114 protein-coding genes and 1 tRNA gene (1 of these 115 only partly in view) are annotated in these 111043 nt (G+C 62.5%); 48 read left to right on the forward strand and 67 right to left on the reverse strand.

All coding sequences use genetic code 11. The features are described 5' to 3' along the window. Positions 1 to 340: 340 nt before the first annotated feature. The gene (locus BC360_RS00860) at positions 341 to 589 is read right to left on the reverse strand and encodes a hypothetical protein (RefSeq protein ID WP_065793917.1); all 249 of its coding nucleotides are present in this window, start codon (positions 587 to 589) and stop codon (positions 341 to 343) included. A gap of 252 nt (positions 590 to 841) precedes the next feature. Here BC360_RS00860 and BC360_RS00865 point away from each other — a divergent pair, with 252 nt between their 5' ends. Both BC360_RS00865 and BC360_RS00870 read left to right on the forward strand, forming a co-directional pair. Beyond that, positions 842 to 1279, forward strand: coding sequence for a hypothetical protein (locus BC360_RS00865; protein ID WP_065786958.1), 438 nt, complete (start codon positions 842 to 844; stop codon positions 1277 to 1279). Continuing rightward, a complete protein-coding gene (locus BC360_RS00870) occupies positions 1279 to 1485 on the forward strand; it encodes a hypothetical protein (RefSeq protein ID WP_065793918.1) in 207 nt (68 codons plus the stop codon). Before BC360_RS00865 ends, BC360_RS00870 begins: the two co-directional genes overlap by 1 nt. A gap of 156 nt (positions 1486 to 1641) precedes the next feature. On the opposite strand, the gene BC360_RS31260 is transcribed toward BC360_RS00870, so the two are convergent. Beyond that, positions 1642 to 1911, reverse strand: coding sequence for a hypothetical protein (locus BC360_RS31260; protein WP_139109865.1), 270 nt, complete (start codon positions 1909 to 1911; stop codon positions 1642 to 1644). A 55-nt stretch (positions 1912 to 1966) separates the two neighbouring features. Between BC360_RS31260 and BC360_RS00875 the strand changes: the two genes are divergently transcribed. Further along, on the forward strand, positions 1967 to 2371 hold the full coding sequence (locus BC360_RS00875; RefSeq protein WP_065786952.1) for a hypothetical protein: 405 nt from the start codon (positions 1967 to 1969) through the stop codon (positions 2369 to 2371). Positions 2372 to 2647: 276 nt separating this feature from the next. Next, the gene (locus BC360_RS00880) at positions 2648 to 3136 is read left to right on the forward strand and encodes a hypothetical protein (RefSeq protein WP_065786951.1); all 489 of its coding nucleotides are present in this window, start codon (positions 2648 to 2650) and stop codon (positions 3134 to 3136) included. Between the two features lie 454 nt (positions 3137 to 3590). Here BC360_RS00880 and BC360_RS00885 read toward each other — a convergent pair whose 3' ends face one another. Then, the gene (locus tag BC360_RS00885) at positions 3591 to 3992 is read right to left on the reverse strand and encodes a hypothetical protein (protein ID WP_065793919.1); all 402 of its coding nucleotides are present in this window, start codon (positions 3990 to 3992) and stop codon (positions 3591 to 3593) included. Positions 3993 to 4120: 128 nt separating this feature from the next. After that, positions 4121 to 4558, reverse strand: a complete 438-nt coding sequence (locus BC360_RS00890) for a c-type cytochrome (RefSeq protein ID WP_065793920.1) — start codon at positions 4556 to 4558, stop codon at positions 4121 to 4123. 402 nt (positions 4559 to 4960) lie between these two features. On the opposite strand from BC360_RS00890, the gene BC360_RS00895 reads away from it, so the two are divergent. After that, on the forward strand, positions 4961 to 5623 hold the full coding sequence (locus BC360_RS00895) for a hypothetical protein (RefSeq protein WP_065786948.1): 663 nt from the start codon (positions 4961 to 4963) through the stop codon (positions 5621 to 5623). Positions 5624 to 6165: 542 nt separating this feature from the next. Here BC360_RS00895 and BC360_RS00900 read toward each other — a convergent pair. The 4 genes from BC360_RS00900 to BC360_RS00910 form a co-directional block, all read right to left on the reverse strand. Next, positions 6166 to 6528 carry an SPW repeat protein gene (locus tag BC360_RS00900; protein WP_065786947.1) on the reverse strand — a complete coding sequence of 121 codons (363 nt, stop codon included), beginning with the start codon at positions 6526 to 6528 and terminating at the stop codon, positions 6166 to 6168. A gap of 94 nt (positions 6529 to 6622) precedes the next feature. Beyond that, positions 6623 to 7165, reverse strand: coding sequence for a DUF6596 domain-containing protein (locus BC360_RS00905; protein WP_320416821.1), 543 nt, complete (start codon positions 7163 to 7165; stop codon positions 6623 to 6625). A 58-nt stretch (positions 7166 to 7223) separates the two neighbouring features. Further along, positions 7224 to 7454 (reverse strand): BA14K family protein, encoded by a 231-nt coding sequence (locus BC360_RS32935; RefSeq protein ID WP_083222371.1) that lies wholly within the window; start codon positions 7452 to 7454, stop codon positions 7224 to 7226. A gap of 96 nt (positions 7455 to 7550) precedes the next feature. Then, on the reverse strand, positions 7551 to 7871 hold the full coding sequence (locus BC360_RS00910; protein ID WP_065793922.1) for a hypothetical protein: 321 nt from the start codon (positions 7869 to 7871) through the stop codon (positions 7551 to 7553). A gap of 238 nt (positions 7872 to 8109) precedes the next feature. Between BC360_RS00910 and BC360_RS00915 the strand changes: the two genes are divergently transcribed. Continuing rightward, positions 8110 to 8469, forward strand: coding sequence for a hypothetical protein (locus tag BC360_RS00915; protein ID WP_139109867.1), 360 nt, complete (start codon positions 8110 to 8112; stop codon positions 8467 to 8469). Positions 8470 to 8560: 91 nt separating this feature from the next. Here the strand turns inward: BC360_RS00915 and BC360_RS00920 are convergent, their stop codons facing one another. Continuing rightward, positions 8561 to 8857, reverse strand: coding sequence for a hypothetical protein (locus BC360_RS00920; protein WP_065786943.1), 297 nt, complete (start codon positions 8855 to 8857; stop codon positions 8561 to 8563). A 379-nt stretch (positions 8858 to 9236) separates the two neighbouring features. Beyond that, the gene (locus BC360_RS00925; RefSeq protein ID WP_065793923.1) at positions 9237 to 9476 is read right to left on the reverse strand and encodes a hypothetical protein; all 240 of its coding nucleotides are present in this window, start codon (positions 9474 to 9476) and stop codon (positions 9237 to 9239) included. 96 nt (positions 9477 to 9572) lie between these two features. Here BC360_RS00925 and BC360_RS00930 point away from each other — a divergent pair, with 96 nt between their 5' ends. Then, positions 9573 to 10004: a hypothetical protein gene (locus tag BC360_RS00930; RefSeq protein WP_244512647.1), complete on the forward strand. Its 432-nt coding sequence runs from the start codon at positions 9573 to 9575 to the stop codon at positions 10002 to 10004. Between the two features lie 87 nt (positions 10005 to 10091). Here the strand turns inward: BC360_RS00930 and BC360_RS00935 are convergent. The 8 genes from BC360_RS00935 to greA all read right to left on the reverse strand — a co-directional run bounded on the left by BC360_RS00935 (position 10092) and on the right by greA (position 19137). Continuing rightward, positions 10092 to 10167: transfer RNA gene (locus tag BC360_RS00935), tRNA-Lys, on the reverse strand. Positions 10168 to 10518: 351 nt separating this feature from the next. Then, positions 10519 to 11436 carry a PhzF family phenazine biosynthesis protein gene (locus BC360_RS00940; protein WP_065793925.1) on the reverse strand — a complete coding sequence of 306 codons (918 nt, stop codon included), beginning with the start codon at positions 11434 to 11436 and terminating at the stop codon, positions 10519 to 10521. Positions 11437 to 11909: 473 nt separating this feature from the next. Beyond that, on the reverse strand, positions 11910 to 12644 hold the full coding sequence (locus BC360_RS00945) for an NUDIX hydrolase (RefSeq protein WP_065786939.1): 735 nt from the start codon (positions 12642 to 12644) through the stop codon (positions 11910 to 11912). Positions 12645 to 12646: 2 nt separating this feature from the next. Beyond that, positions 12647 to 13753 (reverse strand): endonuclease/exonuclease/phosphatase family protein, encoded by a 1107-nt coding sequence (locus tag BC360_RS00950; RefSeq protein WP_065793926.1) that lies wholly within the window; start codon positions 13751 to 13753, stop codon positions 12647 to 12649. Positions 13754 to 13958: 205 nt separating this feature from the next. Next, positions 13959 to 14984, reverse strand: coding sequence for a HupE/UreJ family protein (locus tag BC360_RS00955; RefSeq protein ID WP_065793927.1), 1026 nt, complete (start codon positions 14982 to 14984; stop codon positions 13959 to 13961). Next, on the reverse strand, positions 14981 to 15964 hold the full coding sequence (locus BC360_RS00960) for a peptidyl-prolyl cis-trans isomerase (RefSeq protein WP_083222372.1): 984 nt from the start codon (positions 15962 to 15964) through the stop codon (positions 14981 to 14983). The genes BC360_RS00955 and BC360_RS00960 overlap by 4 nt, the downstream gene beginning before the upstream one ends. A 30-nt stretch (positions 15965 to 15994) precedes the next feature. Continuing rightward, positions 15995 to 18196: a DUF3604 domain-containing protein gene (locus tag BC360_RS00965; protein ID WP_065793928.1), complete on the reverse strand. Its 2202-nt coding sequence runs from the start codon at positions 18194 to 18196 to the stop codon at positions 15995 to 15997. Between the two features lie 458 nt (positions 18197 to 18654). Next, the gene (gene greA / locus BC360_RS00970) at positions 18655 to 19137 is read right to left on the reverse strand and encodes a transcription elongation factor GreA (RefSeq protein ID WP_065793929.1); all 483 of its coding nucleotides are present in this window, start codon (positions 19135 to 19137) and stop codon (positions 18655 to 18657) included. A 403-nt stretch (positions 19138 to 19540) separates the two neighbouring features. Between greA and BC360_RS00975 the strand changes: the two genes are divergently transcribed. Beyond that, positions 19541 to 20788: a lipase family protein gene (locus BC360_RS00975; protein WP_065793930.1), complete on the forward strand. Its 1248-nt coding sequence runs from the start codon at positions 19541 to 19543 to the stop codon at positions 20786 to 20788. 410 nt (positions 20789 to 21198) lie between these two features. Here BC360_RS00975 and ftsZ read toward each other — a convergent pair whose 3' ends face one another. From ftsZ to BC360_RS01005, 6 genes are all read right to left on the reverse strand, one after another. Further along, a complete protein-coding gene (ftsZ, locus tag BC360_RS00980; protein WP_065786935.1) occupies positions 21199 to 22239 on the reverse strand; it encodes a cell division protein FtsZ in 1041 nt (346 codons plus the stop codon). 623 nt (positions 22240 to 22862) lie between these two features. After that, entirely contained in the window at positions 22863 to 23471 is a 609-nt protein-coding gene (locus BC360_RS00985; RefSeq protein WP_065793931.1) for a glutathione S-transferase family protein, read from the reverse strand. Between the two features lie 331 nt (positions 23472 to 23802). Continuing rightward, positions 23803 to 24981 (reverse strand): HEPN domain-containing protein, encoded by a 1179-nt coding sequence (locus BC360_RS00990; RefSeq protein WP_065793932.1) that lies wholly within the window; start codon positions 24979 to 24981, stop codon positions 23803 to 23805. A 135-nt stretch (positions 24982 to 25116) separates the two neighbouring features. Further along, positions 25117 to 26142 (reverse strand): ABC transporter ATP-binding protein, encoded by a 1026-nt coding sequence (locus tag BC360_RS00995; RefSeq protein ID WP_065793933.1) that lies wholly within the window; start codon positions 26140 to 26142, stop codon positions 25117 to 25119. Then, a complete protein-coding gene (locus BC360_RS01000; protein ID WP_065793934.1) occupies positions 26130 to 27881 on the reverse strand; it encodes an ABC transporter permease in 1752 nt (583 codons plus the stop codon). The genes BC360_RS00995 and BC360_RS01000 overlap by 13 nt, the downstream gene beginning before the upstream one ends. Positions 27882 to 27910: 29 nt before the next feature. Next, positions 27911 to 28891 carry an ABC transporter substrate-binding protein gene (locus tag BC360_RS01005; RefSeq protein ID WP_065787054.1) on the reverse strand — a complete coding sequence of 327 codons (981 nt, stop codon included), beginning with the start codon at positions 28889 to 28891 and terminating at the stop codon, positions 27911 to 27913. Positions 28892 to 29068: 177 nt separating this feature from the next. On the opposite strand from BC360_RS01005, the gene BC360_RS01010 reads away from it, so the two are divergent. After that, complete coding sequence (locus tag BC360_RS01010) at positions 29069 to 29539, forward strand: carboxymuconolactone decarboxylase family protein (protein ID WP_065793935.1); 471 nt, start codon at positions 29069 to 29071, stop codon at positions 29537 to 29539. Continuing rightward, a complete protein-coding gene (locus BC360_RS01015; RefSeq protein ID WP_065793936.1) occupies positions 29539 to 30396 on the forward strand; it encodes a sigma-70 family RNA polymerase sigma factor in 858 nt (285 codons plus the stop codon). The genes BC360_RS01010 and BC360_RS01015 overlap by 1 nt, the downstream gene beginning before the upstream one ends. Before the next feature lie 233 nt (positions 30397 to 30629). Here BC360_RS01015 and BC360_RS01020 read toward each other — a convergent pair whose 3' ends face one another. Continuing rightward, on the reverse strand, positions 30630 to 31325 hold the full coding sequence (locus BC360_RS01020) for a TetR/AcrR family transcriptional regulator (RefSeq protein WP_065793937.1): 696 nt from the start codon (positions 31323 to 31325) through the stop codon (positions 30630 to 30632). A 303-nt stretch (positions 31326 to 31628) separates the two neighbouring features. On the opposite strand from BC360_RS01020, the gene BC360_RS01025 reads away from it, so the two are divergent. Continuing rightward, positions 31629 to 32117, forward strand: a complete 489-nt coding sequence (locus tag BC360_RS01025; RefSeq protein ID WP_065793938.1) for a RidA family protein — start codon at positions 31629 to 31631, stop codon at positions 32115 to 32117. A gap of 56 nt (positions 32118 to 32173) precedes the next feature. Here BC360_RS01025 and BC360_RS01030 read toward each other — a convergent pair whose 3' ends face one another. The 3 genes from BC360_RS01030 to BC360_RS01040 form a co-directional block, all read right to left on the reverse strand. Beyond that, a complete protein-coding gene (locus BC360_RS01030) occupies positions 32174 to 32824 on the reverse strand; it encodes a glutathione S-transferase family protein (RefSeq protein WP_065793939.1) in 651 nt (216 codons plus the stop codon). Between the two features lie 238 nt (positions 32825 to 33062). Further along, positions 33063 to 34601 carry a M81 family metallopeptidase gene (locus tag BC360_RS01035; protein ID WP_065786926.1) on the reverse strand — a complete coding sequence of 513 codons (1539 nt, stop codon included), beginning with the start codon at positions 34599 to 34601 and terminating at the stop codon, positions 33063 to 33065. 224 nt (positions 34602 to 34825) lie between these two features. After that, positions 34826 to 35620, reverse strand: a complete 795-nt coding sequence (locus tag BC360_RS01040) for a transporter substrate-binding domain-containing protein (protein WP_065787053.1) — start codon at positions 35618 to 35620, stop codon at positions 34826 to 34828. A gap of 245 nt (positions 35621 to 35865) precedes the next feature. Here BC360_RS01040 and BC360_RS01045 point away from each other — a divergent pair, with 245 nt between their 5' ends. Next, positions 35866 to 36783: a LysR substrate-binding domain-containing protein gene (locus BC360_RS01045; protein ID WP_065793940.1), complete on the forward strand. Its 918-nt coding sequence runs from the start codon at positions 35866 to 35868 to the stop codon at positions 36781 to 36783. Positions 36784 to 36837: 54 nt separating this feature from the next. On the opposite strand, the gene BC360_RS01050 is transcribed toward BC360_RS01045, so the two are convergent. Beyond that, positions 36838 to 37311, reverse strand: coding sequence for a VOC family protein (locus BC360_RS01050; RefSeq protein ID WP_065787052.1), 474 nt, complete (start codon positions 37309 to 37311; stop codon positions 36838 to 36840). 161 nt (positions 37312 to 37472) lie between these two features. Further along, positions 37473 to 39431: an elongation factor G gene (locus BC360_RS01055; protein WP_065786924.1), complete on the reverse strand. Its 1959-nt coding sequence runs from the start codon at positions 39429 to 39431 to the stop codon at positions 37473 to 37475. Between the two features lie 274 nt (positions 39432 to 39705). Here BC360_RS01055 and BC360_RS01060 point away from each other — a divergent pair, with 274 nt between their 5' ends. Next, positions 39706 to 40389 carry a glutathione S-transferase family protein gene (locus tag BC360_RS01060; protein ID WP_065794237.1) on the forward strand — a complete coding sequence of 228 codons (684 nt, stop codon included), beginning with the start codon at positions 39706 to 39708 and terminating at the stop codon, positions 40387 to 40389. A gap of 32 nt (positions 40390 to 40421) precedes the next feature. On the opposite strand, the gene BC360_RS01065 is transcribed toward BC360_RS01060, so the two are convergent. The 3 genes from BC360_RS01065 to BC360_RS01075 all read right to left on the reverse strand — a co-directional run bounded on the left by BC360_RS01065 (position 40422) and on the right by BC360_RS01075 (position 43272). Continuing rightward, on the reverse strand, positions 40422 to 41402 hold the full coding sequence (locus BC360_RS01065) for a transporter (protein ID WP_065786923.1): 981 nt from the start codon (positions 41400 to 41402) through the stop codon (positions 40422 to 40424). A 200-nt stretch (positions 41403 to 41602) separates the two neighbouring features. Next, the gene (locus BC360_RS01070) at positions 41603 to 42466 is read right to left on the reverse strand and encodes a hypothetical protein (RefSeq protein WP_065793941.1); all 864 of its coding nucleotides are present in this window, start codon (positions 42464 to 42466) and stop codon (positions 41603 to 41605) included. Beyond that, entirely contained in the window at positions 42463 to 43272 is an 810-nt protein-coding gene (locus BC360_RS01075) for a hypothetical protein (RefSeq protein ID WP_065793942.1), read from the reverse strand. Before BC360_RS01075 ends, BC360_RS01070 begins: the two co-directional genes overlap by 4 nt. A 268-nt stretch (positions 43273 to 43540) precedes the next feature. On the opposite strand from BC360_RS01075, the gene BC360_RS01080 reads away from it, so the two are divergent. The 3 genes from BC360_RS01080 to BC360_RS01090 all read left to right on the forward strand — a co-directional run bounded on the left by BC360_RS01080 (position 43541) and on the right by BC360_RS01090 (position 46045). Next, positions 43541 to 44590 (forward strand): aldo/keto reductase, encoded by a 1050-nt coding sequence (locus BC360_RS01080; protein ID WP_065793943.1) that lies wholly within the window; start codon positions 43541 to 43543, stop codon positions 44588 to 44590. 364 nt (positions 44591 to 44954) lie between these two features. Next, positions 44955 to 45359 carry an antitoxin Xre-like helix-turn-helix domain-containing protein gene (locus tag BC360_RS32605; RefSeq protein ID WP_065793944.1) on the forward strand — a complete coding sequence of 135 codons (405 nt, stop codon included), beginning with the start codon at positions 44955 to 44957 and terminating at the stop codon, positions 45357 to 45359. Beyond that, a complete protein-coding gene (locus tag BC360_RS01090) occupies positions 45356 to 46045 on the forward strand; it encodes an RES family NAD+ phosphorylase (RefSeq protein WP_083222375.1) in 690 nt (229 codons plus the stop codon). Before BC360_RS32605 ends, BC360_RS01090 begins: the two co-directional genes overlap by 4 nt. Positions 46046 to 46140: 95 nt before the next feature. Here BC360_RS01090 and BC360_RS01095 read toward each other — a convergent pair whose 3' ends face one another. Then, the gene (locus tag BC360_RS01095) at positions 46141 to 47046 is read right to left on the reverse strand and encodes a LysR family transcriptional regulator (RefSeq protein WP_065793945.1); all 906 of its coding nucleotides are present in this window, start codon (positions 47044 to 47046) and stop codon (positions 46141 to 46143) included. Positions 47047 to 47180: 134 nt separating this feature from the next. Between BC360_RS01095 and BC360_RS01100 the strand changes: the two genes are divergently transcribed. From BC360_RS01100 to BC360_RS01115, 4 genes are all read left to right on the forward strand, one after another. Further along, positions 47181 to 47591, forward strand: a complete 411-nt coding sequence (locus BC360_RS01100; protein WP_065786917.1) for a cupin domain-containing protein — start codon at positions 47181 to 47183, stop codon at positions 47589 to 47591. 88 nt (positions 47592 to 47679) lie between these two features. Further along, a complete protein-coding gene (locus BC360_RS01105; protein WP_065793946.1) occupies positions 47680 to 48669 on the forward strand; it encodes an aldo/keto reductase in 990 nt (329 codons plus the stop codon). Between the two features lie 8 nt (positions 48670 to 48677). Next, on the forward strand, positions 48678 to 48965 hold the full coding sequence (locus BC360_RS01110; RefSeq protein ID WP_065793947.1) for a GNAT family N-acetyltransferase: 288 nt from the start codon (positions 48678 to 48680) through the stop codon (positions 48963 to 48965). Between the two features lie 324 nt (positions 48966 to 49289). Continuing rightward, on the forward strand, positions 49290 to 49934 hold the full coding sequence (locus BC360_RS01115; RefSeq protein ID WP_065793948.1) for an outer membrane protein: 645 nt from the start codon (positions 49290 to 49292) through the stop codon (positions 49932 to 49934). Between the two features lie 194 nt (positions 49935 to 50128). On the opposite strand, the gene gcvA is transcribed toward BC360_RS01115, so the two are convergent. Further along, complete coding sequence (gene gcvA, locus BC360_RS01120) at positions 50129 to 51079, reverse strand: transcriptional regulator GcvA (RefSeq protein WP_065793949.1); 951 nt, start codon at positions 51077 to 51079, stop codon at positions 50129 to 50131. Between the two features lie 149 nt (positions 51080 to 51228). On the opposite strand from gcvA, the gene BC360_RS01125 reads away from it, so the two are divergent. Beyond that, positions 51229 to 52647: an MFS transporter gene (locus tag BC360_RS01125; protein WP_083222376.1), complete on the forward strand. Its 1419-nt coding sequence runs from the start codon at positions 51229 to 51231 to the stop codon at positions 52645 to 52647. A 249-nt stretch (positions 52648 to 52896) separates the two neighbouring features. On the opposite strand, the gene BC360_RS01130 is transcribed toward BC360_RS01125, so the two are convergent. Further along, positions 52897 to 53667 carry a siderophore-interacting protein gene (locus BC360_RS01130; RefSeq protein WP_065793950.1) on the reverse strand — a complete coding sequence of 257 codons (771 nt, stop codon included), beginning with the start codon at positions 53665 to 53667 and terminating at the stop codon, positions 52897 to 52899. Positions 53668 to 53963: 296 nt separating this feature from the next. Then, positions 53964 to 55193, reverse strand: coding sequence for a PLP-dependent aminotransferase family protein (locus BC360_RS01135; RefSeq protein ID WP_065793951.1), 1230 nt, complete (start codon positions 55191 to 55193; stop codon positions 53964 to 53966). Positions 55194 to 55526: 333 nt separating this feature from the next. On the opposite strand from BC360_RS01135, the gene BC360_RS01140 reads away from it, so the two are divergent. Then, complete coding sequence (locus BC360_RS01140) at positions 55527 to 57155, forward strand: arylsulfatase (protein WP_065793952.1); 1629 nt, start codon at positions 55527 to 55529, stop codon at positions 57153 to 57155. A gap of 112 nt (positions 57156 to 57267) precedes the next feature. Here the strand turns inward: BC360_RS01140 and BC360_RS01145 are convergent, their stop codons facing one another. Continuing rightward, complete coding sequence (locus tag BC360_RS01145) at positions 57268 to 57900, reverse strand: glutathione S-transferase family protein (protein WP_083222377.1); 633 nt, start codon at positions 57898 to 57900, stop codon at positions 57268 to 57270. A gap of 440 nt (positions 57901 to 58340) precedes the next feature. Between BC360_RS01145 and BC360_RS01150 the strand changes: the two genes are divergently transcribed. Beyond that, on the forward strand, positions 58341 to 58925 hold the full coding sequence (locus BC360_RS01150; RefSeq protein ID WP_244512658.1) for a class I SAM-dependent DNA methyltransferase: 585 nt from the start codon (positions 58341 to 58343) through the stop codon (positions 58923 to 58925). A gap of 651 nt (positions 58926 to 59576) precedes the next feature. Here BC360_RS01150 and BC360_RS01155 read toward each other — a convergent pair. From BC360_RS01155 to BC360_RS01175, 5 genes are all read right to left on the reverse strand, one after another. Continuing rightward, positions 59577 to 60512: a DMT family transporter gene (locus tag BC360_RS01155; RefSeq protein WP_065787046.1), complete on the reverse strand. Its 936-nt coding sequence runs from the start codon at positions 60510 to 60512 to the stop codon at positions 59577 to 59579. A gap of 717 nt (positions 60513 to 61229) precedes the next feature. Then, positions 61230 to 61535 (reverse strand): hypothetical protein, encoded by a 306-nt coding sequence (locus tag BC360_RS01160; RefSeq protein WP_139109869.1) that lies wholly within the window; start codon positions 61533 to 61535, stop codon positions 61230 to 61232. 178 nt (positions 61536 to 61713) lie between these two features. Further along, complete coding sequence (locus BC360_RS01165) at positions 61714 to 62373, reverse strand: L,D-transpeptidase (protein WP_065794244.1); 660 nt, start codon at positions 62371 to 62373, stop codon at positions 61714 to 61716. 47 nt (positions 62374 to 62420) lie between these two features. Next, on the reverse strand, positions 62421 to 63350 hold the full coding sequence (locus BC360_RS01170; RefSeq protein WP_413813721.1) for a glycine betaine ABC transporter substrate-binding protein: 930 nt from the start codon (positions 63348 to 63350) through the stop codon (positions 62421 to 62423). Between the two features lie 395 nt (positions 63351 to 63745). Further along, complete coding sequence (locus tag BC360_RS01175; RefSeq protein ID WP_244512648.1) at positions 63746 to 64384, reverse strand: metal-dependent hydrolase; 639 nt, start codon at positions 64382 to 64384, stop codon at positions 63746 to 63748. Between the two features lie 171 nt (positions 64385 to 64555). On the opposite strand from BC360_RS01175, the gene BC360_RS01180 reads away from it, so the two are divergent. The 6 genes from BC360_RS01180 (at position 64556) to BC360_RS01205 (ending at position 66539) form a co-directional block, all read left to right on the forward strand. Then, complete coding sequence (locus BC360_RS01180; protein ID WP_161491350.1) at positions 64556 to 64741, forward strand: cold-shock protein; 186 nt, start codon at positions 64556 to 64558, stop codon at positions 64739 to 64741. 69 nt (positions 64742 to 64810) lie between these two features. Continuing rightward, a complete protein-coding gene (locus BC360_RS01185; protein ID WP_065786910.1) occupies positions 64811 to 65098 on the forward strand; it encodes a hypothetical protein in 288 nt (95 codons plus the stop codon). 14 nt (positions 65099 to 65112) lie between these two features. Beyond that, entirely contained in the window at positions 65113 to 65328 is a 216-nt protein-coding gene (locus tag BC360_RS01190) for a hypothetical protein (RefSeq protein ID WP_065786909.1), read from the forward strand. Positions 65329 to 65564: 236 nt separating this feature from the next. Beyond that, on the forward strand, positions 65565 to 65798 hold the full coding sequence (locus tag BC360_RS01195) for a hypothetical protein (RefSeq protein WP_065793955.1): 234 nt from the start codon (positions 65565 to 65567) through the stop codon (positions 65796 to 65798). Between the two features lie 42 nt (positions 65799 to 65840). After that, complete coding sequence (locus BC360_RS01200; RefSeq protein WP_065786906.1) at positions 65841 to 66071, forward strand: hypothetical protein; 231 nt, start codon at positions 65841 to 65843, stop codon at positions 66069 to 66071. A 69-nt stretch (positions 66072 to 66140) separates the two neighbouring features. Further along, positions 66141 to 66539: a hypothetical protein gene (locus tag BC360_RS01205; protein WP_065786905.1), complete on the forward strand. Its 399-nt coding sequence runs from the start codon at positions 66141 to 66143 to the stop codon at positions 66537 to 66539. Between the two features lie 147 nt (positions 66540 to 66686). Here the strand turns inward: BC360_RS01205 and BC360_RS01210 are convergent, their stop codons facing one another. The 3 genes from BC360_RS01210 to BC360_RS01220 form a co-directional block, all read right to left on the reverse strand. Then, positions 66687 to 66896 (reverse strand): cold-shock protein, encoded by a 210-nt coding sequence (locus BC360_RS01210; protein ID WP_025427573.1) that lies wholly within the window; start codon positions 66894 to 66896, stop codon positions 66687 to 66689. Positions 66897 to 67788: 892 nt separating this feature from the next. Then, positions 67789 to 68826 carry an MBL fold metallo-hydrolase gene (locus BC360_RS01215; RefSeq protein WP_065793956.1) on the reverse strand — a complete coding sequence of 346 codons (1038 nt, stop codon included), beginning with the start codon at positions 68824 to 68826 and terminating at the stop codon, positions 67789 to 67791. A gap of 159 nt (positions 68827 to 68985) precedes the next feature. Then, on the reverse strand, positions 68986 to 69657 hold the full coding sequence (locus BC360_RS01220) for a peroxiredoxin (protein WP_083222378.1): 672 nt from the start codon (positions 69655 to 69657) through the stop codon (positions 68986 to 68988). Positions 69658 to 69982: 325 nt separating this feature from the next. Between BC360_RS01220 and BC360_RS01225 the strand changes: the two genes are divergently transcribed. After that, complete coding sequence (locus BC360_RS01225; RefSeq protein ID WP_065793958.1) at positions 69983 to 71773, forward strand: adenylate/guanylate cyclase domain-containing protein; 1791 nt, start codon at positions 69983 to 69985, stop codon at positions 71771 to 71773. Between the two features lie 51 nt (positions 71774 to 71824). Here the strand turns inward: BC360_RS01225 and BC360_RS01230 are convergent, their stop codons facing one another. From BC360_RS01230 to BC360_RS01260, 7 genes are all read right to left on the reverse strand, one after another. Next, positions 71825 to 72643, reverse strand: coding sequence for an arginase family protein (locus BC360_RS01230; protein WP_065793959.1), 819 nt, complete (start codon positions 72641 to 72643; stop codon positions 71825 to 71827). A 52-nt stretch (positions 72644 to 72695) separates the two neighbouring features. Further along, positions 72696 to 73622 carry an MYG1 family protein gene (locus BC360_RS01235; RefSeq protein WP_065793960.1) on the reverse strand — a complete coding sequence of 309 codons (927 nt, stop codon included), beginning with the start codon at positions 73620 to 73622 and terminating at the stop codon, positions 72696 to 72698. A gap of 167 nt (positions 73623 to 73789) precedes the next feature. Further along, complete coding sequence (locus BC360_RS01240; RefSeq protein ID WP_065793961.1) at positions 73790 to 74725, reverse strand: helix-turn-helix domain-containing GNAT family N-acetyltransferase; 936 nt, start codon at positions 74723 to 74725, stop codon at positions 73790 to 73792. Between the two features lie 135 nt (positions 74726 to 74860). After that, complete coding sequence (locus BC360_RS01245; protein WP_065793962.1) at positions 74861 to 75493, reverse strand: LysE family translocator; 633 nt, start codon at positions 75491 to 75493, stop codon at positions 74861 to 74863. A gap of 113 nt (positions 75494 to 75606) precedes the next feature. Then, a complete protein-coding gene (locus tag BC360_RS01250; RefSeq protein WP_065793963.1) occupies positions 75607 to 76770 on the reverse strand; it encodes a Gfo/Idh/MocA family protein in 1164 nt (387 codons plus the stop codon). Between the two features lie 43 nt (positions 76771 to 76813). Further along, on the reverse strand, positions 76814 to 77734 hold the full coding sequence (locus BC360_RS01255; protein WP_065793964.1) for a TIM barrel protein: 921 nt from the start codon (positions 77732 to 77734) through the stop codon (positions 76814 to 76816). A gap of 40 nt (positions 77735 to 77774) precedes the next feature. Then, entirely contained in the window at positions 77775 to 78683 is a 909-nt protein-coding gene (locus BC360_RS01260; protein WP_065786895.1) for a sugar phosphate isomerase/epimerase family protein, read from the reverse strand. 196 nt (positions 78684 to 78879) lie between these two features. Here BC360_RS01260 and BC360_RS01265 point away from each other — a divergent pair, with 196 nt between their 5' ends. Both BC360_RS01265 and BC360_RS01270 read left to right on the forward strand, forming a co-directional pair. Continuing rightward, positions 78880 to 79902: a LacI family DNA-binding transcriptional regulator gene (locus tag BC360_RS01265; protein ID WP_208858146.1), complete on the forward strand. Its 1023-nt coding sequence runs from the start codon at positions 78880 to 78882 to the stop codon at positions 79900 to 79902. Between the two features lie 335 nt (positions 79903 to 80237). Further along, positions 80238 to 80483 (forward strand): helix-turn-helix domain-containing protein, encoded by a 246-nt coding sequence (locus tag BC360_RS01270; protein WP_065793965.1) that lies wholly within the window; start codon positions 80238 to 80240, stop codon positions 80481 to 80483. Positions 80484 to 80702: 219 nt separating this feature from the next. On the opposite strand, the gene BC360_RS01275 is transcribed toward BC360_RS01270, so the two are convergent. From BC360_RS01275 to BC360_RS01285, 3 genes are all read right to left on the reverse strand, one after another. Beyond that, positions 80703 to 83153, reverse strand: a complete 2451-nt coding sequence (locus BC360_RS01275) for an arylsulfatase (protein WP_083222379.1) — start codon at positions 83151 to 83153, stop codon at positions 80703 to 80705. A gap of 334 nt (positions 83154 to 83487) precedes the next feature. Then, a complete protein-coding gene (gene ilvC, locus BC360_RS01280; protein ID WP_065775359.1) occupies positions 83488 to 84507 on the reverse strand; it encodes a ketol-acid reductoisomerase in 1020 nt (339 codons plus the stop codon). 248 nt (positions 84508 to 84755) lie between these two features. Further along, positions 84756 to 85403, reverse strand: coding sequence for a TetR/AcrR family transcriptional regulator C-terminal domain-containing protein (locus tag BC360_RS01285; protein WP_065793966.1), 648 nt, complete (start codon positions 85401 to 85403; stop codon positions 84756 to 84758). 203 nt (positions 85404 to 85606) lie between these two features. Here BC360_RS01285 and BC360_RS01290 point away from each other — a divergent pair, with 203 nt between their 5' ends. The 5 genes from BC360_RS01290 (at position 85607) to BC360_RS01310 (ending at position 91086) form a co-directional block, all read left to right on the forward strand. Next, positions 85607 to 86221, forward strand: a complete 615-nt coding sequence (locus tag BC360_RS01290; RefSeq protein ID WP_065793967.1) for a LysE family translocator — start codon at positions 85607 to 85609, stop codon at positions 86219 to 86221. Positions 86222 to 86384: 163 nt separating this feature from the next. Further along, entirely contained in the window at positions 86385 to 87716 is a 1332-nt protein-coding gene (locus tag BC360_RS01295; protein ID WP_065794250.1) for an efflux RND transporter periplasmic adaptor subunit, read from the forward strand. A 20-nt stretch (positions 87717 to 87736) separates the two neighbouring features. Beyond that, positions 87737 to 89680 (forward strand): MacB family efflux pump subunit, encoded by a 1944-nt coding sequence (locus BC360_RS01300; RefSeq protein ID WP_065793968.1) that lies wholly within the window; start codon positions 87737 to 87739, stop codon positions 89678 to 89680. Between the two features lie 81 nt (positions 89681 to 89761). Continuing rightward, positions 89762 to 90157, forward strand: coding sequence for a hypothetical protein (locus BC360_RS01305; protein ID WP_065793969.1), 396 nt, complete (start codon positions 89762 to 89764; stop codon positions 90155 to 90157). Between the two features lie 230 nt (positions 90158 to 90387). Further along, the gene (locus BC360_RS01310; protein WP_244512649.1) at positions 90388 to 91086 is read left to right on the forward strand and encodes a Type 1 glutamine amidotransferase-like domain-containing protein; all 699 of its coding nucleotides are present in this window, start codon (positions 90388 to 90390) and stop codon (positions 91084 to 91086) included. A 75-nt stretch (positions 91087 to 91161) separates the two neighbouring features. On the opposite strand, the gene BC360_RS01315 is transcribed toward BC360_RS01310, so the two are convergent. Then, the gene (locus BC360_RS01315) at positions 91162 to 91569 is read right to left on the reverse strand and encodes a GFA family protein (protein WP_065793970.1); all 408 of its coding nucleotides are present in this window, start codon (positions 91567 to 91569) and stop codon (positions 91162 to 91164) included. 312 nt (positions 91570 to 91881) lie between these two features. Here BC360_RS01315 and BC360_RS01320 point away from each other — a divergent pair, with 312 nt between their 5' ends. After that, positions 91882 to 92874 (forward strand): threo-3-hydroxy-L-aspartate ammonia-lyase, encoded by a 993-nt coding sequence (locus BC360_RS01320; protein ID WP_139109871.1) that lies wholly within the window; start codon positions 91882 to 91884, stop codon positions 92872 to 92874. Positions 92875 to 94018: 1144 nt separating this feature from the next. After that, entirely contained in the window at positions 94019 to 94768 is a 750-nt protein-coding gene (locus BC360_RS01325; protein WP_065793971.1) for an SDR family oxidoreductase, read from the forward strand. Between the two features lie 103 nt (positions 94769 to 94871). On the opposite strand, the gene BC360_RS01330 is transcribed toward BC360_RS01325, so the two are convergent. Next, positions 94872 to 95324, reverse strand: coding sequence for an Lrp/AsnC family transcriptional regulator (locus BC360_RS01330; RefSeq protein WP_065786887.1), 453 nt, complete (start codon positions 95322 to 95324; stop codon positions 94872 to 94874). A 117-nt stretch (positions 95325 to 95441) separates the two neighbouring features. Here BC360_RS01330 and BC360_RS01335 point away from each other — a divergent pair, with 117 nt between their 5' ends. Together BC360_RS01335 and BC360_RS01340 are read left to right on the forward strand one after the other, a co-directional pair. After that, on the forward strand, positions 95442 to 96437 hold the full coding sequence (locus BC360_RS01335) for a nucleoside recognition domain-containing protein (protein WP_065786886.1): 996 nt from the start codon (positions 95442 to 95444) through the stop codon (positions 96435 to 96437). Positions 96438 to 96688: 251 nt separating this feature from the next. Then, entirely contained in the window at positions 96689 to 99079 is a 2391-nt protein-coding gene (locus BC360_RS01340) for an arylsulfatase (protein WP_065786885.1), read from the forward strand. Between the two features lie 320 nt (positions 99080 to 99399). Here the strand turns inward: BC360_RS01340 and ftrA are convergent, their stop codons facing one another. Continuing rightward, a complete protein-coding gene (ftrA, locus tag BC360_RS01345; protein WP_065793972.1) occupies positions 99400 to 100455 on the reverse strand; it encodes a transcriptional regulator FtrA in 1056 nt (351 codons plus the stop codon). 70 nt (positions 100456 to 100525) lie between these two features. Between ftrA and BC360_RS01350 the strand changes: the two genes are divergently transcribed. From BC360_RS01350 to BC360_RS01360, 3 genes are all read left to right on the forward strand, one after another. Then, the gene (locus BC360_RS01350; RefSeq protein ID WP_065793973.1) at positions 100526 to 100957 is read left to right on the forward strand and encodes a rhodanese-like domain-containing protein; all 432 of its coding nucleotides are present in this window, start codon (positions 100526 to 100528) and stop codon (positions 100955 to 100957) included. A gap of 159 nt (positions 100958 to 101116) precedes the next feature. Then, positions 101117 to 101614 (forward strand): GNAT family N-acetyltransferase, encoded by a 498-nt coding sequence (locus BC360_RS01355; protein WP_083222383.1) that lies wholly within the window; start codon positions 101117 to 101119, stop codon positions 101612 to 101614. Positions 101615 to 101831: 217 nt separating this feature from the next. Further along, entirely contained in the window at positions 101832 to 102251 is a 420-nt protein-coding gene (locus BC360_RS01360; protein ID WP_065793974.1) for a DUF1801 domain-containing protein, read from the forward strand. A gap of 105 nt (positions 102252 to 102356) precedes the next feature. On the opposite strand, the gene BC360_RS01365 is transcribed toward BC360_RS01360, so the two are convergent. The 4 genes from BC360_RS01365 to BC360_RS01380 all read right to left on the reverse strand — a co-directional run bounded on the left by BC360_RS01365 (position 102357) and on the right by BC360_RS01380 (position 106843). Beyond that, positions 102357 to 103589: an HlyD family secretion protein gene (locus tag BC360_RS01365; protein WP_065793975.1), complete on the reverse strand. Its 1233-nt coding sequence runs from the start codon at positions 103587 to 103589 to the stop codon at positions 102357 to 102359. Between the two features lie 3 nt (positions 103590 to 103592). Beyond that, the gene (locus tag BC360_RS01370; RefSeq protein WP_065786881.1) at positions 103593 to 104066 is read right to left on the reverse strand and encodes a hypothetical protein; all 474 of its coding nucleotides are present in this window, start codon (positions 104064 to 104066) and stop codon (positions 103593 to 103595) included. 343 nt (positions 104067 to 104409) lie between these two features. Next, the gene (locus BC360_RS01375) at positions 104410 to 105678 is read right to left on the reverse strand and encodes an NAD(P)/FAD-dependent oxidoreductase (protein ID WP_065794257.1); all 1269 of its coding nucleotides are present in this window, start codon (positions 105676 to 105678) and stop codon (positions 104410 to 104412) included. A 658-nt stretch (positions 105679 to 106336) separates the two neighbouring features. Next, on the reverse strand, positions 106337 to 106843 hold the full coding sequence (locus BC360_RS01380) for a MarR family winged helix-turn-helix transcriptional regulator (RefSeq protein ID WP_065787032.1): 507 nt from the start codon (positions 106841 to 106843) through the stop codon (positions 106337 to 106339). A gap of 154 nt (positions 106844 to 106997) precedes the next feature. Between BC360_RS01380 and BC360_RS01385 the strand changes: the two genes are divergently transcribed. From BC360_RS01385 to BC360_RS01395, 3 genes are all read left to right on the forward strand, one after another. Further along, positions 106998 to 107393, forward strand: coding sequence for an Ohr family peroxiredoxin (locus tag BC360_RS01385; RefSeq protein ID WP_065793976.1), 396 nt, complete (start codon positions 106998 to 107000; stop codon positions 107391 to 107393). Between the two features lie 476 nt (positions 107394 to 107869). Further along, on the forward strand, positions 107870 to 108133 hold the full coding sequence (locus tag BC360_RS01390; RefSeq protein ID WP_065786879.1) for a hypothetical protein: 264 nt from the start codon (positions 107870 to 107872) through the stop codon (positions 108131 to 108133). Positions 108134 to 108304: 171 nt separating this feature from the next. After that, entirely contained in the window at positions 108305 to 108574 is a 270-nt protein-coding gene (locus BC360_RS01395) for an antibiotic biosynthesis monooxygenase (protein WP_065793977.1), read from the forward strand. A 184-nt stretch (positions 108575 to 108758) separates the two neighbouring features. On the opposite strand, the gene BC360_RS01400 is transcribed toward BC360_RS01395, so the two are convergent. The 3 genes from BC360_RS01400 to BC360_RS01410 form a co-directional block, all read right to left on the reverse strand. Continuing rightward, a complete protein-coding gene (locus BC360_RS01400; RefSeq protein ID WP_065793978.1) occupies positions 108759 to 108938 on the reverse strand; it encodes a hypothetical protein in 180 nt (59 codons plus the stop codon). A 98-nt stretch (positions 108939 to 109036) separates the two neighbouring features. Next, entirely contained in the window at positions 109037 to 109444 is a 408-nt protein-coding gene (locus tag BC360_RS01405; protein ID WP_208858141.1) for an isochorismatase family protein, read from the reverse strand. An 8-nt stretch (positions 109445 to 109452) separates the two neighbouring features. Beyond that, positions 109453 to 109917, reverse strand: a complete 465-nt coding sequence (locus BC360_RS01410) for an Lrp/AsnC family transcriptional regulator (protein WP_065787031.1) — start codon at positions 109915 to 109917, stop codon at positions 109453 to 109455. 200 nt (positions 109918 to 110117) lie between these two features. On the opposite strand from BC360_RS01410, the gene BC360_RS01415 reads away from it, so the two are divergent. Continuing rightward, the gene (locus tag BC360_RS01415) at positions 110118 to 110837 is read left to right on the forward strand and encodes an aspartate/glutamate racemase family protein (protein WP_083222384.1); all 720 of its coding nucleotides are present in this window, start codon (positions 110118 to 110120) and stop codon (positions 110835 to 110837) included. Between the two features lie 160 nt (positions 110838 to 110997). On the opposite strand, the gene BC360_RS01420 is transcribed toward BC360_RS01415, so the two are convergent. Continuing rightward, positions 110998 to 111043 carry the 3' end of a VOC family protein gene (locus tag BC360_RS01420; protein WP_065793980.1) on the reverse strand. The gene runs 329 nt beyond the window's last position, so the window shows 46 of its 375 coding nt (coding positions 330-375); its start codon lies off the right edge, out of view; the stop codon is at positions 110998 to 111000.

Consider the following 111043-nt stretch of genomic DNA (forward strand, 5'->3'; position numbering starts at 1 on the left):
ACGGGCTCTCGGGCCACGGTTTTTCATCAGCATAACTCAAGCATGTCGCGCAAAAGTGCGCAGCGGTTTTGCGACAACGACATGCGCAAGAACAAGAGCTTAAAGCGCAGTAAGCGAATCCTAGAGGTCGCGACGCGCTTTAGGCGACGGCGCTACAGAGCGCGCGGACGAGCACGAAGCTCGAGCACCCCTTACAGCAGCGCAGGCTGGTATTGCGCCGAGCCACTGACGGCGCACCCCATGCCAATACCGCCTCGTCGCGCACGACCTGACAACACCGGCGATGCGAACCGACACGACACCGCCGCACAGATTTACCTCACTGCGTTGCCGCACACATCTATGCGGCCATGACGTCCTGCACGTCAGACGGCAGGTCGCCGCCGATGAAAAGGATGGTCACATCCTCGAATTCGCCGGTCGACAGATCCCCTGCCCGGCTGAATGCGACAACGCCCACCTTGGTCGATGCCAGCCTTTCGGCCAGCCTGAGCGCGTGGTCGGCCCCTGTCGCCTGCACTGGGATATCGGCGAGCAAGGCGCCCCTATTCCCCCGCGTGAAGCTCTGAACGACGAAGTATGTGACCATGTCATGCTCCTCTCTGCCATCTGCAATGGCAGGCCTAAGCTGACTCAATCAGTCGAACAAAACAAGAACAAATAAAGAGATATCGACAGCTCAGTCAGAAAAATCCTGCCGAAGATATTTTTCCTATTGACCATTATATAGGATTTTTCCTATCATTCGGTCATCAGTTGAAAACAGGGAAAGCCGGATCCGGCAACGCGTCTTGAGGCTCGTGCCGGCTCCCGGCTCCGTCGGCTTCGCCAGGGAGAAGGCATGACAGTGACACCGGCACGGAAAGCCACGTTTGCAGCCCCTTTCATCCAGAGCCGCGAGATCATCCTCGCGGTCACCACGCTTGGGCGCGGCCATTTCATCGAAGAAAGCGATTGCTTCGGCACCATCTTCGCCACTGCCGCCGATTGGCTGAAGACCCATGACGGCGAGCACACCACAAAACTCATCCGCTTCGACCTCGACGCGCTGCACGGCGAAGATATTTCCGAGACCGTCGCCGACGCCTGGCTCGACGATTTCGATCGCACGCCGGATGACGAACACCTGCTGCCCGCCTTCGTGCGCACGTCTCAAGCCTGGGAACGCTGGTGCGCGGATTTCGAGGCCCCGCATGGCGGTTTCGAGCAGGCCCGCCCCTTCGGCCAGCCCGGCCACGGCACGCTCAATCACCGCCAGCAGTTCGGAGCCCGGCCCTGATGGATATCGCGCTCGACAAGTCAGCGCTGTTTGCCGCCATGGAGGCCTTCTGGCAAACGGATACCGGCAACGACAAGGGTGTGGAGGCAGCCATCGCTGCCTATATCGAGCGCATGGGCCTTGCCCCTTTCAACGAGATGGCCGCCCGCAAGCGCGCCGCCCTTGCCGCCGCCACCGCCCGCCAGCCGGAGGCGGCGCGGCGCTGATCGCTCTCTCGCACCTATTGCAGGATGTCAGGATCGGAAAATCCGCCATGGCAAAGTGGGCGCTGGCCGCTTAAAGCTAGGTCCTGACCCTAGACACTCTTGGCAACCACTCTTGGGCAAATCTTTCATGACGCCTCGGCCCGATTGCATCTGGATTCACTGATGAAAATCAGAAACGCCACCATCGCCGACTACGACAGCTTGGTCGCCCTCGATACCATCGCGGCTGACGATCCGGAGCGACGGGGTCATATCAGGTCCTGGATTGAGGCAGGGTACTGCCATGTGGCCGAAACGGATAAGTCTGTCGGTGCCTATGGTGTGCTGGCCTACCATTTCTTCGGAAACGGGTTCATCGAAATGGTCATGACCTCGCAACCGCCCCAAAATACCCAATATAAAATACCCAATAAAGGCAGGCAGCATTCATCTGCGAAAATGCTAATAATCAAGCGGGGCAGGAACAGAGGGGAGTTACTCCATGCCGCGTCTAGCACAATTGTATTTCAAGACCGCGATCATCTTTCTGATCATCGGCATATCCATGGGCCTGCACATGGCCATCGGTCATGATCACAGCGCGATCGGCGCCCATGCCCACGCAAACCTGCTGGGATGGGTGACGATGGCGATCTTCGGTGGCTATCACGCGCTGAACCCCGCCAAGGCGCAGAAGCGCCTGGCGATGATCCAGTACTGCGTCTACACCGCCGGCGTCGCCGTGCTGGTGCCGTCGCTGTACCTGATGCTCACCGGCAGCCCGCAGTTGGAGCCGGTGGTCGCCATCGCGTCGATCATCATCTTCATCGGCGTGCTCTTGTTTGCGGCCATCATCTTCGGCAGCAGCGAGACCGTTTCGCGCCCGACCGCAGTGCCGTCGCGCTAAAGCATTTCCAGGAAAAGCGCGAAGCGGTTTTCCTTCAGGGAATGCTTGGAAACAAAGAGATAGAGCGTTTCTGCGGTTCCGTTTAAACCGGAAACGCTCTACAGCGCCGCGCCACCTCCATCTTTGCTTGCCGGTCCTGCGGAGTGACGCGCGCGCCGGTAAATTCAACGTGTCCGGCAATAAAAACAAGGACTAGCGCCGTTTCACGCCGGCACAGCCCACTCGACACCTCCCGAAACTTGGCGCAATCTGGAGGCGTCTGTTCGAGAGGTTGGCATGACCAGGTTGGCGCGAAAAAGTGGAACCACGCTGGATCTCGACGCGAGCCAGGTGCTGCGCATTCGCAAGACGGATCCACGCCTCGACGAGGATCTCGGCAACACGCTGATCAATGCTGGCCAGACCTTTTTCGTCCAGGAGGACGCGACGGCGGTCGCCGCCGCCGTCAAGGCCGAGCTGCCGTCCCTCTGTCGTTTCACCCATCGCCTCGGCGCGCCGGTCTGGATCAATGCACAGGCGGCCAAGGGGCCGATGCCGCTTGCGCCCAACCACCACGTCCCCGGCCTCGGCTCGGCGCTCGATATCGGCGGAAAGCGCCAATATGTGCGCGAAAGCCCGGAGGAGGTCAGAAGCGCGATCGCGGCGGCCGGTGGCGACGTCCAACCCATCCCGGAGGAAGGCCTCTGGGTGCAGGGAAGAGAGACGCTGAGGGAGATCCTGGGCAGCCTCGAGGCCTGGGACGAAGAACTGTCGACGCTGGAATAGGCCCGACCTGCCCCAAGCCGGCGGCCCGCAGCCATGGTGCGGGCTCCCGCGGCCAGACCGGCAAAGTCCATTGTCGTATTTATTTCATCAGGCGTACCGGAATCGCCGAATCGGACCTTCCCCAGCCCGAGGGCGGCATAGTATTTACCGTACCGCGCAGTACGTTCCTTTTATGGACTGCGCTTCCCCGCACCTGAGCCATTTTGGGTGCTTGCTTGCCCCGCCATCGCGCGGGGCTTTTTCTTCCGCGGCACAGAGCATTTCCAGGCAAAGTGCGAAGCGGTTTTCCGTTACAGCGCCGCGTCTTATCAGACGCGCAAAGGTCGCTGTAGCACCTTGAATTGCTGCATGTTTTTATCCTTGAATCGGATAGGATTTAAGGAAACATGCAGTAGGAAATGCGAAAAACAAAGAGACAGAGCGCTTCCATGACTCCGTCTACGACTGAAACGCTCTAATCAACCTTGAAGACCGCATCGCCGACGAAGACGATGACATATTGCCCCGCTGTCGTCGGCTGACGCGCCCAGTTCGAAAGCTGCTGCGCATAGGGCTCGCGTTTCCAGATATCGGGAAAGTCCGGGTCGACGAGCACCGTGATCTGCGGCCCTTGCCGGTAGATCATCATGTGCGAACGCGCCGGATCCCATTCGGGCCCGAGCCCTTCGTCCGTCATCCATAGACAGAGAAAATCCCGGCAGAGCTGCGGCCGCCGCTCATAGATCCGGCAGCCCTGTCCCTCGGCGCAATTCTCACACCATTCGTTGGCCGGTTTTGCCAACGCATCGATATCCGGCAGCCGACAACAGAGCGTGCAGGTGCCGCAGGCGCGATCGGCAGATAAGGTCTGGTTCATGGGCGCGTCCGTATCATCTCGCTGACGGAGGCGACAGAAAATTCGCCGACCGCGCCCACGATGCCGACAGCCTACATGACATCATCCTCGACCAAGACGACTTGAGCAGGCTCGTATGCTTGTAGCTGCTACTCTTTCTTCATTCGGAATTTCTCGTGGCAGGCGCCGCAATTCGTGGTTACCGCATTGAACTGAGTCTTCAATGCGTCGAGATCCTGCGGATTGGCAGCTACGGCAGCGGCCGTATCCACTCGGAGTTTCTCGGCGACCGCTTTGAACGCGGCCATGTCTTGCCAAATTGCCGGCAAGGCGGCCGTGTCTCCTGTTTCACTACCTGCGGGAAACAAGACGTCCGCGTCGAATTTCTGTGCATTCTCGCTAAGGCCTTGGAGTGCGGCCATGGCAACGGCGGCGTCAAACGGCTTTTCTCCCTTGACCATGGGAGCGATGGTGCCGACCAGTTTACCGCGCTCCTTCATGATAGCCTTGCGGTCTGCAATTGGGTCAGCGAAGGCGGTGGAGCCCGTAAGCGCGAGTGCGGCGATGGCAAGAATGAGCGTTCTCATGAGCAAACCCTCTTGTTGCGGTTAAGCGACAACTAAAATACACGCAAAGAATCCAACCCCAACTCACGCTTTCGTGTCGACTTCAAATAGTTCAGCCGTGATTGCCAAAAGGAAACGCCCTCGGAGCTGTGTGGGCTGGACTGGTCACCCGCCGAGATGATCCGTGGCGATGCCCGCCGTCGCCGCCGAAATACGGAAAGTCGAAGCTCGGCAAAAGCTCCCGCTCGCGTGGCATTCCCGGGGACGCGATCTACCTCGCGGGGCAGTGCAGAAATGTCTCTTGCCGTTGCGTCACTCCGCCGGCTTAGTCAGCGCATCGCAGCAATACTCAGATAAGGCTAATGTCGCGATTCCGCTGCTCACTGTACCATGCGCCCACCGGTTGCGACCCTGGGGGCGGCAATGTTTCTGCAACGAACCGAAATTCGTGAGCCAACGATAGAGGTGCGGGAATTCGCTGGCGAAGGCAGGGTCGAAATCGACGAGCGCATCCTTTTCGACGACGAGGATTCCCATATCGTTCTGCTTCTGGAGATCCTGGCCGGCGACGTCATCTTCACGCTGCGCGGGCCGGATGTCGAAAACCTGGCCCAAGGCTTCGGCGATCGCGTGCGGCTCTATGTCATGCCCCCCGCCCGCCGCGCCTATGATGCTTTTCTGGAGATCCGCGCCCGGGCCGGCAGCCGGTTCCGCGCCGTCATCGCCCGCATTGGCGGCGCCTTCGTCGGCGGCGCCGACGCGCTGCCCTGCCGCGCCTGCAAGCAGGCCTGCAAACTGCTGATTTCCACCGTGCTCGCCTGTGTCGGCATGCCCAACCCTGAAGACCTGACGCCCGGCGAGGTGCTGCAGATGTCGGCCGAGCAGTCGCAGCATCTCGACGAGGCGCTCGGCCATGCCGGCATCCGCGGCCCGCTGGCGGAAGGACCGATCGGGACATTCCTCGCCCTGTTCGCGGAAAACTTCCGGAGCGTCGTCTGGTCCGCGTTGCAGACCGCGCAACAGGTCTTCGAGCTTCCCGACACGATCTACAGGCTCGCCAGCGAACGCCTCGGCTGCTGCCCATAAACCCGGCACGGCGCCGCGCGTCAAACATGACGAGCAAAGGACGCTGTAACGCTTTAAACTTGCTGCATAATTTCCTCCTTGAACCGACTCCGATTTAAGGAATTATGCAGTCGGCAGCCGAACCGCGGCGACAACGCAAAGCCGGCATCGTCGCTCGCCCTCTGTCTATCATTCCAGCGATTTTCCGATTTCATTTCTAGGGGCCAACCTGCACCGCCCTACGGGCCAACCGGCACTGCAAAACATTGCTCCGCCCTACAGCGCCGCGCGTCTTATCAGACGCGCAAAGGTCGCTGTAGCACTTTGAATCGCTGCATGTTTTTGTCCTTAAATCGGAGACGATTTAAGGACAAAAACATGCAGTAGGGCCGACCAGATATGGAGCCCGGATACGCAGTCATGAGAACACAACGATCAGTTCAACTGAAAGCAAGTGCCATCAGTCTCTTGAGCACCCTTCGATCAAACCCGTCATTCATCCATGATGGACCCTTCGGCTTGCGCCCCGTTGGGGCCACCATGGATTACCTGACGATGCTCTTTCACGCATGCGCATGCGGATCGTGGCGATGCGCCCAGACCGCCCAGGCCGACACGGCGGCCACGAGCAGCCCGAGGACGGCATGCGTCCACATCACGCTCATATTGGCCGTATAGCCGAGCACCCAGGGCGACACGACCAGCCATGCCCCAAGCGCCAGATTGGCCCACTCCTCCCACTCTGCGAAGACCGAGAGAGTAGCGTAGGCCAGCACACCAAGCGCAAGCCCAACCATCCAGGCATTCCAAGCCGGAACGGTTTCCATGCTATACCCGATCACCCAGGGAGAAAGGAAAAGGCACACTGCCAGCGCAAGATTGCACCAATCCTGCCCTCTTTTGCCTTCCATGAAATTGTACGCCATTTGACAACCTCCACGAATGAAGTTTCACCAAGGCGTTACTGCCAGCGCGCAGTTGCACGCCCTGGATTCGAAATGGTTGTTGCAAGTAGAAACTTCAAGTGGCTGTTCGCAAAGGACGTTCTGCCCGCTGCCGCAGGAAGGCGGCATCGGCTGGCGAATTGGCGAGAGCGATGGCAATGGCATAGGCCCTGGCCGCTTCCTCGGCCTGCCCCATCCGCGACAGCAGTTCCGCCCGTGCCGCGTGGTAGGGCTGGTAGTCCCGAAGCTCGCCGGCGAGCGCGTCGAGCGAGCGCATCGCCGGTTCCAGCCACCCGGCCTCGCAAAGCGCCACCGCCCGGTTGAGCCGGACGACGGGCGTCGGCTCCAGCCGCAGCAGGCTGTCGTAGAGCAAGACGATCTGCGCCCAGTCGGACGTTTCGCCCTGAACGTAGCAGGCGGCAATGGCGGCCTTGATCTGATAGGGCCCGGGTGCGCGCCGCTGCATGGCGGTATCGATCAGCCCAAGCCCCTCATCGATCTGCCCCCGGTCCCATTTCATCCGGTCCTGTTGGGCAAGCGGCACGGTGACACCATCGCCGCCGACGCGCGCCAGGCTGCGCGCATGGGTGATCAGCACGAGCGCGAGGCACCCCTCGATTTACCCCACCGGCCGGAAACGGCAGGCGGGGTCGGACAGACCGTTTGATGGCCCACGGTCAATAATAAGGCGACATGCACTGCGCTCTCACGCCGGCCCTCGGAACGTAGGTGTTGTCATAGGGCCGGTAGGTGCGACAGCACGACAGGCACCAGTCGACATGCGCCGAGCTATAGTCGCTCGGGCCCGGACGATACCGGGGTTCGCGGCGCTGGGGTTCGCGATATTGGGGCTGCCGGCTGCTGATCGCGCCGCCGATGAGCGCCTCACTGCACCTCGACGTGGTCATCGATGTTTGGGAGAGGTCGAACGGGCCTTGAGCGGTTGCGCGACAGGTTCCGATCGCCCCCGTGTCGCCCCATGCTTTTCCTGGATTGCGCCGGTGTTACTTGACGGTCACACCCATTGCGGGTGAGCCCTCGCTCGACCAGCAGGAACAGGGCTCGCCGGCCGGGCCCGCGCCATAGCTGCACTGCTTCTTCGGCGTCTTGCACTGTCTTGGGCTGCGCGCGTCAGCCAGCGCCTGCGCCTCGGCCGCCGCTGCAGCCTTGCCCTTCTTGCCGCTGGCCGGCTTCGTGTTGGCTTTTCCGGTCGGTTGCGCCTTTTCTACCCCGGCCCGGGCATCCCGGGACGGGCCGGTTTCGCTGCAGGACGAAACAAGCAAGAGGGCAGCAACGGCGAAGGCAATTCCGGCGACGATCTTCATGCGATATCCGGTAATCCGACCGCCGCGAATTTTCAAGATGGCTCGCGTGCGGATTTACATGCCGAGCGGCGCGCATCCCAGCCCCTTGATGCAGGCTGTAGCCCGCATCCCACGCCAATCGCGAACGTTGCAGACGTAGGTCGGGCGCTTGAATACACGCCTCGGCTGACATATTTGCCCGAAAAAGCAACTTCTCCCACATGAGCATGCGATGAACTTCCGTCTACTGGCCGCCAGCATGATCATCGGGTTGTTATGCATGATCGCACTCTACCTCTTCGCCCCAAGAACGGCCCCGAAGCAGATAACGGATGTCGAGTTCAAGAGGGCCGCCGAGTCTTTCATCAAGCGCCCCGGAGCCATGCAAGAGTGGGTCAAGATCTGCCGGCCATTGCTGATGCCGCAATTGCTGGACGCCAAGGTTGAAGGAGCATTGCTCTCGACGCGAACCGCCCAGGCAGAGGATGTCTGCCGACGTTTTCTGAACGTCATGGCTGATGGCCGGCTGACGATGAGCGAAATCAACAGCCAGCCAGACCCGTTTCCATTCAAAGTCGTCGAGGATGCGGAACGGAGCGAACCGCCTGTCGATAGGTAGTAGCGCAGCAGAGCACCGGCGGCATCAGCGGCGCGCTTTCTGCAAGGCGTCACGATACCCGCGGCTCATTGCAAGCCTCGGCCGTAGTCGCCTAGTAATTCAACAGTCGCATGTAGAGAATTGGTTGCCCGTCGCGGACCAAAGCGACACCCGCTTCGCCATACAGCGGGCCTTTTTTTTGGCTCCTGCAGAACCATAGCGAATCCCCCGGCGTCATGGCATCGAGCAGCGGCGCGAACACGATTTCGGGATCGGGAAAGCGTTCGACAATGTGCTGCGGGACACCACCAAGCTGTTGGAAGAGCCAGTCGCGAGCGTCCTCTGGGCTCGTTTCCCGCACCAACTCGAGATTTGTCGGATTACAATGCAGCCTCAGATTGCTCGCCATGGAAGAGCCTATCGCATTTCTCAACCAGAGCGTCAAGGAGCACGCGGATTTCCGCCTGCATGCAACCTGGTCTAGTCGGCTCTGCGCATCTTGTCTGCAAAAACGCCTAAGCTGGTGCCCGACCATTGAGAACAATCTAGCCGGATGCCCTCATCAGCCAGCTGGCAGAGGACGAGGCAATCGATGAGGCCGATACGGCCGTCCCAGCTGGGCGTCGACTGCAACGCACATGTGATCGAGGCGACTCTACATCAAACCTCGCACGGGCTCTCGGCTGGCTGAGCCGCAACTGCTCGTTTCCTCATGCTGAACGATCGGGCGCTCAGGGAACTGGTGCCGGGGGCGTGATCCCCTGGTAGTAATCACCTTCGCCGCCACCTCAGTACTCGTTCGTGTAGCGTTCGCGTGCGTCACCCAAAGTCCGTGCCGGCGGACGATAAAAACCGTAAGCGCCGTACATCGGCACCGGCTCCACGTACACACTGCCCGTCGGCATGCGATCGACATAGACGCCGCCGGGTGCCGGCTCGTAATAGTAGTTGTCGGCAAAAGCCGGTGCCGTGGCCCCGGCAAAGGTGACGACAAATGCGACCCATGACATCTTCGTGGAAATTCTCATGGCGTTGCTCCTATCTCCGGTCGGGATTCAGCCCCGCCTGACGAGATACCAGGCAGCCTCTGCCTGCGGGCTCGCGCTGCCTGGCATGAATAACGCTTGATCGCTGCAACCGTTCCACCAATCAGTTGGTTTCATGTGGCAAATTTGATGTTCTCTTGCCCCGGAAGTCAGGAGTTCCGGCGCAGCAAAAAGGTCGATGGCAGATGCCCGCGCCGGGCCCTCTCCTACAAATCGGCCGACGGTTTTCGCACTGAATGGCAGAAGCTGATGGCGAAAGAACAGTGCAAACGGCTTCGCGAAGGGCGCATCGTCTTCCACGATCTGCGGAAAAATGCGGCGATCAATCTGTTGGAAGTTGGGTGCACCGAGAACCAGGTCGGGGCGATCTGCAGCATGTCGGCGCAGATGGTTCGGGACTACGGCCGCGAGGTCGCGTTGTGGTCATTGGCAAAGGATGCAATGAAGCTGACGGAGGCCCGCTGGAGCGAGATCAAGCCGGCTGCTTTCCGGAACAAGAACGGAATGTGAATTGGAAACCGTTTCCAATCCGTTGGAAACCGGCAACATCTTGCAGAGCAGAAAACTTGGAAATGAATCAGCGGCTTAAGGAAGTTTTGGTGGGTGATCACGGGCTCGAACCGTGGACCCGCTGATTAAGAGTCAGCTGCTCTACCAACTGAGCTAATCACCCATCCGGACCGCTTCGGTGTTTGTCGCTGCGGTCTGGAGGGGCGTATAAAGGCGTTCGTTCGGCTTGTCTAGCGTCCTTTGTAAAATTCTTTGGAAAAAATTTTGGCGGCGCCGAAAACGGGCTTTTTCCACAGGGGTCTGCCGCTCCTCGCGCCAATTTCGTTCGGGCGCCCACCTTAAGTCCCTGAAACGACACGTGGTCGTTTCAGAGCGCGACCCGGGATGCGGCACCTGCGGCGAAAGCGTGCCGGCGGAAAGCGTGCGGCGGTTTCGGGACAAAGTCATGCAGGGCAGCAAGGATCCAAAGCGCGCTCAGCAATTCCGCCCCAGCGCAGCGCCTTAGGGTCAGGACCTAAAGCAACAGCTCGCCGGCCGCGATCTTCACCGCATGGCCGCCGATGCGCGCCGTGTTGATCTGGCCGCCCGCCACGTCGAGATGCAGGTGGATGAAGGACGGACGGCCCATCTCCACCCCCTGCTCGATCAGGAACGGGTGATGGCCGTCGACCAGCTGGTCGAAATGGTGGATGGCGCCGGAGAGAGCGGCGGCGGCCGCACCGGTTGCCGGATCCTCGGCAATGCCCATCTCGGACTTAAACATGCGGGTGTGGAACCGCGCCGTGTGGTTGATGCCGCCGCGACAATAGAGATAGGCGGACGCGAGCCGCCCTTCGGCCAGCGGCGCCAGCTGCTCCCAGCGCTGCGGATCGAATTCGACGATAGCCGCCGCAGAGACATCATGCATCGGCACCATGACGAAGGGGACGCCGGCGCTCCAGAACGACGGCACATGATTCTCGAAGCCGATCTGCGAGAGCTTGAGGCTCAGCGCGTCGGCAAGCGCCTGCTTGTCGAGGCGGGCGTCGAGCCGCGTGGATTTGCGCGGCAGGTCGAATTCGGCAAAACTCGCCTCGCCCGGCTTGATGCGCACGGCGCAGCGCACCGGCCCTACCTTCTCCTCCAGCACCTGCACGAGATCGGCGCCGTCCTCCGCCTTGCCGTGCGCCGCTTCGGCGATCGCCACTGCCGCGCCGACGGTCGGATGTCCGGCAAAGGGAAGCTCGCGTCCCGGCGTGAAAATGCGCAGCCGCGCCGTATGCGCCGCCCCGCCCGGCCGGCGGATGAACACCGTCTCCGAAAGGTTGAATTCCTGCGCGATCGTCTGCATCGCCTGATCGTCGAGTGTATCCGCGCCGAAGACGACGGCCAGCGGATTTCCCTCCAGCCGGTTCTGCGTGAAGACATCGTAGATCGCGTAGCTGAGCGGCATTTATTTCCCCTTGCGAATATAGTTCGGCCACGAACTTGCAATGTCGTCGCCCGGGCGGCAAGCGTAAAAACGCCGCCACGCACCGGGCTCACCGCTGTCGGGAACCCCGCTCGGCACCGGGCGAAAACCAGCCGAAGACGCTGCCGCCATGGGCTTCCAATCACACCTCGGAGCCGTAATTGTGCGAGCACGCCCCCTGCCGGTGCCGGGAAAGTGATCACTACAGCCGGCAAGGCTCGACCACCCGACCGATTTGGTGTTGGTCTAATACCAGCGCAGGTTGGTATAGGCTGGCAGCGCAGCTTCAGGCAGCCGGCGCATGCGTCGAGCCGCACATGCTCCAGACCGGCCATGGCCGGGAACGGACGGGCCTCGACCGGGAGATCACGCGCAATTGGCTCGCCCGGTCTTTCGGCCCGACGGACATCTGACGGGGCCACGCTCCCCCGTTCATCCCTCGATGACCCAAAGGGTCACCGCTTTCCGTCAAACAGCCAGGTGAGGATCGGCGCGATGAAGGGCGGATAATTGTGCGCCCCGGGGTCCGGCCCCCAGATCGCGATCGCCTCGTCGATTTCGGGCTCCGGATCGGCGGCGATATGCGCCGCCACCCCGGCAACCAGCGCTTCGGCCGTTTCCGCCACGCGGTAGAGCCGGAACACGGTCACAGCGCGCTCCATATGCAGCACGTGATAGCCCGGCTCGGCCGCCGCCGCGTCGAGGTCGATGCCGGTTTCCTCCAGCGCCTCGCGGCGGATATTGCCCGCGATGTCGCAGCGGCCGTTTATCACGTCGTCCGGCTCCAGCGAGCCCGACGGGCTGTAGACCCGGGCCGGATTGGCCGTGTGCGAGCCCATGCGCACCAGGATCAGGGCACCGTCGGATGACAGGATCACCGGCATGGCGAACAGGTGGAAGGCGGCGTTCGCGCGGGTCTTGCGCCACCACAGAAAGGTCGAATAGGGCACCACATGCCCCTCGCCGACCACCCGGCCGTTTTCGATCCGAAGCGCCCGCTGCAACACCATCTGCCCGTCGAAGAGATGAGGGTTGGCGGCGATCTCCGCCTGCCAGTTCGCCTGCGCCTGATCCACCTGATCAAGATGGAAGGGATGCGGGCCGTCCTTGACCCGGATATCGACGCCGGAGATCGGCAGGATCACGCCTTCCTCGGGCCAATGGGCAAGGTTGCTTTCGAGAGCGTCCATCGTCACACGTCCAGCGTGATTGCCACGGGGCAATGGTCCGATGCCTTCGGCCGGTCCCAGCCGGTGCGCGGATAGCGCTCCACCTCCTGCCCCGGCGGAAAGATCGTGCGGAAGGGCTGGCCGCCGCGGATGATTTCCGGAACCTGGCTCGCATTGCGCTGCGCCAGTGCCGGCGACAGCCAGATATAGTCGAGCTGGCAGAGGTGCCGCTCCTGCGGCCCGCGGCTGTGAAACAGCGTCCAGCGGTCGAGCACCGGCCGGCGCAGCATCGGGTTTTCGACGAAGCCGTCCGCGGTCAGCACGTCGAGCGCGCTTTCCTCCTCCTCGCGCGGCACGAACTCGTAGCCGTTGCGCCGGTCGCCGAGAACATCGACCTTTTCCTGGTAGTCGTTCATGTCGCCGCAGATCGCGAACATCTTGTCGGCGGTATGCCCGCGTCCGAAACGGCTTTCGATGATGTGGCGCACGGCCTTGGCCTCCGCCACGCGCACCGGCATCGTCGCCTGGCGCCCGTCGAGCCCGTCGCGCGCCGGCCCCATGGATTTGAAATGCACGACATAGAGCGTCAGCGGCCGCCCGCCGATCCTTAAATCCAGCTCCAGGCAGTCGCGCTTGAAGATCCGGTCGGTCGGCCGGTTGGTGGAAGCCAGCGCGTCGTTGAAGATATCGAGATCCGCATAGGTCAGCCCCGCATGGCTCTTGACCTCGAGGCACTCGATCGGCTGGCCGTCGAGCGTTTCCTCGCGCATCAGCACCGCCACGTCGATCCCGCGCGAATCATTGCCCTCGATCAGGTATTTCTGGCGATAGCCGTTACCGACCATGCGGAAGAGATAGTTGTATTCGAAGGCCTGCAGCGACGCCATGTTGTCGGCCTCCTGCAGGCAAAGGATATCCGCGTCGCAATCGGCAATCGCAAGCGCCGACATCTGCCGCGTATCGTCCGTATGGGCGATCGTGCGCGCCTCCTCCAGCCGCTGATACTCGGCCTCCGTCTTCACGTCGAAGAGTCTCAGCACCCGGTCCTGCTTGAGCTGATTGCGGAAGCCGGAAAAGTCGAAGCGGCTCATGAGATTTTCAATATTGAAGGTGGCAAGTCGAAGGGACATCAAGCAATTCCATGGCATCAAGTGCGGTGGAGCTTAGGCATTGAAGCGCAAATGTCGAGGGTGATTTCCGAGGAGGCACGAGCGGGCTTTGCCCAAAATGCACGCGCCCTTCGCCTGTTGCTGCCCGTCGGCCATGTGGGACGCATGCTGCCACGTCTGTTCAAGCGAACCGCCATCATCCGCCGTCGCAGGATAGAAATTGCCCTCAGAACGCCGCCAAGCGCTCTACGAACCAGAAGGCGGCCATCGTGCCGATCCCGTACGTCGTCGCGAGAAGCGCACGGCGACCGACAACAGGTGGGTATCTTACCAGCCTCACAAGTCCGACAGCTGCGATCACGGCTGCAATGAACATCAGCTGTCCGATTTCCACACCGACGTTGAAGAACAGCAAGGCAAGGGGAATATCACCTTCCGGAAGTGCGAGATCGGCCAAAGCACCGGCAAAACCAAGTCCATGTAGCAGGCCGAAGGCAAAGGCAACCAGCCAGGGTCGTTGCGCCGTCAGGCTGGCTTGGCCGCTTTGGATGCGAATGATCTCACAGGCAAGCAGCAGGATACTGAAGGCAATCGCCGCTTCGACCGGAGGGCCCGGGACATTCACGAACCCGAGCGTCGCCAGAGTGAGCGTGATCGAATGCGCTGCGGTAAAGGCAGTGACGGTCAAAAGGAGCGCTCGCCAGTCGCGGGCGATGAACATTAAGGCCAGAACAAAGAGCAGATGATCATAGCCGATCAGAATATGCTCTATCCCATGGGCGATGAAGGTCTTGGCGACATCGAGACGCCCGGGTCGAGACGCGACCTCAATCCAGGGCTGGGATGGGTGAACCATCGTCGTCGAAACGGAACCTTCAAGCAGATGCACCCGAACCAGCACGTTGGTGATCGTCGCCTGAAGGCCGACGAACTCCACACGCTTGCCCGCAAGACCTCCATCGGCCGCTTCGATGATGCGGGTTTCGACAAGCGAATCCGGGAGGTCACGCTCGGCTGGAGGTGTGACGTTTCGGACGCTCTCCGGAAATCGCAAGACGACCGGAAGACGCATGCCGGATAGCACGGGGGTGCGCCATACGACCGTGTAACGGGTTGGCCCCGTCTGGTCGATCTGGAGGTAGGCGGGCCGTATCTCGTGGGCGGCTGCATCCACAGCGAGTGCGAATACTGCGAGAACCGCCCCGATGATGAATCGCCAGAGTGAGATCGCAACCACGCCGCGGCGGCTCATTGCGCAGACACTTCAAACTGATTGCTGGTTCCTGCGGGAATCTGGTGACCTTGCAGATCGCCGGGGGTGATCTCAGGCACGGTCACGACATAGCGGGATCGCATCTCGTCCAGCGCCGTCCGCTTTATCTCGCGATACTGGTCGTCGATCCATCCCGCCCTGACGGCGGGTTCGACCTCCGCAAACGTCGGGATGCGACCCGGCTCGATGGCATCGATCCAGACCAGATGCCACCCATATCCGGATTGGATCGGGCCCTCCCACTTACGGGGCGTGAGCTGAAACAGCGCCCTGGAGAAGTCCGGACCGAATTCCTTCGCCATCTGATCCGGAGTGGCATCGCCATAGTGGTTCTGGAACATGAAGGGTTCGCCGACCCCCGCTGCTTCGGCCGTATCCGGCGACTTTCCGTTGACGCGTGTCAGCGCGGCGGACGCGGCATCGCGCGTCGCTGCGCCATGCCTGTCCGATGAGAAATAAAGGTGCCGGAAGCTCGCATGGCCAGGCAGTGCGAAAGCCTGCGAATTGCCAGCGAACCAAGTCTTGAGTTGCTCGGTGGTCGGCTCCTGCAACGCAGCCACATCGGCGGCCAGGAAATCCATCTTCTGCGCCAACCGGCGCTTGACCACCTCGTCGTCCCGGTCAAGGCCGAGGGCCACGGCTTCGCGGAAGAGGATTTCCTGGGTGACCTTCTGGTCTACCAGTCCTCTGACCTGCTCTATCGTCGGGGTCGACCTGCCTTGCGCCAGCCAGCTGATCGCCAGTTGCCGCACATCGTCCTTCGTCAGCACGATCTCGTTGGTCTCGGCTCCGCCCTCCTGGGTGGGGTTCAGGAGGTGGTAGCCGCCGAACAAGACGGCCCCAACCACGACGAAATGGAGCAGCGGCTCGCTCAGAAAGCTATGCCATGTGCGCCTCGCGCCGAGATCGGCGTTTCCCTTTGGTATCGAGGCCTCAGGGGCGATTGGAAACAGTTTCATTGAGATCACTCGCTTCACTGACGCCTGGTCTTACTGGGCTACAGACTGCACCTCGTAGTTGGCGTAGCCGAACTCGTTGCTGCGGGCGGCGATGTACTTGTCGCCCAAGCTGTAGACGGTCAGCTCAAATGGTGTGCCATCGATGGTCGTAACGATGTGGCCATCCTTGATTTCATAGGCAGCCGCCGACCCCGACAGGCTCGGGTGCATGACCTGCAGCAAATCGTCCGGCTTGGGCGGACCGTCGTTTGCTTGCGTGATGACGCGCTGTCCGCTTGCGCCGAACAGCACATCGAAGTTGTTGTTCGTGACAGTGTTGCGGACCTTGAATATCTTGCCGACCACGAGCTGCTTCAGCTGATCTTCGGTCAGCGCCGTGGCCCCCGACTTCGCCAGATCGGCAACCGTCAGGCCACGCTCGGCCTTTGCAATGGCCGCTGGCGTCGGCGTGTACCAGATCGGCGTGGTCCAGGCGCGCTCCTGAACGGTTGCTGGCGCATTGCTTGGCGGCAGTATGCCGAGTTTGACGGCGTCATGGGTGCTCCAGCGCGGGGTCGGAATCTGCAGGACACGGGAATAGTAGAAGGCGTGCAGGCTCGGATCGAACTCGGGGTCGGTCCACACCGCTTTCAGCTCCACCGAACCGATGTCGTTGGTGTAGGTTGCCTTGGTGATGTCCACCGTGCTTCCAACCGGCGGCAATTTGCCGGTGACGGGGTCGGGCTGGCGAGCGCCGGACCAGGCCACGTCGAACACCTTCTCGAAGACCTGCCCCTGCTTGGTCCATCCCTTGATGATCTGAATGCGATCGAGATTGCCGTCGGCCGGGTCTTTCACCGCGGTGACGACGAACGACGGAACCTTGCCGTCGGCCGGAGGCAGATCCCCGCCCATCGGCACGCCACTGGCATAGGCGGTCTTCGCCCAGTCCGCGTCAGCGAGAAGCCCCTGGTCGTAGTCCCAGCCGCCAAACATGCGGGCCTGGATACGAACGCCGCTGGTGCCATAGACTTCCCTGCGCTGCATCGCGGCGAAAATGGATTCCCGCGTGTTTTCCTCTGCCCAGACGACGGTGAGACCGGACGTTCCTGTTTTAAGGATGTCCATGCCGGCTTCGACCCTGCCTGCAAGCCGAGCCGCTGGGGACGCATCGACAAGCCCGTGTGCGCCAAAGAAATTCGACTGCGCGTATGCAGTGACGGTGTTGTGGGAATCGCCGGCTCCGACGACGCCGAACTTGTAAGGGTTGTATCCGCGCGTGGCATGCATCGCCAAGCCATTCTCATAGGCTTCGCGGATATAGCTTCCGTGCAGCTTGGATGTGCTGTTATCGAGCCCGAGGAGATAGTTCATGATCTCGTAATTGGCGAATTCGTCGGTCGGCGACAGATCGGGATGCGTTTCGGATACGCCCTTCACCTGCTTGATTTCCGACAAAGGCTCGTTGGTCATGCGCTGCTGCGCCCAGGCTGCGTCCAGCGGATTGCCTTTGCTGTCCACGTCGACCGGAAACATGATGCCGTTGGAGAGATTGGCGTTGTGCGAGATGGCAAGCACCTCGTTCCCGGCCTTTCTCTGACCGTCCATCCAGGTCCAGAGGTCTTCCGGATGATCGGACTCCATCGCGGAGAACGGTGCGGCGGGAAGCTTCGAGCAGTCCTTGAAGAACACGTTGCGGTGCATGTTCTGGCTATTGGGCATCGACGTCCATTCGTAGGAGCAGAACGTCGTGAACTGGCCGGGCTTGTTGTACTTGTCCGCAATCGCCGCGTTCTCCTGCCAGACAGTTCCCGCCATCTTGGGATCGACCAGTTCTGGAATGGGCTTGCGGCTGGCGATGCTTCCGGCGAGCCACTGGAAGACTTTAACGGCTGGGTTGTCCTTGGTGACTTTCAGCTTTTCGGCAATGGGCAGCTTGCTCAGCGAAGACGTAGGATCGTTCGCAAGCCGGATGACGCCCACATATTCCGAGTGATCGGTCACGCCCTGGAAGTCGAGGGGCGTCTTTATCTGAACGTCGAACCCGGCGGGATGCTTGATCGCCTGTCCCATCGAATACTGGTAGGCCTCGGCTGGCCCCGTCACCGTATTCCCGATGATGTAGGCGTCCATCGACCAACTGGTGTGTTGGTGGGTCTGCCCGAAATAGGCATGGCGCTCCTGCGCGAGCGCGGGGGTGGCGATCAATATCGTTGAGGAGAGCAATAAAGCTAATCTGTTTATCCGGCGCATGAAAGCATCCTTCCTCGGCGGAACCAGGGGTGGAATTGCAATACGAGAAGCATGGATATGCAGGATTGTATCGACGTGTTTTAGTTTTGGCAGATATTGCGTCTTGCGACAATAGAGCTGTCCCCCGAAAGGGTATTGATCCGGTCAGGCCGCTGCTTACATGCCTGTGCCGTAAATCTGCGTCCCTCCGCATTACAGCGCCGCGCGTCAAACATGACGCGCTAAGGACGCTGTAACGCTTTAAACTTGCGGCATAATTTATCCTTAAATCGATTCCGATTTAAGGATAAATTATGCCGTAGGTCCCCATATGACCCGAACCCCGATTGCCATGATCCCTGCGCAGACAGTCGCGGGCGCATCAGCGCCTCATGCCAGCGGGCGAAAACCTTGAAGCAGCCGGAGAGATGCTGGCAACGTGAAAAGTGACGACATTGGTCGGGCGGGCAACCGCCGCCCTACGAAATGTCAGTAATCTCCAGCTCCTGCCCGCCCATGGCAGCCACATCCCCGACCCCCTTGCCCATGAGGATCCGTGCGACCGGGGAAACGTAGGAGATCGAGCCGGCCTTCGGGTCCGCCTCGTCCTCGCCGACGATGCGGTAGGTCTGCACCCTGCCGTCGTCGCGGCTGAAGGTGACGGTGCTGCCGAAGGCGACGGTGTCGGTCGAGGTCCGGGCGGCGACGAGCTGGGCGGTGCGCAGGCGTTCGGCAAGATAGCGCAGGTCGCGCAACGGACCGGCCGCCTGCCGCCGGCGCTCGTTCACGTCCTCGATCGTGCTGGTCGCATCATAGGCCTTGCGCGCTTGGGCGGCCTCCTGCTCCAGAGCCTTCAGGCCCGCTTCCGTAACAAGGTTCGGGTGCGGCGAAACCGGGCGGTCGGGCAGCAGCGTTTCCGAAGCGGTTTCGGCACTCTCTTCCTTGGTGAAGGCAACGCTCAATCTCAATCTCCGTATGGGCGCGATGCGCGCCCCGCGCATGGGGTCACGCCCCCTCGTTTGTCGGGACCGTGCATAGGACGACGATGGACGAACCGGCAATACCGACCTGTCGCCGGCAGACGTCGATCAACACTATACGACCAATGGTCACTGACGACCAAATCAGCTCGGCCTTGGAGGCCCACGTGTCACGCAGCACTCAGCGGCCGCCCCCCAGCCAGTCGGCAAAGACCCGGAAGCAGCACCGCAGGTGCTGGTGGTGCGGAACAATAGATAACCGGGTCCTTATGTGTCCGACCCAAAATCCGATTTGTCCTCAAGGGCAATAAAAAGAGAACATTTCTCCGTCGCGTCCCGATGACCCTACGTGGTTCTCCGGAACGTATCCTTGGGAGGAATACAAATGATCAATTTTCTTCGAAAAAAATTGCCGGCCTCAGCGTGGCCGGGCAAGACTTTCGCGGCCAGCCTGCTGCTTGCGTCGTCGCTCGTGGGTTTCAACGGCGCAGCGGCGCAAAGCCTTGACCCCAATCTGAAGGACGGACCGCAAGGCTCGACCTTCTGGGATGACGTTCCGCCGGAGGTTCCGGCCGATGCCAAGCGCGGCGACATCTACTGGGTGCAGCAACGACAGGATGCTCCGGAAGGGTCGAGGGGATGGAACATCATCTATGTGACCGAGGGCGCGGATGGCGCACTCATCTATGTTTCGGGAGAGATCTACGTTCCGAACCAGGCCGGCAGCGGGCCTCGGCCACTTGTCCTGTGGAATCATGAAACCGCGGGGACGCAGGACAGTTGCGCACCGTCACGCCGCAATCTTGTCAGCGCTTATGGGCCGCGCATCCCTGCGCTCAAGGACCTCCTGGCTCGCGGCTATGTCGTCGTCGGGAGCGACTACCAGGGCCTCGGCACCCCAGGTGCCACAGCCTACCTCAATGGTTCGGCACAGGCGCACGCTTCCCTCGATGCCGCCCGCGTTGCACTGAAATTTCCGGGCGCAAATGCCGACAAGCGCTTCACCACCTATGGCTGGTCGCAAGGCGGTCAGACGTCGCTGTGGGTTGCGCATATCCAGGAGGATTACGCACCGGAGCTCGAGCTTCTCGGCGTCGGCGCAATCGCGCCTGCCTCCCGCCATTGGGACCTTACCGAATATGACCTGACGACGACGACAACGGGTGGATATTACATCTCTCGCATGGCCGGTCTGAATGTCGGCCACCCCGAACTGAAGCTGCGCGACGTGGTCTCCGTCGATGGCCTCGAAATGCTCGAGAAAATGAGCGCTGGCTGTTGGGACATCGCCGCCGCGACCGGGGGCCATCCAACGACCCTGTTTGCCAACCAGGAAGGTCTCGCACCGGGCAAGCCCTGGCGCGTCCGTCTCGAAGAAAACGACAAGTTTCTTCCGGTCAAGAACGTGCCATTCGTCTTCTTCCAGGGCGACAAGGATGACGCCGTACCGGAGAGCCTGACCCTCAAGGTCGCGCAGGATATTTGCGCGCAATCGACCGCGGTGGACTACCGCAAGAGCGCCGGCCTGGACCATGAAAACATCGTGCCAGTCGCAGCCGCAGCCCTGCCCGCGTGGTTTGGCGAACGATTTGAAGGAAAAAAGCCCGTCGATAGCTGTCCGGCGCTGAAGTAGCACATTTGCTCGCCGGTACGTGCCCGGGAAAAGATGGGCGCGCGGGGCCGCCGAACGGGCAGCCGAAGGCCGCGTCGATCGCGCGCAGCAGCAATGCGTCGGGGCCGGTTACGCGAGCGACGTCTCGATAACCATAACCTGGAGGTTTATCATCAGCCCACGGTGCGCCGCGCCATGGGCTGAGATAAAACACCTTCGCAAGGCGCATCGCACCAGACCGTTGATACACGCCCAGGCTTGGCCTGGCCGCTCACCCTGACCCTCTCCCCGCCTGCAGGGAGAAAATGGCCGGCAGGTCGGATGAAGGGCAGCAAAAACAAAGTACGCCATGCGTCCCGATGAACGCATGGCGCTCTGGTTCTTGCAGCGTCGCCCGGCCCTCGGTGCTTTCGCCCGAGGCGGGTCTCGGACTATTGCAGCGTGCGCGTCGGTGCCTGGCCGGGCTGGCCGGCGGTTGCCGCAGCGCCCGCCGGATCGGCCGCCCCACGCTGGCCGTCGAGGCCGGTTGCCACCACCGAGACGCGGAAGGTGCCGTCGAGCGTGCGGTCGAAGATCGAGCCGACGACGATGTCGGCCTCGTCGTAGACTTCCTCGCGGATGCGGGTCGCCGCTTCGTCGACTTCGAACAGCGTCATGTCCATGCCGCCGGAAATCGAGATCAGCACGCCCTTGGCGCCGCGCATCGACACTTCGTCGAGCAGCGGGTTGGCGATCGCCGCTTCGGCCGCCATCAGCGCACGGCCTTCGCCGGTCGCCTCGCCGGTGCCCATCATCGCGCGGCCCATGCCCTTCATCACCGACTTCACGTCGGCGAAGTCGAGGTTGATCAGGCCTTCCTTGACGATCAGGTCGGTGATGCAGCCGACGCCCGAATAGAGCACGCGGTCGGCGATCACGAAGGCATCGGCAAACGTGGTCTTGGCGTCGGCGATGCGGAAGAGGTTCTGGTTGGGGATGACGATGACGGTGTCGGCGGCCTCGCGCAGCCGCTCGACGCCCTCTTCGGCCATCTGCATGCGGCGCTTGCCTTCAAAGCTGAACGGCTTGGTGACGACGCCGACCGTCAGGATACCGGCCTTGCGGGCTGCTGCCGCAATCACCGGGGCCGCACCGGTGCCGGTGCCGCCGCCCATGCCGGCGGTGACGAAACACATATGCGTGCCGCCGAGGTGATCCATGATCTCGTCGATCGATTCTTCCGCGGCCGCCCGCCCGACTTCCGGCAGAGAACCGGCACCCAGCCCCTCGGTTACCTGCGCGCCGAGCTGGATCAGCCGCGATGCCTTCGACATCGCCAGCGCCTGGGCATCGGTGTTGGCCACGATGAAATCGACACCCTGAAGCCCTTCGGCGATCATGTTGTTGATGGCGTTGCCACCACCGCCGCCGACACCGATGACGGTGATCTTCGGGCGCATTTCGGTGATCGTCGGCTTCTTGAAATCGTTCATGGCTTTGTCTCCTAGGGCGAACGCCGCCAAAACAACGGATCGGGGCGAATCGGGCAGCTGTTATTTTAGGAATTGAAAAAAGCCACGGAGAAGGCAAGAGAAAAGGCTAGGGGCACTTTCCACACATGAATTGTGACCTGCCGTTCGGGCAGGATTTCACCCATTTGATCGGCTTGATCTAAAAGGCGAAATAGAAAGTTGGATCAATGACTTGCTGTGAACGCACCGCGGTCTGGCCATTTCCCCTCACCTGACCCGCGGGGGCGCGCTTCTTGCTTCAATGGGCCGAAGCGGCGCGACGCATCTCTTCCCGCTCCATGTCAATTGGGCGAACTGGGCCATTTCGGAGCACCCATCGGGTGCAGACGCAAACTCCAAAATTGTGGCCAGGTTTGCCCCTCACCCCAGCCCTCTCCCCGCCTGCGGGGAGAGGGAGAATCGAGGTCGCGGCCCCCTACATACCGCGAACGAAGGTGCATCGGCTGGTGCCCCGAAGTCCCTTCTCCCCGCCTGCGGGGAGAAGGTGGCCGGCAGGCCGGATGAGGGGCAGGTCATAGTGGTTGCGGCAAGCAATCACGGTGGCCTGCGGCGGCGGCCGCGCCACCTCACGGCAACACTGTGATCTAAGCCTCGAAGCTCGGCCGCGCCCGCACCCGCTCCAGCCAGCGCTGCACATGGGCGAGATCCCCCGGCACCTCCATGCCGAAGACATCGCCGAGCCAGGCGCAGACGCCGGCGGTGATATCGGCGATCGAGAACGCCTCGCCGGCAAGAAACGGCCGGCCGTCGGCAAGCTCCCGGTCGAGCCAGGCCCATTTCCTCGGCACTGCCTGCCGCTCGGTCGCGGCAAAGGCCGGAAACTGGGTGAGCCTCTCCTTGAAGAGGGCATCGGAATGCAGCGCGACATTGCCGATCGTGCCGAAGATCACCAGCTCTGCGCGCCGGTTCCACATCTCCACCTTGGCGCGGCTGACGGCGTCACTGCCGAAAAGCTGCGGCTCGCGCTGAGTCTCCTCGAGATAGCGGCAGATGGCGACGCTCTCGGTGATGATTGAACCGTCACCCAGCTCCAGCACCGGGATCTGCCCAAGCGAGTTGAGCGCCAGGAACGCCGGCGCCCTGTGCTCCGCCTTGGCGAAATCGACGTCGACCATCGGCAGCTCGATGCCCTTCTCCGCCATGAATATGCGCACCCGGTACGAATTCGGTCCCATGCCCTGATAGAGTTTCATCGCTTCCTCCCATCGCCTGGCGCGGCACCATCGCCGCCCGCCCTTGATGCAGGCACTATGCCATACCAGTTGTTTTTGACAACCAGTTTTATTTAACTTTTTGGTTTATTTCCGGGTAACAAGAATTGTTCAGTTTGGCGACGGCATGCTCGGATGCGAAGACCCGGCTACGCAGCTGAGCCGCCCCCGCCTATATCAGGTTTAACAGGAGTTGTGCCGGTAGGTCTGAAACGCCATTTCTCTCGGCGCCAAGGATCAAGATGACCGTCGCGCTGCACGATGGCTCGAGCGCTAACATCAATTGGCGTAACTATCGTAGATCATGCGCTGGCTACCCGCCGTGTTCGACCATGGACCAATCGGGCAAGCGTCGGAGCATGATGGTGTCTCGCAATGACTTTTGAACTTGCCCTGCCACGCCAATCAGCTTGTCGAAAGCCTTCGTTGAGATTGTCCCACTGTGAACTGCGTTAGACGTAGCATCGTAGGCCGTTTTGAACGTCTCGCGTATGCCCTCGCGCTCCTCCTGAGTTTTTCCAAGATACGATGCAGCTCGGGTTGAAACCTTGTATCGGATTCCCCTTTCGTCACTTTTCATGAAGAATGCTTCCAAAGCGACACGGAGGTGGATGGCCCTCTCAATAGGGGAGCTCTGGGCGCCAAAAGCATTGAGGTGCCGCATGGCGATCCTCAGAGCGGCCTGCGTCCCCTGTTCACTCGCGACGAACGCCTTGATGAGCTTGTCAGCCGCCACAACGTCGTCGTGGCTAACTACAACCGTACGTACTGGTTCAGCAATCGGCATTCGCCGCCAGTATCGCCACTGGGCATTGCATGGCACGGCATCATCGGCCACGCATGTGAGCGACATGCCGAATATACCTTCATCCGCCGGCATCACGAGAGACAAACACAGTATGGTATCCTCGATCGCTTGGGCAGACTGGTCGAGCTCGACCAGATCTTCGGAAACAGCATCACGCGCCGTATGGCGGATTGGATGCGTGTGTGACGTATACATCGCTGTCGGGTTATCGGGCAGTGGCAAGCCTGAGCTTTTGGTAAGCTCATATGCAAGCTGGCCGTTGGGAACGCCGCCTGCCAATCTGAAGGTCACGCCGTTGGAGAACTCAAACGGTTCTCCCGTATACTCCACTTCCGCTAACGGCCGCACGTGGTGAACCAGTACGGTTTTTGTCTCGACGTAATTGCGCAAAGCCTCCACCGCAAACTCTGCGCCATACGGCGACGGCCGCCTGGAAATTTCAATGAGCCAGCCCGCCAGAAGGAGAGGAGATGTCATGTGTGCATTGGAGGCGATCCACTGCATCTGCCCTGCGCCGAACAGCTCGAGTTGTTGCATGTCCTCGATAGCCGCGATCAGGGTGCGAACGCTCTCGGGGCCTTGATCCCGTGCCTCTTCGTACGGCATCAACATCTGAACGGCGAGAGGCTCGTAGTCTCGCGTGGCTTCCGCGACGAGCGACGGCAACAGCTCCCAATCGGTCATGTCTTCTCCGTAGAGGTTAGCAGCGAGAATTGCAGGTCCCCCGCCGACTTCACTCCGGCCGGAAGGTCGGTGATCGAGCAGGCACTGTCAATGACAGGTTCTCGGCGCCTCGCACCTTCGCGCGGCTAGCCTTGCTCAAAGTCGCCAGCCGCTGGCGATCTTAAAGTCCGCTTTCTGCCCGACGGGTATCGCCGTATCGCCATAGGCCTTCAGCGGCTGCCCGTCCGGCAGCGCCAGCGTCAGGGCGAACCGTTCGCCCTCGTAGACACAGGCCTTGACCTCGAGCGCGATGCCGTCGGCATCCTGCCGCACATGCTCGGGCCGCACTAGCACATCGCGGCGAGGGCCATCATCGGCAGAGCCGATCGCCTCGCAAAGCATCGGCCAGGCGAGCGCCCGCGGCGCATGGTCGGCCACGGGCAGCCTGAGGATCGAGCCGCGGCCGATCAGCCCGCCGACGACGGCGCCTTCCGGCCGGGCATAGATTTCCGCCGGCGGCGCCAGCTGCACCAGGCGCCCTTCCGACATCACAGCGACATCGGTCGCCAGCGCCATCGCTTCCGACTGGTCGTGCGTCACATAGACCATCGTCGCGCCGGAGCGTTCGTGGAAGATGCGGAAGGTCTCCTCCATCGACTTGCGCAGATGCTGGTCGAGATTGGCGAGCGGCTCGTCGAGCAGCACCACATCGGGCGACGTCACCAGGCAGCGCGCCAGCGCCACCCGCTGCCGCTGCCCGCCGGAAAGGGCTGCCGGCCGGCGCTCGGCATAGTCGGTGAGTTTTACCAGCGCCAGCGCCTCGCCGACTCTGCTGCGCCAGCTCTCGCCGGAAATGCCGCGCACCTTCAGGGGATAGCCGACATTCCCCGCCACCGTCATGTGCGGCCAGAGCGCGTAGGACTGGAACACCATCGCCATGTTGCGTTTTTCCGGCGGCAACGCCCGCGAGGCATCGGAAAGCCGGCGTTCGCCATAGTCGATCGTGCCGTCGGTCGGCTGCTCGAAGCCGGCGATCATGCGCAGCACCGTGGTCTTGCCGCAGCCGGATGGGCCGAGCAGCGCCAGAAACCCTCCTTCGCGCACCGTCAGCGACACGTCGGATACGGCAGGCCGGCCGCCGCCGAAGTCCTTGGTCAAGTGGTTGAGGATCAGTTGCGCCACGGCAGCACGCCTTCCGGAAGATAGTTTGCAAGGGCCTCGAGCGCTGCCATCAGCATTATCACCATGAGGACGACCAGCACCGACAGCGCCGAGGCCAGATCGGACGAACCGCTGTCGTCGAGATTGAAGATCGCCACGCCCAGCGTCTGCGTGCCCGCCGACCATAGAAGGGCGGAAACCGTCAGCTCGTTGGCGGCGATCAGGAACACGAGGATGATCGACGCGCCCGCCGCGGGCGCCACCAGCGGCAGGATCACGTCGCGCATGCGCCTGATGAAACCGGCGCCCGACAGCCGCGCCGCCTCCTCCAGCGACGGGTCGATCTGCAGGAAGGCGCCCATGACCGGCTTCAGGCTGACCGCGAGGAATGAGGAGAAATAGGCGATCAGGATGATCCAGATGGTGCCGTAAAGCGAAACGTTGAGAACAGGCAGCGGTGCCGCGAAGGTGAGGATGAAGGCGACCGCGAGCACGATGCCGGGCAGCGCATAGGGAATCTCGATCAGGATGCAGAGCGTGCCTGAAAGCGCACCCTTGCGCCGGTTCATGAGATAGGCAGCCGGCACCGCGACGACGAGCAGCCCGAGCGCCGCCGTGCTCGCCAGGAACAGCGAATTGGTGAAGGCACTCAGCGTCATCGTCTGGCGAAAGAGGATCTCCTCATAGGCGCGCAGCGACACCGTCTGCCAGTTGAGCGGCACGCCGTAGGCCGGCACCAGCGAACTGGCGATCAGCGCCGCCAGCGGCGCCACCAGCACCAGAAACAGGATCGCCGCCAGCGCCAATTCGACAAGCACACGAAAACGCCCGAGCGAAAAGGCGGCATTGGCGCCGGAAAGGCCGATGATGCGGTAGTCCTTGCCCGAAAGCGCCCGCTGCTGCAGGATCAGTCCGGCAGCCGCGATCGCCGCAATCAGGCTGGAGATCAACGCGATCTCGCCGAAGGTGCCCGAGCCGAAGCTTGCAAGCCGCGTATAGATCAGCGTCGGCAGCACCGAAATCCCGGCGGGAATGCCGAGGATCGCCGGAATGCCGAAATTGCCGACACCGGAGACGAAAGCGATCGCCGCACCGGCGATCAACCCGGGGGCTGAAAGCGGCGCGACGATATCGAGAAAGACGCGAAACGGCAAAGCGCCGGAAAGCCTTGCCGCCTCCACCCCATCGCGCGGCGAGGCTGAAAGCCCCGCCTTCAGCGCCAGGAACACCAGCGGCGCATGCTGCACGCCGAGAAGCAGGGCAATGCCTGATAGCGAATAGAGCGGCTGCGGGCTGCCGAGCGGCGGCGCAAGCCCGAGCGTCTTCAAAAGCGGGCTCGCCGGCCCGGTCATCTCCACCCAGGCAAGTGCGGTCACCTGCGGCGGGATCATCATCGGCAGCATGAAGGCGAAGCTTAAGGTCAGCTTGCCCCTGATATCGGTGAGCGCCACGGCAAAGGCGAAAAGCGCGCCGATGACGAGCGAGATCAGCATGCCGCCGGTTGCCGTCACCAGCGTATTGCGGATCGCCGCGTAAGTCGCGGGCTCGGTGAGCACGCCGATGGAATTGCCACTGACCAGCCCGGCAAAGCCGGCTTTCACCAAGCTGATGAGCGGCAGCACGCAGAGAAGGAAAAGGCAGGCGAGCACGAAGGGCACGAGCCAGCGCGGCTCGCCGGCGGGCGAAGCGCCCGATTTCGCCCGCCCCGGACGCGGCACCCCTGCAATGGCAAAGCGCAGCCAGCGGTGCCGGCTGCGCATGGTTTCACCCTGGTCGGACATTCAGGCGATCAGTTCGTGCCGAAGATGCCGGAGAAGGTCTTGAGGTCGGCGTCGGAATTCTTCACCGCTACCGCAGCATTGATCGGCAGCACCTTGATCGTCTCGCGCGCCGGGTAGCCCTCGGGCAGCGCCACGCCGTTGCGTGCCGGGATATAGCCCATCTTCACCGCGGTCTCCTGTCCCTCCTCAGAGATCAGGAAGTCGACGAATTTCTTGGCCGCGTCCGCGTTCTTGGCGGTCTTCAGGATGCCGACCGGCTCGGTGACGGCGGAAACGCCTTCCGCCGGGAAGACGAACTCGACCGGCGCGCCCTTGACCTTCTCGCGGATCGCCATGAAGTCGACGATCATGCCGTAGGCCTTCTCGCCGGTGGCGACGGCCTTGAGCACGCCGCCGTTGCCGCCGGCAGCCGTCGCGCCGTTTTCGGCCAGCGCCTTGTAATAGTCCCAGCCGAGGCCGTCGATGCCGGCAAGGGTCTGCGCGTGGATGAGGGCAGCACCCGAGGTCAGCGGGCTCGGCATCGTCACCAGGCCCTTGGCGTCGGCCTTAGCGAGATCCTGCCAGCCCTCGGGCTTCGTCGAAGCCGAGGTGTTGTAGATGATGCCGGTGGTGATCATCTTGGTGGAGTAATAGGCACCGTCGGCATCATAGAGTGAGGCGTCATAATTGGCCGCCTCCGGCGACTTGTAGGCGAGCAGCTGGCCGGCTTCCTTCAGGCGCTGCATCGTCACCGTGTCGGCGATCAGAAGCACGTCGGCAACCGGGTTGCCGGCCTCGATCTCGGCCATCAGCTTGGCCATCAGCTTCGTCGTGCCTTCGCGCACCCACTCCACTTCGACACCGGGATTGGCCGCCTTGAAAGCGTCGACCGTCGCCTGCGCATCCTCGTTCGGCTGGCTGGTGTAAAGCACCAGGTTTTCGGCAAAGGCGGCGGTGGAAAGCAGTGAGGCGACAAGTGCACCGGCAACGACGGAAACAAACGATTTCATCGGCATATCCTCGGTTCAAGATGGCGCCGAGGCTTAGTGCGGATGTTTTACAGGGGTGTGACAGGTGGACAGGACCGCCTGGAGCCACGCCCCTCATTTAAAAAAAATCGACCCCCATGTCACAGCGGCCGATCCTGTCTCGTCATGTTGTCGGAACCAACGAAAGGAAACGGAACCATGACTGCCAAGATCGACCTTTTCGCCGCTGCCCCGCAACTGATGAAGAGCTGGACCAGCGTCTCGATGACCATCGCTGCTAGCCTGGAGCCTGATCTCATCGAGCTCGTCAAGATCCGCGCCTCGCAGATCAACGCCTGCGCCAACTGCATCAACATGCATACGCAGGAAGCGCGCGCAAAGGGCGAGACCGAGCAGCGCATCTACCTGCTTTCGGCCTGGCGTGAGGCGCCGTGCTATTCCGAACGCGAGCGCGCCGCGCTAGGCTGGACCGAGGCCCTGACTCGGCTGTCGGAAGGCCATACCCATGAAAGCGCCCGCCAGGCGCTGGAGGACCAGTTCACCGAGGAGGAACAGGTGAAGCTCACGCTCATGATCAACGTCATCAACGGCTGGAACCGCCTCGCCGTCGGCTTCGGCCTGTGGATCGAGCCGGCAACGGCAAAGGCTGTCGCCGAGGCAGCCGCCTGATGGCGGGCAACGCGAAGGAAGACGCAGCGGCGGGCTTCGACCCGCTGCGTCCGAAGCTGATGCGCGTTGCCTATCGCATGCTCGGCTCGGTCGCCGACGCCGAGGACATGGTGCAGGAGGCCTTCATCCGCTGGATGGGGGCCGACCGCTCCGCGGTGCGCGAACCCGAAGCCTTCCTGCGCCGCACCGTCACCCGGCTCTGCCTCGATCAGTTGAAATCGGCGCGGCGCCAGCGCGAGACCTATGTCGGCCCCTGGCTGCCCGATCCCGTCGTCGAGGAGGAGCCGGAAGAGGACGTCACCCTGCCGCTGATGCTCGCCCTGGAGCGCCTGTCGCCGCTCGAGCGTGCCGCCTTTTTGCTGCATGACGTCTTCGGCCTCAGCTTCGAGGAAGTCGCCGCGACGATCGAGCGTGATCCGGCCGCCTGCCGGCAACTGGCGGCCCGCGCCCGCACCCATGTTCGCGAGGCGCGGCCCCGCTTCCACGTCGAACAGGCGCGCGGCGTCGAACTTGCCGAAGCCTTCTTCACCGCCTCGCGCAGCGGCGACCTGAAGGCGCTCGGCGCCATGCTGGCCTCCGATGTCAGCATCCACGCCGACGGCGGCGGCAAGCGCTCCGCGGCGATGCAACCGATCCTCGGCTTCGACGCCGTCATCAAGGTGCACGAACAGTTGGCTGCGCTCTTCCGCAAACACGGCTCGACGCTCGTGCGCGCCGGTTTCATCAACGGCCTGCCCGGCTTCGTCACCCGCGAGGCCGACGGCGAGCTTCAGTCGACCGCGCTCGAGATCGAGGACGGCAAGGTCGTGGCGATCTATATCGTGCGCAATCCCGACAAGCTGGGGCATCTGCACTAGATGCAATTCCAGGAAAATGTGAAACGGTTCTCCGCCAGGAATTGTGTAACTTCAAAGAGTTAGATCCTTTCGCCGTTTCAATGAACCAATGAAATGATCTAGCGTATTTCCAAGGACAGTACGAAGGGGTTGCCCATCCGCAATTGCGTGCGACTACAACCAAGGAAACATGCGCCAGCACGGAATGGCGAGGTGTTGCGGCACCGTGTCGCCCGGAAAATGGCGCGCGTTCATTATCTCGGAGTGAGGCCATCAAGCAGGAAGTCGAGGCCTTTCCTGAAAACGCCGTCCCAATCGTTATCCAGCAGCAGACGAGAGCGTTCAATCGTCGGGTAGCGTTCGCTGAGACGTGTAAGGCGCTGCTGCCCGGCGGCCCTGTCCTCGTCCGAGAGGTCGAAGCTCGCCCGGGTGGCGGTAGCGCCGATCACATAGTTCCACAGCGACCATATCGCGACGTTCAAATCTGCGTCCGCGACACCAGCTCTCGACAAGGTCTTGCTCAGCAGTTCCAGGCGAAGAAGGATGTTCGGGCCGAGCGCCCGGCGCGGCAACAGCGATGCCGACCAGGGATGGCGCAGCATGCTGGCGCGCCAGTCCTCGAGCATATGAACGACTTCCCCGCGCCAGTCTTGAGACTGAACGATGTCCGGCGGTCCGCGATATTCGAGCACCGAGTCGAGCGCCAGATCAAAGACCTCCTCCTTGTTGTCGACGTGCCAATACAGGCTCATCGCGCCCGCGCCGAGGCGGTCGGCCAGCCGACGCATCTTCAATCCGTCGACCCCTTCGGCGTCCAGCAGTTCTACCGCGGTCGCCACGATCCGTTCCAGAGAGAGAGGGGGTTCACTGCGCGGTTCCTGCGCGGACTGGGGTGCCGCACCTGTCCGTTGAGACCGTTTGCTCTGAGCGCCGCTGCGTTTGGCTGCCATCCGTCTTCCTTGCTGATCAGAACGTCGATTTAAGCGGACATGCGTGGAATGTCGATCCTGACCGATTGACTCGTACGCTGTACGATGCAATGTAGTCGTACAGCGTACGAGTCAATCGTATACGCAATTCGTTAAAGTTCAATCCTGCCGGCCGCGAGGGTACGTTGCTCGCGGTCCTCAGCGCCTACTGCATTTTTTTGTCCTTCAATCGTAGCCGCTTGAAGGACAAAAACATGCAGAAATTCAAAGTGCTACAGCGACCTTCGCGCGTCTGATAAGACGCGCGGCGCTGTAGAGAAAATCATGTCACGCGCAATCAAGCATCTGCTTATCGGAGGGCTAATCATCATGACCATGGGAGTTCCCACTGCGACGACAGCGAATGAGAATGATCTCAAGCTGACCATCGTCAATCCGCAAAACCTCTACGACCCGACGCCGAATGGCTACAGCACGGCGGTGATTGTGCCCCGCGAAGCCCGGCTGGCCTACATCTCCGGACAGGGCGGCCAGGACAGCACTGGAGCCTTGTCGCCCGACTTCGCCGTCCAGGTTAAGCAGGCCTACGCAAATTTGCGCACCGCCCTCGATGCGCTCGGTGCAAGGCCCGATCAGGTCGCCAAGCTCACGGTCTTCGTGGTCGATCACGATATGTCCAAGCTTGAGGTGTTGACCAGGAACGTCAAGGAAATGTTCGGCGAGGCGCTACCGGCACAGACTCTGATTCCTGTCCCCAAGCTTGCAATTGACCCCATGCTCTTCGAGGTCGAAGCCGTCGTCATTCTGAAATAGTGGCGCCGACGGGTACATAAGGGGAGTGTCGTCGGGCCAACATGGGCGGGCCTTTGTCAGCCGGAGGCTGCGGCGGTGAAAACCGCCAACTGAGCGTCGAAAGCACGCCGGTAGGCGGGCCGCGCTTCGCCGCGGGCGATATAGGCGGAAAGGTTCGGATAGTCTTTCAGTATGCCCGAACCTTCCAGTCTGCGCAGCACCGTCACCATAAGCAGGTCACCGGCGCTGAACTCGCCGTCCAGCCAGTCGGCATCGCCAAGTCGACCGGAAAGGTCGTCCAGCCGCTTGCGGATGCGCTCCTCGACGAGGGACTTGCGCTCCTCGTACCAGGGCTTGTCGCCCTCCAGGTATCTGGCGATTTCGCGATCAACGATTGGCGGCTCCATCGTGTTGAGCGCGGCAAACATCCAGGTGATCGCGCGCGCCCGGGCATTCGCATCGTCGGGCAGCAGGCCCGGATAGTGCTCGGCGATATGGAACACGATTGCCCCCGACTCGAACAAAGCGAGATCGCCTTCTTCATAGGTGGGAATCTGGCCGAAAGGCTGAAGCGCGAGATGCGCGGGTTGCTTCATCGCTTTGAACGAAACAAGACGAACGTCGTAAGGCTGGCCCACTTCTTCGAACGCCCAGCGGACGCGCATGTCACGCCCCAGACCCTTGCCGCGATCGGGTGACCGTTCAAAGGCGGTAATTGTAATCGTCATCACTGTTCTCCATAGCTTGCCTGTCTTGAAGACGATTGGCTAAACGAGATTCCGACACCCCATGCTCAAGATAATCCTCGCGATCAGTTTAAGCACGGCTCAAAGGATGCGTCCCTGCTGCTGAGCGTCGGCTTTCGCCGCCGGTCAACACGTCAGCGCCTGGTCCGCTTGGTGCAGGAGGGGTCGACGCAGACATCGCCCCATGCCGCCGACAGCAGGCCGCCCGGCAATCACGCCGTCACGCCAGGACATCCGCGGAGGCGACCGCCGTCACAATCTCCGCCTCCCGGTCCAGCGGATAGATCGGCCGGCGCACGCGCCTGTAGGTGCGCGCGCCGATATTGGCGGTGCTCAGGCCATCGGCGTCGACCTCGATGATAGCGGAGGCGATCGGGCCGAAGGCGGCGCGGAAATGCTGCTGCGACTTGACGACGACGATGTCGTAATGGGCCGGCTCGATGCCGACGGCGCGAAACAGGTTCTGGTCGAGCAGTTGCTGCCGCTCGCTCGAAATCAGGATGTCGATGCCGGCGACATGAAAGCGCACGCTTGAGCCCAGCGACGCCGGCAGGCCCTGGAACATCGGCCCTTCGAAGATGATCCGACCGTCGGAGATCGCCTGTACCGTGCCCTTGACCCGGATCGGCCCGCCGCCGACCGCGGGGTCGATCTTGCAGCCGAGCGTCACCTCGCGCTCGGCGCCAAGGCCCGCCTCGATCAGCTCGGCCACGACAGCCGGGTCGCACATCGCCCCGAAAGCGGCGTTGCTGACCCCCGCCTGCAGCAGGCCCGAGAGCAGGCAGGTGGAATCGCTATAGGCGCCGCAGCCGGGATTGTCGGAGAAATCGGCAATCACCAGCGGCCCGGCCTTGCGCTTGGCCGCGAGGTGTTCGGCAATCGCGCCCGGCAGCGCGATGAGCGGCAATTGCTGGTCCTGATGCTCGCGCTGCTGCCAGATCTCGCCGCAGAGCCGTTCCGCATGGGCGATCGCCTCGGCATCGGCAACCCGCGCCTTGTCGTAGCAGATCACCGCCGAAGGCCCGGTGTTGTGGATATCGGCGTCGTAAAAACCGGCATTGATCGAGGTCGCGAGAATGCCGTCTTGTCCGGCGATCGCATCGGCAATCTCCAGCAGCTCGGTCATGGCGCAGGCGTGGGTCGTGCGGCCGTCGTTGCAGCCATTGATCATCGGCGGCTGCCGAATGGCGATGGCGGGCAAAATCTCGTTGCGCATCGCCGCCTCCAGCAGCGCCCCGGCTTTCAGGGCGCATTCGGCCATGTCGACATGGGGATAGGTGCGGAACGATACGGCAATGTCGAGCAGTGCCACCATCTCCGGCGCGGAGTTGGCATGCAGGTCGAAGGTGGCTGCAATCGGCAGGTTCGGCCCGACGATACCCCTCACCGTCTCAAGCAGCTGGATCTGCGCGTCGTCGGCGGTCTCCGTGCACATGGCGCCGTGAAAGACGATGAAGACGCCATCGAGCTTTTTCCCATCGAGCGCCGCCGTCACATCCGCGACGAAGCGCAGGCGCGTCGCCTCGTCGACCCGGCCGCCGGGCTCGGCTCGTGCCGCCGCCGTATAGACCGGCTCCCAGCCATAGCGATCGCAACAGTCGATGAAGCCGCCGATTTCCGAATTGGTGCCGCGGCAATTGTCCTCGATCGCCGCTCCCTTGAAGTAGTGGCACATCTCAAAGTCTTTAAAGCCGGTCTTCAGCTTCGAGAACGTGTTGGTTTCCTGGTTGAACTCGAGAACGGCGACCTTGAAGCTCATCGCATGCACTTTCATTTTTTGGACTGGGCATTCTGAAACGAGGGTCTCGCGAAGACCAATCGAGCGCCGGGGAAGCGCGAACACCCCGGCGCTCGCCTTGCGATCAGGCAGGTGCCCGTCGCTTAGAGCCTTTTCAGGAAAAGTGCGAAGCGGTTTTCCGTCAGAAAATGCGTGAAACCAAAGCGTTAGAACGTCTCTTCGACTCGATCCAAACCGGAAACGCTCTAACGAAAATATTCAGTCGTGCTCGTCGGCCGGGCCATGATGTCGAAGTCGAAATACTGCTTGCGGATCGTCTCGTAGGTGCCGTTGGCCATGATCGCCTCTAGCCCGGAATTGAGCTTGGCCAGCAGCTCTTCGTTGCCCTTGCGCACCGCCATGGCATTGCCCTGCGCGGTGTCGAGGATGAAGCTGTCGCCGACGAAATCGCAGCAGCCGCTGTCGTCCTTGGCCAGCCAGTCGGTCAGCGCCATCTGCCCCTCCAGGATGAGGTCGAGGCGGCCGTTGGCCATGTCGAGGAACACTTCGCTCAGCGTCGGATAGAGTTTTACCTCGCTGTCGGGAAAGAATTCCTGCAGCGCTTCGACCGCCACCGAACCGGACTGCGTGCCGATCACCTTGCCCTTCAGCGCCTCGGGCGAAACCTCCGTCAGGCCGAGGTCCTTGCGGGCGATAAAGCGCATGGCGTTGAAATAATAGGGCTTGGTGAAGTCGACTTCCTTCTTGCGGTCCTCGTTGATCGCCATCGAGGCGATCATCACGTCGAATTTCTTGGCCTGAAGCGCTGGAATGATGCCGGACCACTCGTTGGTGCTCCACACGCATTCCACCTTGATCTCGGCGCAGACCGCCTGGCCGATATCGTAGTCGAAACCTTTGATCTCGCCGCTCGCCGTCACATAGTTGAAGGGCGCATAATCGCCTTCCGTGCCGATCGCCAACTTGTCCGCCGCAAGGCTGGGGCCTGATATCGTGCAGGCGAAGAAAAGTGCTGCCGCGCTCATGAACTTCTTTTTCATATCGTTCCCTTTGTCGTTCTTCTCGGCGCCTCCCGGAATATCGCGCGCGATGCCGCGCATCGGGTTGCGCCCAATGCGGATTTCGCTCGCTATTCCCTGAATTTATTACCGATCGTCGTTGCGTTTTCGCTTTATTATTCACCGACAATGGGGGATGCCACAGCGCTTCGCAATGTCAAAGAATTAATCCCGGCCATCCAAAAAATTCATATATGCTGCCCGGAAAGCCCCTTCCGGAGAAGCCCATGCGCGATCTGCCGAGTCTCAAATCCCTCCGTGCCTTCGAGGCGGCGGCGCGCAATGGCAGCCTGACGGCGGCGGCAAACGAGCTGTGCATCGGCCAGGGCGCCATCAGCCACCAGATCAGGATCCTTGAAGACAATCTCGGCCTCAGCGTCTTCGTCCGGAAGCAGCATGGCGTCGAACTGACGCCCGAAGGCGCCCTGCTCTTTGCCTCCTGCAACCGCGCCTTCGACGATCTCGAAGGCGTCGTCCAGCACATCCGCCCGCGCAACACCCGGAAGATCCTGCGGGTGAAGGTCGGACCGTTCTTCTCGATGAAGCTGATCGCGCCGCGCATCTCGCAGTTCCTGGCCGAAAATCCCGGCCTGCAGATCCACCTCTCCCATCTCGAAACCAACACGCCCGCCTCCGGCACCGCCGACGTCATCATCGACTATTGCCTGCATCCGCCGCCGGCGCGGTTTTCGCAGCGGCTGCTGCGCGAACGCCTGGTGCCGGTCTGCGGCCGCGCCGATTGGGAGGGAAGCAACGACAAGCGCGATCTTCTTTCAGGCAACCGGCTGCACTATCGCGGCCTGTCGGAATGGCAAAGCTGGATCGCCTCCTCCGGCCTCAGGCTTTCGCCCAGCCGCCAGGACCTGATCTTCGACGACCAGCACATCATCCTCGAAGCGGTGAAGGAAGGCCAGGGTGTGGCCCTCGTCGACCGCACCATGGTCGAATACGAGCTTAGAACCGGGCAGATCTGCCTGGTGCACGACCACTATTACGAACCGACAGAGACCTACCAGTTCGTCTGCCAGGAAGAGCTGTTTCGCAGCAAGCCAGTGACGAAGAGCTTTCTTAACTGGCTGCTGCAGGAGATCGACGAGCGCCAGCGTCGCTATGCCGAGATTGCTTCGGCCCGCACCGGGGGCTGAGGTGCGGCATGACCATGACTATGCACCCGTGAGCTTTCGCGACGGCCGGATGTCTCAACCGCGCCGGGCCGCTTCGATCGCGGTTACATCGATCTTCCTCATGGTCATCATCGCGTCGAAAGCACGCTTTGCCTGATCGCCGCCCGCCGCAAGCGCCTCGGTCAGCACGCGCGGTGTGATCTGCCAGGACAGGCCCCACTTGTCCTTGCACCAGCCGCATTCACTTTCCTGGCCGCCGTTGCCGACGATGGCGTTCCAGTAGCGGTCGGTTTCTTCCTGATTGTCCGTTGCGATCTGGAAGGAGAAGGCCTCGTTGTGTGTGAACGCAGTGCCGCCGTTCAGGCCGATACAGGCAACCCCGGCAACCGTGAACTCGACAACCAGGACGTCTCCCTCCTTGCCGGAAGGATAGTCTCCAGGCGCACGAATGACCGCACCCACGGCGCTGTCGGGAAAGGTCCGGGCGTAGAAGTTGGCGGCCTCCTCGGCGTCCTTGTCGTACCAAAGACAGATCGTATTCTTTGCCATCGCGTCGTCCTCTCGCTGTTCGTTTTCCATTTCCCTTTGAGATAGGGGCGACCGTCACTGTCCGGTGCCTGCAAGCCGTTTGGCGGGGAAAGGCCGCAAGCGGCCCTTGTCGCATTTGCTGCACAATGCCGCGCTCTGGCGAATGCCCTCCCCCTGAGCGCCTATCCCGCCTGCGCCGCGCCATGGGCGTGGATCACCGCCTCGGCCTCCTTGCCGTAAAGCTCCTCGAAATGGTCGAAGCTCTTGGAGAAATAGCCGATCCCCTGCGTTGCCGAGCGCAACGCCCGCGCCAGTTCGTCGAGTGCAGCCCCTGGCACCAGCGCGCGAAAAACGTCCCAGCCCTTGGCGGCTTCATCACGGTCGAAGCCGAGCACCTGCCCCTTGAAGGTCGAGACGACGGGCACCAGGCTGCCCGAATAGATCGACGGGATATGGATCTCGACGCGCACCACCGGCTGCATCAGCACCGCTGACGCCTGCGACAGCGCCTGGCGCACGCCCATCTTGGCGGCGGCGCGGAAGGCGAATTCGGAGCTGTCGACCGCATGGTGCTGGCCATCCGTCAGCGTCACGCCGACATCGATCACCTGAAAGCCAAGCGGCCCCTTCTCCATCGCCTCGCGCGCGCCCGCCTCGATCGCCGGGATGAAGTTGCGCGGCACCGCGCCGCCCTTCACCGTCTCTTTGAAGCTGAAGCCGCCGCCGCGCTCGTTGGGATGCACGCTCAGCTTGACGTCGGCAAACTGCCCGGCGCCACCCGTCTGCTTGCGGTGGCGGTAATGCACGTCGGACGGTTTCAGCACCGTCTCGCGATAGGTCGGGCTCGGCGGCTTGTCGGTGACGCCGACATGGAAGACATCCGCCAGCGTCTTGCACAGATCGCGCAGATGCACCGGCCCCTGCACGCAGATCAGCTGAGCACCCGTGCCCTCCTCCTGCATGACCTTCAGGCTGCGGTCGGTCTCGGCCAGTTTGGCAAGCGTGCCGGAAAGCTTTGTCTCGTCGCGCTCGCTATCAGGCACCAGGATGCGTTCCAGCATCGGCGTCGGCGGCGCCGTCCAGTCCGGCGCCTCGGACGCGGCAGTAGCGGTCAAAAGGGCCGGCACCGGCAAGTGGTCGGATTTGACGGCGGCAAAGATGGCGCCGGGTTCCGGCGCGGCTGTCGCAAACGGTTTTCCGGTCGCCGGGTCCTGCACCGAGCCGAGGCCGCCGCCGCCGAGCGCCGCTCCCTGCTTGATGCCGTTCGAAAGCGCGCGCACCAGCACGGTCTTGCCGACATTCTGGCGGTGATAGGCGTGAAAGCTGACAGCAGCAAGGCTCGCCTCGGCAATCTGGCCCGCCTCGCCCAGCCTTTTTCGCAACGTGTCGACCGGTGGCGCCTCGTGCCGCAGCGCCTTCATCAGGCGCAGGATGCCGTTGCTGTGGCTCGCCGCCCCGACGAGCACCGGAATGATCCGGTTTTCCCTGAGAAGCCGCGAGGAAATGGCATAGATCGTGTCGCTGCCCGGCTCGCGGTCCTCGATCAGCTCTTCGAGCAGCCAGTCGTCGAATTCCGAGAGGTGTTCGAGCAGCTCGGCACGCGCTTCCTTCTCTTGCTCCAGCGCCGTATCCGGGATCTCGATCAGCGCCGAGGTCTGGCCCTCGCGATAGCGCCAGGCGCGCTCGGAAATCAGGTCGCAGCTGCCGACGATCGTGTCGCCCTCGCGGATCGGCACCTGGCGCAGGATCAGCATGTGGCTGGAATAATCCTGCAGCGCGGCGATAACATCCCTCAATCGCCCGCGCGGCTCGTCCATCCGGTTGACGAAGATGACACAGGGCGTGCCCGATGCCTCGATCACCTTGAGATAGGGCGCCGCCAGCACCGCCTCCTCCGGTGCCGGCGAGACACAGAGCACGCAGGCGTCGCTTGCCAGAAGCGCGTGCTGCGCATGGGCGAGCGCCTCGGTGCCGCCGGGCGTGTCGAGCGCACACCAGGTTTCCTTGCCGATCTCGAATTCGGTGATGTTCAATCCGTAAGGTGACGTGGCCTTTCTCGAGCTTTCCCCGAGCGCAGCCAGTTTTTCCACCAGCGTGGATTTTCCGGTCTGCGAAGGCCCAACTACCGTGAAGCAGCGCATCGGCGATCCTCCCCTGTCGCGGAGCGCCGCGCGTTTCGACGCCCTGCCTCCTATTAATTCTAGGGCATCTTTTGTGCTTTCAATGGCCTTGCGCAAAAACGGGCCACCTGCCGCGCTTCAAAATGGGTCGGACGGCGTTCGCACCGGCTCACAAACCGATTGCAAAACAGCATCAGTTTTGCAATAACCCAGGGGTGAAACCCGACCTATGGTCGTTGCGCGCAGCTGCCAGACGCCACGCGCGCCGGAAACGTCAACATCGGAGATCGTCCGCATGTCGCTCACCCTTTATCTGCATCCGCTCGCCTCGTTCTGTCACAAGGTGCTGATCGCGCTTTATGAGAACGGCACGCCTTTCGAAATAAGCCTGGTCGATCTTCTGGACCCCGAGGAGGCGGCCCGCTTCGCGGAGCTCTGGCCGGTCGGCAAGATGCCGGTGCTGCGCGATAGCGCCCGCGATGTCACCCTGCCGGAAACCTCCATCATCATCGAATATCTCGATCGCCACTATCCCGGCGCTCGCCCGCTCATTCCGGCGAATGCGCAGGAGGCGCTGCAGGTGAGGCTCTGGGATCGCTTCTTCGATCTCTACATCCATACGCCGATGCAGAAGATTGTCACCGACACGCTGCGTGCCACCGGCGAGAACGACCATCGTGGAGTGGCCGACGCCCGCGCCACGCTTGGCGTCGCCTACGGCATGGCCGACCGGCATTTCGCCACCAACGCGTTTGCCGGTGGCGCCGCCTTCACCCTTGCCGATTGCGCCGCGGCCCCCGCTCTCTTCTATGCCGGAATTGTCGAGCCTTTTGCCGACGGGCATCCGCATCTTTCGGCCTATTTCGAACGGCTGCTCGAGCGCCCGTCGATGAACCGTGTGCTGGCCGAGGCGCGGCCCTATTTCCACATGTTTCCCTATAGGGATCTCATGCCGGCGCGGTTTCTCGCCGGGGCCTGAGAGAGCCCCGGTAAACGCGGTGCAAGGCGAGCTTACTCGACCTGCTTCGGCGGGGTGCCTATCGGGAAGGCGAGCGTGACGAAACCGGCCGTGCCTTCCATGCGGTTCTTCGCCGCAAATTCCTGATAAACCTTCAGCCGCAGCGAAACCGGCGTTTCGCCCATCTTGAAGTTGTAGCCGACGGTGCCGCCGAGCGCCGCCACCCGGCCCTTGAAATCGCCGAGCCGCGCGCCCGAGCCGCTGTCGCCTGTCACCTGCTGGTAGAAGTAGCCAACGATACCGGCGGAGAATTGCGGCGTGAACTGCTTGGAGAGCGCCCATTCCGTGTGGAATTCGGTACCGGTGCGGTAGTCCGTCGCCGGGTTCTCGCCGTTGAAGGTGAAACCTGCCGCTCCCGAGAGGTCGATGCCTGTTTCCGGGTTGAACCAGGTTCCGGCAAAGGTGAGGTCCGCCCCCCAGCGATTGAACGACAGATTGGCGATCTCGCCCTTCTGGTAGTCGCCGATCGGCACGTTGACGATGAGGTTGGTCGACCAGTGGAAGTCGCCCTCGTGCCAGCCGAGCGAAGCGCCGACAATCGGGTCGCCGATGGTGAAGATCGAATCCTCGACGCCGCGGCTAAGCCCGCCCGGCAGCGAAACCGACGCATCCACGTTGGGGCCGCCGAAGGGCACGACAGCGGTGAAGCCGAGATTGCCGCCCATCACCTCCTCGGGAAGGACCCAAAGCCCGGTGACGAAATCCGCAATGATCCGCCCCTCGACCTCGGCGATCACCTGGCCGCCGACCGGCAGCTGGCGGCTGCCGCCAAGCTCGCCAAAGTAGAAATAGGTGTCGTTCTGGATATAGGTGCCCGGGGGTGCCAAGAGGCCGGCCATCGGGCCGCGCGCGCCGAGAAGATAGAAACCGGCACCGTTCTCCGCCGCCTGCGCCGCTTGGGGGCCAAGCAGTGCCGATGAAAATATCCCGGCGCCAAGGCCGACAGTTGCAAGAAGACGTGCAGCAGATCTCATGTGATTCCCCTCTTTCACCGGGACGAGGATATATCACTTTAACGTGTGCTAACTACCCCCAAGACGGGGGAGCGAGATGCGATCCTTGCCTCCGTCGGATCGCGCGCTCCGCACCGGTAGCACGCTATGCGGGAGCCGTTTCGTGCACCCCTTGCTTGCCATCGTCGCGAAACCGCTGCCCGCTGTCAGGCGCCGCACATCTAGAATTGCGGCTGCGGCTCCGCCTGTCCGCTGCCTTGCGGGCCGCTGTCCCTCGCCTTCGCCAGTTGCAGAACCTCGAGCGCGCGTGCCAGCTCCCAGGCGGCCTGAAGTTCGGTTTCAAACAGCGCTATGCTGACATCGATCGGCTCCAGCCCCACGCGCGAGGAGGGTATATCGCGGCGGCCGATCTCGTCCTGTACCCGGTAGAGATCGGCCCGAAGCGCATCGACATTCAGCCCCAGCGAATGCAGCACCACGTTGATCTTGCGCTGCAGGTAGCCCCGCGAACCGGCGCCGAGCTCGGAGCGCAAGCCCAGGATCGACAGAAAATTGACGAGGAAGAGGTAGCCGTCGGCCCCGAGATCCGCATGGGGATAGCGCGGCAGCGCGCGCATCGTCTCGGAAAAGCGCGGCCGCGAGCACAGGAAGATATCGATGCGGAACGCCATGTCGATCAGGTCGGTCCATTCCGTGTCATCGAGCGGGCCAAGCCCGTCCAGTTCGTGGTCGACATTGAAATAGGGCATCGAGCGCCTGGTGAGGATGAGCGCCAACCGCACGGTAGAAGGCGCCATCGGCGAGCCGCGTGCAGCTTCCTCGCCCGCCAGGCGCACGACGCCGGCGTCCGGCGCATCACGCTCGATCTCGCCGCGGCTTGCCAGATATTCATGGCGCAGCATGGACGCCTGGAGATAGGCGAGCCAGGTGAGCCGCACCTGGCGGGACGCGACCCAGCGCGCCAGCAGATAGCCGGCGCCGACAACAGGCACATTGTAAAGGCGAAGATCGCGCCGCTCGAAGCAATTGTGCTCGAAGCCGGCAAACGGTTCGAGGGAGAGACGCGTTCCGGACACGTCGCTCATCGCAGGCACTCCTCGATGTCGTCGAGCACCCTGCGATAGCCGGCGTCGCTCTTGCAGACGTCCGTATGGTTGCGACGATCCACCGTATAGAACGGCGGATCCTGTGCAAAATCGCCGGGTTCGACGATGTTTTCATACTGGCCGATCGTGATCTTGGTCGCGACAAGGCATCGCAGTCGTCCCCGCGTCAGCCGCGCCAACGTGCCGGCCTCGACATCCCTTATGAATTCCGATTTCGGCCGAAGGTCTTCCAGGATCGGCGCCTTGTAGAGCAGGCCGCATCTGAGCGCCGCCAGGATCCCGTGCCCCTGCATCACCCCGCCCGCGTTGTGCAGCGCGTTGGATCCCTTGTGGGCGGGCGCATAGAGCAGGAGCTGGATGTGATCCGCATAGGCGTCGGCGGCCCGCGCCAGATCCAGCGCCACCTGCCGCATGATCGCGCCACCGGGCGAATGCGCCACGACGACGACCCGATCGTAGAGGAAAGGCTCGCGCTTGGGGCCATAATAGATGTAGCGATTGGAAAATTCGGCCGGCTCGGCCAGCAGCCTGCGAAACAGATCGAGCACCGAGCGGCTGATCACCCGCGCCCGGCTGCGCACGCTGTCATAGCCGAGGAAGAGAACGTCTGCGGCGGAAAAAAGCGCATCCCGCCGGATGTAGGCACTGGCGTTGTGCCAGGTTGCCTCCGCGGCACCGGTAAAGCCGTGCAGGAAAACGACGAGTGTTCCGGGCCTATCGAGGCACCAGAAGGCCGAACTGCCCACGCCGAAATCGATCCGGCCGAGACAATAGTGATTGCTCATTGCCCGCCCTTCCAACGCCACTCCGCCCACCATTATACAAGGCACTGCTCAATCGGGCGATGCATCTATTGTAAGTAGCATTGTGGCGCGATACGCGCCGCTTGCCCCCCGCCCCAAGCCCCCGTCCCAAAGCCCCTCCTCCCAAAGAAAGTTGACGCGACCACGGGCGCGAGGCGCGTCATCTGCATCACCACCTTGCTCAGCCTTCCTGCGCCCCTAGTTTGTTTTCAACGGCAAGGGCCTGACACCAGGGAATGAGGATAGCCAGATGGAATACCGGTTGCTCGGCCGATCAGGCCTGAAAATCTCGACGATCACCATGGGAACGATGACGATCGGCGGCGGCGGCAAGTTCGCGCAGGTCGGCAATGTCGGCCTCGACGAGGCGCGCCTTTATGTCGACATGTGCCTCGACGCCGGCGTCAACCTGATCGACACCGCCGACATCTATTCCACCGGCGGCTCGGAGGAGATCATCGGCAAGATCCTCGCCGGCAAGCGCAAGAACGGCGTGCTGGTCGCCACCAAGGCCCGCTTCAGCATGGGTCCGGGGCCGAATGACGGCGGGCTCTCCCGCCATCACCTGATTACCGCCTGCGAGGCGAGCCTCAGGCGGCTGAAAACCGACGTCATCGATCTCTACCAGGTGCATGAATGGGACGGCCAGACGCCGCTGGAAGAAACGATGGAGGCGCTCGACACGCTCGTGCGCCACGGCAAGGTGCGCTACATCGGCTGCTCCAACTATTCCGGCTGGCACATCATGAAGGCGCTCGGCATCAGCGCGCTCGAGCGGCGCCAACGCTTCGTCAGCCAGCAGATCCATTACACGCTGGAAGCGCGCGAGGCCGAATACGAACTGCTGCCGATCAGTATCGACCAGGGTCTTGGCGTGCTCGTCTGGAGCCCGCTTGCCGGCGGCCTGCTCTCCGGCAAGCACCGGCGCGACCAGACGCCGGATGGCACCCGCCAGCTTGCCGGCTGGAACGAACCGCCGATCCGCGACGAGGAACGGCTGTGGACGATCGTCGACATGCTGGTGGCGATCGCCGGCGAGCGCGGCGTCTCGCCGGCACAGGTAGCGCTCGCCTGGCTGATCGACCGCAAGGGCGTGACTTCGGTGATCATCGGCGGCCGCCGGGAAGAACAGTTCCGCGACAATCTTGCCGCGGCCAACCTCAAACTGACGGACGAGGAGTGCGAACTGCTCGACGCCGTCAGCCTGCCGCCGGTGCTCTATCCCTATTGGCACCAGCTGCGCAGCGCCAGGGACCGGCTCGGCGAGGCCGACCTGTCGCTGCTCGGGCCGCATGTTTGAAGGGGTTTGAAGGATCGGCAGCCGCCTGAAGCGTCAGCTCACCGTACAGCGCTTGCGGCGGCCCCTCATCCGGCCTGCCGACCACCTTCTCCCCCCTCGCGGGGAGAAGGAAACCCCGCGGCACTCGCTCGTTCCCTAACACCGTTCTTGGTCGTCATGCCCACTGACAGCAAGCCAGATGGCAACCGAGCCGTTGCGCGCGTCCCCTCTCCCCGCCTGCGGGGAGAGGGTTAGGGTGAGGGGCAGAGGCACGCACTTTGGCTGCGAAACAGCCCGCCCAGAAACGCAGACGCCCCTTGACTTCCCGCCAAACACGCCCATTTTATATCATATGATACGCAGAAAGAATTCATAGGAGACTATCATGCCAAGCGCCCAGCCGGCTCTTGCCCCCGACCGCGACACGGCAAGACATGAGGAAGCCGTGATCATCAAGGCGGTGGTGAAGGCCTGCGACCTGTGGAAGCTGACCAACAGGGAGGCATCGCAGCTCTTCGACGTGCCGATCGCCACCTGGAACCGAATGAAGGCGGGTGATTTCAAGGGCAGGCTCGACCAGGACAAGCGCATGCGTGCCAGCCTGATCGTCGGCATCTTCAAGGGCCTGCGCCTCTATTTCAACGGACCGCTGACCTACCAGTGGCCGAAGGCGGTCAATAGCGGGCCGGTGTTTGACGGCCAGTCGCCGGTCGACGTGATGATCGAGGGCGGCATCCCGGCGATGATGAAGGTGCGGCGCTATCTCGACGGCCTGCGCGGCGGCCTATGATCGCCGAGATCGATTTTACCGATCCGGCCACCATCCGGCTGATTTCGACCGCCTATATCGACGAGCCGGCCGTCAAGCCGCTCTGCGACGACGAGGACGACATCGAGATCCTCAACCGGCTGGAGGCGCTGACGTCGGCGCGGTTGAGCCCGCTGGCGCTGCCCGCCGGCGTCAACCCGGCCGAACTCCTGAACGATAGCTTCGGCTACGGCTGGTCGCTGATCAACGCCGCATTCTGCCACGCCCGCCCGCCTGGCAACCGCTTCAACAACGAGGACCGCGGCGCCTGGTACTGCGCCTTCGGCGACAACGCGCTTGAAACCTGCCAGGCCGAGATCGTCTATCACCGCACAAGGGCGCTGGCGGATGCCGGCATCTTCCACGATATCGGCGCCTATCGCGAACTGATCGCCGGCTTCACCTGCCGTTTTCACGATGTGCGCGGCGAAACAGGCCCTGCCTATCTCGGCCCGGATCCCGCCCTTGCCTACCCCGCCGGCCAGGCGCTCGCCGCCACCATCTTCTCCGGCGGCGGCAACGGCCTGATCTACCCTTCCGCCCGCCACCCCTCCGGCGAGTGCATCGCCGTCTTCCGCCCCGCCGTCATCCAGAACATCCGCCAGGGCCGCACCATCACCTTCGAGTGGACGGGCTCGCCCGAACCGACGATTCTCAGTGAAAGCTGAACGCCCCATGGCGGTGCTGCGGACGCAGAATTTGGCGCGAAGCGGCAGGCTCGAAAAATGAGGGACAGTGGAGAGGCCGGGAACCTTCGCTGGCATCATCTGTGTCGCGGACCACGATACCGCAGCGCGTCGGCCACCAGCGCGAAGGCGGGCGACGTCTGGCGGCGGCTCGGGTAATAGAGGTGGTAGCCGGCAAAAGGCGGGCACCAGTCTTCCAGAACCTGCACCAGCTGGCCTGAGGCGAGATAGGGCGCGACGACATCCTCGGGCAGATAGGCGAGCCCCAGCCCGCAAAGCGCCGCGCTCAGCCTGAGCGCGATATTGTTGAAGACGAGCTGGCCTTCGACGCGGACCTTCACCTCGCGCCCGTCCTTCTCGAACTCCCAGGCATAGATGCCGCCATGGGTCGGCAGGCGCAGGTTGATGCAATTGTGCTCCGTCAGTTCCTGCGGCGTTCGCGGTATTTTCCGCGTGGCGAAGTAGGATGGCGCGCCGACCACCGCCATGCGCATGTCCGGCCCGATGCGCACGGCGATCATGTCCTTGGCCACCTGTTCGCCGAGACGCAGGCCGGCATCGTAACGCGCCGAGACGATGTCGGTCAGGCCGTAATCGACGATCACCTCGACATGGATATCCGGATAATCAGACAGCAGCCGCTCCAGCGCCGGCCAGAGGATGCGATCGGCCGCATGCTCGCCGGCGGTGATGCGGATCGTGCCCGCCGGCTTGTCGCGAAATTCGCTGAGGGCGGCCAGTTCCCGGTCGATCTCGTCCAGGCGCGGGCCGATCGACACCAGCAGCCGCTCGCCAGCCTCGGTCGGCGACACGCTGCGCGTCGTGCGCGTCAAAAGCCTCAGGCCCAGCCGCGCCTCAAGCCCGCGGATCGTGTGGCTCAGCGCCGACTGTGAAACCCCGAGCTGTGCTGCCGCCTTCGTAAAGCTGCGTTCCCTTGCTACGGCAAGGAACGCGATGAGGTCGTTGATCGGTTGGCGCGGCATTCATGAATTCCTCTCATAACCTCTTGCGAGATTTACCACCTAATCCTGATCAATCCCATGCACTAACTTGCCTGAGACAACCGCGACCACTTCAGGCCGGCAACATTGACCGCCATTTGCAAAGGATCGACGCCATGAACATCAAACGAAGCGGCTCTGACGCCTCGGCCAAGGGACCGGCCGACTATTTCACCGGCACCGTGCGCATCGATGCCCCCTTTAGCGGCACCGCGCCGGCGCGCGTCGGCGGCGCCACCGTCACCTTCGAGCCTGGCGCCCGCACCGCCTGGCACACCCATCCGCTCGGCCAGACGTTGATCGTCGTTTCCGGCCTCGGTCGCGCCCAGCGCGAAGGCGGCCCGGTGGAGGAAATCCGCCCGGGCGACATCGTCTGGTTCTCGCCCGGCGAGAAACACTGGCATGGCGCCTCACCGTCCGCCGCCATGACCCATATCGCGATCGCCGAAGCCCTCGACGGCAAGGTCGTCGACTGGATGGAGAAGGTCAGCGATGCGGACTACCGGGCGGAAGCCAGGGCCGGCTGATCGCCCGCCATTGCAGCGCCCTCGCCGACCCGGCTCCACGGGCCACCTCTACCCAGAAACATCGTCATTTGAGACAAGGAACAGCCCCATGGAAAACCGCACACTCGGCAAAAGCGGCCTTGAAGTCTCGGCCCTCGGCCTCGGCTGCATGGGCCTCAGCTATGGCTACGGCCCGGCAACGGAGAAGCAGGCAGCAATCGCCCTGATCCGCACCGCCTTCGAGCGCGGCGTCACCTTCTTCGACACCGCCGAGGCCTACGGCCCCTACCGAAACGAAGAGCTTCTCGGCGAGGCGCTCGCCCCCATGCGCAATGAGGTGGTGATCGCCACCAAGTTCGGCTTCGATTTCGACGCTGAAGGCGGGCAGAGCGGCATGAACAGCCGGCCGGAGCAGATCCGCAAGGTCGCCGATGCGGCGCTGAAGCGTCTGAAGACCGACGGGATCGATCTCTTCTACCAACATCGCGTCGACCCCAATGTGCCGATCGAGGACGTCGCCGGCACGGTGAAGGACCTGATCAACGAAGGCAAGGTCAGGCATTTCGGCCTTTCCGAGGCTGGCCCACAGACCATCCGCAAGGCCCATGCGGTGCAGCCGGTCGCAGCGCTGCAGAGCGAGTATTCGCTGTGGTGGCGCGAACCGGAGGCCGAGATCCTGCCGCTGCTCGAAGAGCTTGGCATCGGCTTCGTGCCCTTCAGCCCGCTCGGCAAGGGCTTTCTGACCGGCGCCATCAATGCCGACACCACCTTCGACAGCAAGGATTTCCGCAATGTCGTGCCGCGCTTTGCGCCCGAGGCGCGCAAGGCCAACCAGGCGCTGGTCGATCTCTTGGGCCAGATCGCCGCCCGCAAGGGGGCAACGTCGGCACAGGTCGCGCTCGCCTGGCTTCTGGCGCAAAAGCCCTGGATCGTGCCGATCCCAGGCACGACCAAGCTGCACCGGCTCGAGGAAAACATCGGCGCTGCGGCGGTGCAGCTGACGACAGACGATCTCGGCGAAATCGACGGAGCGCTCGCCAAGGTCACCATCGAAGGCGACCGCTATCCGGCCCACCTGCAGGCGCGCGTCGGCCGCTGACCTCGCGCGTGTCCCACGGCCAGCCGGTCGGCTTTGCCATGTACGCGCTCGATCCCGACGACGGCAACCACTGGATCTACCGCCTGATGATCGACGCCCGCAATCAGGGCAAGGGTTTTGGCCGCAAGGCGCTCGCCGCCGTCGTCGAGACGATGGCGACCATCCCCGGATGCGACGCGATCTATCTCGGCGTCTATCCCGACAACACCCGCGCCCATGCGCTCTACCGGCGCTTCGGCTTTCGCGAGACGGGCCAGATCATCGGCGGCGAAACCGTGCTGCGGCTCGATCTTTGAGCCGTGAAAGCCTGTGCAGCAGGCGGTAGCCGCAGGGACCGGCCTGAAAGGCCCGCGACTCCCTGCAGCGACCAGCCACAACCAACAGTAAACATAGACAGGCAATGCGGGATTTTGACGCACGCCTGAAATCAGGGAATATTAAGCAATTATAACGTACTGAAACACGAATAGATACAAAGCCTTACCACTGCGAAATGCCGACACGAAAAAATACCTTAACTTGAAGTTGCATATTGTGACAAATTTGCGACAGCAACCCTGACCACTGCCTGATAGAAGCAGACACCGCATAAGTGGTGCCAAATTCTACGGAGCATTGACATGTCGCATAAGCTTATCCTTTCAGCCGCAATCCTCGCAGCGCTCGCAGCACCGGCCGTCGCAGCCGACGCCGTCGCGGATGTCGCACCCGCTCCGGAAGCGCAGGCAGTGGAAGCGTTCACCTGGACCGGCGGCTACCTCGGCGTTCAGGGCGGCGGCGGCTGGCTGGATGGCAAGTTCAGCGTTCCCGGCGAAAGCGTCAGCGAAGACTTCAACGGCGGCCTGATCTCGGGCTTCGTCGGCTACAACTACCAGTTCGGCGATTGGGTCATCGGCGCTGAAGGCGATCTGACCTACAACTGGAACGACAACAAATACGACATCTTCGGCACCGACGTGAAGGTCGGCACCGATCTCGCCGGCTCGGTTCGCGCACGCGCCGGTTACGCCATCAACAACGCGCTGCTCTACACCACCGCTGGCTGGACCGCGACGAGCGGCTACGTCGAAGTCCCCGGCATCGGCGACGTCGACCGCACCTTCAGCGGCTACACCGTTGGCGCCGGCGTTGATTACGCCTTCACCAACAACATCTTCGGCCGTGCCGAATACCGCTACAACGACTTCGGCAGCAAGACGATCGAAGACGTCAAGGTCGACCTCGACCAGCACCAGTTCACCGTCGGTATCGGCGTGAAGTTCTGATCCTGCCCCACCGAAAGCCCTTTCGGCCTTCGGCTACTGCATAATTCCTTAAATCGGAATCGATTTAAGGAGCAAATTATGCAGCAAGTTTAAAGCGCTACAGCGCCGCGCCTCTCGAAGAGGCGCGGCGTTTTTTTCGTTTGCGAGCCGCGCAATGAAGAGGACCCGGCGAAGCTCCTATCGAGGCAATAGCGTCAGCCGGACGCCACGGGGGCCAGTGCCGCCGATGTTGCTGCCCCGCCCACCTCCCCCAGTATCCAGTCGCAGAAGGCCAGGATCCGTGGGTCCTGGCTGGAACTTTCGGGATAGACGAGGTGATAGGCATAGTCTTCGGCAACGCTGACGCCGATGTCGAACAGCCGCACCAGACGGCCCTCCGCCATTTCGTTCTTGATCATCGCCAGGTCGACAAGCCCGACCGCACCACCGTCGATCACGGCTTCGACCACATGGCTCGTGTCGGTAAAGGCGACGCATCGGCTGTCGTCGAAATCGTCGATGCCGGCGGCCGCCATCCACATGCGCCAGTTCGGCCAGAGCATGCCTTCGGTGGTGCATTCGACATGACACAGCGTCTGGCCGAAGAGATCGCGTGGGCTCTTCGGTTGGCCGCCGGCAGCGATCAGCTTCGGGCTGCAGACCGGTGCGATCACCGCCTCGAACAGGCGCTGCGACCGCGTCTGCGCATATCGGCCGGAGCCGAAGCGGATGGCGATATCGACATCGTCGGCATCGAAGTCCCTGACCTCGTCGCTGATGTCGAATGTCAGCTCGATGGCCGGGTTCGCCGCACGGAATTGCGACAGCCGCGGCAAGAGCCAGTTGGTGGCAAAACGCGGGCTCAGCGACACGCGAAGCTGCCGGGCGCCGCGCGCCATCCTGCGCGCGCGGCCGACGGCGCCCTGCAGCGTTTCCAGCGCCCGGACGGCCGCCTCGAACACCACGGCACCGGCCGGCGTCAATTGGATGCTGCGGCTGGTGCGGGTGAACAGCACGAGGCCGAGCTGATCCTCGATTTCCTTGATCTGGTAGCTGACCGCCGCCGGCGTCAGCCCCACCTCGTCGGCCGCGCGGGTGAAATTCAGATGGCGCCCGGCGGCTTCGAACGTCCTCAGCGCGCGGGTCCCCGGCAACATCCGGCTCATATATCTTCAAGCCTCATTTAACGATCCATCGAGAACTACTTGTTTTTCAATGAGCGATCAATCGGTGATGGTCGAGAGCATTGACGATCGCAACCATCGGGACCGCACATTTCCGTGTCGCGGCGCCCAAATTTCCATGGAGTGAACATATGTCAGTTGGCTTGACCCCGAGCGACGGCCGGTCAGATAGCGCCGGCCTTGCGGCCGGTCGCGACGACGCGCTGCATTGGCCGGCGCGCCTTTGGGGTGCGCTCTTCATCTTCAGCGGGGTGATCCTGCTCGACGGGCTCGATATCTCGATGATTGCCGTAGCGATCCCCGAAATCCAGCATGAATTCGGCATCAGCGCCGCCACCGCGCAATGGCTGGTCAGTGCATACATCCTCGCCTTCGGCGGATTCCTGCTTCTGGGCGGGCGCTGTGCAGACCTGTTCGGCCGCAGGCGTGTACTGGTCGTCGGGCTCGGCGTCTTTGCCGTGGTGTCGCTGTTCGGCACGATCACCAACGATCCGATCCTGCTGATCGTTTCGCGCTTCATCAAAGGCATGACCGCGGGTTTCACCGGACCGGCGGCCATGTCGTTGCTGACCACGACCTTTCCCGAAGGCCCCCACCGCAACAAGGCCTTCGGCATCTTCAACCTCTTCGAAGCTTCTGGCTACTCCTCCGGCCTCATCGTCGGCGGCCTGCTCGCCGGGCTGGACTGGCGCTATATCTTCGTGCTGCCGGCGCCGATCGCGGTGCTGTTGATGCTGGCGGCCCTGCGCTTCCTGCCGCCGGATGCGCCGCGCACCGCGCGTCTGCGACCGGATCTCGGCGGCGCCGTCACCCTCGTCGCCGGCATGCTGCTGCTCGTCTTCACGATCGCCTCGAGCGCCGATACCGGCTGGACCTCGCTGCGCACGACCGGCGGCTTTGCCCTCTCCGCCGTGCTTCTCGTCGCTTTCCTGCTGATCGAACGCCATGTCGAACAGCCGCTGATCCGGCTCGGCATCTTCCGCAACCGCAGCCTGGTGGCCGCCAATGTCAGCGCCGCCCTGCTCTATGGCGGCGCCATGGGCTTTCAGTTCCTGATCGCCCTCTATCTGCAGAACCTTCAGGGCTGGAAGCCACTGCATATGGCGTTGGTGCTCCTGCCTGCCGGTCTCATGGTGGTCATCCTCGGGCCGAAGCTCGGCGCCTTGATGAACCGTTTCGGCGTCCACCGCGTGTTGATATCAGGACTTGCGGCATTCGTGCCCTGCTATCTCCTGATGCTGCGGATCGGCCCGACGCCTGAGCTGTGGACCGTATTGCTGCCCGCATCGCTGCTCTGGGGCATCGGCTTTGCGCTCAGCATCTCGGCGCTGATGGTCGCCGGAACCAGCGGTGTCGCTGACGAGGAACAGGGTCTTGCCGCCGGGCTGCTCAACAGCTCGCTGCAGGTCGGTGGCGCCTGCGGCCTTGCCGTCGTCACCGCCGCGATCATGCCCGGCACGCAGCTTGCCATGCTCTATCCCGGCGTCCTCGTCATCCTGGCCTTTGCCGTCCTGACGCTTTTGGCGCAGTTGATCCATCGCCGCCGCTGAGGAACCCGGCGCCGGCCCGACCATCGGTCGGTCGCCGGCGCCGACGTACAGTCCCGCAACGCCAGACCAACCTGCGCTGTTATTGACCGCTTGCGTGGGGCGTGTGCGGCCATCCGGCAAGGAGCCGACCGCGCGGATGTGCGCTGCGGTTCTGCGATGACGACATGCGAAGAAACAAGAACTTGAAACGCGGCAATCGAATCCTGGAGATCGCGACGCGCTTCAAGCGATTGGTCCGCGCCGTGGCGGCTACTCGAACTTCTCCGTGCTGTCCGCCTTGCCCTTCACCCAATATCCCGAAGCCTTGATCCAGGAGAGCGGATAGCCGCGTTCCTCGGTGAGGTGGGCCCGGATCGCCCGCGTCACCGAGGCTTCGGCTGCAACCCAGACGAAGGTGTTGGGCTCGATGACGACCGAACGGAGGATGGTCAGAAGCGCTGAAGCATCGGTCGCCTGATGCAGGGGACGATAGGCCCAATGGCATGTCAGCTCGGCGTTCGTCTCGAACGCCTGTTGTTCGGCAGCGTCAGCGACGGCGGTAATGCTGGTGATGCGCGCGCCAGCGCCGGCCTCCTCGATCCGTCGACCGATCGCCGGCAGCGCCGTCTCGTCGCCGATCAGCAGCCAGCGCCCGACGTTGGAAACGACGGCCGAGCCGCGCGGACCGCCGACGTTCAAGATATCGCCCGGGCGGGCGTTCATCGCCCACTGCGTGATCGGCCCCGCCTCGTGCAGCGCGAAATCAAGCACGAGCGAGCGGGCGGCGGCATCGTAGCGGCGCGGCGTATAGTCCCGGCGCTCCTCCGTGCCGTCGGCTGCCGGCACCAGGATCTTGACGTGATCGTCCGGCGCAAGGCTGACGAAATCGGCAAGGTCGTCGCCTCCGAGCGTGATGCGCAGCATGCCGGGCGTGATCCGCTCGACATCGGTTACAACAAGCGCGCGTCGCTTGAGCTCGTGGCGCACGCGCTCGATCCTGGGGGCGTTCGGGCTATGGAGAGAGGATTGAGTATTGTCCATCTGTGTCCTCTAGGGGCTCGCAAATCTCGATCCGCAGGACACAGTCGCGCAGATCGAAACCGCAGAGCCGTTCGATCATACGCGTTGAGTGACGTTAACGCTTACGTGGCCGGACAGCGCCCGACCATTTCGCCCGTTGTAGCCGAGATGCCTCTCCGGCGCAACGCGTTGCGAAAGCGCACCTTCGGCACGCCGGCCATTGCGGCCCAGACGCTGCGCCGCCACCGGCCCGCAAAACGAAAAAAGCGCGCCGGCTTCAGCCGACGCGCCTTTGGATGCAAAACCGGGTGGCGCCGTCAGGCGGCCAGTGCCGCCGCTTCGCCGCGCACGAGATCGCCGAGACGGCGGATGCCCTCTTCGATCATCTTGTCATTGGCGCAGGAGAACGAGACGCGCAGCGTGTTTTCGCCCGAACCGTCGGCAAAGAACGCCCGGCCGGGCACGAAGGCGACCTTGGCCGTCTCGAGCGATTTGGCCAGCAGTGCGGCGCCATCCATGCCCTTCGGCAGCGTCACCCAGACGAACATGCCGCCTTCGGGCTTGGTCCAGGTCACGCCATCAGGCATGTACTTTTCAAGAGCAGCCAGCATGGCGCTGCGGCGGTGCTTGTAGACCTTGTGGATCTTGGCGACCTGCGCCTCGAAACCACGCTCGGCCACCGTGCAGATCGCCATCTGGTTGATGGTCGAGGAATGCAGGTCGGCCGCCTGCTTGAGGAGAACGAGCTTGCGGATCACCGGTTCCGCGGCGCAGACCCAGCCGACGCGCAGGCCCGGCGCCAGCGTCTTGGAGAACGAGCCGCAATAGACGGTGCGGGTGTTGTTGATGTCACCCTTGCGCGCGATTTCCAGCGCCAGGATCGGCGGGATCGCCTCGCCGTCGTAGCGCAGCGACTGGTAGGCCGCATCTTCGATGACGGCGATATCGAGTTCTTCGGCAAGGTCGAGCACGCGCTCGCGCCCTGCCCGATCCACCGTTTCGCCCGTCGGGTTGGAGAAGTCGGCCGAGAGATAGGCGAACTTGACGCGGCCGCCAGCGGCTTTCGCGGCCTCGGTATAGGCCGCAGGCGTGCGGTTGCCGCCGGGATTCAGCTGGTCGTAGTGCGGCTCATAGGCGTTGAACGCCTGCAGCGCGCCGAGATAGGTCGGCCAGGTGACGAGCGCGGTGTCGTTCGGCGACAGGAACAGCTTGCCGATATAGTCGAGGCCCTGCTGCGAACCGGAGGTGATGAAAATGTTGTCGACGGTGGCGGGAATGCCGAGCGCTTCCATCTGCTTGGCGAGCCATTCGCGCAGCGGCTTGTAGCCCTCGCTGACCGAATATTGAAGTGCTGCGCTTACGGCCGGACCGGCGAAGATCTCCGCATAGGCATCCCTGAACTCCACATCCGGAAACAGCTCGGGATCAGGAATGCCGCCGGCAAACGAGATGATGTCGGGGCGGTCGAGCAGTTTCAACAGTTCGCGGATCTCCGAGGCGCGCATCCGGCTAGAGCGCGTCGCGAATATATGGTCCCAGTCCAGCATTGGGTCGTTTCCTCAAGGATTATTGGAGCGGGGCAGCGCCTCCAGGCTTGGTCCCGCATTCTCGTTTGTCCTTCGACAGGATCACGGCGGCTAATTTATGTCAATGTTATTGACCTAAATCGCGGCACTTTCTGACCCTCGCCGCACTTCACTTAACGTCATGCTATCGACGTAACGTCAGCCGGTCCCATCCTCGCGCATGCGCCCCGCCGAAGGCATGACGTAACTGTTACATGCTTGTCCGCCGCCGGAACAGGGCGCACAGTCCCGCCTTCCATTCATGCAAGTCACAGGCCGCATTCTCAATCCTTCAACGATAGGGAGAAACACGCCATGAGCACGCATCAGGGAGACGGCGATCAATCAGACAACGAGCATCCATCGGGCGTCAGCCGGCGAGACCTCCTGCTTGCCGGCAGCGCGCTCGCGGCTGCGGCGCTGACCGCTTCTGGCGGAGCGACACCGGCAAGCGCCCAGCAATCCGCGCCGGCCACGGCCGGCGGTGGCAAGCCGAACATCCTCATGATCATGGGCGACGATATCGGCTGGTTCAACCCGAGCATCTACCACCGCGGCATGATGGGATATCGCACGCCGAATATCGACCGCATCGGCAATGAAGGCGCGATGTTCACCGACTGGTATGGCGAGCAGAGCTGCACGGCCGGCCGCGCCGCCTTCATCACCGGCCAGTCGCCGATCCGCACCGGCCTCACCAAGGTCGGCCTGCCCGGCGCCGATCTCGGCCTGCAGCCGGAGGATCCGACGGTCGCCGAGTTCCTCAAGGCGCTCGGTTACGCCACCGGCCAGTTCGGCAAGAACCATCTCGGCGACAAGGACGAGTTCCTGCCGACCAACCACGGCTTCGACGAATTCTTCGGCAATCTCTATCACCTCAACGCCGAGGAAGAGCCGGAAAATCCCGACTATCCAAAGAACCCGGAGTTTCGCAAACACTTCGGTCCGCGCGGCGTCATCCATTCCTATGCGGATGGCAGGATCGAAGACACCGGCGCGCTGACCAAGAAGCGCATGGAAACGGTCGACGAGGAATTCCTGGCCGCAGCCCTCGAATTCATCGACCGCCAGCACAATGCCCAGAAGCCCTGGTTCTGCTACTTCAATTCCACCCGCATGCACATCTTCACGCATCTGAAGGCGGAATCCCAGGGCAAGACCGGCAAGGGCCTCTATCCCGACGGCATGGTCGAGCATGACGGCCATATCGGCGAACTCCTGAAGAAGCTCGACGATCTCGGCGTCACCGAAAACACCATCGTCATCTACACCACCGACAACGGCGCCGAAGTCATGAGCTGGCCCGATGGCGGCACGACGCCCTTCCGTGGCGAGAAGGCCACCAACTGGGAAGGCGGCTTCCGCGTTCCGATGCTGATGCGTTGGCCGGGCGTCATCAAGCCGAACACGGTCTATAACGACATGTTCTCGCACTACGACCTGATCCCGACCTTCTGCGCGGCAGCGGGCGAGCCTGACGTCGTGGCGAAGTGCCTCGCCGGCTATCAGGCCGGCAGCAAGACCTTCAAGGTCCATCTCGATGGCTTCAATCTCATGCCCTACTTCCGGGGCGAGGTCGCCGATGCTCCCCGGCGGGAATTTCTCTATTGGAACGATGACGGAGAACTCGTCGCGATCCGCTTTCAGGACTGGAAGGTCAACTTCAAGGTCCAGGAGCATACGGGCCTTGGCGTATGGCAGCGCGAATTTACCAACCTTCGCGTCCCCTGGATCTTCAACATCCGGGCGGACCCCTTCGAGCGCGGACCGGAGTCCTTCGAATACGACCGCTGGATGGCCGAGCGTTCGTTCATCCTCGTGCCCTCGCAGGCGCTGGTCGCCAAGTGGCTGGAGAGCTTCAAGGACTTCCCGATCCGCCAGAAGCCGGCGAGCTTCAACCTCGACGAGGTCATGGACAAGCTGTCCGGTTCGGGCAGCAAATAGCGCCCGGTGATGATGGAGCGTTTCTGCGGCCCCGCCGGAAACGCACCAGGCTATCCTCATCGGGGGCGAAGGACATTCGCCCCCGATTTCGCCCGCTGGCGAACAACGCCCATCAGTCCACAGGCTCAAGCCTTGCGAGGGCATCCGCAATCCGTTGCGGCGCCTTGGGACGCGTGTACATCCGCTCAAGATAGGCCTTGAGATTGGGGCAACCGTCGATCAGCCCGACTTCATTGCCCCAGTCCATGACATAGGCGGTGACGCAGTCGGCGATGCTCATGCTGTCGCCAACGATGAACGCGCGCCCATCCATGTGGCGCTCAAGCACCTGCGCCATCGCCACAAACTCCTCTTTGGCCAGAGCAATGTCTTCGGGCAGGCGCTTGTCTTCGGGGTACAGGAAGGTGTGCTTGGCTATCCGCCACAGCGGTTGCTCCAGTTCGGTGACGGCAAACAGCGACCAGCGATAGGCCTGCGCCCGCTGCGTCAGGTCGGCGGGCATCAGCCCCTTGGCGCCATATTTTTCGGCCAGATACATGACGATCGCGGCGGATTCCGTCAGCACAAGATCGCCGTCGACCAACACCGGAACCTTTCCGGCGGGGTTGAGGCGCAGAAAGTCGGGGTGACGGTTTTCGCCGGCGAGCAAGCTGACGGGAATGAACTCGAATTCCGCATCAAGCTCGTGAAGGGCCCAACGCGCGCGAAGCGAGCGCGTCGGACCAAATCCATACAGTTTCATCATCTTGGCTCTCCTCAGGTTCGGTCAGACTGCGGCGTCTGCGCACTGTCAGAACGGCGACCCTTCTTCCATCATCGCAATTTCGTGGTCGCTTTCCAAGGACGCGGCAGGACACCCCGATCCGACAGAGGCTTCTAAAAAAATCAGCGCATGCTGCGGGTTCCCCTTTCGCCTTGTTCGGCGAAATGCGTTGCGCGGCATCGCGAAGATGGGCGATTTGGTTACGGCATAATTCCTTAATTCGGAACCGATTTAGGGAGAAAATTATGCAGCAAGTTTAAGGTGTTACAGCGTCCTTAGCGCGTCATAATTGACGCGCGGCGCAGTAGCGAGCGGACGTGCGCAGTACTGGCGCAATCACGCTACCGCATGTCAGACGCTCGACTAGAATGATTTGGGTGCGCAAGAGGAATACCGAAGTGACGACAACCAGCAACGACACCATGGCCTTCTACCGGGAGAATGCCGAGACCTACGCGGCGCGCGACCGTAAGCCGCCGACGGATCGCCTCAGCGCCTTCATCGCCCGGCTTGCGCCCGGTGCCGCCGTGCTCGATCTCGGCTGCGGCGGCGGCCATGACAGCCTGCATCTGATCGAGGGCGGGCTTGAGGTCACGCCCTGCGACGGATCCGTGGAACTGGCGCGGGCCGCCGAGCGGCGGATCGGCCGCAAGGTCGAGGTCGTCACCTTTCAGGAAATCGAGTGGAGCGAGAGGTTCGACGCCGTCTGGGCGGAGGCCTCGCTGCTGCACGTGCCACGCACCGAATTGCCCGATGTGCTGGTGCGCGTTCACCGGGCATTGCGGCCGGGCGGCCTGCTGCAGGCGAGTTTCAAGGCCGGCGAACGGGAAGGCCATGACCGTTTCGGCCGCTACTTCAACTATCCCTCGGCCGCCTGGCTTCGCACCTGCTTCGAGTGGGCGGGATGGTCGAATATCCTGATCGAGGAGGCAGATGGCGGCGGCTACGACAACCAGCCGACCCGCTGGCTGCATGTGACGGCCACGGCTGACCGCCCGATACCTTGAGCCCCCTGAACGTGCAGACGGACACGCCGCACGGCAGCAACCTTGATCGAAAAGTGGAGAGGCAAAGGCATCCAGGAAGAGCAGATCACCCGCAGCAGGCTCCGCACTGCGATACCGTGGTCCCGGCTGTCCAGCACCAGAACGCAAAGGCCGGTGACCCGACCCTATCCATGCGGACCGTTCAGGCCGAAGCCTTATTCTAGGCTTCGCGGCTGAAGTAGCTCAGGATTAGAAGCGTGCAGATCGCGCCGATGATCAGGGCATCGAAAAGTGCAAAGTGCTCCAGAATGTTTGGCATGATACATCCTCCTTCCCACTAAACCTATGAGAGCATGATTTTGTTCCGATGGGAAGGTTTCAAGGAAAATATACTTTATTGATCAACGTCAATTTCGAAATAAAATCTTGCGATGCAGCGAAAAAATACTGCATTGCACAAACAAATTACCAGTCAAAAATCACCGAAACCACAACCAGTGGGCGTGCTGCCGACGCGCCCGTCATGGCTGACAATGGCTGCAGACGCCGCGGCCGCGACCTGTGACCGTCTCGTGCAACGCGGAGCCAAGAACGTTTCCCGATAGGCTGAAAGCCGATGCCGGAGCTGATGGCCGACACGTCAAACAAGCAAGGATCGCCGTCGGCTGCCGCTCAGTCTCGCTGAGCACTCTTCGAGTTCGGGCCCGCCGTGAATTGCGGCTCTGCCGCAGGTGCGGTCCTGCGTCGCTTGAACAGCATATCCTTGGCCGCAAGCAGAGCCCCGACCGTGATCAGGACGCAAGCAACCGCGATCGACCAATGAAACACGCCGAACCCCGCCAGCAGCAGGACGATGACCGAGAGCAGCGGTGCGGCGTAGGCCAGAGCGCCAAGGATCATGATATCCCCATGCTTGCAGCCGTAGTCCCAGGCGTAGAAACCGGCCCCGAGTGGTATTGCCCCCAGAATGACGATTGCCGCCCATTGCACCCACGTCTCCGGCCAGACGGTGGTTTCCAGCGTCAGATGCAGCGCAAACGCAACGGCTGACGTGATCAGGCAATAGCCTGCCACTACATCTGTCGGCGCCTGGCCGAAGCGACGGGACAAAACGGAATAGCCGGACCAGACGAAGGCGCAGAACAGGGCGATCAGGTGGCCGGGCTTCACGCCCTCGGCCAGCCCGACGCTACCGCCCTTGGTAATCACCAGGATGGCGCCGACCAGACCGAGGATCACGCCGAGAATGTGGTGCGCCTGCAGCCTCTCGCCCGGCAGGAACGCCGCGAACACCACGATCAGCAATGGCCACAGATAGGCGATCAGGCTGGCCTCGACCGGCGGCGCCGACTGGATCGCGAAGAAATAGGCGCAGTGGTAGATGCAGAGCCCCGCCGTGCCGAGCGCCCAGACCTGCCACGGCTGGCGCAGCGACTTTATCGCAGCCGGGCGGACGACCCAGCTCGAGACACCCACGAGCCCGCCGAGCAGGAACGTCATCGCTGCCAGTTGAAACGGCGGGATCGGCCCCGCGGCGGTGGAAAGAAGCGCAAGGAATGACCAGGTCACGATAGCCAGAAAGCCGATCAGCGTCGGTATCGTCTTCACGTCGCTTGTCTCCATCCGCAAGCGCTTGTTTTCGCACGGAAGCGGAATTCTGCGCTGCCGGATACGGCCAACGGGTAACGGAAATGCGACGTGGCGCAGTGTTGCGTTATCACTCCCATGTCCAGTTCAACCCGCTCCGGAGGCTACTTATGCCGCATTTCAAACTGGCTCTGGCTCAAGGAGAAGTGCTGCCGAAACCCGAAGCACCAGAGCGCCGCTTGGACGCCCTGTCTCGCTGGCAGTGGATGGCACGCGACAAGCGAGATCCGAAACCGCCCGGCGATTTCGGGTCGACGACAGGCGCACCACATCGAACGGAAGCATCTACAGCGCCGTGCGTCTATTTAGACGCGCAAAGGTCGCTGTAACACTTTGAGTTGCTGCATAATTTTGTCCTTAAATCGATTCCGATTTAAGGAATTATGCAGTAGCCGCCCTCATGCGCCGAGTCAGAGCGTTACCGGTTCAGGCGGAGCCACAGAAGCGTTCTAGCTCTTTCTTTCCAAGCATTTCCTACTGCATGTTTCCTTAAATCCTACCCGATTTAGGGATAAAAACATGCAGCAATTCAAGGTGCTACAGCGACCTTTGCGCGTCTGATAACACGCGCGGCGCTGTAACGGAAAACCGCTTCGCACTTTTCCTGAAAATGCTCTATCTCTTTGTTTTTACGCATTTTCTGACGGAAAACCGCTTCGCACTTTTCCTGAAAATGCTCTAGGCGATCGGCTGGACCGACTTCACGCTGCCGTTGCTGTCGACGATACAGTTGAACTTGCGCCCGCCGGCGTCGAGATCGACGCTGTAGGAGGCCGCATCCAGCTGGCGTGAACTTGTGGGCAGAACCTTGCTGCTGTCGACCTGTGCGGTGCCCGCAGCCGCGTTGGCGCAGATCAGTTGCAGATCGGCGGGTGCCGTCTGCAGGCTCGTGCGCGCCATCTCCTCCGGTTTCGGTGGCGACTGGCAGCCGCCGAGAAAGGCAAGGCCAGTGCCTGCCGCCAGAAGCCAACGCTTTGAACGCATCATCCCCTCGATCACCAAAAATCCTCCCCTTTCAAATCCTGTAGCCCGCTGCCCTGCCCGCCCTTTGCCCCAAAGACCGGCTGGCGGCTTCCTTTCAAACAGTCCCACCTCAAGGCAATCGGCGTGGCAGGTCCAGCCGGGAGCGCCATCTCAGGTTCGCTCCCGCCGGGCTGCCTGGTCAGACACCCTTGTAGAGTGCCGCACCCTGCATCAGCACGATCACCTTGGCCCCGACCTCGACCCGCGAATGCAGGTCGGTGACGTCGTCATTGTTCATGCGGATGCAGCCGGACGAGACGTCGAGCCCGATCGTCCAGGGCTCCACCGTCCCGTGGATGCGGTAGATCGTGTCGGCATCGCCCTCGTAGAGATAGAGCGCCCGGGCGCCGAGCGGGTTGTCCGGCCCGCCGGGCATGCCGGCTGCCCATTTCGCCGCATTGGGATCACGCGCCACCATTTCGGGCGGCGGCGTCCAGGTCGGCCACTCCGCCGTGCGCCCGACGCGCACGATGCCGGCCCAGCCAAACCCCTCGCGCCCAACGCCGATGCCATAGCGGATCGCCTGCCCGCCGGGCTGGACCAGATAGAGAAAGTGCTGGTTGCCGTCGATGATGATCGTGCCCGGCTTTTCCGCCGTGCGGAATGTCACCACCTGCCGGCGAAAGGCCTCCGGCAGCTGGTTGTTGCGGGCATAGTACTGCCGCGCTTTCTTCTTGTCGTAATTGACCCATTTCTTGGTTCTGGCGTCGTAGATCTGGGTCTGCGCCAGCGCCGCAAGCGGCCCGAGGCATAGGCCCGCGGCCAGCATCACCAGCCCAAGTCTGCGCGCCCGGGTCATGAACTTGGAGCTTCCTGCATCGGCTGCGTTTCGATCCGGTGTCGTCGTCATTGTTTCGCCCACCCGTCGATGCGTGCCGCGTTGTCGTCCACCCACTTCTTCGCGTAGTCGGCCGGCGCCTGCCGCTCGACCTCCAGCGCGTAGCTCATCTTCGTCACCTCCTCGGGCGAGAAATCGACCTGATCGAGGAACTTGGCGATATCGGGGTGTTTCTTGCCGAAGCCGGTGGCATAGGCGATCTGGAAATGCGCCGCGTCCCAGGAGGTCGCAGCCGTCGACTTGGCTATCCACAGGGGGTCGTCCGCGCCGACGATCTTCCACTTGGCCGGATCGTGCGGCGGCTCCTCGATGCGGGCGATCTTGTGCAGCTCGAAGACGTGGTGCGGCGCGTAGCAATAAAACACCATCGGCCGCGCCGTCGCGATCGCCGCGTCGACACCTGCCATCGCCACCTCTTCCTCCGCCTCGAACAGCGTCAGGTTGGCGCCATAGCCGTAGCTGTTGGCCCGGGTGCGCTCGATGCCGGTCGAGAGCCAGGTCGGCGCGCCGATCCACAGCTCGCCCTTGCCGTCGCCGTCGGTGTCGAGGATCCTGGTCTTCTCGGGGTCGCTGAGATCGGCGATCGTCTTGATCGTGCCTGCCGCCTCCGGCGTGGCGCAGAGCCCCTGCCAGGCCGGCACGCTGCGCGCGCTCAGGGTCGCAACACCCTTGTCCGTCACATATTTCTTGACGATGTCGCCGAAATTGGGCTGCCAGACTTCCGGCTGGATATCGACCTCGCCGGTCTCGAAGCCGACGAAGGCGTTGAGCGTGCCGAGCTCCTTGACCTCGGCATTAAGGCCGAATTTCTTGGCGATGCTGACCTTGAGGATGTTGGCCGTCGCCTGGCCGGACGGCCAGTTGGGCATGGCGATCACCAGATCGGCCGCCGCAGCAGGAGCAGCAGAACCGAGCGCAAGCACCAGGCAGGCGGACATGCAGAACTCTAGACGTCTCTTCACAGTCCCCTCCGAACAGCTTTGACCGATCGACCTGAATGACTTGCGAATGCGTATGAAAGGTAGAGCGGGCGGCGGGCGATGCCCGTGCCCTATCGAATGCAACTGTTCCCGTGGTCGGGCCTTGTCGCGGCCCCGGCGACGTTTTCCGCCGCCCTGTCTTCTTTGGCCGGCAGGATGCCTACAGGATCGACATCCGTCAACGCCTGGCTGTACCGGACATTGAAACAACTGTTATTTTTTCGCTCAGCCGGCAGTTGTCCCCAGGGCGGGCAAGGTTCGGTCCGCCGGCTACTGCATAATTCCTTAAATCGGGTTCGATTTAAGGAGGAAATTATGCAGCAAGTTTAGGGTGTTACAGCGTCCTTAGCGCGTCATATTTGACGCGCGGCGCTGTAATGCGCCGCCGGCACGGCCACCGCCCGGCCGCGCCAGCGCCGCCAGTCGAGCGCAGCGGCGACGGCGGCCAAAAGCACGATCAGCAGCTCGGCCACGAAGGTCCAGTGGAAGAGGAAGTTGACATACCACGGTTTATAGAGCGCCGGAACGTGCACGAGGTTCACGCGAAGATCCGAAAGCGGATGCAGCCAGCGGATATCGGCGGCAACCGAATCCATGAGCAGATGCAACAGCACGTTCGCCAGCCCCACCCCGACGAGAATGAGCTGATTGCGTCTTCCGCTCATCGTCAGAGCCAGCGCCAGACCGGCTGCGATAACCAGCCAGAATATTGGCGTGTGCGTCCAGTAGTCATGGTGCGGCGTCTGCCGGCCGTCGATCAGAAAGAAATAGGCGAGATCGAAATCCGGCAGGACCGAGCATAGTATCCCTGTGGCAAGGATCGCACCGGATTGCGCCGGTCTGCCGCGCGCGATGAAACGGCTGAGCAGATAGCCGGCTGGCAAATGAGCAATAAACACAATGGTCTCCCGGAGCATGTAGGCGTGTAAATGCATGACGCGAACAGGAGCGAGATTGCAACGCATTTGGCCGAATTCGCGGCGACCTTGCATTAGGCGCAATTAAAGCTCACAGTGTTTCATCGACATTGGCCAGCTTGGCTTTTCGCGGCGTCAGAGGCTCTCGACCCGCCATTTTCCCCATTTTCGAGTGCTGAAGGGTGCGCGCCGCGCACGCTCGGCATTGCTCCAACGCCGTGTGCTGACATGATCACAGGAACGATCATGCGTTTCGACTTCAACCGTGGTTACGGCTTTGTTCAGCCGGAAGACGGCAGCCGCGCAGTCTATGTCGATGCGCGGGCGCTCTATAGATCTGGCATCAAATCGATCTTTCCGGGCCAGACTTTCCGCTTCGAGATTTGGAAAGACGAAAAAGGGCGCATCGCCGCCCGCAACCTGCGGCTCTGACGCAGTCGACAACGAACCGATTGTCATGGCCGCAACGCCGAGCAAATGCCGGCGTCGGAAGGAGACGTCATGTTCAGCAGAACCAAGCACCGCACGATCCACTTCAGCGAACCCTTCCGGCTGCCCGATATCGAAGGACTGCTCGCGGCCGGCGACTATGAGGTGGATGATGACGAAGAACTGATCGAAGGCATTTCGTGGCTCGCCTATCACCGCGTCGCCACGTTCATCAAGGTGCCGGCGACCGCGGGCAATGGCCAACGCATGCGCCTGGTCGCGATCGCGCCGGAAGAGCTCGATCGCATCATCGCGATCGACCACGCCAAGCATGCTCCCACCCGGGCATTCCAACCCTAAAAGGTCAAGAACCAATGTCCGCACATCGCTTCGCCGTTGGATTATCGGTCCGCCTCAGGGATCGCAGCCATATCTCGCCGAATGCCGCGGAAACCTACCGCATCACCGCCATCATGCCGGTCCGCGACAGCCAGCCCCAGTACCGAATTCGCAACGACGAGCTTGGTCAGGACCGCGTCAGCAAAGAGGAAAACCTGGAGCCGATCGAGTGGGGCATGCCCCGCCACTAACAAAGGAACCACCATGACCTACTACGGAAAACTGAAGCAACTGCTCCAATGGAGGGGCGCGCCGGCAATGGCCCCCACCAGCAAGCCGATCACTCGAAAGACGTCTGCCCGAAAGCCGAAATCCATGTCGGACGGTGAACAGAAAGGCGAGAACGTGCGCGCCGTCAAATTGCGGCGCGGCCGTGAGACATTGGAGCGACATCGCCTTTTATGACCCGCAACAAGCAGGATTTGACATGAACATGAGCCACGAACAGCAAAAACACACGCTCCTGGGCTGGCAGGCCCAAGGCGGCCCGCCGCGTCAGAGCGGCGATCTCTACCAGTTCGGCCGACGCGTCGAAGCGGACGGATCCTGGACGATCTATCACGTCTTCACCGGCACACCGGCGCATATCGGGCTATGGACCATGACCGGCCTCAATCGTCGCAACGCAGACAAGGCTCTGACGATCCTGAACACGCATTGAGCGGCAATCCGCTCGCCAACATAGGCACCGAGGAAAATACACATGCACGGAGTTTCCGCAGAAATTGTTGCCGCCCTGACCGATGCGGAGATCGACATGCTCCGTCGCGTCTTCGAGGCCATCTGCATCGAATACGACATCCCGCGAGAGGGGACCCGATCCGAACACCTCGCCCGATTTCTGATGGCGGCGTTTAGCGGGCCGCTTTCGACGGAGAAATCCCTGCTGGCGGCAGCCCATTCCTTCTACCTTCACCACATCGCAGACCCATGAGCGCCAATCACGCCCAGCGGGTGAGCAGCCACAATATCTTCTTGCCCTCCCGCAACCGGAGAAAAGTGCATGCGTCGCGTCCTTCTGGGTCTCGCCCTGGCTCTGGCCGGCTCGTCGTCAGCCCTGTCCGCCTGCAACGACGGCCTGCTGACAATCTCAACATGGTCGATAAAACCGATCGACAGCCACATGAACGAGCTGTCCTTCACCGTTCGCTCCAGCGCCGCAAAAGGCATCCGCATGCTCGATGCGCAACTGGGCTTTACCGACAGGTTGGGCGCCACGATCGGTCCACTGGTCATCGATAGAGATATCGCCATTCCCGCCCGCGGCAGCTTCACGGACACGCGGGTCTGGGGGCCCTTCACCATCGAGCGGCTCCTGAAGGTCAATGCAGAAGACATCACCACCCACACGTGCGTGCACGCGGTCGTCTATGATGACGGCTCCAAGGAGACATTCGAATAATTGAAGAGCAGACGGCGGAACCCGCAACGACTGCGGGCTGAATGACGCGCAAAGAAAAAGGCCGGGAAATCCCGACCTTCTCAATATCGTCTCAATGGCCAGTGCCAGTACATCCGTGGTCAAAGACCAGAGACGAAATATCGGTGATTACGCAGCAGACAGGTTGTCGGCAGCGCTCTTGCCCGAACGTGCATCGCGAACGATGTCGAAACGGACCTTCTGGCCTTCGACGAGCGAGCTCATGCCGGCGCGTTCAACGGCAGAAGCGTGCACGAAAACGTCGGTTGCGCCGTCGTCCGGAGCGATGAAGCCAAAACCCTTGGTGGTGTTGAAGAACTTTACGGTTCCAGTATTCATAAGAATTTCCTTTCAATCAAAAAGTTCGCCGGCCGGCTCTGGACCGGACACGGAAGTAAGATCGATTTTGATAGGAAAGGTCAGCTTGAACGCCGGTCGGCGAGAAAACAAAGCTCAGCAAGCAAGATCGATGGCGGATCCTTTACAGGCACATTGTGTTCTTAGCAAGGAGCGATATCAACTATGGAAATACGTATACCGTTTGCGGAGCATTTGGATGGCATAATTCGCAGCAGCCGTAGCGGGCCGCGGGCCCTTGTGCCGCAGATTCAAGCGTCGCAGCGGCCGGCAGGCGCGCTGCTGATGCCACACGACGGGCCAAACGAGAAAAGACCCGCCGCGGTCAGCACGCGACGGGTCTTTGGCAGATGCGGATCACCGACGGGGAGGCTCGTCGGGATCACGTGAACCACCTGACTGGGAGGCGATCAGATGGTTCGCATTGCTCTTGGCAAAGGTCATTGCCTTGCATGTGTTGGATATTAGCCGACCTTCGAGGCGAGAGGTGTTCCCAGGGTAACAGCTCGAAAGAATCATCGGCAGCGGCCGGCACGCCACCTGCCTTCCCCGCTCCTCCGCCATCGCGCCCGTACCCGTGTTTCGCCGGCGTCCGCCCTCCCTCATTCCTTTGCTCGTCACAGGAATCCACGCCGATACGCCGGCGGCGGCGGGATCACTCTTTTGCGGAAGCGCTGTCTTCGGCTCCATCGCTCCGCGCACGCAGCACGGCTGGTCCCTGTGACGAGCACAGATCTGCCGATGAACTCGCCGCTTGCCCCACCCCGTCCGGCTCCTGCATAACTCCTTAAATCGGATCCGATTTAAGGAAAAGATTATGCAGCAAGTTTAGAGCGTTACAGCGTCCTTTGCGCGTCATGTCTGACGCGCGGCGCTAGCGCACCAGCGGCCCGTTTGCCTTTTTCCAGGCATCGATGCCGCCCTCGATATGGCAGGCGCCGATCAATCCGGCGGCTTGCGCCGCCTCGACCGCCATCGCCGAGCGTTCGCCGAAGGCGCAGTAAAAGACGATGCGCTTGCCGGTCGCAAGCGCCAGTTCATGCAGCATGCCGCCGGCGCCGATGTTTTCCTGCAGTTCCGGATAGGGCGCGTGCAGCGCGCCGGGAATGGCTCCGTGCTTTTCCCGCTCCGCCCTTTCGCGCAGGTCGACGATCGCCACGTCCGCGCGTCCTCTCAGCGCCAGCGCTTCCACCGCCGAAACCGCCCAGCCCTTGCGCGCGATCTCCTCCTGGTGCAACCCGACATGGATGTTGGCCGGCACCGCCACATCCATCATCTTCGGGTTCGGCAGCTTGAGATTGTTCATCAGGTCGACATATTCGTCGACCGATTGCACCTTCAGGCGCGGATTGAACCGCTTTTCCTCGCCGATGGTCGAGACCGTGTCGCCCTTATAGTCATGGGCCGGATAGACCAGCGTGTCGTCGGGCAGCTTCAACAGCTTGTTGAATATGGAATCATATTGCTGCCGCGGGTCGCCGTTCTGGAAGTCCGTGCGGCCGGTGCCGCGGATGAGCAGCGTGTCGCCGGTAAAAACCCGGCCGCCGGTCAGGAACGAATAGCTGTCGTCCGTATGGCCGGGCGTGTACAGCACATCGAGGCTCAAGCCCTCGATCGCGACGCGGTCCCCCTCCGCGACCCGCATGGAGACCACATCGGCCATCGACTGCTCGCCCATGACGGTGATGCAATGGGTGCGGTCGCGCAGCGCGCCCAGCCCGGTGATGTGGTCGGCATGCAGATGGGTATCGACCGCCTTGACCAGTTTCAGGTCGAGCTCGCGCACCAGCTGCAGATAGCGCTCGACCTTTTCCAGAACCGGATCGATGATCAGCGCCTCACCGCCCTGCCGGCTGGCGATGAGGTAGGTGTAGGTGCCGGAGGTGCTGTCGAAGAGTTGACGGAAGATCATCGGCTTCTCCCTTCCACGAACCTGCTGCATCCTGCGGGGACGGATCCAGCCCGCTGGATGCGCTGACACTTGAAAAAACGACCGCATCATCCTTCCCGGGACCAACTCCGGTCCAGGGCGTCATGCGAGCGGCGCGGGCGCGGCAGGCCGCCCCGGCGATTATTGAGGCTGCGGCACGATCCGGATATAGGGCTTTGGCGCACGCCAGCCCTCCGGATATTTCTGCTTGGCTTCCTCGTCGCTGACCGAGCCGGCGATGATCACGTCGTCGCCGTGCTTCCAGTTCACCGGCGTCGCCACCTTGTGCTTGGCCGTCAGCTGCAGCGAGTCGATCACCCGCAGCACCTCGTCGAAGTTGCGGCCCGTGGTCATCGGATAGACCAGGATCAGCTTGACCTTCTTGTCCGGCCCGACGACGAAGACGTTGCGCACGGTCTGGTTATCGGCCGCGGTGCGCTGCGTCGGGTCGCCCGATACCGGCGCCGGCAGCATGCCGTAGAGCTTCGATACGTTGTAGTCGATGTCGGCGATCATCGGAAAATTCGGCTCGGCGCCCTGCGTTTCGGCGATGTCGGCGACCCAGCCGGCGTGGCGGTCGAGCGGATCGACGGAAAGCCCGATGATCTTTACCCCGCGCCGGTCGAATTCCGGCTTGATCTTGGCCATGTAGCCGAGTTCGGTGGTGCAGACGGGTGTGAAATCTTTCGGATGCGAGAACAGGACAGCCCAGGAATCGCCAATCCAGTCATGGAACTGGATCTTGCCTTCCGTGGTCTCCGCCTGGAAATCCGGTGCGATGTCGTTGATTGCAAGTGTCACGGTAGACCCCATCGTTTGAAGATATTCTGGCCTCAGCCATACAAGCTACGAAGTTTGCCACTTTTGATGCGATAGGCAACTTCTAAAGAAGAGGTAGAGAGACGAGAGGCGGCGGCCTTGCCGCTGTGGTAATCTGGCGTCATACCAACCTGCGCCGATATTGACCGATTGCGTGGGACCGTGTGCGGTCATCCGGGAAGGAGCGGACCTCAGAGCGATGCCTCGGCATCGCTCGAGGATTGCGACGCTGCCGGTGGCCGACACACGGCCCACCCAAAAGGCCCGGCGCAATACGTCAATATCAGCGCAGGTTGGTATCAGGTCGGAGCGGGCGTCCATGAGCGATACGCGGAAAATTGCGGCCATCCTTGTCGCTGACGTGGTCGGCTACAGCCGGCTGGCCGGCCTCGATGAAGAGCGCATCCTGGCGCGGCTGCGCACGCTTCGCAGCGACCTGATCGATCCCACCATCGCCGTCTACAACGGCCGCATCGTCAAGCGCACCGGCGATGGCAGCCTCATCGAGTTCCGCAGCGTCGTCGATGCCGTGCGCTGCGCCATCGAGGTGCAGAGCGCCATGCTGGAGCGCAATGCCGGCGTGCCCGAGGATCGCCGTATCGAGTTCCGCATCGGCATTCACCTCGGCGACGTCGTCGAGGAAAGCGACGGCGACCTGATGGGCGATGGCGTCAATATCGCCTCGCGGCTGGAAGGCATCGCCCGCCCCGGCTCCATCTGCCTTTCCGAGGATGCCTACCGCCAGGTAAAGGCGCGGCTCGACCTGGCGGCAACCGACCTCGGCGCCACGCAGTTGAAGAACATCGTCGAGCCGATCCGGATCTATGCGCTGGAGATCGGCCTTGCGCATGGGGCCAATGACCCGGTGCCGGTCCCCTCGCCGGTAAAGGCGCAGCCGCAGCCGCCGTCCTCGTACCACCTGCCCGAAAAGCCCTCCATCGCCGTGCTCGCCTTCGACAACATGAGCGGCGATGCCGAGCAGGAATATTTCTCCGACGGCATCAGCGAGGACATCATCACCGATCTCTCCCGGCTGCCGGAGCTGCATGTCATCGCCCGCAACTCGTCCTTCGTCTACAAGAACGCCGCCGTCTCCGTGCCGGAGGTCGCCAAGGCGCTCGGCGTGCGCTACGTGCTCGAAGGCAGCGTGCGCAAGGCCGGCAACCGCGTGCGCGTCACCGCGCAATTGATCGATGCCAATGATGGCGGCCACGTCTGGGCCAACCGCTTCGACCGCGATCTCACCGATATTTTTGCCGTTCAGGACGAACTGACGCGGGAGATCGTCGCGGCGCTGAAAGTCCAGCTGACGGGCGGCGGCCAGAACCCTCTCGCCGGCGGCCGCCCCGTCGACGTCAAGGCCTACGAGCTGCTGCTGCGCGGCCGCGAGCAGGCATCAGTGCACACCCTTCTCGCCAATGCCGCCGGGCGCAGCCTGGCCGAAGCCGCCATCGCCATCGACCCGGACTATGCCGCAGCCCATGCGCTCATCGCCTTCACCCACGTGCTCGACTACGTCAACGACTGGAGCGCCGACCCCGAGCAGTCGTTGCGCACCGGCCGGGCGCTTGCCGAGCGGGCCGTAGCAATGGCCAACGACCAGCCTGACGGCCACTGCTCGCTCAGCATCGCCTGCATGTGGATGAGAGAGCTGGATCGCGCGAAAGAGGAGGCGCAACTGGGGCTGGCGCTTGCACCCAGCTCGGCGCAGCTTCACATGGCGCTTGCCCACGCGCTGATCTTCTCCGGCGATCCGAAGGCAGCGCTCGACGAACTCGAAATCTCCATGCGGCTCGACCCGCTCTATCCTGAAGTGCTGCTGCAGTTCCTCGGCGACGCCCACTTTTCGCTCGGCAATTACGAAACGGCGATCCTGGCGATCGAGGCCCGGCTGATGCGAAACCCGCATTCGGAAACCGCCTATGCCCTGCTCGCCTCCTGCCACGGCCACCTCGGCCGGCCGGAGCAAAGCCGCCAGGCGTGGAACCGCGCGCTCGAACTCAACCCCAATTTCTCCATCGCCCGCCGCCGCCGCGTCCTGCCCTTCCGCAACCCGGACGATTTCGAACGCCGTGTCGAGGGACTGCGCAAGGCGGGGCTGGTGGCGTGAGGGGGGCGGGTTGCTCGTGTGCCCAATTGCCGCCAAGCCTGTTACCGTCACTCAAGCCTGTCGCTTGGACAGGATCGGCTGAAGCGCATCGAGCAGCAGTTGAGGCGACACGGCCTCGCCGGTCGGCGTCCAGGAATTCTGGAACTCCGCAATCTCGATACCGATCACGGGATGCTGGGCGATCACCTCGCAGCAGCGGCGCAGGTCGTCCAGCGACAGTCCGCCTTCATGCACGTAGTCGGTGGGGACGATGCCCGGATTCAGGACGTCGCAATCGAGATGCACATAGACCGGCCGGCCAGCGATCGCCTTCTGCAGGCCCGCCACGAGGTCGTCCTGCGGCTTGATATGCGGGATCGCATGGCGTTCGATCAGGTCCTCTTCGAACGGATCGAGGTCGCGCTGGCCCACCAGAACGATCCGATCAAGCCCGAGCCCTGTCCCGAGGCCGGACTCCCAAAGTCCGGTGGGCCCGGCAAGCGCGAGGCCACCGAGGTAGCCGGTCGTCGTGGCCTCGGGCGTGTTGAGATCGGCATGGGAGTCGAACCAGACGATGCAGGCCGAAGGATGGTGTTTTGCGACGGCAGGCAAAGTCGCCAATGAAACGGCGCAGCGGCTGGTCGCGGCGATCGAAACGCCGCCGCTGGCGAATACCTCGTCAAACCTTGCCTGCACTTGGCGAAGCGCAGGCATCGCAGCATCCAGTTCGTCGCGCCAGCCGATATTCAGAGCCGGTTCGGGGTTGCCGACCACGACGGGCTGGATACCCGTTTTCCGTTCCAGCGCTTCGCCGATGGCTCTCGCTCCCGGCATCGCCAGATCATTGTGGTCCCCTGCACGTCCCTGAAAAACCGTATATGCGATGCTCATTTGAACGCCCTAATCCTTCGCCCAGAGTATCCGAGGGCTGTCGACCCAAACCTCACCCGGCTGCAACAGCCTCCGCTACCGCCAGTTCCGCCATGGCCAGTGCCGCCTCGCGGGTTTTGGCAGCGGCGATGAAGCGGCCGTTGTGGCAGAAGCTTGCGCCCTCAACGCCGCAGGCGGCCTCCAGGTCGCCGTTGGTCAGGCCCGCCCAGGCGGCAGGCAGGTCTGCGCGCAGCTCGAACCCTTCGTCGGCGCGGCGGATGCCGGTCAGGCACCAGTCCTTGTCGCGCGGGTGAACCACGAACAGCAGATGATCGGCGCCCGCCTTCACGATGGCGGGGCGGAAGGGCATGCCCATCGGAAGCTCCAGCACGCGGCCTTCGCCGGTTTCGACGATCGCCTGGTGCACGACGGCTTCGGCCCGCAACTTTGCGGCGCTGCGCCCAATGCTGGCCTCGACGAAACTCCGGGCGATGGCGAGTGCTGAATGGAAGGCGCGATCATCGGCCTCAGGGTCGGTCTCGTCGAAATCCGGCTTCAAGGTTTCCAGGAGCGCCGGCAGCGTCAGCCCGGCAAGCGGCCCGGCAACGGACGGGCTGAGCGCGCCATTGTCCACCAGATCGACCGGCAGCACGAAGCTCCTGTCGAACGAGGCGTGCACCGCCTCGACATGCGCCTGCGGGACATCAGAGGCGGCGAGATAATCGCGGCCATAATGCTTCCAGATCAAGCCGAACGAGCTCAAGGGCTGGCCGTCGTCGCGCAGAGGGGCGCCGCGCTGGTGGTGATCGAAAATCCCGGCTGCGGCGTCATAGGCGCCGCCGACGTCGTAGATGATCCGGTCGCCGCCTGGCGTGATCCACTCCGGCGCCCGGCTGCGAATGATGCGCGCCGCCGGAAACAGCCGGGTCAGGATGACGCTCGACAGCAGCTCATCGGCATGGAAGCCACCGGAATGGGTGACGAGGAAATCTGGGATCATGCCGAGGTGCGCCTTGTGGTTTTCTGAGGAATGTCCGCCCGAGGGCGTTTGCGGTTGGCACCAGATAGCCCTTGCCGGATACCATCTCAACCCATCACTCACTTATTACAGCTTATGGGCCGCCTTCGGCGTCCGTGGCTCGGTCCGGCAGTTGGCCGCCTCCCATTTCACCCCTGCCCGAGGTCGAGCGACCAGGTCTGGCCCACCAGATCCTTGCCGAAGGAATGGTGCGGCGCTTCCTCGAGGAGCGTGAAGCCGGCGCGCTCGTAGATGCGGCGGGCCGAGGTCAGCACGCTGTTGGTCCAAAGTACCAGCGTGTGATAGCCGACAGTGCGGGCACGGCCGATGCAGGCATCAACCAGCGCCGCCCCGACACCCCGGCCGCGCGCATCCGGCTCGACATAGAGCAGCCGGAGCTTGGCCACGCCGGGCTTGTCGCCGGCCACCAGGAAGATCGAGCCGACGACGCGCCCGTCGATCTCGGCGATCCAGGCTGCCTCGCGGGCCGGGTCGAAGGATTGCACGAAATCCGCAAGGATGCGCGCGGCGAGCGCCTCATACTCCTGGTTCCAGCCATATTCCTGAACGTAGAGAACGGTCTGGCGGTGGATGATCCACCCGAGATCGCCCGGCCTCAGATCGCGCAGCAGCAGTTCACCCGCCGCCCTCTGCTCAAGGACCTCGCTGATGATACCGGTGGCTGCGATCAGGCGCCTGCGCTCGGCCGGCGGCAAGGTATCGAGCAGCGCGCCGATGGCCTCGCGGGTGTTCTGCTCCAGGGCTGCGAAGGTGGTGCGCCCGGCCGGGGTCAACGAGATCGGCTGGCGGCGACCGCCCTCGGGATGATCCGACTTCTCGACCAGCCCGCGATCGGCAAACCGCTTCAGCGTGCGGCTCAGCTGGGCGCGATCGACCTGAAGTATGCGCATCAGCTCGGCCGCCGTCGGCTCTTGCCGGTGGGCAAGCTCGTAGAGGATACGCGCTTCGGTGAGCGTGAACGGGCTCTGGTCGAGATGGGCGTTCAAGAGGCCGAGACGGTTGGTATAGAGGCGGTTGAAGGCGCGCAGCGCCGCCACGTCAGGGTGATCGATGGTGAGTGTCATGGGGATGATCCAGCCTAAGTTGACTCAATCAACAACTATCTGTTGATTGAGTCAACATGAAACGCGACCGGGCACAATGCGCGCAATTATCGGCTTCGGGGGAATCCGCCGAACCGATGGCCGGTCGCGCGGCTCTTAATTCCTGGCCCCGAGCGCCAGCCGGCAGGCAAGCCCGGCAAAGACGGTGGCGAGCAGATATTGCGGCAGTTTTCTGAAACGGGCGGGTGCCGAAAGCCGGCTGCGGATCTGGCCGCCGAGCAGGATCACCGCGCCGTTGACCAGAAAGCCGATGCCGTTCAGCACCGTCGCCAGCACCAGCGTCTGCACGATCATTGCGCCGTTTTCGGGCCGGATGAACTGCGGAAACAGTGCCAGCACGAACAGCGCCATCTTCGGGTTGAGCAGGTTGGTCAGCAGTCCCTCGCCAAAAATCCGCCTGAGCGACAGGCGTTTCAGCGACGAGGTCGGCGAAAAATCGATCGCCTGCGAGCGCCAGGTCTTCCAGGCGAGATAGAGGAGATAGGCGCACCCGGCCCAGCGCACGATCTCATAGGCGATCGGCACGGTGGCGATCAGTTGCGACAGCCCGAGGGCGGCGGCAAGCGCATGGCAATAGGTGCCGAGCGCGATGCCGGCATAGGTGAGGAACCCCGCCCCCTGCCCCTGGCTGACGCTGCGTGAAGCGATCAGCAGCATATCGGGACCCGGCGTGGCGGTCAGCACCAGCGATGCGGCGGCGAAAAGTAGAAGTGTGGAGAAATCCGGCATGACATCTTCCTTTGAGGTGGCCGGAATTTCGGTTTAGCCGGATTCGTGGGAATGGCAAGGCCGGAGCGAACGGCCGGCGGGAGGCCGCGCGACACATCGGGCGGCACGCCTCCTTAGCGATAATCCACCCAGATGCCGCCGGCGTCGGCCGAGCGCACGCAGTTCTCCACCCAGCGCACGCCCTCGAGCCCGGCATCGATGCCGGGGAAGACGAGGTCGTCGAGCCCCTCGGGCGTAAGGCCCCGCTTGCCGCCGATCGCCAGGGCGAAGCGGCGATAGAGATTGGCCCAGGCCTCGAACAGGCCCTCCGGGTGGCCGCCGCCGATGCGGTCGTCGATGCGGGCCTCCGGGTAGAGATAGTCCATGCCGCGCTCGAGGATGCGCACCGGATCGCCCTGGATCTCGTAGGAAAGCTGGTTCGGCCGCTCGTCCCACCATTCGATGCTGGCCTTCGAGCCGACGATGCGCACCTTCTGCCCGTGCATCGAGCCGGCATTGACGGCGCTCGACCAGACGGTGGCGATCGCGCCATTGTCATATTCCATCAGGGTCACCGCATTGTCCTCGAGCGGCGCCCGGCTCTTGACGAAGCTTTGCCGCGTGCACATCAGCCGCTTGATCCTAAGCTGCGGCAGGATCACCTCGGAGAGGTAGAGCGGGTGCGTTCCGACATCGCCGAGCACATAGCTCGGCCCGGCAAATCTAGGGTCGACGCGCCAGCGGGTCGAAGGATTCTGCTCCTCGACGGCGGCGCTGTGGAAGCCATGGGCGAATTGCAGGTTGACGATGCGGATCTCGCCGAGATCGCCATGCCGCACCATGGCGCGGGCCTGCTCGATCATCTGGTGGCCGGCATAACCGTAGGTCACGCCGACGATGCGGCCGCGCGCCTCAGACAGCGCCTTCAGCTCCTGCGCCTCCGCAACGGTAAAGCAGAGCGGCTTTTCGCAGACCACATGCAGGTCGTGCTCGAGCGCCGCCTTGCAGATGGCGAAATGGGTGTTGTTGGGCGTCGCGATCGACACCGCCTCGATGCCGTCGGGCCTCTTGGTCTCGGCGGAAAACATCGTCGCATAGTCGGCATAGCTGCGCGCTGCGTCGAGGCCGAGATCGAGGCCGAAGGCGCGGCCGCGCTCGGCATCGATGTCGAAGGCGCCGGCCACCAGCTCGAACGTATTGTCCCTCAGCGCCGCCGAGCGGTGGATCGAGCCGATCTGGCTGCCGCGCCCGCCGCCCACCATTGCCCAGCGGATCGGCCTTCTCTTCGTTTCCGTCATGATCTTTTTTCCTGTGTGCTTGAGCGTTGGGTGCGTGCCAGTTTCAAAACCCGACCGAACGCAGATAGTCGCGGCTTTCCCTGACGTCCGCGAGGCTGCCGGCCACGCTTCTCGGATCGCGCTCCTGCTCCACCGTGATGAAGCCGTGGTAGCCGATCTCCTCCAGCGCTTGGCCGACGGCGGGATAGTCGATCACCCCTCGACCGATCGGGCACATCACCCCTTGAGCGCAGGCCTCGAAGAAGCGGATCTTTTCGCCCATCACCCGGTCGAGCACCGCCTGGTCGATATCCTTGAAATGGAGGTAGTCGAGCCGGTCGGCATAGCGCCGCAGCGTCTCCACCGGGTCCATGCCGGCGTAGTAGGTGTGGCCGGTGTCGAGGCAGAAGCCGGCAATCTCCTGCGGCACGTCGCCGGCGATCCGCTCGATCTCGTCGGCAAATTCGATATAGCCGCCGGCATGGGGATGGATCACGGCGCGCACGCCATATCCGCGGGCGCGCTCGGCGATCGCCTCGATATTGGCGACCAGGCCCGCCCAGGCCTCATCGGAGAGCCGCGGCGCGCGGTCGAAATGCCCGGCCGCATAGTCCCGCTCGTCATGGCCCCAGTCCATGACGGTGAGGTAAGGCGTTGCAAACCTCTGGCCGGCCACCTGTGGCGGCTGCGGCAGCCTTGTGATGGCGGCGCAGATCTCGTCCGTCTGACGCAGAAGGTTGTCGCGATTGTCAGGCGAAACCAGATCGTCGAAGATCGTGCCGGCGACGATGAACAGGTTGCGCTCGGCAAGTGCCGCGGCAACCAGCCGGTCGTCGAGCGGCACGTAACCGTAGGGCCCGAGCTCGAGCCCGCCATAGCCGGCGGCGGCCGCCTCGTCGAACACGCGGCTCCAGGCCGGCAGGTTGGGGTTGTTGACGTCGTCCACGCCCCAGCAGCAGGGGGCGGTCGTGATCGTGATGCTCACGGCTTCATTCCTTGGTTGGATGATGGCGGCAGGCTTGGCCTCAGCCGCGCGTCCAGTATTTGTCGACGTATTTCTGGATCTCGGCGCGCATGAACTTGCCGGAAGCATCCGCACGTTCTTCCCAGCCGAAGACGCAGGCCGTGACGATGCCGTCGAAGCCGACCTCCGCGAGCGAGGAGAAGAACACGTCCCAGTCGATCTCGCCCTGGTACATGTCCATGTGCTGGTGGATCGTCACCTTGGCGCCCGGCGGGTTGACGATGTAGCGCAGGCCCGAGGAGGCCTTGTGATTGTAGGTATCGGCCACATGCACATGGGCGATCAGCGGCCCGGCGTCGCGGATCATCTTGGCCATGTCATCACCGAAATAGAAAGTGTGCGGCGCGCAATAGAGGAATTTTACGTTTTTCGAGCCGATGGTCTTCAGCATGTCGATCGCCGGATGCAGCGTCTCGCACCAGTCCTCCGGATGCGGCTCCATGTTGAGCGTCACGCCCTCCTTCTCGAAGACCGGCACCAGTTCCTCGATCGACCGCCACCAGGCCGCCTCGCTGTGTTCATGCGTATGCATGCCGCCGCAGCAGCTCAACCGGTGGCCGCGATCCGGCGAAGGCCCGCGGCCGAACTCCGAATTCATGGTGTCGCAATCCATCTCGACGGCGATGCGGATCGCTTCCTTCCAGTAGCGCACCGCGGCCTGGCGCTCGTCCTCATGCGGGCTAGCCCAACGATACATCGGCAGCAGGGATGCGAGCTTGACGCCATGGTCCTTCAACGCCGATTTGAACTCGGCGATACGCTCCTTGTGCGCCCGCGGCCGCACCCACCAGGGCAGGAAGTCGTCGCGCGGCGACAGTTCGATGTGGTCGTAGCCGAGCTCGGCCGCCTTGCGGCAAAGCTCGCTGAGCCCGAGATGACGGTGCATATGGGGGTCGAGTGCGATTTTCATGGTGCTCCTCCATCATCGCCGCGCATCCCTGCCGGCGGATGATCCTTCGCGGGATCGTTTCGAACTTCGGTCTCTCCTCCCGAATTGCCTGCAGGATAGCCCTGCCCCCGGCCCGGCTCCAATGCTTCGGTGATCAAATTTGATCATTGACGACACAGGCATCGAGTGCTGATCTGCGATCGAAGATTTGGAGGTGATGGTGGCAAAAGCGACGTTGAGGGATGTGGCGGCAGCAGCCGGAGTCGGCACCGCCACGGTCGAGCGCGTCTTGAACGGTCGCGGCGGTGTGCGGCCGGAAACGGTCGAAAAAGTCCTGCTCGCCGTGAGAAGGCTCGGCTATGGCCGCGCGCTGCCGGAAAGCCATCGCGGCATCATCCGCATCGAGGTCATACTCGTTCGGCCGGAGACCAGTTTCTACTCGCGCATGAACCAGGCCTTCGAGCGCATCGCCGCCTCGCTCGACCACAGCATCGCCGTCCACCGCACCTTTGCCCGCGAAAACGACCCGGTCGATTTTGTCCGCATCATCGCCACCCCGAAACTGCGACGCTCGGCGCTGATCGTCGTGGCCCCGGACCATCCCGATGTGGTCGAGAGCGTCAGAAAGGCGGCAAGCCTCGGCATTCCCGTCGTCCAGATCATGACCCGTCCGGCGCCGGAACTGCCCTATGTCGGCATCGACAACTACGCTGCCGGGCGCACGGCCGCCCACTACATGTCACAGATGCTTTCGGCGCGTACCGGTTCCTTCGTCGCGCTCTGCCATAGCGGCGCCTACGAGAACCACAAGGAACGCATTCGCGGCTTCTCCACCTATCTCGACGAGCAGGGCGACGCGGCTCACCGCTTCACGCAAGTGATGTTCGACCGCGACGACGAACACGATGCGATGGAGCTTCTCGGCAGAGCCCTTGCCCGCGACCCCGATATCATCGGCGTCTACAGCGCCGGCGGCGACAACAACGGCGTCGCCAAGGTGCTGCAGGCCAATGCGCTGAAGAGTGGGGCCGACGCCAAAATCTTCTGGGTCGGCCATGAACTGACCGAGCGGACGCGGCGCTACCTGCGCCAACGGCTGATGTCGATCGTGCTCGACCAGGCGCCCGAGATCCAGGCCCGGCGCTCGATCGACCTGACCCTGAAAAGTCTCGGCCTCATGGAGGTGGAGGTCAGCACCGAGCCCGTACGCTTCCTGACCGTCACCTCGGAAAATCTTTGATCGAACACCCGCCTGCGGCCAGTATCTGCGTCGAAAACAGTGCCATTTCCCATCCGAAGCGCGCGCTCAGCGCACTTTTTTCCGGGGGCGGTTGCCTCGCTCATGGCCCTGTATCGTAAGGTTTCCAAACGATTTTTCTCGGGAGCGACCGGGGTCTGGCCGGCCGGTGGTGCCGCTCTATCCACTCAAAAATGCCTTGGCCAGGTTGCCTTGACGGCCGCCCTGACTATATTAGCGATGCCTGATCGCCACTCATTGTTCGAGTCGCACGATACTTTCGGGCCCCCTTCACCCGACGAAACTCCTTGTCGGTGGACCAACGAAGGAGACACTTCATGTCCTTTAAGAAAAATCTGAATAAGGCTTCCGACGCCACTGTTTCCCGCGTCAGCATCGGAGCCGCTGTAAAGCGTTCGCGTGAATCCCACGGCTACACCGTCGATGAAATGTCGGTCACCACAGGCCTGACAGAAACGGAAATTTCCAAGGTCGAACTCGGCGCCGATACCGATCCCGTCAAGCTGCAGCGCATCGCCGCTGCCTTGCAAGTCCCGCCTGCCGCCTTCACCGCCATGCGATAACGGCGGTGCCGGGCATATCGTGCCCAAACCGGGCGCCCTGCCCACCCCGAAATGCGGACTGGAAAGACCATTCTCTTGCAGCAAGGCGTAACCGCCGCTGCTTCAAGCCGAGAGTCTGAACTGAAATCTGGCCTTCACGACCATTGGCTCAAAAGGGAAAGCCGGGGTTTTGCCCCGGCTTCCTTCATATGTGCCCCCTCGTGCGAGAGCGTGCGGCCTTCATTGCCGCGACAGATACACCTTCATCTTCGCCGCCATATCCTCGACAGGCTCGCCGGTCACGTCGACCAGTGCCTTCTTCACCACGCCGGTAAACGGATAGGGCGCCTTGTAGGCCGTATCCATGGTCGGTGACCCGGAATCCGCCCCGACGCAGACGCCTGCGGCGAGGCCAAGCGAAATCGGGATCGTCACCGGCAGGTCGCCACTGCCGGCCTGCTTGCCGTCGACGAACAGCTTGATATTGGCCGGTACGCCCTTGCCCTTGGCGATGTCGGCCTTACCGGTCGGAGTGAACTCGAAGCTGAAGATGTGATCGCCTTCGGGAATGGCCGCGTCCGACTGCACGGTGAAGCGCTGGTCGGCGACATAATTGTAGCCGTAGATCAGCTTGTCACCCTGGACGTAGAACGAGAACCCGCCGTCGACGCCGCCCATCGAGAGCAGCACGCCCTCCGCGCCGCCCTTCGGCACATTCGCCTCCACCGAGATCGAGTGGGCGACATTGACGAGATAGGGAGCGGCGCTGCCGGGCACGAGCTGGGTATCCGGGTAGTAGATGTACTTCTTGCGATTGGCCGCGATCTGCGGGCGTTCATCGGCAAAGCGCGCGGTACCGCGGCTGTCGATCGGCAACACGTTGTATTTGCCCGCCTCGACATACCACATGCCGATCATCGCGATCAGCCGGTCGCGTTCCGTCTCGGCCAAGTTCTTCGTCTCCGAAAAATCCTCCTTGAGGTTGTAGAGCTCCCACCCCTTGGCATCGAGCTCGATGAGTTTTTCATACGAGATCGGCGCGCCGAAGGTCAGGCCCGACTCCGTGAAGGAGGTTCCCGGCCACGGGCACACCGCACGCCAGCCGTCGTGATAGAGCGAGCGGTGCCCGAACATCTCGAAATACTGGGTGATATGCAGCGACGGCGCATCGGCGTCATCGAAGGAGGACTTCAGGCTGAAGCCCTGGATCGGCGACTGGGTGACGCCGCGGATCTGCGCCGGCGGCTCGATCCCCAGCGCATCGAGCACTGTCGGCACCATGTCGATCCCATGGCAGTACTGGCTGCGGATCTCGCCCCTGGTCTTGATGCCCTTGGGCCAGACGATCATGAACGGATCGGACACGCCGCCGCGATAGGTCTCCCGCTTCCAGCGGCGGAAGGGCGTGTTGCCGGCATGGGTCCAGCCGAAGGCATAGTGGTTGAAATATTTCGGGCCACCGAGATCATCGATCGCGGCGAGGTTCTGCTGGAGATCGTCAGGCACGTTGTTGAAGAACTTGCCTTCGTTGACCGAGCCGTTCGGCCCGCCTTCGGCACTGGCGCCATTGTCGGAAACGACCATGATCAGCGTGTTTTCGTATTCGCCCATGTCCTTCAGGAAGGCGATCAGCTCGCCGATATAATGGTCGGTGTGTTCGAGGAAGCCTGCAAAGACCTCCATCATTCGGGCAAACAGCCGCCGTTCGTCGGCCGACAGTTTCTGCCAGTCCTGCACATCCGGGTCGTGGCGCGACAGAACGGTATTCTCCGGGATGATGCCGATCTGCTTCTGTTTGGCGAAGACCTTTTCGCGATAGGCATCCCAGCCGTCGTCGAACTGGCCCTTGTATTTGTCGGCCCATTCCTTCGGCACGTGATGAGGCGCGTGCATCGCGCCGGGGGCGAAGTAGACGAAGAAGGGTTTGTTGGGCGCCACCTGCTTGGAGTCAGCGATCATCGACTTGGCCTTGGCGACCAGATCCGGCGTCAGGTGATACCCCTCTTCCGGCGTCTTGTCCGGCTCCGTCTGGCTGTTGTCGCGCACCAGTTCCGGATAATACTGGTGGGTATCGCCGCCGAGGAAGCCGAAGTAGCGCTCGAACCCCCGCCCCAGTGGCCAGCGGCTGTAGGGCCCGGCCGCCGAAGTCTGCTCGGCCGGCGTCAGGTGCCACTTGCCGAGCGCATAGCAATTGTAGCCGTTCTGCTGCAGGATTTCCGAGAGGAAGCCGTTTTCGAACGGTATCTGGCCGTTCGCACCGGGGAACCCCTCCGAGCCCTCGGTGATGCAGGCCATGCCGTTTGAGTGGTGGTTGCGTCCGGTGAGAAAGCAGGATCGCGAGGGCGAGCAAAGCGCCGTCGTGTGCATGTTGCTGTAACGCAGACCGTCGGCGGCAAGCGCATCCAAGTTGGGCGTGTGGATCGGGCTGCCGAAACAGCCGAGCTGGCCGAAGCCCGTGTCGTCGAGAACGATGAACAGCACATTGGCGGTCCCCTCGCGCGCCCTTGTCGGCGCCGGCCAGGCGGGCTGCGAAACATCGAACGTGCGCCCGATGACGCCGGAGAATGCCTGTCCCGGCGGGTATTCCTTCAGTTCGGCCTCAGCCGGGCGGGCGCTGAGCCCTGCAGTCGCGGCAATGGCTGTGCTGCCAAGCAAAACGCCGCGACGTGTCAGTTTGATATCGTCACTCATCTGCCTTCCTCCGTTATCCGGTCATGCTTGATTAGAGGTCATGGGGAGTAGGAAAGACTGCGCGCCCATTGGGGGCGTATCGATGCGGCGCGAAATTTAGCACAAACTAAACTTAAGGGCTATGTTTACCCCCTTCATCACCACTGCAAGTGTCGCGCGGTGAGCGCATCGACAAAAAGAAAAGCCGAGGTTTTCACCCCGGCTTTCCGCATGTGTCTGATGGCTACAGCGCCGCGCGTCAAATATGACGCGCAAAGGACGCTGTAACGCTTTAAACTTGCTGCATAATTTTATCCTTAAATCGGATCCGATTTAAGGAATTATGCCGTAAGGCTTAGTTCTTCGCCTTGTCGACCAGCTTGTTCTTGCCGATCCAGGGCATCATGCCGCGCAGCTTGGCGCCGACTTCTTCGATCTGGTGGGCGTCGTTGACGCGGCGGATGCCCTTGAAGCGGGCCGCACCCGACTTGTACTCCTGCATCCATTCCGAGGTGAACTTGCCGGTCTGGATGTCTTTGAGGACGCGCTTCATCTCGGCCTTGGTTTCTTCGGTGATGATGCGCGGGCCGGTGACGTATTCGCCCCACTCGGCCGTGTTGGAGATCGAGTAGTTCATGTTGGCGATGCCGCCTTCATAGATCAGGTCGACGATCAGCTTCACTTCGTGCAGGCACTCGAAATAGGCCATTTCCGGCGCGTAGCCACCTTCGACCAGCGTTTCGAAGCCGGCGCGGATGAGTTCGACGAGACCGCCGCACAGAACGACCTGTTCGCCGAAGAGGTCGGTTTCGCACTCTTCCTTGAAGTTGGTTTCGATGATGCCCGAACGGCCGCCGCCGACGCCGCAGGCGTAGGAGAGCGCAAGGTCGAGAGCGTTGCCGGAAGCGTCCTGGTGAACGGCAACGAGGCAGGGAACGCCGCCGCCCTTCTGGTATTCGCCGCGGACCGTGTGGCCCGGGCCCTTCGGCGCGATCATGACGACGTCGAGCGAAGCCTTCGGCTCGATCAGGCCGAAGTGAACGTTGAGGCCGTGGGCGAATGCGATCGCAGCGCCGTCACGGATGTTGCCGGCGATGTCGGCCTTGTAGATTTCGGCCTGCAGTTCGTCGGGCGTTGCCATCATGATCAGGTCGGCCCACTTGGCAGCTTCGGCTACCGAGAGAACCGAGAGGCCGTCGGCCTCGACCTTGGCAGCCGTTGCCGAACCCGGCTTCAGCGCGATGCGGATTTCCTTGGCGCCGGAGTCCTTCAGGTTCAGCGCGTGCGCGCGGCCCTGGCTGCCGTAGCCGACGATGGCGACCTTCTTGGACTTGATGAGGTTGATGTCGGCATCACGATCATAATAGACGCGCATTTGAATGGTCCTTCCCGTTGCTATTTGTTGTTCCGCCGCACGACGCCCAAAACCGGGATCGGTCCAGGAGCCATGCAACAATTCCGTGTTTTACAGCGACCTCAGCGCTTCCAGGCGCGAGACACTGCAATTCCGATTGCTGCAGCGACCTTTGCGCGTCTTCGACGCGCGGCGCTGCAATTCCAGTGCTGCAGCGGCCTTTGCGCGTCTTTGCCGCGCGGCGCTGCAGGCGAGGTCCTCCCTCGCCGTTACCCTTTCGTGCCGTAGAGCGTGAGGAAGGCGCTGACCGCCTGCTCCGCCTTGCGGCCAAAACCCTTTTTCATCTCGCCGGCCTCTTCGCCCAGCAGCATCTTCAGGTGCCAGTCGGAAACGATCAGCCCGTAAAGCGCGCCATAGGCCTCGTCGGCATCGTCAAATGCCAGCAGCCCCGCCTTGCGGCCGGCCTCCAGCAGCGCGGCGGCACGCCGCCCGATCTGCCGGCGCCCGCGCTCCTGCAGCATGTGGCCGAGCTTGGAGCCTTCGCGGCTCGCCTGGCCGATCGCCAGCCGGTTCAGCGCCAGCGACACGTCGCCGGCCAGAACCTCGAGCAGATCCTTGGCAAAGACCACCAGGTGCCGGCGCAGGCTCTCCGCGTTCAGCGCGTCGGCGGCGGGATCCTGGGTGCGAACCTTGCTCGCCTGGAACCCGATCATCGCCGACAGGAGCCCGTCGCGATCGCCGAACCACTTGTAGAGGCTTTCCTTCGAACAGTTGGCAGCCCGCGCCACACCGGCAGTCGTCAGCGCCTTCTCGCCGCCGTCGACCAGCAGACGCAACGCCTCTTCGAGAACGACGCCCTGACGCTCGGTCAGGCCGCTCCCGGCATTCGCCTCTCTTGTCGCAGCAACGCTTTGCACTTGGCTCCACCCATTCAGTACCGTACGGTACGGTTCGCATTCTTCTAATGAAGCGCGGGCGGACCGTCAAGGCGATTTTACGGACCATTGGAAATTTTGTCGGCGCGGGATTGCCGCCGGCAGCCGGCGGCCAAAGGTCACTACCCCTAAACCGGGGCCGATGCTAAAAGCGCCCCATCGACGACAAGCGACAGGGTGTCCCCATGCACGAGGTGTTTCAGCTTCTGACGATCGCAGGCGTGTTCGTTCTAAGCGTGGTCAGCCCGGGGCCGAATTTCGCCATCGTCACCTCGACAGCGATGAGCGTTTCCCGCCGCACCGGCGTTGTCGCGGGCCTGGGACTGGCGGCAGCCTCCCTCACCTGGGCGCTGCTGGCGGTTGCCGGCATCGGCATCATCCTGACGCAGGTGCCCTGGATCTATACTGCCGTGAAGCTGGCCGGCGCCGCCTACCTGATCTGGCTCGGTGTCAAGATGGTGCTTGGCGCGCGCAAGCCATTGGTATCGACCAACGGCCAGGGCATCACCGGCGCGACCGCCTTTCGCAAGGCCTATCTGGTCTCGATGACCAGTCCCAAGTCGATCGCCTTCTATGGCAGCATCTTCTCCGTCATGGTGCCTGCACATGCCGCACCGTGGTTTTACGTGGCAGTCGTGCTGATGGCAGCCCTTGTTTCCTGTGTCTGGTATTGCGGCCTGGCGCTCCTGTTCTCGCATGGAGCCACACGACGGATCTTTGCCAGGGCGAAGACGGGAATAGAGACCACGATGGGTGTGGCCCTGATGGGCATGGGCGGAAAGTTACTGTTCAGCCGCTAAGGCGTGAGACGAGGGTCGGCCCCGCCCTCCGCCGCCGAAACATTACAATAATATAATGATCTCAATGCTTCCCGCCCGGGCCGTTTGTCCCTATTTGCTGCTAGGATGAAGCGCGCCTGTGACTTTGGCGCTGGCAAAGCCAGGTATGGGGCCAGGTATGGGCATGAACAAGACAGGCAAGACGGCACGCACGGAGACCACCGCACGCGAGGACGTGACGCCCAATGTCACCTTCATTCCCGGTGCAGCGCCCGTCCGGCGCAAGCGGCGCACGCGCAGCTGGCTGTGGATCCCCGTCGTTCTCGCCGTCGTCGGCGCCGGTTATTACGGCTGGACGCGTTATGCCACGAACCCGACCTCCGCCGCCATGGTCACCCAGGCTGTGGTGCGCGGCGACATCGAAAACAGCGTCACCGCCGTCGGCACGCTTGATGCGGTCAAGTCGGTCGATGCCGGCGCCCAGGTCTCCGGCCAGTTGAAGGCGCTGCATGTCGATATCGGCGACAAGGTCGAGCAGAACCAGCTCGTTGCCGAAATCGACCCGGCGACCATCGAAAACCGGATCGAGATCGACCAGGCCGAGCTTGCCAATCTGCAGGCCCAGCTCATTTCCAAGAAGGCCCAGCTCGTGCTGAAGCAGGCCAATATCGATCGCCAGCGCAATCTGGTGGCCGCCAACAGCATCGCCCAGTCGACGCTCGATCAGGCGATCGCCGATCTCGCCGCCGCCGAAGCCGACGTCAACGCCATCGAAGCGCAGATCCGCAAGCAGCAGGCGACCCTTGCCGGCGACAAGGTCGATCTCGGCTACACCAAGATCTTCGCGCCGATGGGCGGCACCATCGTTGCCAACCCGGCCAAGGAAGGTCAGACGCTCAACGCCAACCAGACGACGCCGACCATCGTCACCATCGCCGATCTGTCGACCATGACCGTCAAGGCGCAGGTGTCGGAGGCCGATGTCGGCAGGCTCAAGGTCGGCATGGACGCCTATTTCACCCTGCTTGGCCAGCCGGGAAAACGCTTTGCGGGCAAGCTGCGCCAGATCCAGCCGATGCCGGACACGGAAAACAACGTCGTGCTCTATTACGCCCTCTTCGACGTTCCCAATCCGGATGGCGAATTGATGATGTCGATGAGCGCCCAGGTGTTCTTCCTGCAATCCTCCGCCAAGGACGTGCTGATCGTGCCGAGTGCTGCGCTGCACACGGCCGGTGGGAAAGCGGGCGGCCAAGGCTCGGCCAAGCGCGGCGACAAGGCGGATGCTGCCGGCGGCAGGCCGGGCGCTGCCGGCGGCAGCGCCGAGGTGACCGTGGTCACATCCTCGGGCGCGCTTGAAACCCGCGCCGTCGAGGTCGGCATCCGCAACCGCGTCAATGCCGAGATCAGGAGCGGCTTGAACGAGGGCGACACCGTCGTCGTCGCCGCCGGCTCCGACGCCCCGGCGAGCGCCCGCGGCAGCCAACGCGGCATGCGCATGCCGCCGATGTTCTGAGGACAATTTAGAGATTGGCCATGACCCCGCTCCTCTCGCTCCGGCACGTCAGCAAGACCTATTTCAACGGCGATCTCGCCGTCGAGGTGCTGCACGGCGTCTCGCTCGACATCGAGGCTGGCGAGTTCGTCGCGATCATCGGCCAGTCCGGTTCGGGCAAGTCGACGCTGATGAACATCCTCGGCTGTCTCGACCAGCCGACCGAGGGCGATTATCTCATCGACGGCGAGCGGGTCTCCGGCTTCGACACCGACGAACTGGCAGCACTCAGGCGGCGCACCTTCGGCTTCGTCTTCCAAAGCTACAATCTCATTCCGACCGCAAGCGCCCAGGAAAACGTCGAGGTTCCGGCCGTCTATGCCGGCATGTCGGCGCGCGACCGCCACGACCGCGCAGGCGCCCTGCTGCAGCAGCTGAAGCTCGGCGAGCGGCTCGGCCACCGCCCAAACCAGCTTTCCGGCGGCCAGCAGCAGCGTGTGTCGATCGCCCGCGCGCTGATGAACGGCGGCCGCGTGGTGCTGGCCGACGAGCCGACCGGCGCACTCGACAGCCAGAGCGGCTCCGATGTCATGGCGCTCCTGCGCGACATGAACGACAACGGCCACACGGTCATCGTCATCACCCACTCGCGCGAGGTCGCCGAACAGGCCGACCGGCTGATCGAGATCCATGACGGCCGCATCGTCGCCGACCGCACCAAGAAGAGCCGCAGCAATCCGGAGGCGGCGCGGGCGCTGAGCCGGACGGTGAGCGAGGGCTCGGCGGCAATTGCCGACGTCACCGAAGCCGTGAAGATGGCGTTTAGGGCGCTGCGCGCCAATCTCTTCCGTACCATCCTCACTTTGCTCGGCATCGTCATCGGCGTCGGCTCGGTGGTCGCCATGCTGGCGATCGGCACCGGCGCGCAGGATTCCGTGCTCAACCGCATTTCCTCCATGGGCTCCGACCTCCTGGTGGTGCGGCCGAGCATGGCCAACTTCCGCGGCAGCGCCGGCGGCAGCAACGTCACCCTCGTTCCCGCCGATGCCGACGCCATCCTCGAGGTGCCGAACGTCGCCTTTGCCGTGCCCGAACTGACCAGCAATGTCACGGTCCGGCGCGGCAATGTCGACTACCAGACGAGCGCCAACGGCACCGTGCCGCAATTCACCACGGCAAAATCCTGGAAGATGCAGCAGGGCGAGTTCCTCACCCAGGACGACATGGACACCTATGCGCCGGTGGCGGTCCTCGGCCAGACCGTGGTCAAGACGCTGTTTCCCGACGGCGACAACCCACTCGGGCAATATGTGCTCGTCAACAAGATCCCGTTCCAGGTCATCGGCGTGATGGCCGAGATGGGCGCCACCTCCTTCGGCAACGACCAGGACGACGTCGTGCTCGTGCCGCTGACGACGGGCAGCATGCGCCTCTTCGGCCAGCGCAACGTGCGCACCATCACCGTGCAGGTGAAGGACGCAGCCGCCATCGACATCACGCAGCAGACGATCCAGTCCCTGCTCGACCAGCGCCACAAGCGTCAGGACACCCAGATCACCAACATGTCGTCGGTGCGCGAGGCCTTCACCGAAACCTCCAATACGATGAAGCTGTTCCTGGGCTCGGTCGCCGCCATCTCGCTGCTCGTCGGCGGTATCGGCGTGATGAACATCATGCTCGTCTCGGTCAGCGAGCGCACCCGCGAGATCGGCGTGCGCATGGCAACCGGCGCACGCCAGCGCGACATCCTGCTGCAGTTCATCATCGAGGCACTGGTCGTCTCGGCGATCGGCGGCACGCTCGGCGTCCTGCTTGGCCTCGGCGTCGGCGCGCTCGCCGGCCAGTTCGGCATGCCCGTCGCCTTCACGCTCGGCCCGGTGGCGCTCGCCTTCGCCTGCGCCTTCCTCACCGGCCTCGTCTTCGGCTTCCTCCCCGCCCGCAACGCCTCGAGGCTGCAGCCGGCCGTGGCGCTCAGTGCTGATTGAGGCATGGCGCGCGGCGGCCAGTGGACAAAACGCGCCGCGCCACCCAAGGTGGCATTTTGCAGCCTGTGGGTGTGATTCGCTATGTGGAAGGTCTTTGCAGTTCTTTATAGCCTGGCCTTTGCCATCGGGCTGGTATTTGCCGGCTACGTCATGCTGAGTTTAGGAGTGCAGTTGACGTCGAGCACCAAGATCATCGGCGGCGCAATCAAGGCCATGACACTTGTCACAGCAATCGGCCTCGTCGCCTACGCCTTCAACCTGCATGTCCCTCCCTTCGGGTTCTGGCGACCGTTCGGCTGGCTCCTCGGCATCGCGCTCGGATGCCTTTCATTGCTCAACATCGTTCGATTTGTCGGCCTGCTCGAAGGCGGCGATAACTTCACCAGCCTGCTCTGGATCTCGATGTCGCTTCTCGTCAACTACTTCAGTTGGCTTGGCGTCTGGCGATATGGCCGCCGCTTGTCGGCCATCGCCTGATAAAGCGAAAGCGAACGTTCAAGTATCTGAACAGCCTTCTTGTGGTGTCTGCTACATGACGCCGGACTGCCTTTGCAGAAGAAGCGGGCGAACCTCCAATCCTACTCACACCATCTCGCCCGCCGCGGACCGGACTTGACCACGGCTCGCCTGTTGATCGACAAAGCTCTCTGCACAGCGTGATGGTGGTTCGGCGCAAATCGGACGGCGCCGCGACGCAAGAGGCCAAGTTGCTCAACCTCATCCTCTACAGCGATCAACTTTTCCCCGACTGTTCGGCAATCGACCGCAGGCTTGCGGACTTGCTGAAGGCGCGAGGAACCGGAAATCGGCTTGCCTATGTGGCCTCCGGCCCGGAGCCGGATCGCAACTTCTTCCAGAGCGGCCAAGCCTATTACGGCCGATCCTGCCTTGATCTCCAGCTGTTCTTCGATCTCGACGAACCGCGTTCGGCAGAGGACATCGCCGCACTCTTTGCCTGCGACGCCATTCATCTGTCCGGCGGGCATACGGGCGATTTCCTCGAGCGGCTGCGACGAAGCGGGCTGATCCAGCCGCTCCGGGACTGGGCGCTCTCGGGCGGCACCCTGATCGGTGTCAGCGCCGGCGCCATTCTCATGAACCCGACGATCGCGACAGACGGGCTCTTTATCGGCCGGAGACCCGAGGACATAACGGATGGAGATGCGCTCGATCTCCTACCATTCGAATTCTTCCCGCACCTCAATGACGACGCCACCTACCTGCCCGCACTGCTGCGCTACAGCGCCCATACGCCGAGGCCGATCCTCGCCTGCAACGACAGCGACGGTGTCGTTGTTACCGACGGACGGATTGAGTGCGTGGGAAGTCCGCTTTGGATCTCCGGTGGCGCCGTGCGCGCGCCAGGCGAAGTCGAACTCGGCGGTTTCTCGATATCGCCGTCCTGAGTTTGCCGCTGGCGGCACCAGCGCTGGAGCCCGCACGCTAAGGGACGGCCCGCAAAACGTGAGCGTCCGCGGCGATCAGAGATGCCGTATCTCTGATGGTGTCGAACCCCAATCGTCGTTGAGGCCATCAAAATAGGTGACGGGTGCGGCGACCAGTTCGTCGATATCGACGCCGTCGAGGCAGGCTACATTGACGTTGAAATATTTATGGCCGCTCATATTCGGCACATCGACCCATTCGAACGGCCTGACGCCGCAATGGCTGCAGAACAGGTGATGCGCGACCGGGTTGCTGCCGCGATAGTCCGCCATTTCGGCTCCGCCGGCGATGAGGCGAAATGCCTCCGGTTGCACCTCGACGCACCAGAGCCGGATCTTGGTGCAGAGCGTGCAATTGCATTTCCCCGTCCCGGCACTGATGTCGATATCCGCTTCGAAGCGCACCGCGCCGCAATGGCAGCTGCCAGTGTAGGTCTTCAGCATTCCACCCCTCCCGCCTCGCGTGAAAAGCACCGCGAATTTAAGGTGTTACGACGCGCGCGCGTAATATCCGACACGACGCTGTTAAGCCGTGCGACTATGGCACCGGCCGCAGCGTTTGAAAATCGCGGCGCTATGTAGCAAATGCCACAAAGCTGGCACGATGCGGTCTGGTTCCTGTCAGCGGTGTCGCGAGGCAGATGGCGCCAATGGTCTTCGACCTGGCTCGTGCAAACGCCCGCGCGATGGTACATTGCCGTGCCTTGGACAATTCCCTCTCGACCCGGGCCACCGAGTGCGCAATGGAGGTTTCTCGTGATCAATCCTGCACCGGCACCCGCTTTGCTGCGCATCCCGACCTTCGACGATGTCCGGGCCGCGCGGGCACGCATCGCTGGCGCGGCTCACCGCACGCCCGTTTTGACGTCGCGAACTGCGGACGCACGAGCCGGAGCGGCCGTCTTTTTCAAGGCTGAGAATCTGCAGCGTGCGGGGGCTTTCAAGTTCCGTGGCGCGTACAATGCCATCGCTGCGCTGGACACACGGTCCCGGCAAAATGGTGTCGTCGCCTATTCCTCCGGCAATCACGCCCAGGCACTCGCCTATGCCGCGAGACTCCAGGGTGTTTCGGCAACGGTGGTGATGCCGCAGGACGCTCCGGAGATAAAGGTGGCGGCGACCAGGGGCTATGGAGCCGAGGTCATCTTCTATGACCGGTATACGGAAGATCGTGCGGAAATAAGCCAGCGCCTTGCCGCCGAACGAGGAGCAGCGCTGATTCCGCCTTATGACCATCCGGATGTCATCGCGGGACAGGGCACCGCAGCACTGGAACTGATCGAGGATGTCGGGGAGATCGATTTGCTCGCCGTTCCGCTGGGCGGCGGCGGTCTGCTTGCGGGCAGCGCGCTCAGCACCAGGGCGCTGTTGCCTGCCTGCGCCATTGTTGGCGTCGAGCCCGAGGCAGGCAACGACGGCCAGCAATCATTGCGAAAGGGCGAAGTGGTCCAGATCCCGGTGCCTAAGTCCATCGCTGATGGTGCGATTGTCACCCATGTCGGCAACCACAACTTCGCCATCCTGAAAAACAAGGTCGATGACATTGTCACGGTTACCGATGCCCAACTGGTCGAGACGATGCGGTTCTTTGCCGAGCGCATGAAGATCATCGTGGAACCGACCGGCTGCCTGGCCGCGGCGGCCGTTTTGCATGGCGCAATCGCCTGTGGCGGCGCGCGGGTCGGCATTCTGTTGAGCGGCGGTAATATCGATCTGAAAACCTTCAGCGCACTTCTGGACGGGCGCTGAAGCGGCGTGTCAGCTTATCCTTCGTTTGCATCAATGCTACTGCATAATTCCTTAAATCGGATTCGATTCAAGGACAGAATTATGCAGCCACTCAAAGTGTTACAGCGACCTTTGCGCGTCTAATACCAACGTGCGCTGGTCATGACCGATGCGCCCAATCGCGCAGCCCGATGGACATGATCTTCCACGACTGATCGGCGAGACTGTTCCCGCCTCCATCTATGATCCGAAACGTTTTCTACATCCCCCGCCCCGATATTCCGTCTGAGCATCATCCCCAACTGCAGGCCGCAGCCTTGCAGATATGGTCCCAGATTGTTCGCCTTCAGACTGCGTGAACACCGGCTGCGGTCCATTTCCGCGACGCAAGCTCATTAAGTTTACAGTGCCCCGCTCCGACCACCCCGCCAGGCCGACCAGATGACGATAAAACCAGCCTGACACTGATAGTCATTCCACAGTATAAATCCAAAACTCGCTATTTACTTTTTCCTCAACATTTCATCACTGTATATCCCATCACATCTATTCAGGAATGTTAAAAATACATTTCGATTACCCGCGTCATACATTTTTGATATTCCATCAATATGGTTCTGTACCTCCTTATCTAATTCATTTTTACTCTTATTCAATGCATTAAAATACTCTACGGCAAACTCGCTTGTTAACTTAAGCTTGCCGACATACTTTTTGTACAACTACTTTCGATCCGAATCTTTTAGACTTTCGGACGCAATAAAGTAAGTTGCTTTGCACTCTATCGACAGAGCCCGCATGTTTTCCATAGGAACATCAGCTGACGCGTGAGTATTATGTGGTAAAAAAGCACTACCTAACAAAAACACCGTTCCGAGCCACAGAGAGCATAGTTTCCCGCGCATTAATACGCCTGCGAGATTTGACGTTGGCATAATCCCCTCCATAGACCGACAATCGTCTACGCTACCTACGACACAAACTACGCGCCACCTACAATCTAATGTTGAGGCTATGTTTATGAGTAATATAAATAGACGCGCGACGCTGTAGCCCTTCAAATCCTCGATGACCACCATCACTCAGCTGCACCCCATCGGAAATCGGGTGGGCGCTGCTCCTCGCCGAAGATACTCAGGGCGCCTCAACCAAGAGGAGCAAGTCCATGTCCATGCTGCAAGACAAGATCGTCATCGTCACCGGCGCCTCGTCGGGTATCGGCAGAGCGGTAGCAGAACTCTTCGCCGCCGAAGGCGCGAAGGTCGTTTTGAACGCCCGCAACGAAGCGCCGCTCGCCGCCGTGGCGGAGGCCATCCGAGCCTCCGGCGGCGAGGCGATCGCCGTCAGCGGCGACGTCACAGAGGAAGACACACACGCCCGGCTGGTCGAAGCCGCCGTCAACCGGTTCGGCGGCCTCGATATCGCCGTCAACAATGCCGGTGCCGTTGGCGCCATGAAGCCGCTCGCCGAGATCACGGCCGCGGAATGGCAGGAGACGCTGGCCGCCAACCTCACCTCCGCCTTCCTCGGCACCCGCCACCAGATCCCGGCAATGCTCACGCGCGGCGGCGGATCGCTGGTCTTCACCTCCACTTTCGTCGGAACCAGCGCCGGCATCCCCGGCCTGGGCGCATACGGTGCAAGCAAGGCCGGGCTGATGGGGCTCGTAAAGGGCATCACCGCCGATTACGGCGCGAGCGGCATCCGCGCCAACGCCCTGCTTCCGGGCGGCGTCGACACGCCGATGGGCGGCAGCAAGGAGCAAAAGGAATGGGCCGCCGGCCTGCACGCTATGAAGCGCATCGCCCAGCCCGACGAGATCGCCCGGGCGGCGCTGTTCCTGGCAGGCCCGATGGCAAGCTTCGTCGCGGGCTCCGCGCTCTACGCTGACGGCGGGAATGCCGCGGTCAAGTGACGACAACGGCAGCGCCGATTTCGCGCGCCGGGGCGATTTGCCCCGGCGCCTGCTGCTTGGACCGTCATCGAAAAGGCGAAGGCCCCGCAGCAAACTGCAAGCCTCACAGCGGAATCGCCGTCGTCTCCTTGCCCGTGCGGATCACGAACATCGTGTAGTAGCGGGCGACATTGCTCTCGTCGCGGAAGAGCCGCTCGGTCAGGGCATCGAGTTCTTCCATGTCCTTTAGCCGCAGCATCAGAAGCGCATCGGTCTCGCCGCTGACGCTATAGGCCTGAACCACCGCAGGCTCCTTGGCGGCAAGGTCGAGGAAGCGACGCACATATTGTTCGCCATGGCGCTCCAGCTCGACGGTGATGATCGCCTTCACCGACCGGCCGGCCTTGGCCGGATTGAGGACGGCGACCACCCGGTCGATGACGCCAGCCGAGTGAAGCCGTCGGATACGGCGCAGGCAGCTCGACGGCGACAGCCCGACTTCAACCGCAAGATCGGCATTGGTGCGCGACGCATCCTGTTGCAGCAGCGTGAGCAGCTTTCTGTCGATCTTGTCCATGCCGATTCCCCATTCATGTGGCGCCGTGCAATTTTATTGCACAGATTCGCATATTTTGACCACAACTGCGAACGGCCCCGCGCTAGTCCTTGGATGACAACTCAGGGAGACACCGTCATGGCCGTTCACATCATCCTCTACCGCAAGACGCTCGCGACACTCGAAGTCTATTGGGAGCTGGTGCGCATCATCGTTCCCGTCACCATCGCCACGCACGTCCTGCAGGAGCTGGGCGTGATCCGGGCAATCGCGCCGGCCTTCGAGCCGCTGATGACCCTGGTCGGGCTGCCGCCCGAACTCGCCTTTGCCTGGCTCACCGGTTTGCTGGTCGGCATCTGGGGGGCGGTGGTGGTGGTTTTTGCGCTGGTGCCGGTTTCGGAGCTGACGACCGCCGACATGACCGTGTTCTCGGCATTGATGCTGGTGGCGCACGCCATTCCGATCGAACAGCGCATCATCCAGAAAGCGGGCCCAAGCTTCGTGGTCACAGCGGCGCTGCGTATCGTTGGCGGCCTCATCTTCGCAGCACTCCTGCACCAGCTGTTCGCGGCGACCGGATGGCTCGCCGCACCTCTGAGCCCGGCATGGACACCGGTCAACCAGGGCTCCGACTGGATCAGCTTCACTTTCAGCACGCTGAAGACGCTTGCGACCATGCTCGTCGTCCTACTGGCCTTGAGCTGGATGATCGAGATCCTCAAGATGGTGGGCATCCTCGGCTGGCTGAACCGGGCAATGGCGCCGCTCTTCCGCCTCGCCGGGATCCAGCCGCAGACAGTGCCCTTCACCGCCGTCGGCGTGCTTCTCGGGATCTCCTATGGTGGCGCGCTGTTGATCCGCGAGGCGCGCACGGCAAGCGTCGAACCGCGCCAGGTCTTCCTCGCCTGCGTCTTCATGGGCTTCGGCCACAGTCTCGTCGAGGACACGTTGGTCGTCGTCGCGCTCGGCGCGGATTTTGCCAGCGTGTTCTTCGGCCGGCTTATCTTTGCAATCGTCGCGACGGCCTTGATCGCCAGGGTCATCGGCTCGGCGCCCGACGCGGTGTTTTTCAGGACATTCTTCCGCAAGGAAGGTTTCAAACTTGCTCCATCGGAAGCCGGTCTTGGCGGATGAAAACTTCGGCGGGGCGGCTCCTGCCGCCCATCTACAGCGCCGCGCGTCTTATCAGACGCGCAAGGGTCGCTGTAGCACTTTGAGTTGCTGCATGTTTTTATCCTTAAATCGGATACGATTTAAGGAAACATGCAGTAGCATCGAAGCCTTGCTTCACCCGACGACACGCCAAAACCAGCTTCGTAACTGTTACATCCTTGCCTAATTTTAGCATTCTGTAATCCTCCCCGTTTCACCGGAGGAGAAGCGACATGCTAAGACTTGGAACGCTATTTCTCGCCACGTTGAGTTTGACGGCAGCGTCGAATTTCAACGCTCATGCGCAGGAAACCACAGGTGAGTTGGGTTCGCCCAGCGCAACAACGACGATCGACGGCCGATACTTGCCCAACCCGCCAGCGGCCTTCGGTGGAGATATCGGACTCGACGCGAAAACCTCGAAACCCTACTGGCCGCCTCAGATCGTGCCGCGAAAGGGCGCTCCCAACATTCTGCTGATCATGACCGATGACGCCGGCTACGGCGTTGCGGGCACATTTGGCGGCGTTATTCCGACGCCGGCGCTTGACCGGGTTGCCAACGCCGGCTTGCGCTTTACGCAGTTCCATTCCACCGCGCTGTGCTCACCATCGCGCGCCGCCCTTATCACCGGCCGTAACCATCATTCGTCAGGCTTCGGCGTTATCTCCGAGCAGGCCACCGGTTATCCCGGCTATGACTCGATCATCGGCATCGAGAACGCTACGATTGGTGAAATCCTGAAGCAGAATGGCTACGCCACGTCCTGGTTCGGAAAGAACCACAACACCCCCGCCTTTCAGTACAGCACCGCTGGTCCGTTCGATCAGTGGCCGACGGGTATGGGCTTCGATTACTTCTATGGCTTCATGGGTGGCGATAGCAATCAGTGGGAGCCGTACCTGTTCCAGAACACGACCCAGATTTTCCCCTGGACCGGCAAGCCCGGCTACAATCTCGTAACGGACATGGCCGACAACGCGATCGATCATATCAAGCAGCTGAATGCGGCAGCACCTGACAAGCCGTTCTTCGTCTACTACGTGCCCGGCGCCACGCATGCACCCCACCATCCCACGAAGGAATGGATCGACAAGTTCAAGGGCAAGTTCGACATGGGCTGGAACGAGCTGCGCGAGCAGATTTTCGCCAATCAGAAAAAGCTCGGCGTTATTCCCGCAAACACGCAGCTGACCGAATGGCCGGATACCCTGCCGAAATGGGACACTTTGGACGCAGAAAGCAAGAAGCTGTTTGCGCACCAGGCTGAGGTCTTCGCTGCCTATGTTGCCTATTCGGATCACGAAATCGGCCGGGTCATCCAGGCCGTCGATGATCTCGGGAAACTCGACAATACCCTTGTCATCTACATCGAGGGAGACAACGGCACCAGCGCCGAAGGAAGCGCGATAGGAACCCCGAACGAACTGATCACGATCGAAGGCATGCAGATGCCGGTCGCAGAGCAGATGAAATTCTATGATAAATGGGGCTCCAACCAAACCTATCCGCACATGTCGGTTGCCTGGTCATGGGCCTTTGACACGCCGTTCAAGTGGACGAAGCAGGTTGCTTCACACTTCGGCGGCACGCGCCAGGGCATGGCGATGTCCTGGCCGGCACGGATCAAGGAAGCCGGTGGCGTTCGGACTCAGTTCCACCACATGATCGATATCGTTCCTACGATCCTCGAAGCAACAGGCACGACGGCCCCGGCGATGGTCGATGGCGTCGCGCAAAAGCCGATCGAAGGCGTCAGCATGGCCTATAGCTGGGACAACGCCCAGGCACCATCTGCCCGCAAGACCCAATACTTTGAAATGTTCGGCAATCGCGGCATCTACAACGACGGCTGGTATGCCTGCACGACACCGCCGGCAGCGCCGTGGTTGATGGGCAAGACAGCGATGCCCGACGTCGTCGACGGCTATAAGTGGGAACTGTACAACCTCACGGAGGACTATTCCCAGAACAACGACCTTGCTGCAAAAATGCCCGAAAAATTGCACCAGATGCAGGAACTGTTTCTGATGGAAGCGGCAAAATACGACGTCTTCCCCTTGGACAACTCGATCCTGGAACGCCTTCTTACGCCACGGCCGAGCGCCACCGCCGGACGGAAGGAGTTCAGCTACGCCGGCGTGATGTCAGGCATTCCGACAAGCAATGCACCGAGTGTCATCAACAAGTCCTATACGATCACCGCAGAGGTAACCGTTCCTGAAAACGGCGGCGAAGGTATGCTCGTCACCACAGGGGGGCGCTTCGGTGGATACGGGTTCTATCTCCTCAAGGGCAAACCCGTGTTTCTGTATAACTTCGTCAATATGGAGCGCTTCCGCTGGGAGGGTCAGGAAACCCTTTCATCCGGCAAGCACACGCTGGTCTTCGATTTCAAATCCGACGGACCCGGCATGGGCAAGGGCGGCACTGGCGTCCTGAAGGTGGACGGCAAGGAGGTTGCGAACACGAGAATACCGCACACGATCCCGGCATTGATGCCCTGGGATGAGACCTTCGATGTGGGCGTCGATACGCGCACAGGTGTCGAAGAAACTGACTATCAGGTGCCGTTCGCCTTCAACGGTGAAATTGCAAAGCTGACCGTCAATCTGCAGCCGTAACCCTTAATTTGCAGGCCCTGGACAGCCAGTTTCAGGGTCCGCGGTTCCGCTACTGCATGTTTCCTTAAATCGGATCCGATTTAAGGATAAAAACATGCAGCAATTCAAAGTGCTACAGCGACCTTTGCGCGTTTGATAGGACGCGCGGCGCTGTAGGTCGGCGCTACGCGGCTTGAAACAGCCGCAGAGCCTCGAACGACACGGCCAGAAAACAGCAAGGTCGCCAAGACTGGCGGCTTTTGAGCAACAGGTCGTACTTGACGCACGGCGTTGTCGAAGCCGAGGCCGCCGTCGTCCGACCAGCGCGGCCCCAGGATGGGTCATTCCGTGCCTGCCTCGGCGGTCCCGTTCGCAGGCGCCGCCGTCCGTCCGAACGTGGCGCGATAGGCGGCGGGCGTCGTCGAAAGCTGCTGGCGAAAATGGTGGCGCAGCGTCTGGGTCGAGCCGAAGCCCGAAACTTCCGCCACCTGCTCCATGCCCAGCGTGCTTTCCTCCAGCAGTTGCCGCGCCCGCGCCAGCCGTTCGCCAAGCAGCCAGCGCGCCGGCGTCGTGCCGGTGGCCGCTTCGAAGCGGCGCAGGAAGGTGCGTTCGCTCATGCCCACGGATTTGGCCAGCGCCGCGATCGAAAAATCCTCGCCGAGCCGCGCACGCATCCGGTCGATCAGCGGCCCGAGGCGCGCGCTCTCGTGCACCTCCGGCACCGCCCTTTCGATATATTGCGCCTGCCCGCCATCGCGGTGCGGCGGCACGACGAGGCGGCGCGCCACCCGGTTGGCCGCATCGCTGCCGAAATCGCGGCGAATGAGATGCAGGCAGAGATCGATGCCGGCGGCACTGCCGGCAGACGTCAGCACCGCGCCGCTATCGACATAGAGCACGTCGGGCACCACCTCGATATCGGGGTAGAGTGTCTTGAGCTTGTCGGTATAGCGCCAGTGGGTCGTCGCGCGCAGGCCCGAGAGAAGGCCGGCTGCCGCCAGCACGAAGACGCCGGAGCAGATGGAAAGCACCCGCGCACCGCCGGCATGCGCCGCGCGCAGCGCCCGGCACAGGGCTTCAGGCACCGGCGTATCGGCACCGCGCCAGCCCGGCACGATGATGGTGCCGGCCTCTGCCAACAGATCGAGCCCGCCATCGGCCACCAGCCTGATGCCGCCGGTCGCCCTCAGTTCCCCCGGCTCGATCGCCGCGACGGCGAAGCGATACCACCCCTCGCCCATCTCAGGCCGCGGCAGGCCGAACATTTCCACCGCCACGCCAAACTCGAAGGTGCAGAGACCGTCATAGGCGAGAGCGACGACAAGGGGATTGGCGGGCGATGGTGAGGTGGCAAGCGGTTTTGGCATGATCTTGAGCATATATGGCGAACCTGCCATCTGCCAGCCCTTTCCTGTGCTTGCTACAACCCTCCGCGTCAACCGCCCACTTCGACCAAAGGAGAGCAAGATGAGCTACGTCACCGAAACCCCAGCCGCAGCACCCGAGATCGCCATTGCCCATTTCGCCCAGCGCCTGAGTGTCGAGACCGATTGTGCCGACGTCGCCCATGCCCTGAAGAGCGGCGAGCAGGACTTCGTGCTGCTGCACGCAGTCGGCACCGAGGCCGCCTATGCCCGCCGCCATGTGCCGGGCGCCATCCACCTGCCCCACCGCGAAATCACCGCAGAGCGTTTGGCCGAGTGGCCGGCCGATACCCTGTTCGTTGCCTATTGCGCCGGGCCGCATTGCAACGGCGCCGACCAGGCGGCGCTGAAGATCGCCCGACTCGGACGGCCGGTGAAGATCATGATCGGCGGCATTACCGGCTGGGAAGACGAAGGTTTCGCTTTCGCCTCGGGCAGCGCCCCGGGCGAGCCGAAGCTGCTGCTTGCCGCCTGAAGGCACCGCTGACGAGGCAGATGGCCCGCGGATCAGGCGATCGGCGGGCCATTGCATGGCTCCCCGGGCCGGATTCGATCGCGCGAAGCAATGCCGATCGCCAAACGGCAGCCTTGGCGGACCCGTGCGAACGCGCCAAGGTAGCCGGCAGGAACAACAATGCTTGAAGGCCCCGTGATGAGCCCGATGACGAATGCCCTTTCCACCCGCCCGTTCGAGCATCGCGACGTGCCTGCGGTGCTGACACTGATGCGTGGCCTTGCCGTGTTCGAAGGCTATATCGACAAGTTCGCCGTCACCGAAAAGGATCTGATCGACCACGGTCTGTGCGATGCCCCACGCTTCGGCGTCTTCGTGGCCGAACTCGACGGCCGTGTCGTCGGCATCGCCGTGCACTATGTCATTCCCTGGACCTACGACCTGAAACCGACGGTGGTTTTGAAGGAACTGTTCGTCGAGGAAGCTGCACGTTCCTCGGGCGCCGGCGCTGCCCTCATCGCCGCCCTGAAGCGCCACGCCGCCGCCATCGGCGCGCCGCGCATCAACTGGACGGTGCTTGCCGGCAACGCGCCGGCCAAGCGCTTCTACCGGCGCCAGGGCGGCGGTCCCGACGAGGTATGGGAACCGTGGACGATGCCGGTATCATCGGGCAGCTAACGAACTTCGAGGCAGTAAGGACAGCACTTTCGCAGAGACACTCATAAGCGGGCGGCCAGCACAGTGCGGCGGCGCAACGGCGCTGCGCTTCACGATGTAGAGGCGCCGCAACACATTAATCCTGCCGCATAATACCTTGAATCGATTCCGATTTGAGGCATTGTGCGGTGACGCTTGCGCCGCCCAGGCGATCGAGGAGCCGGAGGACCGAGAGCCAATGAACGCATCGGAACACATCGACCAGTTGATCGCAGGGATCACCGACTGGCGTGGTGAAACGCTCGCCAGCCTGCGCAAGATCATCCTCGGAGCAGACAAGGAAATAGCAGAGGAATGGAAATGGATGGGAAGCCCGGTGTGGTCTCGCGATGGCATAATCGCCGTCGGCAATGCCCACAAAGATAAGGTCAAGCTTACCTTCTCCCACGGCGCCAGCCTGCCGGACCCTGAAAATCTGTTCAACAACGGCCTCGGCGGCAAGGTGTGGCGCGCGATCGACGTCTTTGAAGGTGACGAGATCGACGAGCGCGCGCTGCAAAACCTCATCCGCGCCGCCATCGACTACAACCAGGCCAAGTCGAAGAAGAAAAAGCCTTCGGCCAGCCGGGCGAAGACGGCCAAAAGCAAGGACGCGTGACGCCGCCGCCTCCTTGCACGCATCGACCCGACCTGCCGCTTCGCCAAGCACGAGACGGCAGGCGTGGTTCGAACACGCGCCGCGCCGTTTCGACGTCGCGATCGATCAGTGGCCGCCGAGCACCAATGTCTGCACCGGCAGCATCACCGCCTGCATGCGGAGAATCATCGCATGCACCAGGCCGACCGCGTCGACCACATGCAGATAGAACCAGCGCAGCGTGCTCGTGCCCGGCGCTTCCATCTCGTCATGACTGTTGGTGTAGGCGTTGGCGATGCAACTGCTGCCGGGCGGAACGTCATCGAGCACGCCGGGGTAAAGCGGCTCCATGACCACGGTGAGTGTGCCGGGCTTTGATATCTGCGTGACGTCGATGAGTTGATCGCTGGCTCTCACCTGTCCGGAGGCGATCACCTCCTGCACCTCTGTGACGACAAGGGGGATGATGGTGAAGGGCTTGCCGACGCAGGTGGCCTCTCCGATCATGCCGACCTTCATCACCTGCGTCTCGATCTGCCCGAAGCCGGCAACCAACCGCGCCCGGCCGGCATCTTCAGGCACCAGAACGCCTGCCGGCCGCAAGAGCGGATTGACGACTTCGCCGACCCGGAGCGTGAACTGCTGCACCGTACCGGACACGCCGGCACGTACCGTGGTCTTGGTGATATCGACCTCCGCCTGCTTCAGCGCCGCTTCCGCGCTTGACTTTTGCGAGGGCAGCAGGGACGAGATCTTCGTCTCCAGCGTCTGCTTGCTGGAAAGGGCAGCAGTGAGCGCGCCTTTGCGTCCTTCGAGCGCGACCTGCCGGCGTTCGATTTCGCGCCGCGCGACGACGTTGGGATTGAGCCGGTTCAGTTCCACCTGGGTGTCGTACTCGTCCTGAGCCTGCCGCACAGCCGCCTCTGCCTGCGTGATCGCGCCATCGGCGGCGACAAGCTCGGTGCGCGCAACGGTCATCTGTGCATCGACCTCGGCGATCTGGCGGCGCGCGACCTCGGCGGTGGCCTCCTCCTCGGTGCTGTCGAGCTTGAAAAGGGGCTGGCCAGCCTGCACCTTCTCAAAGAGCGTGGCATAGATTTCCGTCACGCGGCCGCCTGCCTCCGGCAGGATCGCCACCGTACGAAACGCCGAGGTGACGCTCTTGGTCGACGGATGGAAATAGAAGATGAGCGTGATCAGCGAGATCGTCAGGATGATGCAGGCGGTGATACCCCAGCGCAGTTCGAACCACACCGAATAGAGGGTAATCTCGCGTCCGAACCGCTTGCCCTGGACATAGCGCCGAAAGAGATAATCCGGAAAGATCGTCAGGAGCGAGCAAAGCAGAAACTCGAACATGTATCACGCCCTCCCTTCCACCGATTGAACTGGCGACGACTGATCTGGCGACGATTGACTGGCCGATGCTTTCGGCTCGCTCGCCACCGGGTCCGTCGCCATGCCCCCCGGCTCAGCCATAGTCGACTGATCGACCTTGCCCGCAATCCGCTCGAGCGAGCGGGAGATTGACGAGAGCGGCGAGGAGAAATCGGGCAGATCGATCAGCGCCAGGATCAGCGCCGCGATCCAGAAGATGTTGTTGTGGGTGAACAGGGAGATCAGCCCCAGAACCGCCACCAGCTCGTATTGGGTCTTGTGGCTCTTGTGCGCCAGCGTCTCGGGCAGAGAATGCAGCCGCAGATAGAAGGTACCGACCGCGAAGATCGCAACCACCAGAAAGATGACGACGAAATTGAATAGAAGGTCGGTTTCACCGGGTGCGGTGATGAAGACCGGCAGGTGCTCGATGGCCTTGGGATGCGCTAATTCTGCCAACTCCGTCTCCCCCAACGCAGATCAGTTCATCGCCCGTTACGCCGCGTCCGAACGGATTCAGGCGGCATGCTCGAGGCTCTTGTTCCCAGATATGCCGCCGTCCCGACCGCTGCACACTCTCGGGCGACATGCATTATATCAGATGGTTAGCATACAATTGATGCTTGTAAAGAAAAGTCTTTCTTGCCGCGTAGCCGATCACGGTTGTTATCAATCGGCCGCATCCGGGCTGAGCTGCCGATCTCTGCAACGCGCCATCCGTCAACGCGCCGCAAGGCGATCCGTGCCTTGCAACGGCGCGTCCCTCGCCCGCGCTGCTCAACCAGCCGCCGTTGCCGCGACGCTATTGCCCGTCGCGCAAGGTTTCCTTCTGGGTGATCAGCCGGGCGCTGTGCTGGCCGCTGAGATAGGTCCAGAACCAGCTCCAGGCGACGGCAAAACGACTGCGCGTGCCGATGAGGAAGTAGATATGGGCAATGCCCCAGATCCACCAGGCAAGCGCGCCCTTGAGCTTGAACGGACCGAAATCGATGATCGCCGCCCGCCGGCCGATCGTCGCCAGGCTGCCCTGGTGACGGTAGCGAAAATCGCCGGGCGGCTTGCCGCCGGCAAGGCGCGCGCGGATAACCTTGGCGACATAGGCGCCCTGCTGCTTGGCGGCCGGCGCGATGCCCGGCACCGGCTTGCCGCCGTCATAGGTCACGGCGGCCGTATCGCCGATGACGAAGATATCGTCATGACCGGGCGCCTGCAGATCGGCGCCGACGATCGCGCGGCCGGCCCGGTCCTCTGCAATGCCCAGCCAGCGGGCGGCGGGCGACGCCTGGACGCCGGCCGCCCAGACGAGTGTACGGCTGGCGACGAAGCTTTCGCCGATCGTCACGCCTTCAGCAGTGCAGGCCGTCACCGGCGTTCCGGTCCTCACCTCCACGCCCAGCCTTTCCAGTTCGCGCTTGGCATAATCGGACAGGCCCTCGCTGAAGGCTGCCAGAATGCGCGGCCCCGCCTCCACCAGCATCACCCGGGCCTGACGCGTATCGATGCGGCGAAACTCGGCCGGCAGCGTACTATGGGCCATTTCGGCGATGATGCCGGCAAGCTCGACGCCGGTCGGCCCGGCGCCGATCACCGTGAAGGTCAGAAGCGCCTCGCGAACGGCGCGGTCCTCCTCGAGTTCCGCCTGCTCGAAGGCAAGCAGCACGCGGCGGCGAATGGTAGTCGCATCCTCCAGCGTCTTCAGCCCCGGCGCCACCGGCTCCCATTCGTCATGGCCGAAATAGGCATGCGTCGCGCCGGTGGCGATCACCAGCGTATCGTAGCCGATCGCCTGCCCACCCCTAAGCGTCACGGCTTTGGCGGTAGCATCCACGCCGGTCACCTCGCCCAGAAGCGTCGTCACCTCCGGCCGGTCGCGATAGAGATGGCGGATCGGCCAGGCGATCTCGGAAGTGGCGATCAGCGTGGTTGCGACCTGGTAGAGCAGCGGCTGGAACAGATGGTGGTTTCGCCGGTCGATCAGCGTGATGCGCACCGGCGCGCCCGCAAGCCCGTTGACGAGCTGCAGCCCGCCAAATCCTCCACCGACAACGACGACATGATGCCTGTCCTGCATGGCCATGATCCCGATTTGACTTTTCTCAAATGTGGGACAGCAGCGCGCCAACACAACCGTCGGCTTTGTATGTCACCCTTGCAAAATCGATGATGGCGTTTGCTACGGCACTGCAATAGTGTGGTTGGCTATCGGGGCCAGACCCTGCGCCGGAGCCGTCGCCGACCTTCCGGCACCGTCACTCCATCGACACGCCGCTGCCGTCACGAAACCCAATCAAAAACATCTCGCGTAATGTCGTGCGATCGCGCGTTTGCACACGTCGCGATGCGGCAGGAGCGGTGTCGGCCGCAAGCTCACCGGTGCGAGACGACAGGCACGCCATCATTGCGCAGCTGAGGCGGCAAAAGCCGTCCCCCTCAGATTGCTGACGGCAAATCATGTATCTTGCACCACCGAGCGTTACGCTGTGCGGCGGAACGTTGAAAACCCAAGCTCACTGATGCTGACATAGGCGCAGTTAAGTACTCAAGGACCCTGGAATAAACGCGACGTATCGGTTTCCAGAAGAATTCTGCACGGATCGTTTCCTTGTAAGACGAATTCGGCCGTCCGATGCCGACGCTATCTTCGCTGGTTGGGCTACTGATCGTGAAGTGACGAAATATCCGACCTGGCGTCCGGATGCCGACGTTTCCCGACCGTCCACCGCCGATCCTCACCCCTTCTCAGAGCCGGCCTGCGTTGCATGAAGGAGATTGTCGCGCAACTTCACCACCGTTTGCTGCACGACCGGAAAATCATCCCCGAGGCCGATCGCATCCGTCAGCGCTGCACCAGGGTCTGTTTCGACCAGCTTGCGGCCGGCCGGCGTCAGCGTCACGCGGACCTGCCGTTCGTCGGCCGGATCGCGCCGGCGTTGCAGATAGCCCTCGGATTCGAGTTTCTTGAGGATGGGCGTCAGCGTGTTCGACTCGAGAAAAAGCTTCTCGCCAAGCGTGCCCACGGTCTGGCCGTCTTCCTCGGAAAGCGCCACCATCGCCACGTACTGGGTATAGGTCAGACCGAGCTTGTCCAGGATCGGCTTGTACGCGCGACCGAAGGCAAGGTTGGCGGAGTAGATCGCAAAGCACAGAAAGTTCGAAAGTTTCCTGCCGCCGTCTTCGGCTTGCGGTGAGGAAGGTCCGGTCGTCTCCGCACCTTTCGCTGCTGGGGATGTGGGCATGGGCATATCCTCTTCCATTGTCCTCGCTGTCCATCCCTATATAAATCGTATCCGATTAAATCGCAACGGTATTGACATCCGGATCGAGCCCGCATATTTACATCGCATCCGATTGAAGCGGATACGCTAAAAATTAACCAGAAAGGATACCACCATGACCGAGAAGCTTCTTTTCACCGGCAAGACCCACAACACCGGCGGCCGCAACGGCGGCACGCGCAGCAGCGACGGCATGCTCGACCTCAAGCTGGCGCAACCGCACCCGGCCGCCGAGAACCTCTTCGGCGCTGCCTGGTCCGCCTGCTATATCGGCGCGATCGAGGTCGCCGCCCTGCAGAGAAAGATCAAGCTTCCGGCAGGCCTGGCGGTCGACACCGAGATCGATCTGAACGTCGATGACGGTTCCTACTTCCTGGGGGCTCGGCTCAATGTCAGCCTGCCGGAGCTGGACCGCGACGTCGCCCACGAGCTGATCCATGCTGCCCACGACATCTGCCCCTATTCCAAGGCGACACGCGGCAACATCGATGTCGAGACCAACCTCGTCTGAGGCGGATCGTCTCTCCATTCGGCGAGAACCGTCGGCACATGCATGCAAATGAACCGGAACAATCGAAGGACGATCATGTCTGGCCCATCGCTATCGACAACACGATGGCCTGGTTGCCAGCACAGGGCGGCCCCGGAAGGGGCCGCCCAAGCCCTCCATGTCAAGCTTGCGGTTGCCTAGGGATAGGCGCTTCGCACCCGAGCCCTCACCCAAGCTCACCATTTCATCCCTGTCGCGACTGTTGGTGAAACAGCCAACGCCACCGGGTGAAATTCGCCGTGGAAATCACCCCGAAGTTCAGCCACGGCAGAACTGGCCACCGAATGTATTATCTTCGAATTAATCCGAAGTGATGGCAGAAATATCTTTCGGATACACAGATAAAAAACAGCCACATTCGTAGCATCATTGAAATGAACGCCACCAAACGCAGATATGTACTTAGCTCTTACTTTTGACCCACAAGGGAGGGCATCATGCCTACCGTCATGGTCTATCACGATGTCAAAGACGCCAAACACTGGCTCGCTTCACCTCTCCGCAAGCAGATACTCGAACCCATCGGCGTCACGAACATTCGCACCTTTGTAGACCGCCAGGCGTCCAACCGGGTCGGCTTGGTCATGGACGTTGCCGACATGGCCAAACTGGACGCCTTCATGCAAACCAAAGCGGCAGCGGATGCGATGGCGCATGACGGCGTGCTGCCGGAAACCCTGGTGTTCCTCGTTCAATCCTAGCAATCGACGCCTCGCTGAGCCGGAACGGTTTTGCGGCTTCCATGACCAAGCCTCGGCACTGCAAAGCATCCCAAACGTGTTCCGAATTGGCTTTCTCCGCCCTGGATCAGATGCGTCCCGGACAGGACGCATGTCTCAAGCAGCTTTGGAAATACTACGCGGGAGGATGATATGACGACATTGTTCGTGAGGCACGAGGTCTCCGATTACGCGGCCTGGCGCCGTGTGTACGACGCATTTTCGCCCATGCAAAAGGCAAACGGGGTTCTGGCGGAGGCGGTTTATCAAGCCGCCGACAATCCCAACGATGTGACGGTAACGCATGAATTTGCGACGCTGGAAGCGGCTCAGGCATTCGGCAAGCTGGACGAGTTGAAGGCAGCGATGCGCCAAGGCGGCGTGCTGGGCACACCAGCCGTATGGTTTGCCAACAAGGCGTGAAGAAACCGGAAATGACATCTGCTTGGTCGGCCGGCCTCCGGAGCGCAGCAAACGCTCTTGCGCAAGGCCGCAGTCATGGCAACAGCGCATTCAGTTGCGTGTTCTCCGCCACTTGCGCCCGCATGGATCGTCGCTCGCAAAGCAGAGATTGCCTGACCTGATCATGCGGCCGGGTAGCCCCGCATTACCCCGCCTGCGCCAGCGCCGGCTCGAAGCCGATCTCGTCAACGGTTCCCACCAGTATGATCTCGTCGCCGAGCGACCATTCGGCCGCCCGCGCCGCCATGCGCGCCGGCACTCTTTCCGAGCCGCCCGGCCCCGGCGGCACATCATAGGTGGCGTGCGCATCATGGGCGAGGATCACCTTACAGCGCCGCGCGTCAAATATGACGCGCAAAGGACGCTGTAACGCTTTAAACTTGCTGCATAATTTTATCCTTAAATCGGATCCGATTTAAGGAATTATGCAGTAAAGCCGATATCCATCACCCGGCGCGCCGTTGCCGCCAGGCACATTTCCGACAGCATGCCGCAGATCGCGAGGGTTTCGACCCTGTGCCTCCTCAGTTGCGCCTCGAGATCGGTGCCGTCAAAGCCATCGTCGACAGACTTGCGCACGACCGTTTCACCGGGCCTTGCATCGAAGAACAGCTGCCAGCCGTCCGTGCCCGGCTCATCCGGGGTGCCCTCGGGCGCGTCGTTCTGCAGGAACAAGACGGGGGCTTCCCTCTCCCGCGCCCGCTCCAGCAGCCGACCGACGGCCCGCTGCAGCGACAGGTGATCCGGCACCGCATCCCCGCCCGAGATGAAGGCGCGCTGCACATCGACGACCAAAAGCGCCTGCGCCAGTTTGACGTCGTTCTCGCTCACCGCCTCAATCATTCCGCATAATCGACCGGCACCGCCGTGCCGCTCTTCAGGATTTCCATCGAGATCGAAGCGGAAACGTCGAAGAGCTCCACCTTGCGCACGATCTGCTTGTAGACCACATCGTAATGCTCGACCCGCGGCAACACGACCTTGACGATATAGTCGTAGTTTCCGGTCAGTCGGTGCGCCTCGACAATCTCGGGAATGTCGCTGATCGCCCGCCGGAAGGTCTCGATCCACTCGTCGGAGTGATGCGCAGTCTTGATCATCGCGAACACGGTGGTCGGCACGCCCATGCGCTCGCGGTCGAGAACGACGATGCGCTTGGCGATATAGCCCGCCTCCTCCAGCCGCTGGATGCGGCGCGAACAGGCGGAAAGCGAAAGGTTCACCCGGTCGGCAAGTTCGCCGACCGCCATGCTCCCATCCTGCTGCAACAGCGCCAAAAGCTTCCTGTCACGCTCATCCAGCACGCTCACCACTCCCACTTCATCGATATGCCACGCTGCATGTTTGCATAACATTGCTCTCCAGCGCAATTGGATCGCGTCAAAATACCGTCCTCGCGCCATCAAAGCGAACCATTGCCGATGAAGGTCCGGCATAGTGTCCGCATCGAACAACAGCTGGCCGCATCTCGATGCGGATGGCGACAGGATCAGGGAAACAGACGATGGAAATGCGCAAGATCGGCCTCATCGGCGGCATGAGCTTTGAAAGCTCGGTGGTCTATTACCGCATGGTCAACGAAGCCGTTCGCGAACGGCTGGGCGCGCTGCATTCGGCCGAGGTGCTGCTGCACTCCGTCGACTTCCAATCGATCGTCGACCTGCAGAAGGCCGGCCGTTGGGACGACGCCGCAAGAAGGCTCGCCGATGTTGCCCGCGGGCTGAAGGCAGCCGGCGCCGACTGCGTGCTGATCTGCACCAACACCATGCACCTGATCGCCGATGCCGTGCAGGCGGCCGTCGACATTCCGCTGATCAACATCATCGACGAGACTGCCGCCCGCCTCAAGGCCGCCGGCATCCGCAAGCCGCTGCTGCTCGCCACCCGCTACACCATGGAGCACGGCTTTTACGCCGAGCGCATGAAGAGCCACGGCATCGAGGTGATGGTGCCCGATGCGGACGGCCGCACGCTGACGCACAACGTCATCTTCGACGAGCTTTGCGCCGGCAAGGTCCTGCGCCCTTCCCGCAAGGCGTTGATCGAGCTGATCGACAAGGCCGAGGCCGAAGGGGCTGACGCCGTCATCCTCGGCTGCACCGAGATCTGCCTGATCCTCGACCCGAAGGCGCTGCCGCTGCCGGGCTTCGATTCCACCGCGATCCACGCCGACGCCGCCGTCGAATTCGCCCTCGGCGTGCAGGATTTCCGCCGCGCCGCGTAAGGCTGGCAATCGCCGCCGCCTGCATCCATTCATCGCAACTGAAAATGGCCTCCAGCCTGCGTTGGGGGCCATCGCCCGTTGGTCCACACCGAACGGTCCCTGAGAGGTAATCGCCGCGTCGTGCGCACGGCGTTCGCCGCCGTTCAGGCGCGACGAAGACTCAAGCGGTTTCCTGCCCGATGCGTGGCCCGCGCAGGCCGATGCAA

Origin of the sequence: Ensifer sp. LC163 (genome assembly GCF_001695855.1) — a bacterium.
In the GTDB taxonomy this organism is placed as follows: domain Bacteria; phylum Pseudomonadota; class Alphaproteobacteria; order Rhizobiales; family Rhizobiaceae; genus Ensifer.

What these genes read in the sequence shown, in the direction of transcription:
- BC360_RS00860 (WP_065793917.1), bottom strand. Translation starts at nt 589, where the DNA reads ATGGTCACATACTTCGTCGTTCAGAGCTTCACGCGGGGGAATAGGGGC.
- BC360_RS00865 (WP_065786958.1), top strand. Translation starts at nt 842, where the DNA reads ATGACAGTGACACCGGCACGGAAAGCCACGTTTGCAGCCCCTTTCATC.
- BC360_RS00870 (WP_065793918.1), top strand. Translation starts at nt 1,279, where the DNA reads ATGGATATCGCGCTCGACAAGTCAGCGCTGTTTGCCGCCATGGAGGCC.
- BC360_RS31260 (WP_139109865.1), bottom strand. Translation starts at nt 1,911, where the DNA reads ATGCTGCCTGCCTTTATTGGGTATTTTATATTGGGTATTTTGGGGCGG.
- BC360_RS00875 (WP_065786952.1), top strand. Translation starts at nt 1,967, where the DNA reads ATGCCGCGTCTAGCACAATTGTATTTCAAGACCGCGATCATCTTTCTG.
- BC360_RS00880 (WP_065786951.1), top strand. Translation starts at nt 2,648, where the DNA reads ATGACCAGGTTGGCGCGAAAAAGTGGAACCACGCTGGATCTCGACGCG.
- BC360_RS00885 (WP_065793919.1), bottom strand. Translation starts at nt 3,992, where the DNA reads ATGAACCAGACCTTATCTGCCGATCGCGCCTGCGGCACCTGCACGCTC.
- BC360_RS00890 (WP_065793920.1), bottom strand. Translation starts at nt 4,558, where the DNA reads ATGAGAACGCTCATTCTTGCCATCGCCGCACTCGCGCTTACGGGCTCC.
- BC360_RS00895 (WP_065786948.1), top strand. Translation starts at nt 4,961, where the DNA reads ATGTTTCTGCAACGAACCGAAATTCGTGAGCCAACGATAGAGGTGCGG.
- BC360_RS00900 (WP_065786947.1), bottom strand. Translation starts at nt 6,528, where the DNA reads ATGGCGTACAATTTCATGGAAGGCAAAAGAGGGCAGGATTGGTGCAAT.
- BC360_RS32935 (WP_083222371.1), bottom strand. Translation starts at nt 7,454, where the DNA reads ATGACCACGTCGAGGTGCAGTGAGGCGCTCATCGGCGGCGCGATCAGC.
- BC360_RS00910 (WP_065793922.1), bottom strand. Translation starts at nt 7,871, where the DNA reads ATGAAGATCGTCGCCGGAATTGCCTTCGCCGTTGCTGCCCTCTTGCTT.
- BC360_RS00915 (WP_139109867.1), top strand. Translation starts at nt 8,110, where the DNA reads ATGATCATCGGGTTGTTATGCATGATCGCACTCTACCTCTTCGCCCCA.
- BC360_RS00920 (WP_065786943.1), bottom strand. Translation starts at nt 8,857, where the DNA reads ATGGCGAGCAATCTGAGGCTGCATTGTAATCCGACAAATCTCGAGTTG.
- BC360_RS00925 (WP_065793923.1), bottom strand. Translation starts at nt 9,476, where the DNA reads ATGAGAATTTCCACGAAGATGTCATGGGTCGCATTTGTCGTCACCTTT.
- BC360_RS00940 (WP_065793925.1), bottom strand. Translation starts at nt 11,436, where the DNA reads ATGCCGCTCAGCTACGCGATCTACGATGTCTTCACGCAGAACCGGCTG.
- BC360_RS00945 (WP_065786939.1), bottom strand. Translation starts at nt 12,644, where the DNA reads ATGGACGCTCTCGAAAGCAACCTTGCCCATTGGCCCGAGGAAGGCGTG.
- BC360_RS00950 (WP_065793926.1), bottom strand. Translation starts at nt 13,753, where the DNA reads ATGTCCCTTCGACTTGCCACCTTCAATATTGAAAATCTCATGAGCCGC.
- BC360_RS00955 (WP_065793927.1), bottom strand. Translation starts at nt 14,984, where the DNA reads ATGAGCCGCCGCGGCGTGGTTGCGATCTCACTCTGGCGATTCATCATC.
- BC360_RS00960 (WP_083222372.1), bottom strand. Translation starts at nt 15,964, where the DNA reads ATGAAACTGTTTCCAATCGCCCCTGAGGCCTCGATACCAAAGGGAAAC.
- BC360_RS00965 (WP_065793928.1), bottom strand. Translation starts at nt 18,196, where the DNA reads ATGCGCCGGATAAACAGATTAGCTTTATTGCTCTCCTCAACGATATTG.
- BC360_RS00975 (WP_065793930.1), top strand. Translation starts at nt 19,541, where the DNA reads ATGATCAATTTTCTTCGAAAAAAATTGCCGGCCTCAGCGTGGCCGGGC.
- ftsZ (WP_065786935.1), bottom strand. Translation starts at nt 22,239, where the DNA reads ATGAACGATTTCAAGAAGCCGACGATCACCGAAATGCGCCCGAAGATC.
- BC360_RS00985 (WP_065793931.1), bottom strand. Translation starts at nt 23,471, where the DNA reads ATGAAACTCTATCAGGGCATGGGACCGAATTCGTACCGGGTGCGCATA.
- BC360_RS00990 (WP_065793932.1), bottom strand. Translation starts at nt 24,981, where the DNA reads ATGACCGATTGGGAGCTGTTGCCGTCGCTCGTCGCGGAAGCCACGCGA.
- BC360_RS01000 (WP_065793934.1), bottom strand. Translation starts at nt 27,881, where the DNA reads ATGCGCAGCCGGCACCGCTGGCTGCGCTTTGCCATTGCAGGGGTGCCG.
- BC360_RS01005 (WP_065787054.1), bottom strand. Translation starts at nt 28,891, where the DNA reads ATGAAATCGTTTGTTTCCGTCGTTGCCGGTGCACTTGTCGCCTCACTG.
- BC360_RS01010 (WP_065793935.1), top strand. Translation starts at nt 29,069, where the DNA reads ATGACTGCCAAGATCGACCTTTTCGCCGCTGCCCCGCAACTGATGAAG.
- BC360_RS01015 (WP_065793936.1), top strand. Translation starts at nt 29,539, where the DNA reads ATGGCGGGCAACGCGAAGGAAGACGCAGCGGCGGGCTTCGACCCGCTG.
- BC360_RS01020 (WP_065793937.1), bottom strand. Translation starts at nt 31,325, where the DNA reads ATGGCAGCCAAACGCAGCGGCGCTCAGAGCAAACGGTCTCAACGGACA.
- BC360_RS01025 (WP_065793938.1), top strand. Translation starts at nt 31,629, where the DNA reads ATGTCACGCGCAATCAAGCATCTGCTTATCGGAGGGCTAATCATCATG.
- BC360_RS01030 (WP_065793939.1), bottom strand. Translation starts at nt 32,824, where the DNA reads ATGACGATTACAATTACCGCCTTTGAACGGTCACCCGATCGCGGCAAG.
- BC360_RS01035 (WP_065786926.1), bottom strand. Translation starts at nt 34,601, where the DNA reads ATGAGCTTCAAGGTCGCCGTTCTCGAGTTCAACCAGGAAACCAACACG.
- BC360_RS01040 (WP_065787053.1), bottom strand. Translation starts at nt 35,620, where the DNA reads ATGAAAAAGAAGTTCATGAGCGCGGCAGCACTTTTCTTCGCCTGCACG.
- BC360_RS01045 (WP_065793940.1), top strand. Translation starts at nt 35,866, where the DNA reads ATGCGCGATCTGCCGAGTCTCAAATCCCTCCGTGCCTTCGAGGCGGCG.
- BC360_RS01050 (WP_065787052.1), bottom strand. Translation starts at nt 37,311, where the DNA reads ATGGCAAAGAATACGATCTGTCTTTGGTACGACAAGGACGCCGAGGAG.
- BC360_RS01055 (WP_065786924.1), bottom strand. Translation starts at nt 39,431, where the DNA reads ATGCGCTGCTTCACGGTAGTTGGGCCTTCGCAGACCGGAAAATCCACG.
- BC360_RS01060 (WP_065794237.1), top strand. Translation starts at nt 39,706, where the DNA reads ATGTCGCTCACCCTTTATCTGCATCCGCTCGCCTCGTTCTGTCACAAG.
- BC360_RS01065 (WP_065786923.1), bottom strand. Translation starts at nt 41,402, where the DNA reads ATGAGATCTGCTGCACGTCTTCTTGCAACTGTCGGCCTTGGCGCCGGG.
- BC360_RS01070 (WP_065793941.1), bottom strand. Translation starts at nt 42,466, where the DNA reads ATGAGCGACGTGTCCGGAACGCGTCTCTCCCTCGAACCGTTTGCCGGC.
- BC360_RS01075 (WP_065793942.1), bottom strand. Translation starts at nt 43,272, where the DNA reads ATGAGCAATCACTATTGTCTCGGCCGGATCGATTTCGGCGTGGGCAGT.
- BC360_RS01080 (WP_065793943.1), top strand. Translation starts at nt 43,541, where the DNA reads ATGGAATACCGGTTGCTCGGCCGATCAGGCCTGAAAATCTCGACGATC.
- BC360_RS32605 (WP_065793944.1), top strand. Translation starts at nt 44,955, where the DNA reads ATGCCAAGCGCCCAGCCGGCTCTTGCCCCCGACCGCGACACGGCAAGA.
- BC360_RS01090 (WP_083222375.1), top strand. Translation starts at nt 45,356, where the DNA reads ATGATCGCCGAGATCGATTTTACCGATCCGGCCACCATCCGGCTGATT.
- BC360_RS01095 (WP_065793945.1), bottom strand. Translation starts at nt 47,046, where the DNA reads ATGCCGCGCCAACCGATCAACGACCTCATCGCGTTCCTTGCCGTAGCA.
- BC360_RS01100 (WP_065786917.1), top strand. Translation starts at nt 47,181, where the DNA reads ATGAACATCAAACGAAGCGGCTCTGACGCCTCGGCCAAGGGACCGGCC.
- BC360_RS01105 (WP_065793946.1), top strand. Translation starts at nt 47,680, where the DNA reads ATGGAAAACCGCACACTCGGCAAAAGCGGCCTTGAAGTCTCGGCCCTC.
- BC360_RS01115 (WP_065793948.1), top strand. Translation starts at nt 49,290, where the DNA reads ATGTCGCATAAGCTTATCCTTTCAGCCGCAATCCTCGCAGCGCTCGCA.
- gcvA (WP_065793949.1), bottom strand. Translation starts at nt 51,079, where the DNA reads ATGAGCCGGATGTTGCCGGGGACCCGCGCGCTGAGGACGTTCGAAGCC.
- BC360_RS01125 (WP_083222376.1), top strand. Translation starts at nt 51,229, where the DNA reads ATGTCAGTTGGCTTGACCCCGAGCGACGGCCGGTCAGATAGCGCCGGC.
- BC360_RS01130 (WP_065793950.1), bottom strand. Translation starts at nt 53,667, where the DNA reads ATGGACAATACTCAATCCTCTCTCCATAGCCCGAACGCCCCCAGGATC.
- BC360_RS01135 (WP_065793951.1), bottom strand. Translation starts at nt 55,193, where the DNA reads ATGCTGGACTGGGACCATATATTCGCGACGCGCTCTAGCCGGATGCGC.
- BC360_RS01140 (WP_065793952.1), top strand. Translation starts at nt 55,527, where the DNA reads ATGAGCACGCATCAGGGAGACGGCGATCAATCAGACAACGAGCATCCA.
- BC360_RS01145 (WP_083222377.1), bottom strand. Translation starts at nt 57,900, where the DNA reads ATGATGAAACTGTATGGATTTGGTCCGACGCGCTCGCTTCGCGCGCGT.
- BC360_RS01150 (WP_244512658.1), top strand. Translation starts at nt 58,341, where the DNA reads ATGGCCTTCTACCGGGAGAATGCCGAGACCTACGCGGCGCGCGACCGT.
- BC360_RS01160 (WP_139109869.1), bottom strand. Translation starts at nt 61,535, where the DNA reads ATGCGTTCAAAGCGTTGGCTTCTGGCGGCAGGCACTGGCCTTGCCTTT.
- BC360_RS01165 (WP_065794244.1), bottom strand. Translation starts at nt 62,373, where the DNA reads ATGACCCGGGCGCGCAGACTTGGGCTGGTGATGCTGGCCGCGGGCCTA.
- BC360_RS01170 (WP_413813721.1), bottom strand. Translation starts at nt 63,350, where the DNA reads ATGTCCGCCTGCCTGGTGCTTGCGCTCGGTTCTGCTGCTCCTGCTGCG.
- BC360_RS01175 (WP_244512648.1), bottom strand. Translation starts at nt 64,384, where the DNA reads ATGCAAGGTCGCCGCGAATTCGGCCAAATGCGTTGCAATCTCGCTCCT.
- BC360_RS01180 (WP_161491350.1), top strand. Translation starts at nt 64,556, where the DNA reads ATGCGTTTCGACTTCAACCGTGGTTACGGCTTTGTTCAGCCGGAAGAC.
- BC360_RS01185 (WP_065786910.1), top strand. Translation starts at nt 64,811, where the DNA reads ATGTTCAGCAGAACCAAGCACCGCACGATCCACTTCAGCGAACCCTTC.
- BC360_RS01190 (WP_065786909.1), top strand. Translation starts at nt 65,113, where the DNA reads ATGTCCGCACATCGCTTCGCCGTTGGATTATCGGTCCGCCTCAGGGAT.
- BC360_RS01195 (WP_065793955.1), top strand. Translation starts at nt 65,565, where the DNA reads ATGAACATGAGCCACGAACAGCAAAAACACACGCTCCTGGGCTGGCAG.
- BC360_RS01200 (WP_065786906.1), top strand. Translation starts at nt 65,841, where the DNA reads ATGCACGGAGTTTCCGCAGAAATTGTTGCCGCCCTGACCGATGCGGAG.
- BC360_RS01205 (WP_065786905.1), top strand. Translation starts at nt 66,141, where the DNA reads ATGCGTCGCGTCCTTCTGGGTCTCGCCCTGGCTCTGGCCGGCTCGTCG.
- BC360_RS01210 (WP_025427573.1), bottom strand. Translation starts at nt 66,896, where the DNA reads ATGAATACTGGAACCGTAAAGTTCTTCAACACCACCAAGGGTTTTGGC.
- BC360_RS01215 (WP_065793956.1), bottom strand. Translation starts at nt 68,826, where the DNA reads ATGATCTTCCGTCAACTCTTCGACAGCACCTCCGGCACCTACACCTAC.
- BC360_RS01220 (WP_083222378.1), bottom strand. Translation starts at nt 69,657, where the DNA reads ATGGGGTCTACCGTGACACTTGCAATCAACGACATCGCACCGGATTTC.
- BC360_RS01225 (WP_065793958.1), top strand. Translation starts at nt 69,983, where the DNA reads ATGAGCGATACGCGGAAAATTGCGGCCATCCTTGTCGCTGACGTGGTC.
- BC360_RS01230 (WP_065793959.1), bottom strand. Translation starts at nt 72,643, where the DNA reads ATGAGCATCGCATATACGGTTTTTCAGGGACGTGCAGGGGACCACAAT.
- BC360_RS01235 (WP_065793960.1), bottom strand. Translation starts at nt 73,622, where the DNA reads ATGATCCCAGATTTCCTCGTCACCCATTCCGGTGGCTTCCATGCCGAT.
- BC360_RS01240 (WP_065793961.1), bottom strand. Translation starts at nt 74,725, where the DNA reads ATGACACTCACCATCGATCACCCTGACGTGGCGGCGCTGCGCGCCTTC.
- BC360_RS01245 (WP_065793962.1), bottom strand. Translation starts at nt 75,493, where the DNA reads ATGCCGGATTTCTCCACACTTCTACTTTTCGCCGCCGCATCGCTGGTG.
- BC360_RS01250 (WP_065793963.1), bottom strand. Translation starts at nt 76,770, where the DNA reads ATGACGGAAACGAAGAGAAGGCCGATCCGCTGGGCAATGGTGGGCGGC.
- BC360_RS01260 (WP_065786895.1), bottom strand. Translation starts at nt 78,683, where the DNA reads ATGAAAATCGCACTCGACCCCCATATGCACCGTCATCTCGGGCTCAGC.
- BC360_RS01265 (WP_208858146.1), top strand. Translation starts at nt 78,880, where the DNA reads ATGGTGGCAAAAGCGACGTTGAGGGATGTGGCGGCAGCAGCCGGAGTC.
- BC360_RS01270 (WP_065793965.1), top strand. Translation starts at nt 80,238, where the DNA reads ATGTCCTTTAAGAAAAATCTGAATAAGGCTTCCGACGCCACTGTTTCC.
- BC360_RS01275 (WP_083222379.1), bottom strand. Translation starts at nt 83,153, where the DNA reads ATGAGTGACGATATCAAACTGACACGTCGCGGCGTTTTGCTTGGCAGC.
- ilvC (WP_065775359.1), bottom strand. Translation starts at nt 84,507, where the DNA reads ATGCGCGTCTATTATGATCGTGATGCCGACATCAACCTCATCAAGTCC.
- BC360_RS01290 (WP_065793967.1), top strand. Translation starts at nt 85,607, where the DNA reads ATGCACGAGGTGTTTCAGCTTCTGACGATCGCAGGCGTGTTCGTTCTA.
- BC360_RS01295 (WP_065794250.1), top strand. Translation starts at nt 86,385, where the DNA reads ATGAACAAGACAGGCAAGACGGCACGCACGGAGACCACCGCACGCGAG.
- BC360_RS01300 (WP_065793968.1), top strand. Translation starts at nt 87,737, where the DNA reads ATGACCCCGCTCCTCTCGCTCCGGCACGTCAGCAAGACCTATTTCAAC.
- BC360_RS01305 (WP_065793969.1), top strand. Translation starts at nt 89,762, where the DNA reads ATGTGGAAGGTCTTTGCAGTTCTTTATAGCCTGGCCTTTGCCATCGGG.
- BC360_RS01315 (WP_065793970.1), bottom strand. Translation starts at nt 91,569, where the DNA reads ATGCTGAAGACCTACACTGGCAGCTGCCATTGCGGCGCGGTGCGCTTC.
- BC360_RS01325 (WP_065793971.1), top strand. Translation starts at nt 94,019, where the DNA reads ATGTCCATGCTGCAAGACAAGATCGTCATCGTCACCGGCGCCTCGTCG.
- BC360_RS01330 (WP_065786887.1), bottom strand. Translation starts at nt 95,324, where the DNA reads ATGGACAAGATCGACAGAAAGCTGCTCACGCTGCTGCAACAGGATGCG.
- BC360_RS01335 (WP_065786886.1), top strand. Translation starts at nt 95,442, where the DNA reads ATGGCCGTTCACATCATCCTCTACCGCAAGACGCTCGCGACACTCGAA.
- BC360_RS01340 (WP_065786885.1), top strand. Translation starts at nt 96,689, where the DNA reads ATGCTAAGACTTGGAACGCTATTTCTCGCCACGTTGAGTTTGACGGCA.
- ftrA (WP_065793972.1), bottom strand. Translation starts at nt 100,455, where the DNA reads ATGGCAGGTTCGCCATATATGCTCAAGATCATGCCAAAACCGCTTGCC.
- BC360_RS01350 (WP_065793973.1), top strand. Translation starts at nt 100,526, where the DNA reads ATGAGCTACGTCACCGAAACCCCAGCCGCAGCACCCGAGATCGCCATT.
- BC360_RS01355 (WP_083222383.1), top strand. Translation starts at nt 101,117, where the DNA reads ATGCTTGAAGGCCCCGTGATGAGCCCGATGACGAATGCCCTTTCCACC.
- BC360_RS01360 (WP_065793974.1), top strand. Translation starts at nt 101,832, where the DNA reads ATGAACGCATCGGAACACATCGACCAGTTGATCGCAGGGATCACCGAC.
- BC360_RS01365 (WP_065793975.1), bottom strand. Translation starts at nt 103,589, where the DNA reads ATGTTCGAGTTTCTGCTTTGCTCGCTCCTGACGATCTTTCCGGATTAT.
- BC360_RS01375 (WP_065794257.1), bottom strand. Translation starts at nt 105,678, where the DNA reads ATGCAGGACAGGCATCATGTCGTCGTTGTCGGTGGAGGATTTGGCGGG.
- BC360_RS01380 (WP_065787032.1), bottom strand. Translation starts at nt 106,843, where the DNA reads ATGCCCACATCCCCAGCAGCGAAAGGTGCGGAGACGACCGGACCTTCC.
- BC360_RS01385 (WP_065793976.1), top strand. Translation starts at nt 106,998, where the DNA reads ATGACCGAGAAGCTTCTTTTCACCGGCAAGACCCACAACACCGGCGGC.
- BC360_RS01390 (WP_065786879.1), top strand. Translation starts at nt 107,870, where the DNA reads ATGCCTACCGTCATGGTCTATCACGATGTCAAAGACGCCAAACACTGG.
- BC360_RS01395 (WP_065793977.1), top strand. Translation starts at nt 108,305, where the DNA reads ATGACGACATTGTTCGTGAGGCACGAGGTCTCCGATTACGCGGCCTGG.
- BC360_RS01415 (WP_083222384.1), top strand. Translation starts at nt 110,118, where the DNA reads ATGGAAATGCGCAAGATCGGCCTCATCGGCGGCATGAGCTTTGAAAGC.